This window comes from Streptomyces sclerotialus, from assembly GCF_040907265.1.
Classification (GTDB): domain Bacteria; phylum Actinomycetota; class Actinomycetes; order Streptomycetales; family Streptomycetaceae; genus Streptomyces; species Streptomyces sclerotialus.
Genome location: NZ_JBFOHP010000002.1, coordinates 4,260,687 through 4,376,029, shown reverse-complemented (window position 1 = coordinate 4,376,029; position 115,343 = coordinate 4,260,687). Strand labels below are relative to the sequence as shown.

Below are 115,343 nucleotides of genomic sequence, written 5' to 3'. Positions count from 1 at the left end.
GCTTCCCGGACCGGCGCACACTGCGGCCCCCACCACCCCGGGAGCTCCCTCCACCGCCCACCCGGCCGCCGCCCTCGACCGGCTGACCGCCTGGCTCTCCGACCTCACCACCCTCCATGACCTCACCGAGCGGCTGGCTCGTACGAGCTCCCTCGACGCCGCGCTGGACGAGGTGCTCCGGGCCGGCGCGCTCCTCGTCGGCGCCCGCCGCGGCCTGGTCACCCTCGAACCACCCGACGGCCTCGGCCCCGACACCACCACCGGCCTGGGCCTCGGCCCCGCGGACCTCGGCCACCTGGAAACCGTGCCGCGCCGCCTGACGCCGGTGGGACGCATCCTCGACGGAGCGCCGCCGCAGGTCGCCGACGCCGCCCCTCACGCCGCGACCGGACCGTCCACGGCATCCACGGCAGCTGCGGCATCTGCAGCGTCCACGGCATCTGCGGCATCCGCGGCACCTCATGAGCTCCCCCTTGAGCTCTCGCAGCCCGACATCGCCGCTGAGCCCGGCCTCGACCCCCGGCTGCGCACGGTCGCCGCCCGCCTCGGCTACGCCGCTAGTTACGCCGTACCGCTGATCGCTGTACCGCCGGCCGCCGAACCGCTGACGACAGGGCTGCCGGCCATGGAGTCGGCTGTCGCCGAGCCGGTGGCCTCCGAGGCGCCGGACACCGGCGGTACTTCGAGGGGCGGGCCTGATGGGGTGACAGGCGGAGGGACGAGGCCGGGGCCGGGGTCGGAACCAGGAGCAGGTACCGGTCCGGGTACAGGGAGTACTCCGAGTGCTCCAGGTACTCCGAGTACTCCGAGTACAGGGAGTACCGAAGCAGGCGAGGAGACCGGTGAAGGAGGACACGGAGGAGGGCGCGAAGGAGCAGCCGCCACGCGCCCCGTCCGCCCCCTCGGTGTCGCCGTCTGGCTCTACGACGAGCCCGCCGAGCCCACCGCACGCGGGCGCCGCCTCCTCGGCATGTACCGCGCCTACGCCACCGCGCACCTCTCCCGCCTGATCGAGCTGGACCGCCGGCGCCGTTCGGAGCAGACGTTGCGCGCGGAACTGCTGCCCGCCCGGCTGCCCCAGGTGCCCGGCGTCCGGCTCGCCGTACGGCACGCGGCGGGGCCGTACGGCGGCGGCGACTGGTACGACGCGCTGCCGCTCCCCGACGGCGCGCTGAGCCTGTCCGTCGGCTCCGTCACCGGCTCCGGGCCGAGCGCGGTGGCCGCCATGGGCCGGCTGCGGGCGGCGCTGCGCGCGTACGCCGTCATGGAGGGCGAGGACCCGGTCGCGGTCCTCTCCGATCTCGAACTGCTGCTGCGGCTGACCGAGCCGGCGCGCAGCGCGACCGCGCTCTTCGCATTCGCAGAGCCACCGGTGGCGGACCCGCTGGGCGAGCCGCGCGCCCACAAGCTCCTGCTGGCCGGCGCCGGCCACTGTCCGCCGCTGCTCGTCGGCGAGCACCGTACGGAGTTCGTGGAGACCTCGCTGTCCGCGCCGCTCGGCATGCTGTCGTGCTGGGAAGCGCCGAGCGTGGATCTCGAACCGCTGCCTGGAGAAACCCTTCTTCTCTACAGCGACGGGTTGCTGCACCGCACCGGCGAACCGGTGGACCGTGCCTTCGCCCGGCTGCACACCGCGGCGTCCGGCCTGCCCCGCTCCGTACGGGAGGACCCGGAAGCCCTTGTCGATCACCTCGTCAGCGCGATGCTGCCCCAGGGCGGCCTGGCGGACGAGAGCTCGCCCGAGGACGTCGTCCTGCTGGCGGCCCGCTTCGAGCCCTGACAGGCTCAGCGGCACACGAGAGGCCTGCCGAACGTCATGCCGAAGGTCCGCCGAACGTCATGCCGAACGTCCGCCGAAGGTCATGCCGAACGTCACCCGGCCAAGGAGGGAGTGCCTGAGAAGTCACAGCTTCCTCCCCCTGGACCGCTTTCCATCCGCACATACGATGGAAAGCGTCCAATTACGACGAGGAGGCACCGTGGCCGACGAGCTCACTCCGGAGACCCCGGACGAGGACGAGCAGCCGATCAAGCAGCGCAAGAACGGCCTTTACCCGGGCGTTTCCGACGAGCTCGCCGACAACATGAAGTCCGGCTGGGCCGACACGGAACTGCGCGACCTCCAGCCCATCGAGCAGGCTTCGAACGCCGCCGAGCGGCGCGCCGCGCTGTCCCGCCGGTTCCCCGGCGAGCGCCTGGTGATCCCCGCGGGCAATCTCAAGACCCGCTCCAACGACACCGAGTACTCCTTCCGCGCCGCGACCGAGTACGTCTACCTCACCGGCGACCAGACCGACGACAGCGTCCTGGTCCTGGAGCCCAACGGGGACGCGCACGACGCGACGCTGTACCGCCTGCCCCGCTCCGACCGCGAGAACGGCGAGTTCTGGCTCGACGGCATGGGCGAGCTGTGGGTCGGCCGCCGGCACAGCCTCACCGAGGCCGCGGTGCTGTACGGCATGCCCTGCAAGGACGTGCGTGAGCTGGCCGACGCGCTGAAGGAGGCCACCGGGCCGGTCCGCGTCGTCCGCGGCCACGACGCCGGCATCGAGGCGGCGCTGACCGACAAGGTCACCGCCGAGCGCGACGAAGAACTGCGCGTGTACCTCTCCGAGGCGCGTCTGGTGAAGGACGCCTTCGAGGTCGGTGAGCTGCAGAAGGCCGTCGACTCGACGGTGCGCGGCTTCGAGGACGTGGTGAAGGTCCTGGACAAGGCCGAGGCGACGTCCGAGCGCTACATCGAGGGAACGTTCTTCCTCCGGGCCCGCGTCGAGGGCAACGACGTCGGCTACGGCTCGATCTGCGCCGCCGGGCCGCACGCCTGCACCCTGCACTGGGTACGCAACAACGGCGAGGTCCGCTCCGGCGACCTGCTGCTGCTCGACGCGGGCGTGGAGACGAACTCCCTCTACACGGCCGACGTCACCCGCACCCTGCCGATCAACGGCCGCTACTCCGACCTCCAGCGCAAGATCTACGACGCGGTGTACGCGGCGCAGGAGGCGGGCATCGCGGCCGTGAAGCCGGGCGCCGGCTTCCGTGACTTCCACGATGCCGCGCAGCGCGTCCTCACCGAGCACCTCGTGGAGTGGGGCCTGGTCGAGGGCCCGGTCGAGCGCGTACTGGAGCTGGGCCTGCAGCGCCGCTGGACCCTGCACGGCACGGGTCACATGCTCGGCCTGGACGTCCACGACTGCGCGGCCGCCCGTACGGAGTCGTACGTCAACGGCACGCTCGAACCCGGCATGGTCCTCACCGTCGAGCCCGGCCTGTACTTCCAGGCCGACGACCTGACCGTCCCCGAGGAGTACCGCGGCATCGGCGTCCGCATCGAGGACGACATCCTCGTCACGGCCGACGGCAACCGGAACCTCTCGGCGGCCCTGCCGCGCCGCTCGGACGAGGTCGAGGAGTGGATGGCCCGCCTGAAGGGCTGAAGGACCGAACGGCTGGAGGACTGGAGGACTGAAGGACTGAAGGACTGGAGGACTCAACGGCTGAAGGGCTGAAGGGCCGAGAGCCGACGAGAGTCCGTGTGACCTCCGGGTGCTGCCGGAACGGGTGGGTGTTCTGCTGTTCTGCGGAACACCCACCCGTTCTGCTCAGTCCGTACGGGCGGCGGACGAGACCGTACGGACGTACGCACCCGCCTTGGCCGCCGTGTACGTGGCGATCGCGGCGGACTCCACGAGACACGCATCGATCGGCTGCCGCACGACCAGGATGCGGTAGTAGAAGGGCGCGCCCAGGGCGGCCACCACCGCCTCGGCGTCCGTGTCGGCGGGCAGCTCACCGCGGTCGACGGACCGCCGCACCATGGCGCCGGCGACGGCGAGGCGGTCGGTGAAGAAGTCCCGCAGCACCTCCTCCGCGCGCGGATCGCGGGCGGCCGCCGAGACCACCGCCTCGATCATGGCCTGGTTACGCCCGTCCTCGAAGAACCCCTTGATGCTGCGGGCGAGGGCGCGCAGGTCGCCGCAGAGCGAGCCGGTGTCGGGCAGCGGGATGCCCGCGCTGCGTTCCGTGAGCAGGGCGCAGACGAGGCCCTCGACGGTGCGCCAGCGGCGGTAGATCGTCGCCTGGTGCACGCCTGACCGCTGCGCGACCCGCTCCATCGACAGCGCGGCGAACCCGGTCTCGCCCAGCTCGTCGAAGACGGCGTCGAGCACGGCGGTACGGGTGCGTGCGGTACGGCCCCCGGGGCGGGTTCTGCCTGGGGGGCGCTGCGTTGTGCTCATGAAGGCACTCCGGATTGCCAGCGATCGATCACACGAAGTATTGTCCAGATCGCTAACGCGAGTCACTTCGCGTTAGCGCGTGCGCCCTGCGGCGCACCCACCGGGGGACGCCGAGCACGGGGGACTCGGCATGGGGGTGCGCCCGGGGCGCTGTTCTCTACATGGCCCGGAACTGTGCCAGTCGCTCTGCCGACTCCAGCGTCCACGGGTGCTGCGGACCGAGCGACTGCTTCTGTCCTTCGACCACCGCCTCGGCCTGCTCCACCGCCTCCGCCTGCTCGCCGAGTGCAGCGAGGACCCGGGCCAGGAGCGTATGAGCCGACAGAGTGATCTGGTAGGTGGGCTCGAAGGCACTGTCGTAAGCGGTGAAGATTTCGCGGGCGAGAGGAAGCGCTTCGGCCGGCCTCCCCGCGAAGAACTTCACAAGGGCGTAAGCCTGCTTGGCGAACAGTGAGACCTGGTGACGTGCCCCGAGGGCGCGATCGCAGTCGACGATGAGGGCCGCTCCGGCTGCGAGGTCTTCTTCCAGCCGGGTGTCCTCGTGCACTTCGATCAGGTCCGTCCGTGCCCGCAGCGTCAGGGGGTGCGTCGCGCCCAGAACTTCCGTTCGCCCCTCCACGGCTCGTCGGACCAGCACCTCCGCTTCCGCCAGCTGGCCCTGCAGCCAGAGCACCCGGGCCAGCCCCAAGCAGCTTTCCCACGTGTCCAGAGAGAGCTGTCGGCGCTCACAGTCAGCCAATGCCGCGCGATGCACCGTCTCGGCCTCTTCGAAGCGGCCGACCCGGTTAAGTGCACGCCCCATCCGCTGGCGGAGCCGCAGAATGACCGGGTTGTCCGCTCCCAGTCGCCGCTTTCCCAGCTTCACCGCCTGCTCCGCCACCGCCAGCGCAGGTGCGTAGTCGCCGGCCCGGTGCAGGGCGACCACCAGACGCAGCAGTGCCTCCGCGGCCCCTTCGACCGCCGCGTGCCCCACATCCGGCCGGTCGACCGCCCTCCGCAGCAACCTGACCGCGTGAGGGGCGAGCAGGCTCGTACGGGCATCCACGTCACCGCGCTGCGGCACTTCCGGGAGTACGGACAGCAGCTGCTGAACCGCCACGGTGACCAGCTCGTCGCACAGCTCCGCCGGGATGCTCCGCCAGACGCTGTCCAGCACCACGGAATGGGTACGAAGAGACCGGACGCCTCCTGCGATCACTTCTGTCAGGGACTGGTCGAGCAGTCCGCGCAGGGCGATGCGGCCCGCCTGGGACGTGGCGTACTGGAACAGGGTGTACGCGACGGCCGTCTTGCCGCAGCCGCCGAGGCCGTGCAGGACGTACACCTGGCCGCCCGCGTCGGAGGCGACCGCTGCCCGGAGCCGGTCCATCAGTTCCGTGCGGTCGCGCAGCACGGTGGGGGCGCGGCCCACGGAAGGCCAGCGGACGGAGTCCAGGCCGGACCACGCGCCGCCGGTGCCACCGGTGCCGCCCGGACCGCCCGGACCGCCCTCGGAACCGTGGTAGTGGTGCTCGATGATGTGCTGGTCGCCGGATGCCTGGTAGACCCGGCCATGGCCCATCGCCCGGGCGTCGTTGCCGCCGTGACCGGTTCCGGCACTGCCGCCGTGACCGGTTCCGGCACCGCCGCCGTGACCGGTTCCGGCACCGCCGCCGTTCATCCCGCTCCCCCTCCCGCCGTGTACCGCACGAGAGCGCGAGAAGAAGTTCCCGCCTTGTACGGCACGGGAGTTCAGCGTAGATCACAGCAGCGTGCCTGGTCAGGGAATTGGGACCAGGTCACGAGCGGCGGTGGAGAAACGTCACGGCATCTGGAGCAGCGCGCCCTCGCGCCATTTGAGGACCTTGTCGAAGCTGACCACCGCGCCCCGGCGCCCCGTGCGGTTGCGGTAGCGGACCTGGTCGGTGAGCGCCTCGATCAAGAAGAGCCCCCGTCCGTGCTCGGCCTGAGCGGGGGCGGGGGCGTGTCGGCGGAGCGGAGCGGGTTCCGTCCGGGGGGAGCTGGGCGAACGGTCGTGGGGCCCGGTTCCAGGTCCGGACCCAGGGCCGGTTCCAGGAACGGAACCGGAACCGGGACCGGTGGATCGGACCGGCCCGTCCGACCGGCTCGGCCCGTCCGGCCGACCCGACCCGTCGGAACGACCCGGCCCGTCCGACCGGTGTGCCCCGTCCGACCGGTCCAAGCGTTCCGAGCGGTCATGGAACCCGGGTCCGGAGTCGGTGACCTCGATGCGGCACGTGTCGCCGTCGATGAACGCCGTGACGCGGTACTCCTCCGCCACGCCGTCGCCGTGCTCGACGGCGTTGGCGCAGGCTTCGGAGAGGGCGAGCGAAAGGTCGTAACAGACGTCCGGGTCGACGCCCGCGGTCTCCATCGTCCCCAGCAGCAGACGGCGCGCGAGCGGCACGCTCGCTGCCTCCCGCCGAAGATGGAGGGACCACCAGATGCTCATCGCTCCAGCCTCCTGGCCGCGGCTCGACATATCGATACGTATTGCCGCGCTCCATGGTCGGTAAGCGTGGGTTTGACGTGACTCCGCCCATTCGGCGGACGCGGCCATTGAGCGTACCGGTGTAAAAGGCCCGTGGGCGCGCCCCTGCGTGCGCCCCTCCAATTGCGGTAGCGGCACTCCGGCCGATCTTCCGCGGGTTCACCGGCCCTCCGGGGCGGGGCCGGGGCGACGGCCCTGGTCATGAGGTGGGGACGCGTCGCGTCGAGTGACCATTTGAAACCGCTTACTGTCCGTCTACGATCGTTTGCATCTTTCTACTGATTGTGCGGGTGGGACAGTCGCGCACACGCGTACGAGAGGGGCAGCGGATCGTCCAGACGCATTCGTGTGGCTGCCTTCGCAGACGTCCTCCAGACGGGGCTTCGGATTGTCCGGAAGCGGCCATGGCCTCTGGACGGGCCCGCACCGTCCCTTTCTCTCCTCTTCTCCCGTACCCGGTCTTCTCCTGTACCCGGCCTTCCCCCATACCCGGCCTTCCCCCATATCCGGCTCGCGTCCCCGGTCACCGCACGGACAGCGCACGGAATCGCACGGAATCGCACGGACATCGTCCTGCGCTGCTCCGTCTCCGCCGAGGGCCCCGCGAGCAGCGGCACGGCCCGCTGCCACCCGGCGTCTCCCCCGTCGGCGCCCCTCGCTCGGTCCGGCCTGTCCGGGAGCGTCCGCCCTGCCGTATGCGTCCGGTACGCGCAGTGGGATGATGGCGCCCGCCATGACTTCCCCCGAGGGGCGCGCCGCGGCCGATCTGCGGTTGCTGAGGGCCGCGGTGTTCACCGCGGCCTGCGTCGCGCTGGCCGCCGCGGGGCACATGATCGGTTCCTGCGCCACCGTTCCGCTGTGGACGCTGGGCGCCGGCTGCGTCGGCGTACTGGCCGTCGCCGTACCCCTCGCCGGCCGCGAACGCTCGCTGCCGGGCATCGCCGCAGCGCTCGCCTTCGGGCAGCTCGTGCTGCACGCGCTCTTCATGGTGGGCCAGCGCGGCCTCGCGGTACAGCTGCCGGCCGGCGGCGTGAACGGGCTGAGCGACCGTGCGGCGATCGGTCTCGCCCGCCAGATGACCTGCGGGTTCGAGGCGGGGCGGCTCACCGGTACGCAGGCACGGCAGATGCTCGCCGCGGCCGGCATCGGTCCCGTGGGGAGCGCGACGGGCGGAGCCGCCGCGACGGCGGGCGCCCACGCCGCGCAGGACTCCGTGGCGCCCGCCTCCATGGCGCACGCCTCCATGGCGCACGGCGCGGCCGGGCAGGGCATGGCGGCGCACGACATGGCCGCGCACGGTGCGGTCGGTACGGGTGGCGGCTCGGGGTTGTCCGCCGCCGCCCAGCACCTCGGGCTCGGTTCCCTGACGGGGCTGCTGCCGTCGCTGCCGATGCTGCTCGGGCACCTGCTCGCGGCGCTGGCGGCCGGCTGGCTGCTGCGCCGGGGCGAGGCCGCGCTGTGGCGGCTGGTACGGCTCTCCGCGCCCGCCGCGCGGGAGGCCACGGCGACCGCGTCGATGGGCGCACTGCGTACCGCGCTGCGCCTCGTGCACGCGCTGTGCGCCGGACTGCTGGGCAGCGTGGACCCTACTCCGCGCGCCCCCGTTTCGTACGAGCATGACAAAGCCGGGCCCGAAGAGCTCGCGCTCCAGCACAGTGTCGTCAGGCGGGGACCGCCCCACTTCGCCCTCGCGGCCTGACGTCACACGCAGCTCACGCACGCCCGCAGGACGGGACCCCGGACACGGTCCGGGCGGGCTGACGTGCCGTCGCCGCACGCGCGCCACCATCAGCCTCCCTTCCCTCCTGACTGAGGAGTGTCCATGTCGGACAACACGCTGTCGCGCAACACCCGGTCGCACAGCACCCTGACCAAAGCCCCGGCCACCGCCCCGGCCACCGCCCTGTCTGCCGGCCCCGCCGAGCGCGGGCCGTCCGCCGCCCCCTCCCGCCGCCGTACCGCCCTGCGCCGTCTCCCCCTCGTCGGCGGTGCCGCCGCTGGTGTCGTGCTGCTGCTCGCGGGGCCCGCGTTCGCGCACGTCACCGTGCAGCCGGGGCAGGCCGCCAAGGGCGGCTACACGACCGTGGACTTCAAGGTCCCGAACGAGCGGGACGACGCCTCGACCGTGAAGCTGGAGGTCGACCTGCCCACCGACCACCCGCTGGCGTCCGCGATGCCGCAGCCGGTGCCCGGCTGGGACGTCAAGGTCACCAAGTCCAAGCTGGACAAGCCGATCGAGTCGCACGGCGAGAAGCTCACGGAAGCGGTCACCAAGATCACCTGGACCGGCGGCAAGATCGAGCCCGGCCAGTTCCAGCAGTTCCCGGTCTCGATCGGCGCCCTCCCCGAGGACGCCGACCAGCTCGTCTTCAAGGCGCTCCAGACGTACGACAACAAGGAGGTCGTGCGCTGGATCGAGCCCGCCAAGGAGGGCGCGCCGGAGCCCGAGAACCCCGCGCCGGTCCTGAAGCTCGTCGACGCGGCCGACGCGGAGCAGGGCGGCGGTACGGACACCGCGGGCGCCCAGGCCGGCCAGCAGGACGGCAAGGCCGGCGCGGACGACGGCAGGAGCACCACGACCGCGGCCGACGGCGGCACCGACAACACCGCCCGCATCCTGGGTGTGGTCGGCATCGTGGTCGGTGTCGTCGGCATCGGCTTCGGCGTCTTCGCCGGTCGCCGCCGGACCACCTGAACCGACCGCTGCACCTGTCGGGAGCGGTCGGCCGCGAGCCGGCCGCTTCCGCACGCCACCGTTCCGGCCCGCCCGGCCGGTGGTGCGCCCGGTCGACACACACAACGGACATACGGGATATCACTCAGTAATGCGCAGAACACCCAAGCTCGCGGCTGCCGCCCTCGTGGCCGCCGCGGCCCTCACCCTCACCGCCTGCGGCAGCGACAGCGGCGGGGGCGACGGCGCCCCCGCGGCCAGCGTCTCCGGCACCCAGTCCAAGCCGGTCGTCACGCTCGACCAGCCGATGGAGAAGCCGGACCTCGTCCTCACGGACAGCGACGGCAAGAAGTACGACCTGATCGAGGAGACCAAGGGGCGGCCGACGCTGATCTACTTCGGCTACACCCACTGCCCCGACGCCTGCCCGGCCGTCATGGGCAACATCGACGTGGCCCGCAAGCAGCTGCCGAAGGCGGAGCAGAAGAAGCTGCGGATCGTCTTCGTGACGACCGACCCGGAGCGGGACACCCCGAAGCGGCTGAAGTCCTGGCTGAACGGTTTCGGCGCCGACATCGTCGGCCTGACCGGGGACTTCGACACCATCCAGGGCGCCGCCTCGGCCGTGAACGTCGGCGTCTCGAAGCCGGTCAAGAAGAAGAACGGCGACATCATCGTCGACCACGGGCTGCAGGTCCTGATGGCCTCCCCGAAGGACGACAAGATCCACTGGCTCGGCATGAAGGACGCGGGGGCCGAGGACTACGCCCACGCCCTTCCCAAGATCATCAAGGGGCAGAACCCGTGAACCGCCGCACCGCTCCCGTGAACCGCCGCACCGCTCCCGTGAACCGCCGCACCGCTCCCGTGAAGCGCCGCACCGCATTCGCCGCGGCGCTCGCCGCCACCGCCGCCCTGACCCTCGCCGGATGCGGCGGCGACAGCGCGCCCCAGCTGAAGGTGTCCGGCGCGTACATGCCGCAGCCCGTCATGAAGGACATGGCCGGCGGCTTCCTCGTCATCAAGAACACCGGTGACACCGCCGACAAGCTGACCTCCGTCACCAGCGACCTCTCCGACGACGTGACGATCCACCGGACCGTCGGCGCCAAGATGGAGGAGGTCAAGTCCCTGGACATCCCCGCGCACGGCGAGCTGAAGCTCTCCCGCGGCGGCAACCACCTGATGTTCATGGCGCTGAAGAAGAAGCCCGAGAACGGCGACCAGGTCTCCGTCGAGCTGCACTTCGGCAAGGCGGCGCCGATCAGGACCGAGATGCCGGTCAAGGCCACCAACTACAACCCGCAGCACGCCGGGCACCAGTAGGGGGAGAACCGCCATGACGCTCACCGTTCCCCGCGCCGCGGACGGGGCCCGCCGCCGGCCCGGCCGGAGTGCCGTACCGCACCGCGGCCGGACCGCCGCAGCCCTGCGCCTGCTGGTCCTCGCCGCCGCGCTGCTCGGCGCGCTGCTGGGCGGCGCCGCTCCGGCGTCCGCGCACGCCGCGCTGACCGGCAGCTCCCCGGCGCAGGGAGCGGTGCTGCAGAAGGCGCCCGCGCAGGTCTCGCTCTCCTTCTCCGAAGGCGTCTCGATGGGCGACGACTCCATCCGGGTGCTGGACCCCAAGGGCAAGCGCATCGACCGCGGCAAGCTGCTCGACCTGTGCAGCGGCAGCACCGTGAAGTACGGCACGGGGCTGCCCCCCGGCCTCCCCGACGGCACGTACACCGTGGCCTGGCAGGCCGTCTCGGCCGACAGCCACCCGGTCTCCGGTGCCTTCACCTTCTCCGTCGGAGCGCCCTCCAAGTCCGCCGCCGTGGTGCCCCAGCAGGAGGCCGGCGGCGGGCTGGTCGGCGCGCTGTACGGCATCGCGCGGTACGTGGCGTACGCGGCGTTCGCGCTGCTCGTGGGCGGCGCGTGCTTCGTACTGGCCTGCCGCCCGTCGGCGGCGCGGCACCGTCCCGTCCAGCGGCTGGTGGTGTGGAGCTGGGCGACGCTCACCGCCGCCACGATCGTGCTGCTCCTGCTGCGCTCCCCGTACACCGGGTCCGGCGACCTCGCAGACGTGTTCGATCTGGCCGGGCTCAAGGCGGTGCTGGGTACCAAGTCCGGCGCCGCGCTGGTCTCACGGGTGCTGCTGCTCGCCGCGGCCGCGCTCTTCATGGCTGTCCTCTTCGGGGCGTACGCCCGTGCCGAGGAGGAGGGCGACGCCAAGCGCCGCAAGGACCTCGCCTTCGGGCTCGGCGTCGGCGGCACGGTCGTCGCGGCGGGGCTCGCCGCGACCTGGGCGATGGCCGAGCACGCCTCGACGGGGCTGCAGACCGCGGTCGCGATGCCCGTGGACGTCGTGCACCTGCTGGCCGTGGCCGCCTGGCTCGGCGGCCTGACCGCCCTGCTGGTCTCCCTGTACCGCGGCCCGGCCGTCGAACGCGCGGCCGTCCACCGCTTCTCCCGCCTCGCCTTCGCCTCCGTACTCGCCCTGGTCGCCACCGGCGTCTACCAGTCCTGGCGCCAGGTCGGCAGCCTGCCGGCCCTCACGGGCACCTCGTACGGGCAGCTGCTGCTCCTCAAGGTCGGGCTGGTCGTGGTGCTCGTCGGGGTCGCGTGGGTGTCGCGGCGGTGGACGGAACGGCTGGCCGAAGCCCCGCAGGGCGCGGCGGACGCGGCGGGGAGCATTCCCGGGCAGCAGACGGCGCCCGAACCGGAGCCGGTGGCCGCCGGTGCCGACACGAAGGCGGCCGACACCAAGGACACGGAGGCGAAGACGGCCGACACGAGGGGACCGGACTCCACCGCGCCGGGCACCGGTACGCAGCCCGTGGACGCCTCCGTGGCCCCCTCCCCCGAGCGCGCCGCGCAGCTCGCCCGGCAGCGGGCCGCCGTCGCCGACGCGCGGCGCAAGCGCGTCCGGGACGCCGACCCCGTGCGGTACGGGCTGCGCCGGTCCGTCCTCGCCGAGGCCGGCGTCGCCGTCGTCCTGCTGGCCGTGACCACCGTCCTCACCACCACCGAACCGGCCCGTACGGAGCAGGCCGTACGGGACTCGGGCCAGTTCGCCGAGGCGGCGCGGCCGGTCTCCGTGACCATCCCGTTCGACACGCTGGGCCCGAAGGGCAAGGGCACAGCGCGGCTCGACGTGGACCCGGCGCGCAGCGGCCAGGCCAACGTCCTGCACCTGCGGATCTCCGACCCGGACGGTGCCGCGCGGGACGTCCCGGAGGTACGGGTGTCCTTCACCTCGAAGGCCAAGGACCTCGGCCCGCTCCCGGCCGTGCTCAAGAAGACCGGTACCGGACACTGGACTGCGCGGGGCGTGCAGCTGCCGGCGGCCGGCACCTGGCAGCTCTCCCTCGTAGTCCGCACCTCCGACATCGATCAGGTGACCGAGACCAGGAACGTGAAGATCAGCTGATGACCGAGAACTCCACCAAGACGGCCCGGACCGAAGGGACCACCGGCGCCCCCGCGGCGTCCGGGGAGGACGCCGCGCCCGCCGTCGCGCTCTCCCGCCGCCGCCTCCTCGGTACGGTCGGCGCCGCCGGGGCCGCCGGTCTCGTCGTCGGCGGCGCGGGCGGCGCGTTCGGCACCGTGGCGGCCCAGGACGACGCGCCGAAGCTCGGCACGGTCGGCGCCACCGAGGTCGCGTTCCGCGCCGACCGCCGTACGCCGCAGGCCGGCATCACCACCCCGATGCAGGCCCGCTGCCATCTGGTCGCGTTCGACCTAGCCCCGGGTGCGGGGCGCAAGGCAGCGGCCGCCCTGATGCGCCGCTGGTCGACGCTGGCCGAGAAGCTGATGGCCGGCGAGGCGCCCGCCGACGACAGCGGCGTGGCGCTGGACGCGGGCCCCGCCTCCCTCAGCGTCACCTTCGGTTTCGGCCACAGTTTCTTCGGCCGTACGGAGCTGACCGCGCGCCGTCCGATGCAGCTCGACCCGCTGCCGCACTTCTCGGCGGACGCCCTGGACCCGAAGCGCAGCAACGGCGACCTGTGGATCCAGATCGGCGCGGACGACGCGCTGGTCGCCTTCCATGCGCTGCGCGCGCTGCAGAAGGAGGCCGGGGACACCGCGCGGCTGCGCTGGCAGATGAACGGCTTCAACCGCAGTCCCGGAGCCACGGCGCACCCGATGACCACCCGCAACCTCATGGGCCAGGTCGACGGCACGAACAATCCGAAGCCGTCCGACGAGGACTTCGAGGAGCGTGTCTTCGTGGGGCGCGACGCGGAGCAGCAGTGGATGCGCGGCGGCTCCTACGTGGTGCTGCGCCGCATCCGGATGCTGCTGGACAAGTGGGAGAAGAAGTCGCGCACGGAGCAGGAGCGGGTGATCGGCCGCCGCAAGGCCGACGGCGCACCGCTGACCGGCGGCGACGAGCACACCCCGATGGACCTGGCCAAGAACGGTGCGGACGGCTTCCCCGTGATCCCGGCGGACGCGCACGCCCGTATCGCGGCGCCCGAGTCCAACCAGGGCGCCGCGATGCTGCGCCGTCCGTTCTCGTACCACGACGGCTTCCGCGACGACGGCGCCCCGGACGCGGGGCTGCTCTTCATGGCCTGGCAGGCCGATCCGTTGCGCGCCTTCACCCAGATCCAGCGGAAGCTGGACCGCGGAGACGCGCTCTCGCCGTTCATCCGGCACGAGGCGAGCGGGCTGTACGCGGTGCCGGCCGTGGAGCCGTCGGGGTACGTCGGCCAGCCGCTGCTGGAGGGCTGAGCGGCCGCCTGCGGGACCGTGCGGCCGCTCGGCGTGGTGCGGGGCCCCGGCGGTGGCGGGCGGAGCGTCGGTGGCGCCTGACGGCCTCCGGCGGGCGAGTACGGTAAGGGGCCCGGGACAGAAGCGAGCCCCGGAGAAGGAGTGAACGGATGTCGGCCAGCCGCTACACGTATCTCGGGCCCGCGGGCACCTTCACCGAGGCAGCCCTGCGCACCCTGCCCGAGGCGGCGACGCGCGAGCTGGTGCCGATGGTGTCCGTGCCCGCCGCGCTGGACGCGGTCCGCGCGGGCGAGGCGGCCGGCGCGCTGGTGCCGATCGAGAACTCCGTGGAGGGCGGCATCACCACCACCCTCGACGAGCTGGCCGCCGGCGGGCACCTGATGATCTACCGCGAGGTGCTGCTGCCGATCGCGTTCGCGCTGCTGGCCCGGCCCGGCACCGAGCTGTCCGACGTGAAGACCGTGACCGGCCACCCCGCGGCCCAGGCGCAGGTGCGCAAGTGGCTCGGCGAGCAGCTGCCGGAGTCGGTGTGGGAGTCGGCGGCGTCCAACGCGGACGGCGCGCGGCTGGTGCAGGAGGGCCGGTACGACGCGGCGTTCGCGGGCGAGTTCGCGGCCGCCACGTACGGCCTGACCCCGCTGGCGACCGACATCCACGACGCGCAGAACGCGGCGACCCGGTTCGTCCTGGTGGGCAAGCCGGCGCGGCCGGCGGCCCGGACGGGCGCCGACAAGACCTCGGTCGTGCTGTGGCTGCGCGAGAACCACCCCGGTGCGCTGCTGGAGCTGCTGCAGGAGTTCGCCGGGCGCGGGGTCAGCATGATGCGGATCGAGTCGCGGCCGACCGGTGAGGGCATCGGCCAGTACTGCTTCTCCGTGGACTGCGAGGGGCACATCACCGACCGCCGGGTGGGCGAGGTGCTGATGGGGCTGAAGCGGATCTGCCGGGACGTCCGCTTCCTCGGCTCGTACCCGCGTGCGGACGAGGTCGTGCCGGAGGTCCGTCCCGAGACCGCCGACGACGCCTTCATGGAGGCGTCGGACTGGCTGAACCGCTGTCTGGACGGGCGGGCCTGAGCGGGCCGCGCCACGGCGTCCGCACGTTGTCCCCAGGTTGCCCACAGGCTTGTCCACAGAGTTATCCACAGGGCAGGTTCTCGACCTGGGGACAAGTCGATTCCCGTGCGTCACACAGTCGACAAATCGCCCTACTGACCCCACACCCGTCCACAGGTGCGCACAGCCACCCAGCGAGGGCCGCGTCAGCATAATTCCTGGGAACAATCCTTTAGGGCGAGGAAATCCCACACGAAAGAGTACCGGAAGAGGGTTTCGGCAAGGATTTCTTCGCCCGGGATTCAGGTAACGGATGCCGCTTTCCGACTTCCACAGAAGCAGCACACAGCCTGTGGATAACTTTTCCGAAGGGGCCCGAAGCTGTGGACAAGTGACTGTGCACAGCCCGCCAACTCCCCGCTCACGCAGGCCCGGACGCACCAGCGCAATACGCACCCGACACGTCGCGGCAACCCCTCGGCCGCCCCGGCGCCACTCCCCCGGCAGCCGCCACGGAGACGCACGGCCGGCCCTCACCGGGAATTCTTTCCCGCAATTCACCGCCTTCTCAGAAGACCACAGAAATAACTCTAAACCGGACAAATTGCCCTCGCGGCGAATATCGCGTCGAACGCCCCGGCCGGGCCCCGGTAGCCTGGTGGGGTGATTGACCTTCGCCTGCTCCGTGAGGACCCCGACCGTGTGCGCGCGTCCCAGCGCGCCCGTGGAGAGGACGTCGCGCTCGTCGACGCACTGCTCTCCGCCGACGAGCGGCGCAGGTCCTCCAGCGTCCGCTTCGACGAGCTGCGTGCCGAGCAGAAGTCGCTCGGCAAGCTCATCCCCAAGGCCACCGGGGACGAGAAGGCCGAGCTGCTGAAGAAGGCCGGCGAGCTGTCCGCCGCCGTCAAGGCCGCCGACGCCGAGCAGGACCAGGCCAAGGAGGAGACCCAGTCCCTCCTGCTGAAGCTGGGCAACCTCGTCCACCCCGACGTCCCCGTCGGCGGCGAGGAGGACTTCACGGTCCTGGAGACGCACGGCACGATCCGCGACTTCGGTGCCGAGGGCTTCGAGCCCAAGGACCACCTGGAGCTCGGTGAGGCCCTCGGCGCGATCGACGTCGAGCGCGGCGCCAAGGTGTCGGGCTCGCGCTTCTACTACCTCACCGGCGTCGGCGCGCTGCTGGAGCTCGCGCTGGTCAACGCCGCGATCGCGCAGGCCACCGAGGCCGGCTTCACCCCGATGCTGACCCCTGCGCTGGTCCGCCCGCGCGCCATGGAGGGCACCGGCTTCCTCGGCCAGGCCGCGGAGAACGTGTACCACCTGGAGAAGGACGACTACTACCTCGTCGGCACCTCCGAGGTCCCGCTCGCCGCGTACCACATGGACGAGATCGTCGACGCGGACAAGCTGCCGCTGCGGTACGCCGGTTTCTCGCCGTGCTTCCGCCGCGAGGCCGGTACGTACGGCAAGGACACCCGCGGCATCTTCCGGGTGCACCAGTTCGACAAGGTCGAGATGTTCTCGTACGTCGCGCCCGAGGACGCGGAGAACGAGCACAAGCGCCTCCTGGACTGGGAGAAGCAGTGGCTGAACGGCCTGGAGCTGCCCTTCCAGGTGATCGACGTCGCCACGGGCGACCTGGGCGCCTCCGCCTCGCGCAAGTTCGACTGCGAGGCGTGGATCCCGACCCAGGGCAAGTACCGCGAGCTGACCTCCGCGTCGAACTGCGACGAGTTCCAGGCGCGCCGCCTCTCGGTCCGGATGCGCGACGGCAAGAAGGTGCAGCCGCTGGCGACGCTGAACGGCACGCTGTGCGCCGTCCCGCGCACCATCGTGGCGATCCTGGAGAACCACCAGCTCGCGGACGGCTCCGTGCGCGTCCCCGAGATGCTGCGTCCGTACCTGGGCGGCCGGGAAGTCCTGGAGCCCGTCGCCAAGTGACCCTGCCCGCCGCCTCCGCCTTCCCGTACAAGCTCGTCGCGACGGACCTCGACGGCACGCTGCTGCGTCCCGACGACACCGTCTCGGCGCGCACCCGTGAGGCGCTCGCCGCGGTCACCGCGGCGGGTGCCGCGCACATCGTGGTCACCGGCCGCGCGGTGCCCTGGACCCGGCACATACTCGACGACCTCGGCTACGACGGCCTCGCGGTGTGCGGGCAGGGTGCGCAGGTCTACCACGCGGGCGAGCACCGGCTGCTGACCTCCGTGACGCTGGACCGGCAGCTGGCCGGGCTGGCGATCGCCAAGATCGAGGCGGAGGTCGGCCCGCTGTACCTGGCCGCGAGCCGGGACGGGCTGGAGGGCGCCGTCGTGGTCGCCCCGGGCTACCGCGTCCAGGAGGGTCCGCTGCCGAACGTCCTGGTCGACGACCTCGCCGACCTGTGGGCCGAACCGATCAACAAGGTCTACATCCAGCACCCGGAGCTCTCGGACGACGCGCTCGCCGCTGCCGCCCGGGAAGTGGCCGGTGACCTGGTCGGCGTGACCATGGCCGGGCCGGGCATCGTCGAGCTGCTGCCGCTCGGGCTGAGCAAGGCCACCGGCCTGTCGCTCGCGGCCCGCAGACTGGGCGTGAAGGCCGCCGACACCATCGCCTTCGGTGACATGCCGAACGACATCCCGATGTTCGGCTGGGCCGCACACGGTGTCGCCATGGCCAACGCGCACGACGAGCTGAAGGCCGTCGCCGACGAGATCACCACCTCCCACGCGGACGACGGCATCGCGGCGGTCCTGGAGCGCTTCCTCACAGTCTGACCGGTGGGCGGCCCGGCCCGCAGTTGTCCACAGCCCCTGTGGACAACTGTCGCGCCCGCTCATTTGTAGGATGACTGGGCAACCGGGTGAATGCGCGTGAGACAGGAGCGGAGATGGCGTTGCAGGCCGCCGGGCGGCAGTCGCTGGTGGACACCGTCGTCGACGCGCTACGGGCGCAGCTGAGCGCCGGCGAATGGCGGGTCGGCGACCGTATCCCCACCGAGCACGCGCTCGCCGAGCAGCTCCAGGTGGGGCGGAACACCGTCCGCGAAGCCGTACGGGTGCTCGTGCACGCCGGGATGCTCCGCTCCCGCCAGGGCGAAGGAACGTTCGTGGTCTCCGCCGCCGACCCCGCCGCGATCATGCGCGGCGTGCAGCGGTCGGGCGTGCGTGACGTCCTGGAGGTACGGATCGCGCTGGAGACGGAGGCCGCCCGCCTGGCGGCCCTGCGGCACGAGCCGGCGGACCTGGAGCGGATGCGGGCCGCGCTGGACGCACAGCGCGCCCTGGAGGACGCCGAGGGCCGTCCCGCGGCGGACCGCCTGGAGCTGTACGCGGATCACGACATCGCGTTCCACCAGGCCGTCGTGGGCGCCGCGCACAACGCCGCGCTGAGCGCCACGTACGAGTGGTTCAGCAGCTCCGTGCGCGAGGCGCTGATGTCGGGGCTGGCCGACCGGGAGATGCCGCAGCTGCTGCACGGCGACCACCACGCCGTCCTGGAGGCGATCGCCTCGGGCGACCCGGACGCCGCCGAGACGGCCGCCCGCACCCTGCTGGACCGCCCGAAACGCGCGCTGGAGGCGCTGCTCGCCGAACGGTGAGCCGTACCGCGCCGCATCCTCCTCTGCTGCCGTACGGCCGGCCCGTCGGCCGCCGGCCGGCCGCGCCGGACACCGGAACCACCCCACGACAGGAGAGCCACCCCACCATGCCAGGGACCGGACCCGATGCCCCGCCGACCGCCGGTACGCCGCCTCTGGACGGCACACCGCTGATCGACGCCGAGGAGGACCTGACGCCGGCGCCGCAGCTCGCCGCGGCCCGCCGCCGGCTGCGGACGCACCCCGCGCTGCTGCTCCTCGGCATCGTCCTCGCGTCCCTCAACATGCGGGCCGCGCTCGCCGGGGTGTCACCGCTGCTCGGCGAGATCGGTGACCACTTCGGGCTGAACGCCACCGCGAGCAGCCTGGTCACCGTGATCCCGCTGGTCTTCATGGGCCTCGGCTCCTACGTGGCGCCGAAGCTGGCCGGGCGCTGGGGCACCGAGACCGTCCTGTTCAGCGCGCTGGTGCTGCTGTGCGCCGGCATCGTCGTCCGCGTCGCGCCGCCCCTTGTGGCGCTGTTCGCGGGCTGCGCGCTGGTCGGCGCGTCGATAGCCCTGCTCAACGTCCTGATGCCCGGCCTGATCAAGCGGGACTTCCCCGACAAGGCAGCGCCCATGACCGCGCTGTACTCGACGGCGATGATCCTCGGCGCGACCGTCTCGGCCGCCACCTCCGTGCCCCTGGAGAACGCGCTCGGCGGCTGGCAGGGCTCGCTGGTCTCCTGGGGGCTGCTCGCCGCGGTCGCCGCGCTCGTCTGGATCCCGCAGGTGGTCACCGCGCGGCGCGGCGCGCGGCACGGACAGGCCGCGGCCACCCCGCAGCACGCCGCCGAGACCGGCCCCAAGCTCGGCCGTTCGCCGCTGGCCTGGCAGGTCACGCTCTTCATGGGGTCGCAGTCGCTGATCGCCTACGTGGCCATCGCCTGGCTGCCCACGGTCCTCACCGACCACGGCATGGACAAGGCGCAGGCCGGGCTGGTTTTCGCGTTCAGCACGCTGGTACAGATGGCCGGCTCGTTCGTGGTGCCCGTACTGGCGGGACGGATGCGACGGCAGCGCCTGCCGGCCGCGTGCGTCGCGCTCCTGATGGCGCTCGCCTGCGGGGGCTTGCTCGTCGCCCCGGTGGCCGGGGCGTGGGTGTGGGCCGCGCTGCTCGGCGTCGGCCAGGGCGGTGCGCTGGGCCTGGCGCTGACCATGATGGTGCTGCGGGCCGGCGATCCGCACACCGCGGCGCGGCTGTCCGGCATGGCGCAGACCTGGGGCTATCTGCTGGCTGCCGTGGGCCCGTTGGCACTGGGCGCGGTGCACCAGGCGACGGACGGCTGGACACTGCCGATCGTGCTGCTGCTCGTGGTCTGTGCGGCGCTGGTGCTGCTGGGGCTCGGGGCCGGACGGGACCGCCGGATCGGCACCTGACCGCTACGGAGCGACGCGGCGGCCTCTCCGTGCGGGCCGCCGCGCTCCTGCAGGAGAGCGCGCAGTGTCGCTTCGTGGACGGCGCGGGCCAGCCGGGCGCCCCAGAGGGAGCGCGGCCCGGCGAACTCCTCCACGGGCTCGCCCGGCCGCGGTACACGTGCGGCGACGCACACCGCGTCCGTAGGCGTCCCTGAAGCGTCCAGACCGTGGTCGAGGAGTGCCTGCACCTTCGCCTCGGTCGCCGTCATCACGGAGTTGACCAGGGCGGCATCGCTGAGCGCCACGGGCAGCGCGACGAGGAGGTTGATGGTGCCGGGGCGGTACGGGGCGCCCGCCGCGTCCTGCGCCGCGGCCCAGCCGTGCACGCCCGTTCCGGCCGTGACGAGGGCCTGTGCGCCCCCGTCGTACGCCGACGCGCGGGTGGACAGGATGTCCGCCGCCGTCATCATGCCGACGCCGGGGCCCGTCGCTCCGGCCGCCGCGGCGATCTCCGCGAGGTGCGCCTCCGGATCGCGGCGCGTGTAGCCGTGCGCCACCTGGGCGTTGAGCACCCAGGACCGGGGGCCGAGACCGCCGCCGAGAACCGCGCTGGAGACCATCCGGTGGCCCGGTCCCGGCCGCCACAGCAACGCGGGGAGGTCCTGGCCGTCGGCGGTGTCGCGGTGCCGGACGGTGCGCACCGTGAACGTCGGTATCAGCGTGGTCACCCACGTACCCTACGGTCTGCCCTACCTTGCCCTCATGAGCGATGTGCACGATACGCAGCACTCCGGTGGCCGGCGCCGCGCACGCATCACCCGGCGGGGCCGGCTCCTCCTGGCGGCGGGCGCCGTCCTCGTGGTCGGCGTCGTCCTCCTGCTGGTCCTGCTCCCCGGGGACGAGCGGGCGGCACGTACCGAGAAGCTGACCCTGCCCGAGGGGTGGCGGGCCTCGCAGGCGTACGCCGCCGTCGACAAGGCGCTCCGCGTCGCCCCGGGCACCACGGAGAAGGCCGCAAAGAGGGCCGCGGCGGCCCGGAACCCGGCGAAGCGGCTGCGGCTGCCCGCCGAGGCCAAGGGCAATCCCGAGGGGTACCTGTACCCGGCGACGTACCCGGTCGACGAGAACACCACCCCCAGGAGCCTGCTGTCCTTCATGGTGAACACCGCGCGCCAGAAGTACGCGGCGGACGGTCTGCCGCCCACGGCCCGGCCCGGAGGCCTGAGTGCCTACGAGACGGTCGTGGCGGCCTCCGTCGTGCAGGCCGAGGCGGACACCCCGCAGGACATGGGCAAGGTCGCCAGGGTCATCCGCAACCGGCTCGACAAGGGGATGCCGCTCCAGATGGACTCCACCCTGAACTACGGGCTGGGCCGGTCCACCCTCAACACCAGCCACGCGGACACCCGTACGGACAGCCCGTACAACACCTACCGGCACAAGGGCCTGCCGCCGACGCCGATCGGGAATCCGGGGCAGGACGCGACGCGGGCCGCGGTCTCGCCTCCGAAGGGCGACTGGCTGTACTTCGTCACCGTCCGGCCCGGCGACACCCGCTTCACCGCCGACTACGAGGAACACCGCGACAACGTGCGGGAGTTCAACGAGGACCGGAAGGGCAGCGGGTAGGCACCGCTGTCCCTCCGGGGGCCGCGGTGGTCACTCCTCCCCTGCCAGCGTCAGCGACTTGAGGCGGCGGGCCGCGTACCAGGTCGCCGCACCGGTCACCACGACGAGCAGCACGACGGCGGGGGCCAGGCCCACCTCAGAGGTGACCGCGCCCTCGGCACCCGCCTTCTGGGCCAGCGCGAGTGCCCACTGCTGAACGCTGAGGGTGCGCGCCCCGGGGACGAGGCTGCCGAAGACCGCCTCCCAGACCAGCGCGTAGACCAGGCCGATGACGACGGCGTGCCGGGTGATCGTGCCGAGGAACAGGAAGAGGGCGCTGTAGGCGACGGAGGCGACCGCGGCGGCGAGCGCGTAGGCGACCGCGATCTGCTGGCTGTTGCCGTTCAGCACGAAGCCCGCGATCAGTACGGGGACGGCGGAGAAGACGACCGTCACGCCGATCGCGACGAGCAGCTTGGTGACGATGACCGTCGACCGCCGTACGGGCTTGGCCAGCAGGTACACCACCGACCCGTCGTCGATCTCCGGTCCGATCGCGCCGGTGCCGGCGATCACGCCGATCAGCGGGACCATCGTGGCCAGCGCGAAGGTGCCCAGGACGGTGTCGGCGGTGGTGTCGTCGGCGCCCGTCAGCGCCCGTACGGCGACGGCGATGACGAGCAGCATGACGGGCAGCGCGAAGAGGATCGCGGCGCGGCGGCGGCCGAGCAGCGCCCGGTAGGTCAGCCGGGCCACAGTGGGGTGGTAGAGCGATGACATCGCGTCAGGCTCCTTTCAGGTCGTATGCGACCGCTTCGGTACGGCTTCAGGCCGCTACGAGATAGGAGAAGACCGATTCCAGCGACTCGTCCGAGGGCGAGACGGCGAGGAGACGGATGCCGTGGTCACGGGCGACGCGCGGCAACAGGGCGGTGAAGCGGCCGAAGTCGACGGCCTGGATGCGCAGCGCGCCCTCTTCGAGGTCGACCTCGATGCCGGACGTCGAGGGGTCGGCGATCAGCGCGGCGGCCAGCGCCCGGTCGTCGTCGGACCGTACGAGGTAGCGGTGCGGCCGGTCCGTCATCAGGCGGCGGATGCGGCGGAAGTCGCCGGAGGCGGCGTGCCGCCCGGCCACGATGACCTCGATGTGGGACGCGAGCTGCTCGACCTCTTCGAGGATGTGCGAGGAGAAGAGCACGGTGCGGCCCTCCTCGCCCATCTGCCGCAGCAGCTCCATGAGCTGCATGCGCTGGCGCGGGTCCATGCCGTTGAACGGCTCGTCGAGCAGCAGCACGGAAGGGTCGTGCACCAGCGCGGACGCCATCTTCACGCGCTGCCGCATGCCCTTGCTGTACGTGGAGACGCGGCGGTCCTGCGCGTACTCCATGCCGACCGTGGCCAGCGCGCGGGCCGCCTCCTTGCGGCCGAGGCCGTGCAGTTCGGCGTTGGCGAGCACGAACTCGCGCCCGGTGAGGAAGTCGTACATCGCCTCGCGCTCCGGCACGATGCCGATCTCCCGGTAGACGGCCTCGTTGCGCCAGACCGGGCGGCCGTCGAGGGTGACGCTGCCGTGGGAGGGCGCCAGGAAGCCGCCCATCATGTTGAGCAGGGTGGACTTGCCGGCGCCGTTGGGGCCGAGCAGCCCGGTCACCCCCGGCCCGATGGTCATCGTGATGTCGTTCACGGCCACCACGTTCCCGAACCAGCGGGAGACGTTGCGCATGTCGATCGTGGTCACAGTCCGGCCTTCCGGTAGCGGCGCATCAGGAGGGCGAGCGAGCCGGCGATGAGGCCCAGCACGACGAGGAGATGGACGAAACCCGCGCCCGTGGACGGGCCGATGCCGTCGGGGGCCGAGGTGGTCGCACCCAGGAAGACGCTCTGCACGCCGTCGATCAGCGTGATCGGGGAGAAGAGCCCCAGCCACCCGATGACGTCGGTGTTCCCCTGGAGGAAGGCGATGCCCTGGACGGCGCTGACCGCGGCGTACGGGATGGTCAGTACGGCGATGACGGCGGCGACGCCGAACCCGCGGCGCGGCGTGAGCGCGGCGATGACCAGGCCGATCGCGGCGAACAGCAGCGAGAGCAGGGCCACCGAGACCAGGCCCTGCGCGAACCCCTTGGTCTGGTCGGCGAAGTCGAGCTTCGCCAGCAGCGCGCCCACGTACAGGATCAGCAGCGGCAGCGCCGTGAGGAGGAACAGCGCGCAGCTCATCGCCGCGTACTTCGCCGCCACGTAGTCGGCGCGTTCGATCGGCCGCGAGAAGTACAGCGGCACGGTCCTGAAGCGCAGGTCGCGGGAGACGGACTGGGGCGCCTGAGCGGCCAGGAAGAGGCCGATGACCGCCTGGAGGTAGATCGCGTAGCGGGTGTAGTCCAGCGGGAGGTCGCGCGCCTTGGTGAAGACGGCGACCGCCACGATGATCGCGGCCGGTACGCACATCACCGCCAGCAGGATCATCGGCAGCACCTTCGTGCGCGCCGACCGGCCCAGCCCGTAGGCGCCGCGCAGGCTCTGCACGAAGAGCGAGCGGCGGGCGTACGCGCGGCCCAGCCGGGCGCCGTCGTAGTGGCGGTAGCCGATGTCGTGGATCGAGGCGGCGGGGCCCTGGCCGCCCGTGGGCGCTGTGGTGGACTCAGGCATCGGGGGCTCCTGCGGGGGCTGCTTCGGTGGCTGCGGGACGCGCGGCGGCGTCCGTACGGGCCGGGGCGACGTCGCGGCCGTCCGCGCTGTCGCGGAAGACCTCCGCGATGCGGTGCCGGCGCTGTTCCATGCGGACCAGGCCGAGGCCGAGCCCGGCGACGGTGTCCCGGACCAGGTCGTACGTCTCCTCGCCGGCGGCCTCGATGTACAGCAGGCGGCCGGTCGCGGCCGGGTGACCGTCTCCGGGGCCGGGCGCCGGACCGGTCACCGCGCCCGCGGCGGTCAGCGCCTCGCGCAGCGCGCGCAGCCCGTCCGGGTGCGTGTCGGTGTCGGTGACCTCGACGGCGAGCGAGGTGGTGGCCTGGGTGAACTCGTCCGTGGCCGAGGAGCGCAGCAGCTTCCCGCCGTCGATGACGACGACGTGGTCGCAGGTGCGCTCCAGCTCTCCGAGGAGGTGCGAGGTGACCAGTACGGAGATCCCGAAGTCGCGGTGGACGCGGCGGATGAGGCCGAGCATCTCGTCGCGCCCCGCCGGGTCCAGGCCGTTGGTCGGCTCGTCCAGGAAGACCAGCTGGGGGTCGTGGACGAGCGCCTGGGCGAGCTTCACGCGCTGCTTCATGCCGGTCGAGTAGCCGCCGATGGGGCGGTAGCGCTCTTCATAGAGGCCGACGTGGCGCAGGGTGTCGGCGGTGCGCTCCCGGGCGGCGGTCGGCGGCAGCCCGGACATCCGCGCCATGTGGACGACGAACTCGGTCGCCGAGACGTCCGGCGGCAGGCAGTCGTGCTCGGGCATGTAGCCGACGCGCTCGCGGATGGCACCGCCTTCGGTGGCCACGTCCAGGCCGAGGACCGCGGCGGTGCCTTCGCTGGCGGGCGACAGACCCAGCAGGATCTTGATCAGGGTGGACTTTCCGGCGCCGTTGGCACCCACCAGGCCGGTCACGCCGGGGGCGATGTCAACGGAGAGCCGGTCCAGGGCGGTCACCCGCGGGAACCGCTTGCTGAGGCTTTCGGTCGCGATCACAGTCACACGTCGACGGTAGTGTCGCGCGCCGCAGCGAGCGTCAGCCCTGACGGCTGGATGTCCGTCCGACTCCAGGCGTACCGCCCCGTAGGGGGTCGTGCGCGGAGCTGAGGCGTACCCGGCCGGAGGGCCGGACCGTGGTGATCGTCCGTGGCCGGTGACGCGTCGGCGGTGGTGGCCGCCCGCGGGCGGCCGGGAAGTTTTCCACAGGTGGTGACGGACCCTTGACGTCGCCGCCGACCATTGTCACATTCATCAGTGTCAAGTTACGCGCACGTACCGCGACGGAACGGTTGGCGATGACCACAGCAGCGACCGCGAGCACAGCAGCGACCAGGCACAGGGCCGCAGCCTCGGTGACGGGCGCCGAGCTCCAGGGGTTCAGGGAGGTCCAGCGGCTGGCGTACGCGTGCGCCGAGGCGGTGGCCGCGCAGCTGAAGCCGGGGGTGACCGAGCGGGAGGCGGCCCGGATGCAGCGCCGCCGGCTGCGCGAGCGGGGCGTCACGGACTGGTTCCACCTGCCCTTCGCCTGGTTCGGTGACCGCACGGCCTTCGCGAACTTCCGCGTGCCGTTGCAGTTCTTCCCGACGAACCGGGTGCTGGAGCCGGGGATGCCGTTCATCCTCGACATGGCTCCGGTGTACAAGGGCTTCACCGCCGACATCGGGTACTCCGGCTGCCTCGGCCTCAGCCCGCTGCACGACCGGCTGCTGGCCGACCTGGAGGCGCACCGCGAGCTGATCCTCCGCGAGGTGCGCGAGCGCCGGCCGCTGCGGGAGATCTACGAGGACGTCGAGCGGCTCATGGTCCGCCAGGGGTACGCCAACCGGCACCGGGCCTATCCGTTCGGCGTGATCGCCCACAAGGTCGACCGCGTGCGTGAACGGCGCTGGTCACCCACGCTGTTCGGCTTCGGCACCCAGTCGCTCAAGGGGCTGGCGTCCGACGCGCTGCACGGCCACCGCGAGGGCTGGTCCCCGTTGTGGAGCCCGCACCGCTTCTCCGACCACCCGCCGCGGCCCGGGCTGTGGGCGGTCGAACCACACCTCGGCTTCCGGGGCACCGGCGCGAAGTTCGAGGAGATCCTGGTCGTCACCGACTCCAAGGACCCCGAGGAGAGCGCCTTCTGGCTGGACGACGATCTGCCGCACGTGCGGCGTTGGCAGGAGGAGAAGGCGGCGTGAGCAGGGCAGTTGACGAGAGCGGGGAGGCGGGCGTGAGCACGGCACTGGAGGGCGCGCGGGAGCGCCGGATCGCGACGGGCGGCGTGGAGTTGTGCGTCGCGGAGCTGGGCGATCCGGCTCGGCCCACGGTGATGCTGGTGCACGGCTATCCGGACAGCAAGGAGGTCTGGTCGCGGGTCGCGCCGCTGCTGGCGGAGCGCTTCCATGTGGTGCTGTACGACGTCCGGGGCTGCGGGCGGTCCACGGCGCCGCAGCCGCTGCGCGGCGGGTACACCCTGGAGAAGCTGACCGACGACTTCCTGGCGGTGGCCGACGCCGTCAGCCCGGACCGGCCCGTCCATCTGGTGGGGCACGACTGGGGTTCGGTGCAGTCCTGGGAGTTCGTGACGGTGCGGCGCACCCAGGGCCGGATCGCCTCCTTCACCTCGATGTCCGGCCCGTCCCTGGACCACTTCGGGCACTGGATCAAGAAGCGGATGGCCCGGCCCACCCCGCGCCGCGCCGCCCAGCTGCTCAGCCAGGGCGCCAAGTCCTGGTACGTCTACCTGCTGCACACCCCCGCGCTGCCCGAGCTGGCGTGGAAGGGCCCGCTGGGGAAGCGCTGGCCGAAGATCCTGGAGCGCGTCGAGAAGGTCCCGGCCGGGGACTACCCCACCGCCTCGCTGCCCACCGACGCCGCGCACGGCGCCTGGCTGTACCGGGACAACGTCCGGGCCCGCATGCGCCGGCCGCGCACGGACGCGTACGCGCACTGCCCGGTTCAGCTGATCACCCCGACCGGCGACGCCTTCCTGTCGGAGCGGCTGTACGACGAGCTGGAGCAGTGGGTGCCGCAGCTCACCCGCCGCACGCTGCCCGCCAAGCACTGGATACCGCGCACCCGCCCGGATCAGCTGGCCGCCTGGATCGAGGAGTTCGTCACGGCCAAGGAGGAGGGCGATCCGGCCAAGGAGGTCGTCGCGAGCGGGCGGTACGCGGACCGGTTCGGCGGCCGGCTGGTACTGGTGACCGGCGCGGCGAGCGGCATCGGCCGGGCCACGGCGTTCGCGTTCGCCGAGGCCGGTGCGCGGGTGGTCGCGGTGGACCGGGACGCCGAGGGCGCGGCCCGTACGGCCGACATGGCCCGGCTGATCGGGGCCGGTGCCGCCTGGGCGGAGGTGGTGGACGTCAGCGACGAGGCGGCGATGGAGAAGCTCGCCGACAAGGTCGCCGCCGAGTACGGCACCGTCGACGTCCTGGTGAACAACGCGGGCATCGGCCTGTCCGGCTCCTTCCTGGAGACCACCTCCGAGGACTGGAAGAAGGTCCTGGACGTGAACCTCTGGGGCGTCATCCACGGCTGCCGGCTCTTCGGCCGGCAGATGGCCGACCGCGGCCAGGGCGGCCACATCGTCAACACCGCCTCGGTCGCCGCCTACCTGCCCTCCAGGGCGCTGCCGGCGTACAGCACCTCCAAGGCGGCGGTACTGATGCTCAGCGAGTGCCTGCGCGCGGAGTTCGCCGGCCGGGGCATCGGCGTCAGCGCCATCTGCCCGGGCCTGGTCAACACCAGCATCACCACCACCTCGCACGTCGCCGGAGTCTCGCCGGAAGAGGAGCAGCGCCGCCAGTCCAAGGCCGCGCGGCTCTACAGCATGCGCAACTACCCGCCGGAGAAGGTCGCGGACGCCATCCTGCGCGCGGTGGTGCGCAACCAGGCGGTCGTGCCCGTCACTCCGGAGGCCCACGGCTCCCGCGCCCTCTCCCGTTTCGCGCCGCGGGCCCTGCGCGCGATAGCCCGGCTCGAACCGCCTCTGTAAGACAGCGAGGCCTCCGGCACGGCGGTCCTGCGGGGCCGATGCGGGGGTGGCGCGAGGAGGCCGGAGCGTTACCGCGCCTCCGCGCACGGTCGTACCATCCCTCGCAGAAAGGGGCACTGCGCAGGGCCGCCCTGTACCTCGCGTACTCCCCGGCCGCCCGGACCGCCGCGGGCACGGCGCGGCGGCGCGGGCCATCTCGTGAGGAGCAGCGCATTGACCGAGCAGCACCACCCCGCGGCCGAGTACCGCATCGAGGAGCTGGCGCACCGGAGCGGCACCACGGTCCGTACGATCCGCGCGTACCAGGACCGCGGGCTGCTGCCCAAGCCGGAGCGCCGGGGCCGGGCGAACGTCTACGGTGCCGCGCACCTCGCCCGGCTGCGCCAGATCTCGGACCTGCTGGACCGCGGGTACACCCTGGCCAGCATCAAGGACCTGCTGGAGGCGTGGGACGCGGGGCGGGGGCTGAGCGGGGTGCTGGGGCTGGTCGCCGAGATCGACGGCCCCTGGACGGACGAGGAGACCGGCCGGATCACCCGCCAGGAGCTGGCGGCGACCTTCGGCGGCAGCTCCGACGACGCGGCGGTGGCCGACGCGGTGGAGCTGGGGGTGCTGGAGCCGGTGCCGGGCAGCCCGGAGGAGTTCCTGGTGCCCAGCCCGCAGGAGCTCGCGGTCGCGGCCGAGCTGCACTCCGCCGGGGTGCCGCTGCCGGCCATCTCAGGTCATCTGCGGGAGCTGCGGGTGCAGGTGGAACACATAGCCTCCCGCTTCCTGGACTTCACCACCGAGCATGTCTTCCAGCAGTACTTCGACCATCCGCCGAGCGACGCCGAGGCGGAGGAGGCGGCCGGTCTCGTCCGCCGGCTGCGGCCGCTGGCCCAGCAGACCGTCGACGCCGAACTTGCGCGCGCCATGCGGCTGTTGGCGAGCCGGTACCTCCGGCACCAGCTGCACCGCGAGACTCCCGAGCGGGGGACCGCCGTCGAGCACGTACCGCTGCCGGCCGACACCGTGCGGTCCGTCCGGGAGCTCGTCGGCCCGGCGGGGGTCGCCGCCTTCGTCGCCGCGGCCGCCGACCGTGAGGTGAGCGCCCGCCGGATGGACTCGCTGGTCGCGCACGCCGCGCCGGCGGTGCCCGGCCCCGACGACGACCGCCGCACGGGACCCGCCGGGTGACATCATCCCCTCATGGACCGTCCGCAACTGCCCAGCACCGAAGCCGTCATCGACGCCGTTCGCGAGGTGGCCCGTGCGTACGGCCGCGACATCGAGGTGACCCACGACATCGGAGCCGACCGCTCCGGCCGCCGGCTCTCCGCCGGTGCGTTCACCGTCACCGACCCGGACGGTTCGCTGCCGCACGAGGCGTACATCGAACTGTCCGGCGGCGCCCCGCGCATCTCGATCGAGGTGTACTCGGAAGGTGACGCCCACATCACCGTCGAGGACGTCTCCTTCCAGGACCTTCCCCGCGATGTCGTACCGGCCTTTCTGCGCTCCGTGCTGGGCGACCTCGCCCACGTCAAGGGCCGGTTCTTCCCACCCGGCTGGCGACTGGTGGTGCCGCTTCCCGGCGACGAGACGTACAAGGAGCTGATCACCGGGCCCGGCCTGACGCCGTGGCTCAACTCCCGGGTGAGGTGACCGCCGCGCCGCGCGGTGAATGTTTCACGTGAAACAGGACATCGATCCCCTCTCCCGCATCCGGGCACATCGGTTTCACGTGAAACCAAAGCGCCCCGCTCCTTGTCCCTCTTTCACAGCCCCGGCGCACCCCACACCGGGAACCAGCGGCTCAGGTCCCGCTCCACGGTCAGGTCGTCGGTGAGCAGGGACCGCACCTGGAGTTCGAGCGGGTTGTCGCGCTTCTCGACGCCGCCGGGCAGCGGCGCGAAGGGGTAGAACGTGCCGCGCTTGTAGAGGTACACCAGGGCGAGCGAACGGTCGCGCTCGTCGCGGAAGCCGACCAGCGAGCAGAGCAGCTGCGGGCCGAAGCCGCTTTCCTGGAGCGAGGTGTTGACCGCGTGCAGATCGTTGACCAGGCCCGCGGTGTCCTCGGCGGCGTGCCGGGCGAGGAGCCAGGTGTAGCCGTACTGGTCCTGGGTGTACTCCACCGACGGTCCGAGCAGGGCCCGCACATCGGCCTGGATACGGGCGAACGCACCGCCCTCGACGCTCGCGAAGCAGACCGATCCCCGGCCGGTCGGTGTGAATCCCGTCGCCGCCTGCAGGGTGATCGCGGCGGACGGCAGCGCGAAGAGCTGGTCGAGGTCGGGGCGTACCGGCTTGCTGCGGCCGAGGATCACGTCCAGGAATCCCATCGAGTGGCTCCTAGGGGCTGAAGGGCCGGCGGGCCGGGGCCGGGGCGGTGCCGACCCGGGTCACGGGCGGCCCAGCTGGGCGGCGAGGCGGCCGAGCTGGTCCAGGCGCTGTTCCAGCGTCGGGTGCGAGGACAGCAGCTGGACGGCGTTCCGCTGGGAGAAGGCCGGGGCGAAGTAGAAGGCGTTGAAGGGCTCGGCCCGGCGCAGGTCCCGGGTGGGAATCCGGGCCATCTGCCCGGTGACCTTGGTGAGCGCTGCGGCCAGCGCGGACGGCCGGCCGGTGAGGATTGCGGCGGCCCGGTCGGCGGACAGTTCCCGGTAGCGGGACAGCAGCCGGGTGAGCAGGAAGCTGATGACGTAGACCACCGCGCTGACGGCCGTGACGATCAGGATGGCGACGGCCGCGTTGTTGTCCCGGTTGCTGCGTCCCACGCCGCTCCAGAGCGCCGCCCGGGTGATGATCCCGGCCAGCACGCCCAGGAACGAGGCGATGGTCATCACTGCCACGTCGCGGTGCGCGACGTGCGACAGCTCGTGCGCGAGCACCCCTTCCAGCTCCTCGGGCTCCAGTCGGCGCAGCAGCCCGGTGGTGGCACAGATCAGGGAGTTCCGCTGGTTGCGCCCGGTGGCGAAGGCGTTCGGGATGTCGCTGTCGGCGATGCAGACCTTGGGCTTGGGCATGTCGGCGAGCGCGCACAGCCGGTCGACCGCGCCGTGCAGCTCGGGTGCCTGCTCGGGGGTGACCTCCCGGGCGCCCATGCCGAACGCCGCGATCCGGTCGCTGAACCAGAACTGTCCGATGAACAGGGCTCCCGTGATCACCAGCACGATCAGCCAGGCGCCTTTGAGGAGTACCACCAGCACGCCGACGACCACGACGTACAGCAGCCCGATGAAGAACATCGTCACGACCATGCGCGAGGTCAGTCCGCGGTCCGGGGCGAATCGGGTCTGTGCCATGGAGCCCTCCAGCCGGACGGTCCAGCCGACCGCCCGCACGACGACGCCTCTGTCCCGATTCTCCCTCTTGATTGCCGTTTGGTTCCTCCTGGCGGGGTAAAGGGACCCCGATCGCGTCAGGGCCCCGCCCGTCACCGCCGGGAAGGCGGCCGGTCGCCGGTGCTTACCGGTCCGCCAGCTGTGCCGGTGCCTCCACCGCGATCCGCTCGAACACCGACAGGTCCGCCTCGAAGACCGTGCCGTCGATCGGCCAGTGCAGGACGATCTCGTCGATGCCCAGTTCGCCATGGCGGCCGGCGAAGTCCACGAAGGCGTCGACGGAGTCCAGCGGCCGGTCCGGCGTGAAGCCGGACAGCAGGATCTTGGAGAGCTTCCCGGTGTCCCGCCCTGCCGCCTCGCAGGCCGCGCCCAGCCGCTCGATCTGCCCGGCGATCGCGGCACGCGACTGCTCGGCGGTGCCGGCCGCGGACACCTTGGGATCACCGGTGGTGACCCACGCCTCCCCGTACCGCGCCGCCAGCCGCAGCCCACGCGGCCCGGTGGCCGCCACCGCGAACGGCAGCCGCGGCCGCTGCACGCACCCGGGGATGTTGCGTACCTCGTGCGCGCTGTAGTGCTCACCGTCGCACGTGACGGTGTCCTCGGTGAGCAGCCGGTCCAGCAGCGCGACGAACTCGGCGAAGTGATCGGCACGTTCGCGCGGCGTCCACGGCTCCTCGCCGCCGCCGAGCAGCGCGTGCGCGTCGAAGCCGTTGCCGCCCGCGCCGATGCCCAGCGTGATCCGCCCCTCACTGATGTCGTCCAGCGAGATCAGCTCCTTGGCGAGGGTGACCGGGTGCCGGAAGTTGGGTGAGGTGACGAGGGTGCCCAGGCGGATGCGGGAGGTCGCGGCGGCGGCCGCGGTCAGGGTGGGCACGGCGCCGAACCAGGGGCCGTCCCGGAAGGGGACCCGCCAGGACAGGTGGTCGTAGGTGTACGCGGCGTGGAAACTCAGCTCCTCGGCGCGCTGCCACACCTCCCGGCCGCCCTCGGACCAGCGGCGTACGGGCAGGATCACGGTGCTCAGTCGCATGTCCCCGAGCCTACGGCTGGACGCGCCGAGGGGCGGTGTCAAGCTCATGCGCGCGACCCAGCGCACGCCTGTGCGCGCATATGCGGGAAGATGGCCTCGTGACTGATGGCCCTGTGACAGACGATCCCTCCGCCGAGCCGCCGTTGTCATCCGCGCGGACGCCGGCATCCGAGGCGCCGCCGCCATCCGCTCCGCACCGGCCGCCCGAGCCGCGTACCGCCCCGGTGCCGCCGCTTCCCGACCGCCGCACCCGACTGATCGCCACCGACCTCGACGGCACCCTGCTGCGTGACGACAAGAGCGTCTCGGAGCGCACGATCGCCGCGCTCGCCGCCGCCGAGGAGGCCGGCATCGAGGTCTTCTTCGTCACCGGCCGGCCGGCCCGCTGGATGGACGTGGTCAGCGACCATGTGCACGGGCACGGCCTGGCGATCTGCGCCAACGGTGCCGCCGTCGTCGACCTGCACCGCGGCCGCCGCTTCGTCGAGGTACGCGCGCTGCAGCGGAACGCGGCGGTCGCCGTCGTGGAAGCACTGCGCGCCGCCGCACCGGGCACGTCGTTCGCCGTCGAACGCACCGGCGGCATCCACTACGAGCCGCAGTATCCGCCGTTCCACCTCGACCCGGTCGCGCTGATCGCCCCGGTGGAGAAACTGCTCGGCGAGGAGTTCGAGAAGGCGGGCGAGCCCGTCCTGAAGGTTCTCGCGCACCACTCCGAGCTCGATCCGGACGAGTTCCTCGCGCTGGCCCGGGAAGCCGCCGGGCACCTCGCGTCGTTCACCCGCTCCAGCCCCACCGCGCTCCTGGAGATCAGCGGCGCGGGCGTCAGCAAGGCCGGTACGCTCGCCCGCTGCTGCGCCGAACGCGGTATCGCTCCGGACGAGGTGGTGGCCTTCGGTGACATGCCGAACGACCTGGAGATGCTGGCCTGGGCCGGTACGTCGTACGCCATGGCCAACGCGCATCCGGACGTGCTGGCCGCGACCACCCACCGCACGGCGGGCAACAACGAGGACGGGGTCGCCGTCGTCATCGAACGTTTGATCGAGCAGCTGCTGGAGGACCGTACCGCCGGCTGACCGCACCAGGGCAGCGTCCCGGACGGCGCCTCGTACGGCGGACCGGACGGCGCCTCGTACGGCGTCCCGGACCGCGCCCTCGTACGACGTCTCACACGCGTACGCCGCGCTTCCGCAGCCAGCGGAGAGGCTCGACGGCCGTGTCCACACCGGGGCCGCGCCGCACCTCGAAGTGCAGGTGCGGTCCCGTGGAGTTGCCGGTGTTCCCGGACAGCGCGATGGGCTGCCCGGCGCGCACCCGCTGCCCCGGCCGCACCAGCACCGCCGACAGGTGCGCGTACTGCGTGTACGTGTGCGCTCCGTGCCGCACCACCACGTTGATCCCGAAGGCGCCGCCGCACTCCACCGCCGTCACCCGGCCGTGCCCCGCTGACCGTACCCGCGTCCCGACGGGCACCGCGAAGTCCTGCCCCGTGTGGCGGTGCGACCAGTGCGCGCCGACCCCGCCGAACGAGGCCGACAGCGCGTAGTCCGCCACCGGCCGGGTCCAGCCCCGCGCGGACGGCGTACCGGCCGCGAGGGCCCCGGCGGCCGAGGACACCTCGACCAGCGGCCCGCCGCAGCTGCCGGACCCCGCCGCACCGACCACCAGCCGCCACAGCCGGCCGCGCGCCCGCTCCAGGCTGCGCCCGATCCGCTCCCGCTCCCCGGCCAGCCGCTGCTGCCGGGCGGCGAGCGCCTGCGTACGGCCGGCCGCCGCCGCGCTCCCCGCCGCCAGCTCCCGGCTCAGGCGCAGTGCCGTACGCGCCCGGACCACCAGGTCATGCTGTCGGCGCTCGGCCAGCCGATGGGCGCGCAGCACGCCCTCCGGCGCGGCCGCGGTCAGCGTGCGCACGGTGACGGACAGCCCGCTGCCGGTGCGGTACTGCTGGGCCGCGATCCGGCCGGCGGTACGGCGCAGTGCCGCCGCCGTACGCCGTTCCCGGCGCAGCCGGTCGGTCAGCCGCTCGGCCCGGGCCCGCTCGGCCCTCGCGGCCCGCACGCCGACCTCGTAGGACCGCCCGGCCCGGCCCGCCGCCACCCCGAGCCGCAGCACTTCCAGGCGCGCGCGGTCCAGCCGGCCGGGCCGTCCGCGTGCGGCGGCGCGGCCCGGCCTGCCGCTCTCGTAACGCGCACCGCTCCCGTGCCGCATCTCGGCCCCGCGCCGCGCCGCCCTCTCGTGCCGCGCGGCGCCCTCGTGGCGCGCCGCGGCTCCCGGCCGCGCCGCGCCTTCGTACGCGGTGGCAGCGGCGGCCGTGCCGACGGGCGCGCCTCCTGCGGGCAGCCCGCCGGGCAGCAGGCCGCCCAGCATGATCGTGAAGGCACACACGACGGCACCGCGCCGACGGGCCCGGAGCCGGGCGGCAGGTGCCCGATGCGGCGCACGGACCTCCGGACCGCACGACAGACCTGGATGCATGGGCAGATAGTTGCGCGATCAGGACGCCGGGCGACGGACCGCGGTTCCGGCTCCGCCCCGTAAGCCTCCGAACGGAGCACAGTCGTCCGGCCACCTGGAGGAGCACCGCACCGGCAACGCCCCCTAGAGAGGCGCCTCCCACGTCACCAACGTGCCCGCCCCGTCCTCGCCGAGCCCCGGTCCGTACGTACTGGACCCGCCCAGCGCCTCGGCCCGCCGGGCGAGGTTCTTCAGGCCGCTGCGCCGGCCGCCCTCAGGGATGCCCACACCGTCGTCCGCGACCGTCAGCCGTACCGCGTCCCGCCCGTCCGGCAGCGTGGCCGTGGCGTCCACGACGACCTCGATCCGGGAGGCCTGGGCGTGCCGGAAGGCGTTGGACAGCGCCTCCCGCAGCGCGGCGACCAGATTCTTGCCGGTCGACTCGCCGACCCTGGCGTCCACGGGGCCGACGAAGTTCACGGACGGCTGGAAGCCCAGCGGCACCGCCGCCGTACCGATCTCGCGCAGCACCCGTGTGCGCAGCCCCGACGGTGCCTCCGCGGGCCCCTGCTGGAGGGCGAAGATCGCGGTACGGATCTCCTGGATCGTCACGTCCAGTTCGTCGACGGCCTTGCCCACGCCCTGCCGTACCTCGGGAACCACGGCCTTGCGGGCGGCGCCCTCCAGCATCATCCCGGTGGCGAACAACCGCTGGATGACCAGGTCGTGCAGGTCTCGCGCGATCCGGTCGCGGTCCTGGTACACGGCCAGCCGCTCGCGGTCGCGCCGCGCGTCCGCCAGGACCAGCGCCAGCGCGGCCTGCGCGGCGAACTGGGTGGCCAGCGTGCGTTCGGCCGGGGTGAACCGGCGTGCGCCGCGGGCCCTCGGGGTGGCGAGGGTGCCCAGGACACGGCCGCCGCTCTTCAGGGGCAGCAGCATGCTGGGCCCGAAATACGGCGCGACCTCGGTGATCATGCGCGGGTCGGTCGCCGAGTCCTCGACGAACACCGGCTCCCCGGCGAGGAGGGTGGCGGTCACCGGGCTGTCCGGCGGGATCTGCGTCCCCATGATGCGCGCCGGGTCGTCCGCCGCCACGGCCACGATCTCCAGCCCGCCGTCCTCCACCGGGAGCAGCACGATCCCGGCGGCGGAGTCCGCCAGCCGCCGGGCCTGCTCGGCGACGACCGCCAGCGACTCGTCCACGTCGCTGCCGGCGAGCAGCGCGGTGGTGACGGCGGCCGCGCCGTCGATCCAGCGCTCGCGCTGCCGGGCCGCCGCGTACATACGGGCGTTGCCGATGGCGAGGCCCGCCTCCGTCGCGAGGACCCGCACCATGTGCAGATCGCCCTCGCTGAACTCACCGCCGCCGCGCTTCTCCGTCAGGTAGAGATTGCCGAAGATCTCCCCCTGGACGCGGATCGGCACCCCGAGGAACGTGCGCATCGGCGGGTGCCCGGGCGGGAAGCCGGCCGCGCGCGGGTCCTGCGTGAGGTCGGCGAGGCGCAGCGGCCGGGGATCGTTGATGAGCGCGCCGAGCAGGCCTTTGCGGCCGTCGGGCAGCGCGCCGATGCGCCGGTGGTCCTCGGCGGTCACGCCGTACGTCACGAAGTCCGACAGGCCGTCGCGGGCCTGGTCGACGATGCCGATGGCCGCGTACCGGGCGTCGGCGAGCTCGGCCGCGGTCTCCACGATGCGGTCCAGCGTGACGTGCAGGTCCAGCCCGGCGCCGACGGTCCGCATGGCCTCCAGCAGACGCGGCAGCCGGGCGGTGACCTCGGGGGCGACGCCCTGGAGGCTGCGGGTGGCCTCCGTGGCGGCGTCCATGGTGTCGGCGCCGGATCCGTGCGCGGAACCCTCCGACGTGGGCCCTTCCGCCGGCCCGGGCCCGTCCGCTGATCCTGACGTGGCTGACATGCCCCGAGCCTAATAAGTAACCCTTGTACGGGAAAGTCGTATTTGTTCGCTTGGTAGGTCGTCGTACGGCGCTACGGGCGGAGCGCCGCATGGCGCATGGCACTACGGGCCGAGCGCCACATGGCACTACGGGCGGAGCGCCGTTCGGCACTACGGGCGGAGCGCCGTACCGGCCGCGGTGTGGCGCGCGTCCGCCGCCCTTTCCCGCTCCCGCATCCTGCGGAACGGACCGTCGACCGTGGCCAGTTCCTCGTACGGCCCGCGCTGCACCACGCGCCCGCCGTCCAGGACGAGGATCTGGTCGACCGCCTCCAGGCCCGCGAGCCGGTGCGTGATCAGTACCGTCGTCCGGCCGCTGGTCGCGTCCAGCAGGTCCGCGGTCAGCGCGTCGGCGGTCATCAGGTCCAGGTGCTCGGCGGGCTCGTCCAGCACCAGCACCGGGAAGTCGGCGAGCAGCGCACGGGCCAGCGCCAGGCGCTGCCGCTGTCCGCCGGACAGCCGCGCGCCGTGCTCGCCGACCAGCGTGTCCAGCCCGTCCGGCAGTCCGCGCACCCAGTCCGCGAGCCGGGCCCGCTCCAGCGCGTCCCACAGGTCGGCCTCCTCGGCCCCTGTACGGGCCAGCCGGAGGTTCTCCCGCACCGAGCTGTCGAAGAGGTGGGCGTCCTGCGCGCACAGCCCGACCAGCCGCCGTACCGCGTCACCGTCCGCCCGCTGCGCGTCCACCCCGCCCAGCGTGTACGTACCCCCCTCGCGGTCCAGGAAGCGCAGCAGCACCTGGGCGAGGGTGGTCTTGCCCGAGCCCGACGGGCCGACGACCGCGATCCGGCGGCCGGGCGCGAGCGTGAATCCCACACCGTCGAGCGCCGGCCGGTACTGCCCGGGGTGGCGGGCCGTCAGCCCCTTCACCACCACCGGGAACGGCGACTCGGGGGCCGCCACCGGCTCGGCCGGCTCACATACCGGCACAGGCGCGTCCAGCACCTCGAAGACCCGCTCGGCGGCCCGGTGGGTGCGCTGCCGGTACTGCACCGCGAGCGGCAGCCCGGCCACCGCTTCGAACGCGGCCAGCGGCGTCAGCACGACCACCGCCAGGCTCACCCCGCTCAGCCGGCCGTCGTGCACGGCCTGTACGCCGACCACCGCGGCGGCCGCGACGGTCAGCCCGGTCAGCAGCGCGGTCAGCCCGGCGCCCGCGCCGGCCGCCGCGGCGGACCGGGAGGCCACCGAAGTGAGGTCGCGGTCCGCACGCCGGGTACCGGACAGCCGCTCCCGCAGGGCGCCCGCGACGGTCAGTTCGGCCGTACCGGTGAGCAGGTCGACGACGCGCGCGGACAGTGCGCCGCGCGCCGGGGCCAGCCGTCGTTCGGCACGCCGGGCCAGCGCGCCGGACACCAGCGGCACGGCGACGCCTGCCAGCAGCAGTCCGGCGGCGAGCACCGCACCGGCCTCCGGCAGCAGCCAGGCGGTGAAGCCGGCCGAGCCCGCGCCGACCACGACGGCCGCGCCGGCGGGCAGCAGCCAGCGCAGGAAGTAGTCCTGACCGGCGTCCACGTCCGCCACCAGGCGGGACAGCAGATCGCCGCGGCTGCGGTCGCGCAGTCCGGCGGGCGCGAGCTTCTCCAGCCGCCGGTAGACCGCCACCCGTACGTCCGCCAGCATCCGGAACACCGCGTCGTGCGCGACCAGCCGCTCGGCGTACCGGAAGACGGCGCGGCCGATGCCGAACGCGCGGGTCGCGGTGACCGCAACCATCAGGTAGAGCACCGGGGGATGCTGTGAGGCCCTGGAGATCAGCCAGCCGGAGGTGGCCATCAGGCCTACTGCGCTGCCCAGTGCGAGACTGCCGAGCAGCAGGGCCAGGGCGAAGCGGGCGCGGTGTGCTTGGGCCAGCCGGCGGAGGCGGGACAGGGTGGGGGTACCTGTGCGGCCCGGCTCGGCGTCGTGGTCGGCGTCGGGACCGGGGCTCCGGGGGTGGTCGTCGGACTGCTTCGCTGCACACCCGACGACCGCCCCCTCCGTCCCGGTCCCTTCCGTCGTCGGGGCGGGTGCAGGTCCACGAAGGTGTACGACCCTGTCCGCGGCTGCGAGCAGCGCCGGGCGGTGGGCTACGAGGATGACCGTGCGGCCCTTGGCCAGACGGTGTACCGCGGCCACGACGGAGGCCTCCGTCTCGCCGTCGAGGTTCGCGGTGGGCTCGTCCAGAAGGAGTACCGGGCGGTCGGCGAGGAACGCGCGGGCAAGCGCGAGCCGTTGGCGCTGGCCCGCGGAGAGACCCGCGCCGGACTCGCCCAGGCGGGTGTCCGGGCCGTCGGGGAGCGCGTCGACGAAGTCGAGGGCACCGGCGTCGCGCAGCGCGGTCCGTACCGCCGCGTCGTCCGCGTCCGGGCGGGCCAGCCGTACGTTCTCGGCGACCGTGCCGGCGAACAGGTAGGGGTGTTGCGGCACCCAGGCGACGCGGCGGCGCCAGCTGTCGGGGGAGAGCGTGGTGAGGTCCACGCCGTCGACCAGGATCCGGCCCGCTGCCGGTGCGGTGAAGCCGAGCAGGACGTTCAGCAGGGTGGTCTTGCCGGCGCCGGACGGGCCGGTGAGCGCCACCGTCTCTCCCGCCGCCACCTCGAACGAAGTCTGGGGCAGGGACGGTTCGGAGCGCCCTGGGTGGCGTACGACCAGGCCGTCGACGGATATGCCGGTGCCGGCGGGCGCCTGGCGGGTTCCGGCGTGGCCGGGCTCCGGCTCGGTCTCCAGGACGTCGAAGATCTCCTCGGCGGCGGCCAGTCCCTCGGCCGCCGCGTGGTACTGCGCGCCCACCTGCCGCAGCGGCAGGTAGGCCTCCGGCGCCAGGATCAGCACCATCAGCCCGGTGGAGAGGTCGAGGTCGCCATGGACGAGACGCATGCCGACGCCGACCGCGACCAGCGCGACCGAGATCGTGGAGAGGAGTTCCAGGGCGAAGGAGGACAGGAAGGCGATGCGCAGGGTGCGCAGCGTGGCCTGGCGGTATTCGCCGGTGATGGTGCGGATGGCCGCTGCCTGGGCCTTGGCCCGGCCGAAGACCTTCAGCGTGGGCAGCCCTGCGACGACGTCGAGGAAGTGCCCGGACAACCGGGTCAGCAGCTTCCACTGCCGGTCCATCCGCGACTGGGTCGCCCAGCCGATGAGGATCATGAACAGCGGGATGAGCGGGAGCGTGATGACGATGGTCGCCGCGGAGATCCAGTCGCCGGTGACGATCCGTACGAGTACCGCGACGGGGACGACGACCGCGAGGCCGAGCTGCGGCAGGTAGCGCGCGAAGTAGTCGTCGAGCGCGTCGATGCCGCGGGTGGCGAGGGTGGTGAGCTCGCCGGTGCGCTGAGTGCCCAGCCAGGAGGGGCCGAGCCCGGTGGCCTTCTCCAGGAGTCGCGTGCGCAGTTCGGACTTGACCGCGGCGCTCGCCCGGTGCGCGGCCAGCTCGGTCAGCCAGGAGACGAGCCCCCGGCCGACCGAGATCAGCGCGAGCAGCAGGACCGGTGTCGTCAGGTCGCCGAGGCCGAGGTCGCGCTGGAACGCCCCGACGACGACCTCGGCGATGAGCATCGCCTGGCCGATGACCAGGCCCGCTCCGGCAAGGCCGAGCACCACCACCGCGACGAGGAAGAAGCGGGTGGCGCGGGCGTACCGGAGCAGGCGCGGGTCGATCGGTTTCACGTGAAACATCCGTCCTGACGTAGGTAGCGGAAGGGGGTCAGTGCGCGTCGGCGATGTGCTGCGTGCCGATGCGCTTGCGGAACACCCAGTACGTCCATGCCTGGTAGAGCATCACGAGCGGAGCCGCGATGGCCGCGCACCAGGTAATGATCTTCAGGGTGTACGGACTGGACGAGGCGTTGCTGACCGTAAGGTTCCAGCTCTCGTTCAGCGTGGACGGCATGACGTTCGGGAAGAGCGTCAGGAACAGCATCACGATCAGGGCCGCGATGGTGGCGCCGGAGAAGGTGAAGGACCAGCCCTCCCGGCCGAACATGTTGGCCACCAGCGCCGCGACCAGCGCGACCGCCACCACGACCAGCGCGACCACGCTCTTGCCGTCGCCCTTGTCGATCTGCGTCCAGACCATGAAGGCGAGCGCCAGCCCCATGGCGATCATGCCGAGGAACGAGGCCGTGACGCGTGCCCGCTCCCGAATGGAGCCCACGGTCTTCAGCGAGGCGAAGACCGCGCCGTGGAAGGTGAACAGCGCCAGCATGGCCAGGCCGCCGAGGATCGCGTACGGGTTCAGCAGGTCGAGCAGGGACCCGACGTAGTTCTTGTCGGCGTCGATCTTCACGCCCCCGACGATGTTGCCGAAGATCACGCCCCACAGCACCGGCGGGAGCAGCGAGGTCCAGAAGATCGCGTTCTCCCAGTTGCGCTGCCAGCGCTCCTCGTCCCGCTTGTGCCGGTACTCGAAGGCCACGCCGCGCACGATGAGGCAGAGCAGGATCAGCAGCATCGGCAGGTAGAAGCCCGAGAAGAGCGTGGCGTACCACTCGGGGAAGGCCGCGAAGGTCGCGCCTGCCGCGGAGATCAGCCAGACCTCGTTGCCGTCCCAGACCGGGCCGATGGTGTTGATGAGGACCCGCCGCTCACGCCGGTCACGGGCGAGCAGCTTGGTGAGGACGCCGATCCCGAAGTCGAATCCTTCGAGGAAGAAGTACCCGACCCACAGAAAGGCGATGAGGACGAACCAGACGTCGTGAAGGTGCACAGCTGCCCCCTAGTACGAGAAGGCCATCGGCCGGTCGGCGTCGCTGTCGTTACCGCCGATCTTCGTGGGCGGGTTGAGGTCGGACTCCGACAGCTCCTGCGGTCCGGCCTTGACGTACTTGACGAGCAGCTTGACCTCGACCACGGCGAGGATCGCGTAGAGCGTCGTGAAGACGGCCATCGAGGTGATCACCTCGCCCTGGGAGACGCCGGGGGAGACCGCGTCGGAGGTGCGCATCACGCCGTAGACCACCCAGGGCTGACGGCCCATCTCGGTGAAGATCCAGCCCCAGGAGCTGGCGATCAGCGGGAAGCCGATGGTGACCACCGCGAGTCGCCAGGCCCACTTGGAGAGCCCGTCCCCGAGCGCCTTGTCCTTGGTCAGTGCGAGATGCGGTACCTCGTCGTCCTCCGTCCGCAGCCGTTGCGAGAGCCAGAACTTCTTGCGGGTGAGCCAGAGGCCGGCCACGCCGAGGGCGAAGGAGGCCATACCGAAGCCGATCATCCAGCGGAAGCCCCAGTAGGCGACCGGGATGTTGGGCCGGTAGTCCCCAGGCCCGTACTTCTCCTGCTCGGACTTGTTCACGTCGTTGATGCCGGGCACGAACGAGGAGAAGTCGTCGTGGGCGAGGAACGAGAGCAGGCCGGGTATCTCCACCTCGACGGTGTTGTGGCCCTTGGACACGTCCCCGTAGGCGAAGACCGAGAAGGGCGCGGGTGACTGCCCGTCCCACAGTGCCTCGGCCGAGGCCATCTTCATCGGCTGCTGCTGGAACATGACCTTGCCCAGCAGGTCGCCGCTGACGGCGGTGAGCAGACCGGAGACGACCAGCGTCACCAGGCCGAGGCGGAGCGAGGTCCGCATGACCTTGACGTGCTTCTTGCGCAGCAGGTGGTACGCGGCGATACCGACGATGAAGGCGCCGCCCGCGAGGAAGGCCGCCGTGAGCGTGTGGAAGACGACGACCAGGGTGGTGTCCTGCGTCAGCACCTGCCAGAAGTCGGTCAGCTCGGCGCGCCCGGAGGCCTTGTCGAGCTTGTAGCCGACCGGGTGCTGCATCCAGGAGTTGGCCGCGAGGATGAAGTACGCCGACAGGATCGTGCCGATCGAGACCATCCACATGCAGAAGCAGTGGATCTTCTTGGGCAGCTTGTCCCAGCCGAAGATCCAGAGGCCGATGAAGGTGGACTCGAAGAAGAACGCGATGAGGGCTTCGAACGCGAGCGGGGCGCCGAAGACATCACCGACGAAGCGCGAGTAGTCGGACCAGTTCATGCCGAACTGGAACTCCTGGACGATGCCGGTGACGACACCCATCGCGATGTTGATCAGGAAGAGCTTGCCCCAGAACTTGGTCGCCTTGAGGTAGCGCTCCTTGCCCGTACGGACCCACGCCGTCTCCAGTCCTGCCACCAGGGCGGCGAGAGAGATCGTCAAGGGCACGAAGAGGAAGTGATAGACGGTCGTGATGCCGAATTGCCATCGCGCCAGGGTCTCTGGCGCCAACGCCAGTTCCACGTCGATGTCTCCTTACGGTCGCCGTTCTCGCCACGCCATGCCCGTTTTGCCCCACTGAAAGCGGGGCATAAGGGAGGCGCTTGTGAACGCGTTCACATTCACAAGCAATTATCTCCCATGACTTTCAGCCGAACTGCCCGGGGGGTACGTGACCGTGGTCACGCGGTATTCCGTCGTGGGGAAAATCCTGATACGGCCTGCCGAAGGGGCACCGGAGGCCGGGTTAGTGAACGTGTACACGCCGAAATTCGTCGGGACCCCTTCCCCTGTTCTTCAACATATTGTTGAATTCAGCGCCATGCAGATACGCATCTCTTGGCCCGCGGGGCAGCTGACCGCCACCCTGGCGGACACGCCGACCGCCGCCGCCCTGGAAGGCGCGCTCCCGCTCACCTCCACCGCCCGCACCTGGGGCGAGGAGGTCTACTTCTCGACGCCCGTCTCGCCCGCCCGCGAAGCCGGCGCGCAGCAGGTCGTCGACCCCGGCACGGTGGCGTTCTGGACCGACGGCGACGCGCTCGCGCTGCCGTACGGCCCGACACCGGTCTCCCGCGGCGACGAATGCCGCCTGGCCTCCCCCTGCAACGTGCTCGGCAGCGTCGACGGCGACCCGCGCCGGCTGGCCACCGTCCGCGACGGCGACCCGATCCGGGTCGAGCTCGCCTGACCTGCGCCGCCGTGCGGGCAGCCCGGCCCGGCGTACGGAGAAGCGGGTGGCCGCGGCCCTCGAAGGACCACGGCCACCCGCTGTACGCGCCTGCTGCCCGGCGCTCAGATCTCCTTGCGGAAGGCCTCCGCCGCCTTCAGAAAGATGTCGTTGGCCTCGGTCTCGCCGATCGACACCCGCACGCCCTCACCGGGGAACGGCCGCACCACGGCGCCCGCCTGCTCACAGGCGCGCGCGAAGTCCACCGTGCGCTCCCCCAGCCGCAGCCACACGAAGTTCGCCTGCGACTCGGGCACGGTCCAGCCCTGCGCGGTCAGCGTCTCGGCGACCCGGCTCCGCTCGGCGACCAGCGCGTCCACCCGCTCCAGCAGCGCGTCCTCGCTCCGCAGCGAGGCCACCGCCGCGTCCTGCGCGAGCTGGCTCACGCCGAACGGCACCGCCGTCTTGCGCAGCGCCGCCGCGACCGGCTCGTGCGCGATCGCGAATCCGACCCGCAGCCCGGCGAGCCCGTACGCCTTGGAGAACGTCCGCAGCACGCACACGTTCGGACGGTCCCGGTACAGCTCGATGCCGTCCGGCACCTCGGTGTCGCGGATGAACTCGCGGTACGCCTCGTCCAGCACGACCAGCACGTCCGAGGGGACCGCGTCGAGGAAACGCTCCAGCTCCGCGCGGCGCACGACGGTGCCGGTGGGGTTGTTCGGGTTGCACACGAAGATCAGCCGGGTCCGCTCGGTGACCGCGGCGAGCATCTCGTCCAGGTCGTGCACCTCGTTCTCGTCCAGCGGGACCTGCACGGAGGTGGCGCCGGAGACCTGGGTGATGATCGGGTACGCCTCGAAGGAGCGCCAGGCGTAGATCACCTCGTCGCCAGGCCCGGCCGTCGACTGGACCAGCTGCTGGGCCACGCCCACCGAGCCGGTGCCGGTCGCCAGGTGCTCGGCCGGCACGCCGAACCGCTCCGACAGCTCCGCCATCAGGCCGGTGCAGGCCATGTCCGGGTACCGGTTGAAGGCGCCGGCCGCGGCCACCGCGCTCTCCAGGACACCCGGCAGCGGCGGGTAGGGGTTCTCGTTGGAGGACAGCTTGTACGCCACCGGGCCGTCCGCAGCGGCCGGCTTCCCGGGCTTGTAGGTGGGAACGCCGTCCAGCGCCGCACGCAGCTTCGGGGTCTTCTCGCTCACCGCAGGTCCTCCTCGACCGTCCCGCTCGTCACCAATACTGCACACCTTATGAGGATTGGGCCGTGCGGCGTAGGGGCTTCCGCCCTCCGCGGCTACGTGGGCATGCGCACGTCATATACCGGAGCCATGCCCAGCTCAGGGCGCAGGGCCTTTGCGGAGCGCCTCCCGCTCTGTCACGCGCCGGTGGCTCACGCCGTGGCGCGCATCACCCGTGAAGGTGACTTGAGACCTCTTCGATACCTGGCGCAATCTGCAGGTCAATGCTGTCGATCAGCGAATAGAATCATGCCCTGACACCCAACCTCCTTCTATTCCAAGGGGATTGACGGGTTTCCGGCATGCAGAAACGTGCCTTTCGACTGGGCATAAGGGAGCCCCGCGATGGCCCCTTCCGAGCCCTACTATCGGCTCGCCATGACAGCAGCAGGGAAGCACCAGGTGAGCCGGTCGACCGGACGCCGGTTGGGGCGGGCAGGCATCCGGGACGTGGCCGCCGCAGCCGGTGTCTCCATCACGACTGTCTCCGACGCGCTCAACGGCAAGGGCCGGCTTCCGGACGCCACCCGTCGCCACGTCCGCGAGGTGGCCGACCGGTTGGGCTACCGCCCCTCCGCCGCCGCCCGCACGCTCCGTACCGGCAAGTCAGGGCTGATCGGCCTGACCGTCACCACGTACGGGGATGAACCTTTCACCTTCACCGAGTTCGCGTACTTCGCCGAGATGGCCCGCGCCGCCACCTCAGCCGCGCTGGCCCGTGGCTACGCCCTGGTCATCCTGCCCGCGACCTCCCGTCACGACGTCTGGTCCAACGTCGCCCTGGACGGCACGGTCGTGATCGACCCCGCCGACGGCGACCCGGTCGTCACCGAGCTCGTCCGGCACGGCATCCCCGTCGTCTCCGACGGCCGCCCAGGAGGCTCCCTGCCCGTCACCGGCTGGGTCGACAACGACCACGAAGCGGCCGTCCTGGGGCTCCTGGACCACCTCGCGGACGCCGGCGCCCGCCGTATCGGCCTCCTCACCGGCACCACCACCGACACGTACACCCGCCTGTCCACCACCGCGTATCTCCAGTGGTGCGAGCGGGTCGGCCAGGACCCGGTGTACGAGTCCTACCCCGCGCACGACCCGTGTGCGGGCGCCGTCGCCGCCGACCGGCTGCTGGCCCGCCCGGACCGCCCGGACGCGGTCTACGGTCTCTTCGACCCGAACGGCACCGATCTGCTCGCCGCGGCGCGCCGCTACGGCCTCCGGGTCCCCGACGACCTCCTGCTGGTGTGCTGCAGCGAATCCACGGTCTACGCCACGACCGAGCCGCCCATCACGACCCTCTCGCTCAAGCCCCGGCGCATCGGCACCGCCGTCGTCCAGCTGCTCATCGACGCCATCGAAGGGCTCGACAGCGGACGCCCCGTCGAGCAGGTGATACCGACCGACCTGATCGTGCGCACCTCGTCCCAACGGAGGTCTCCCCGTACGACGGTCAGCCCACCGCGTGGCCCGTCCGGCGACTGAGCGTTCTGCCGGGCGGCCACGGCCGCCAGGGGAAAAACAGGGCGAAGCCGGGAGAAAACAGCTGTGAACGCCGGGCTCAGAACGATTGACCACCCCCTGGTGCGTCACAACCCGCGAGCGGCGTTCCTATGATGGGCGCACGACACCACGGACCGCCGACGACCAGGCAAGGTCCGCGAGGTGCACGGCGGCGCAACGGTGGAGGGGTCGATGACTCAGGGGGCCGGTCTGGGACCCATGGCGCGGACCATGGCGGCACAACCTCCTGCGGCCGTTCCTCCCGGAACACCCGGAGCCGTGCCGAACGCCCATGCGCAGGACGCGTACGCCCCTCACGACGCGTACGCCCCGCAGGAGGGGAACACCCCGCAGGAGGGGTACCTGCCGCAGGACGGGTACGCGCCCCAGGGCGGGTACGTCCCGCAGCCCCGCCAGGCCCCCCAGGACGGTCAGGCCCCTCCCCAGGAGCGGCTCGACCCGGAGGTCCGCGTACGGACCAGGGCACGGCCGTACGCCCGCCTCACCTACGGCACCGGCGCGCAGGCCGCACTGCCGCCGGACCAGCTGCCGGCCGACTACACGCCCACCGAGCGCGACCTCCCCGTCGTCGGCCCGGACGGTACTCCCGTCACGTACACCGACACCCTCATCGACCAGCCCGCCGTCGACCTCCAGCAGGTCGGCGAGGGGGAAGCGGGCGGCCCGCTGTACGTCGTCGGTGACGTGCACGGCTACTACGACGAGCTGCGCGCGGCCCTGTTCGCCGAGGGGCTGGTCGACGCCGAGGGGCACTGGGCGGCCGGCAACGCCCGGCTGTGGTTCCTCGGTGACTTCACCGACCGCGGTCCGGACGGCATCGGCGTCATCGACCTGGTCATGCAGCTGTCCGCCGAGGCCGCGGCGGCCGGCGGCTACTGCAAGGCCCTGATGGGCAACCACGAGCTGCTGCTGCTCGGCGCCAAACGGTTCGGCGACACCCCCGTGCAGTCCGGCGCGGGCACCGCCTCCTTCCAGGCCGCCTGGCTGCTCAACGGCGGCCAGAAGACCGACATGGACCGCCTCCAGGACCACCACCTGCAGTGGATGGCCCGGCTGGACGCCGTCACGCAGGAGGACAGCCACCTCCTGGTGCACTCCGACACCACCGCCTACCTCGACTACGGCGACTCCATCGAGGCGGTCAACGACGCCGTGCACGACGTCCTGACCCGCAACGACGCCAACGAGGTCTGGGACCTCTTCCGCAAGCTCACCAAGCGGTTCGCCTTCCGCGACGAGTCCGGGCCGCAGGCCGTGCGCGAGCTGCTCGCCACGTACGGCGGCGAGCGCATCGTCCACGGCCACAGCCCCATCCCGTACCTCCTCGGCGAGGTCGGCACCGAGGACGGCGAGGGCGAGGGCATCGCCGTCGAGGAGCCGCATGTGTACGCCGACGGGCTCGCGGTCGCCATGGACGGCGGCGTCACGATGGCCGGAAAGCTGCTCGTCGTCCAACTCCCGCTGACTGTCTGACCCGTAACGGGGCATGGGTACCGCAGGCCGGCAACCGGCCGGGCGGGGCCGGAGCGTGCCGTCGACGGGCGGGCCAGGGGGCGCCCAGGGGACGGCTTGTCACGTGCGGAGCAATTTCCGAAATCCTCTGTCACGCCGTACTGGACGCGCTCTACCATCGGTCTATCCGTAGCAGGCTCTCCTCCGTTTCCCGCCAACTGCCCGGTTCGCACCGGCCCGTACGGCCCTACGGAGCATCGGGGGATGCACATGAACAGCGCTCCGCACCTGCTGAACGAGGACCGCGAGGAATTCCGGCGGGCCCTCGACGAGGCTCTGCGCACCGCGGCCGACCGCCCGGATCTCGCCGCGACGGGCATGCGCCTCAACACCGAGCAGCTGCGCACCATGGCGCTCAGCGCCACGACCGCCATCGCCGCGTGCGCGACGGCCGAGTACCAGCACTACGTCTCACTGCGCGCGGAGCTGCGTTCGCCCGCGTCCGCGCGCCCGGCCGCGTCCGGTGGTGAGCCAGGCGAGGGCGGGACCGACGGCGCGGGCGGTGCCGGCGTCAACATCGCCACGATGGGCGAGGTCGCCGAGGCCACCGGCGCCGGACTGGCCGCGATGGTCACGGTCCTCGCTCCCGTACTGGCGGGCATCGCCGCGGTCCTCTTCCTTCTCATCGGCTACGTCCTCCATACCGTCAGCCCCGACGAGTCCCTGGCCCAGCCGCTGATCAGCGTCGGCTGGGCGTTCACCGGCCTGACCGCGGCGACGATCCTCATCGCGATGGGCGGCCTGGTGATCACCGCCCTCCGGAACGGCGCCACGTCCCTGCGCGCCTCCCACCCCAGCGAGCTGGCCCAGGAGGTCGAACGGGCCAAGGCCCGCTGGCTCCAGGCCCTTCAGGAGCGCGGCCTCCGCCCGTTCCTCCTGGAGGCCCTGACAGCGCCCGATCCCCCGCCGGACCCGGATCCCACCTCCGCCGGGCAGCCCACGGAGCTCTCGGGCCCGACGGCCCCTCACCCCTCACCGGGATCGCGCGAGGGATCGGTGCCCGGCACCCCGCCGGCGAAGCCCGCTCCCGGCGACGACAGCCACGACAGGGGCGCCGAAGGCGAGGACAACGACGGCGGCAGCGGCAGAGGCGACAGAAAGCCGCCCGCGGCCCCCGAAGCCGCAGGCCGCTTCGTGACCCACCGCACTCCCGGTCCCGGTCGCATGCCGGCCCTCGGCTACACCCATCCCCGCTTCTCCGGCCCGGAGGACGACCACCGGACCGCCACCCGCCCCCGCTTCACCAGCCCGGACTTCACCAGCCCGGACTACGGGGGGCCTGACCACCAGCCGGACTGAGCGCGCGACGGCAGCGCTCCGCCCGCGCACCGCACGCCGAAGGGGCCCCGGCAAGCTGCCGGGGCCCCTTCGGCGCGTACGCAGGGTCGGTGCGGTCACTCCGCGATCGGCAAGTACACCCGGTTGCCCGCTGCGGCGAACTCCTTCGACTTCTCCGCCATACCGGCCTCGGCGTCCGCCTCGCTCAGTCCGCCCAGGTCACCGCCGTGTTCACGGCGGATGTCCTGGGAGATCTTCATCGAGCAGAACTTCGGACCGCACATGGAGCAGAAGTGTGCGGTCTTGGCCGGCTCGGCGGGGAGCGTCTCGTCGTGGAAGGAGCGGGCCGTGTCCGGGTCGAGGGCCAGGTTGAACTGGTCCTCCCAGCGGAACTCGAAGCGCGCGTCGGAGAGGGCGTCGTCCCACTCCTGCGCGCCCGGGTGGCCCTTGGCCAGGTCGGCCGCGTGTGCCGCGATCTTGTACGTGATGACGCCGGTCTTCACGTCGTCGCGGTCGGGCAGGCCCAGGTGCTCCTTCGGCGTGACGTAACAGAGCATCGCCGTGCCCCACCAGGCGATCATCGCGGCGCCGATACCGGAGGTGATGTGGTCGTAGGCGGGCGCGATGTCGGTGGTCAGCGGGCCGAGCGTGTAGAACGGCGCCTCCTCGCAGATCTCCTGCTGGAGGTCGATGTTCTCCTTGATCTTGTGCATCGGGACGTGGCCCGGGCCCTCGATCATGGTCTGTACGCCGTGCGCCTTGGCGATCGTGTTCAGCTCGCCGAGCGTCTTCAGCTCCGCGAACTGTGCCTCGTCGTTGGCGTCCGCGATGGAGCCGGGGCGCAGGCCGTCGCCGAGCGAGAACGTCACGTCGTAGGACGCGAGGATGTCGCAGAGCTCCTCGAAGTTCTCGTAGAGGAACGACTCCTTGTGGTGCGCGAGGCACCAGGCCGCCATGATCGAGCCGCCGCGGGAGACGATGCCGGTCTTCCGGCGGGCGGTGAGCGGGACGTACCGCAGGAGCACGCCGGCGTGGACCGTCATGTAGTCGACGCCCTGCTCGGCCTGCTCGATGACGGTGTCCTTGTAGATCTCCCAGGTGAGCTCCTCGGCCTTGCCGTCGACCTTCTCCAGGGCCTGGTAGAGGGGGACGGTGCCGATGGGAACGGGGGAGTTGCGCAGCACCCACTCGCGGGTGGTGTGGATGTTGCGGCCGGTGGAGAGGTCCATGACCGTGTCGGCGCCCCAGCGGGTCGCCCAGGTCATCTTCTCCACCTCCTCCTCGATGGAGGAGGTCACCGCGGAGTTGCCGATGTTGGCGTTGACCTTCACCAGGAAGTTCTTGCCGATGATCATCGGCTCGATCTCCGGGTGGTTGACGTTGGCCGGCAACACCGCACGGCCCGCCGCGATTTCGTCCCGTACGAACTCGGGGGTGCAGTTCTCGCGGAGCGCGACGTACTCCATCTCCGCGGTGATCTCGCCGCGCTGCGCGTACGCGAGCTGCGTGACGGCGCCGTCCCGGCCGCGGCGCGGCTGCCGGGGCCGGCCCGGGAAGACCGCGTCGAGGTTCTTCAGGCCGCCGCGTGGCGAGGTGTGCTTGAGGCCGTCGTCCTCCGGACGCATCGGCCGGCCCGCGTACTCCTCGGTGTCACCGCGAGCGATGATCCAGTTCTCCCGCAGCGGCGCGAGGCCACGGCGGACGTCGGTTTCGATGTTGGGGTCGGTGTACGGCCCTGACGTGTCGTAGAGCGTCACGTGCTCGCCGTTGGTGAGGTGCACCCTCCGGACCGGAACCCGCAGGTCGGGGCGCGATCCGGAAATGTAGCCCTTGTGCCAGCCGATCTGCTGCGTTCCCGCGGCGTCGTCGGCGGCACCGTTTTCGGGCGTGCGTGCATCCTGCAGAGTCATGAAGACCCACTCCCTACGCCGGCATTACCCGGTAACAGGTTCGGCGGTCGACGCAGCGGTTTCCGTCTGCCGAAGTTTCACGTGAAACTTCGCTGGGACGGAGATCAGCGCCCTCTCAGCCCGGTGCTCCGAGCTCCCGCGATTGCAAAGGTGCCACCACGTTAGCGGCCGACGCCGCGTGGTGAACAGGGGGCCCGGAGAGTTGTTGGATGATCGGGCGGTGACCCCCAACGAGCCCGAGCCCCAGTCGCACAATCATTCGCCCTTGTCCGCACACCCGCACGGACACGGCCACAGTCATGGGCACGGCCACGGTCCCGCGGCCCCGGTGTCCCAGCATCTGCGCAAGGTCATCGCCGCTGTGCTGATCCCGTTCGCCCTGGCAGTGGGCGTGGGACTGATCGCCTTGTGGCCAGGCGGCGCGCCCGCGCACAAGCCGTCGGGGGTGGGTTTCGACCAGGAGACCCAGACCGCGCGTGTCGTCCGGCTGACGAAGGTGAACTGCGCGGACGTCAACGCGCAGCAGCAGCAACAGATGCAGCAGCAACAGCAGCCGACCGGTCCGGGCGGCGGCGCGCAGCAGGCGCAGAGCTGCGAGCAGGCGACCATCGAGGTCACCAGCGGCAAGGACACGGGACACCGCTTCAAGACCGTGGTGACACCGGACGCCTCGCGCCGCTACGCCGAGGGCCAGGACGTCGTGGTGGCGTACGCCCCCAAGGCGCCCCGGGACCTCCAGTACTCGGTCACGGACGTGGACCGCTCGTTCCCGATGTGGGTACTGGCCGCGGTGTTCGCGCTGGCGGTGGTGGTCGTCGGCCGGCTGCGCGGTGTGCTGGCGCTGGTCGCGCTGGCCGCGAGCTTCGCGGTGCTCACGGTGTTCATCCTGCCCGCCATCCTGCAAGGGTCGAATCCGTTGCTGGTGGCGGTGGTCGGAGGCAGCGCGATCATGCTCATCGCGCTGTACCTGTGTCACGGCCTGACCGCGCGGACGTCGGTGGCGGTGCTCGGCACGCTCGCGTCACTGCTGCTGATCGGCCTGCTGGGCTCGGTCTTCATCGGCTGGGGACAGCTGACGGGCAACACGGACGACCAGACGGGGCTGGTGCACAGCCTCTACCCGGGCATCGAGATCCGCGGGCTGCTGCTGGCGGGGATCATCATCGGGTCACTGGGCGTGCTGGACGACGTGACGGTGACCCAGACGGCGGCCGTGTGGGAGTTGCGGGACGCCGATCCGACGGCGAGCCGGCGCCGGATCTACGGCGCGGCGATGCGGATCGGACGGGACCACATCGCATCGGTGGTGAACACGCTGGTGCTGGCGTACGCGGGCGCCGCTTTGCCGCTGCTGCTGCTGTTCTCCATCGCGCGCAGCAGTGTCGGTACGGTCGCCACCAGCGAGGTGGTGGCCGAGGAGATCGTCCGGACGCTGGTGGGCAGCATCGGGCTCGTCGCCTCCGTACCGCTGACCACGCTGCTGGCGGTACTGGTCGTCTCGGCGGACCGCGCCAGGACGGGCGGCCGGGTCACGGAGCCTGGCCGCGCGGCCGGTCCGGGGCCCGGGCAGCCGGGCAGCCGGCGGGGCGGCCGGGGCCGTCGCCGCAAGCGCTGACCGGGCCGGACCGGCGCTCAGCCCGCCCGTTGCGCGTTCGCGAAGATCCGGTCCAGCTCCGCGTCGAGCGTGCCGCAGATCTGCTCCTGACCGAGCGGGACCAGCCGGTCCGTACGGTCCAGGAAGGCGACCAGCGGTGCCGCCCCGACGCGGAAGAGCGCCTGCTCGGAGCCCACCTGGAGACTGACGTAGACGTCACTGAGATGAGCGCCCGAGACCGGCTCCACATGGATGTCCCCCTCGCCGGCCGGCCGGCTCAGGCCGTCCAGCAGGAGCTCCCGGCTGAACGCCCAGGTGACCGGGGTGTCACCGGGGAGATCGAACGTGAACCGCACGGCGTAGGGATCGGCGCTGTCGAAATCCAGCTCCACCGGGATCCGGAAGGCGAGCTCCTCGGAGACGATGAAGCTCATCATCACTTCTGCCTGAACTGTCTGGCTCATCAACCACTGCCCCGCACTACTTGATCGAAGTGGCCGGTAATGATCCGCCGACCGCTATTGACGCCATCGTCGACGAGTTGCCGACAGATCACAAGGAGTAATTTTTCAGATACTGATAGAGAAGGCCAGCGTCATAAGGGTCGACTCTGCCATCCTCTGTACCTTTTCGGTTACGGACGGCAGTCGATCGGCCTCACCTGCGGGGAGGGAAATCGCCACCGTCGCCGCTGCCGAACCGACGTGAATGGGAATTGCCGCACACACCGTGCCGACGGCATATTCCTCCCGTTCGACAGCGAGTTGGGTCTTACGCACCGTATCCAAACGGTGCAGCAGATGGTCTTCACTCCGCACCGAATGCGGAGTGAGCGACTGGACTTGATGCCGCGCCAGGTGGTCTTTCCGTGCCTCCTCGTCGAGTTGCGCCAGCAGGCACTGGCCGATCGCGTGCGCGTGAGCAGTCGTACGGAAGTCCGCCCACTCCTCCACCGGTGGCCGGTCGGGATCGTCGCTCACCGCCACGACCTCCACCTCACCGGCCCGGTACACCGCGAAGTAGACCGCGGCGTCCACTTCCCGGCCCACCTCCGACAACACCTCGGCGAGGTGCGCGTGCCGCCGGCGGCGGGCCCCGGCCCTGCTGATGAGTTCGGCGGACTCACCCAGGACGAACACCCCGTTCTCCCGCTGGAGATAGCCCTCGTGAGTCAGCGTGCGCAGCAGGTGGTACGTGGTGGGGAGGGGGTAACCGGTCTCTCTGGCAAGCTGCTTGGCCGGCGCGCCGCGCGGATGCGCCGCCACCGCTTCGAGCAGGCGCAGCGCCCGCTGAACGGAACCGATCAGCGTCGGGGGAGTCGTGGACGTGTCGTTCGCCGTGGCCAAGACCAACCCCCAGGACAGGTCGCCGGGGCCGGAACCCCGGGCTCGGGCCCCGCGCCCGTGCCGCGTGCGCTTTCCGGAAGCCCGCCCGTCCCGCCAGGCCCGGCCGGGCATTCCGTAACGCCGGCATCCGGAAGATGCCCTGCGTCCGCACTCTAACGTGAGCGCCCGGGCAGCAGGTCGATTAGCTTGCGAATTACCTCAGGCGGCGCATTTCTCGTCTTACCCGGAAGCCTGAACGGCGCGAGCGCCCCGGACATCAGTTCGCAGGGGACAAACAAAAGGCGTCCCGTCCCCCGGAGAGGGAACGGGACGCCCGGCGTTTCCGTGCGGCCTCGGCGCTCACCGCCTGCCGCGGCGGTGACTCACCAGTCGCCGCGCGACGAGGACGACGAACCGGTGAACCTGCGTACCAGGTAGACGACTCCGGCGATCAGCGCCACGGCCAGCAGGACCTTGAAGAGCAGCCCGATGACGAATCCCACCACGCTGCCGATCAGCCCGCCGAAGACGACCACCAGGATGACGGGCACCGCGACCCACTTCACCCACCACGGAAGTCCCGCGAATATTTCCTTCACGGCCATTGCTCTGCCCCGCTTTCTGCGTCGACGCCCGGTCCGCCCGGCACCTGTCCGATCTCGCCCCTGCACCATCGATGCTAGGACGGCGCCCGGACACATGGGGGCTCCGCGGCCCCGGCCGTCCCCTGAACCGACCCCTACGGGATACGGAAGGCGCTCCTCACCTCCGAGGGGGAGGCCGGGGCCCCGTCAGCCCTCCGGCGGCGAGAAGATCACCATGACCCGCAGGTCCTCGGTGATGTGGTGGAACTTGTGCGGCACCCCGGCCGGTACGTACACCACGCTGCCCCGCGCGACCTGGGTCGTCTCCACCCCCACCGTGATCGACGCGCGCCCGCTCACCACCAGGTACACCTCGTCCTGGCCGTGCGGCGCCTGCGGATCGCTGCTGCCGGCGTCCAGCGCGTACAGCCCGGCGGACATGTTCCGCTCCCGCAGGAACTGCAGGTACGCGCCGTCGTTCGCGGCCCGTTCCGCCTCCAGTTCCTCCAGCCTGAACGCCTTCATCATCCGCGCACCCCTCACTGTCTCCGTCGTGTCTGCGACGATCCCACCATGAAGAATTTTCTGGTCAAGACGATCGCCAACGCCGCGGCACTCGCGGTGGCCATCTGGCTGCTCAGCGACATCACGCTGACCGGGTCCAGCACCGGCAACAAGGTGTGGACGCTGATCCTGGTGGCGCTGATCTTCGGCGTGGTCAACGTCGTCGTGAAGCCCGTGGTGAAGCTGCTCTCGTTCCCGCTGTTCATCCTCACGCTGGGCCTGATCACACTGGTGATCAACGCCTTGATGCTGCTGCTGACGTCGTGGCTCGCCGGGGTGCTCGACCTCGCCTTCCACGTCGACGGCTTCTGGACCGCGGTACTGGGCGGCCTGATCGTCTCGATCGTCTCCTGGGCGCTGCACGTGATCCTGCCGGACGAGGACTGATCCAGGCCCTGGCCCCGACCGCCCCGTCCCTCCGTACCCCTGGACTTCCCTTGCCCTCCTCCCCGCCCCTCCGCGTCTGCTTCGTCTGCACCGGCAACATATGCCGCTCCCCGATGGCCGAGGCCGTCTTCCGGGCCCGTCTCGAAGAGGCGGGCCTGGAGGACCAGGTCGTGGTCGACAGCGCCGGCACCGGCGGCTGGCACGAAGGTGACGACGCCGATCCGCGCACCCTGGCCGTCCTGCGGGAGGCCGGGTACGACCTGACGCACAGCGCCCGGCAGTTCCGCCCTGAGTGGTTCGAGCGACTGGACCTGATCATCGCGCTGGACTCCGGGCACCTTCGTGACCTGCGCGCGCTGGCCCCGTCGGAGGCAGCCGCGGCCAAGGTCCGACTGCTGCGCGCCTGCACCCTCCCGGAGGCCGTGACGCACGCCACGCCTGTCCTGGATCTGGACGTTCCCGACCCGTACTACGGCGGCATGTCAGGCTTCGAGGACTGCCTGGCCATGGTGGAGGACGCCACCGAGGACCTGCTCACGGTGGTCGGCGCCGAGCTGGCCGGGCGGGAAGAGCACCACGAGAAGGCGGAGAGCGCATGACAGGCGACAGCACCCGGGCCGTACGGGCCGGTCTCCCCGAGGCCGAGGCGTACGCCCCGGCCCTTCCCGGACCGGTCTTCGCGGCCCACTACCACCTGCCGGGCGACGCGGCCGGGCCGTACACCTACGGCCGCGAGTCCAACCCGACCTGGACCCTCCTCGAAGAGGCCGTCACCGAGCTGGAATCACCCGGCGAACCGGCGCACACCTCGGTCTTCGCCTCCGGCATGGCCGCGATCTCCGCCGTCCTCTTCTCCCAGGTCCGCACCGGCGACGTCGTCGTCCTGCCGAACGACTGCTACCAGCTGATGCCCGCCGTACGGGAGCGCCTGGAGAGTTACGGCGTCGAGGTCCGTACGGCCCCCACCGCCGGTGACGCCCAGCTCGACGTCCTGGAGGGCGCCAAGCTGCTGTGGATCGAGACGCCCTCCAACCCGGGCCTGGACGTCTGCGACATCCGCCGGCTCGCGGAGGCGGCGCACGCCCAGGGCACGCTCGTCGCCGTCGACAACACCCTCGCCACGCCGCTCGGCCAGCGTCCGCTGGAGCTCGGTGCCGACTTCTCCGTCGCCAGCGGCACGAAGGCGCTGACCGGCCACGGCGACATCCTGCTGGGTTACGTCACCACCCGCGACCGGGCACTCACCGACTCCGTACGGCAGTGGCGCAGGACGGTCGGCGCGATCCCCGGGCCGATGGAGGCCTGGCTCGCGCACCGGTCGCTGGCCACGCTCGCGCTGCGCGTGGAGCGGCAGGCGGCGGGCGCGCTGGCACTCGCCGAGGCGCTGCGCGACCGCCCCGAGATCACCGGGCTGCGTCATCCGGGGCTGCCGACCGACCCCTCGCACAAGGGCGCCGTGGCCCAGATGCGGCCGGGGCGCTTCGGCTGCGTCGTCTCCTTCGTGCTGCCGGACAAGGCACACGCGGAGCGCTTTCTGGCCGAACTGACGCTGGTGGACGACGCGACGAGTTTCGGCGGGGTACGGTCCACCGCCGAACGGCGCGGCCGCTGGGGCGGGGACGCCGTGCCGGACGGCTTCGTCCGCTTCTCCGTCGGCGCCGAGGACCCCGCGGACCTGGTCGCCGACGTACTGCGGGCGCTGGACCGGGCGGCCCGGGACTGACCCTGGTGACACAGGACTGACCCGGACGGCACACGGGTACTCGCGACGGGCCCGGCAGCGCGCCGGGCAGCCGCGCCGAACGGATCCTGCCGTACGCACAGCAGACGGTCCGAGCCTCCCCCTCTTGGCTCGGACCGCCCCCGGTTCAATGTGCAACGAACCGCTCAATCAAGGCTAGTTGACTCAGCGTCAGTGTCCAATCACGCTAGCGACACAGCCTCATCGACAAATTTATAGTTGGCTCGCGATCAGGCTTCCCAGGTGAAGGGGGTATGGATGGATCTGGCGCTGCTGCGCACCTTCGTCACCGTGCACCGGGCCGGTTCCTTCACCCGTGCCGCCGCCCTCCTCGGACTCTCCCAGCCCGCGGTGACCAGTCAGATAAGGACACTGGAGCGCCAGCTCGGCCGCCCGCTGTTCCTGCGCAGGCCGCGCGGGGTCACCCCCACCACCGTCGGCGACGAACTCGCCCACAAGATCGCCCCGCACCTCGACGCGCTCACCGAGATCACCGAAGCCGGTCTCGACGAGGAGTCCGTCACCCGCACCCTTCACTTAGCCGGGCCACCGGAATTCGCCGCCGAACGCGCCCTCCCCGCCCTCGCTCCCCTCATCGACCGCGGCCTCGCCGTCCGCACCTCCTTCGGCTCCGCCGAGGAACTGCTCACCGGACTCGCCGCCGGCCACCACGATCTCGCCGTCACCACCGCTCGCCCACGCGGCGGCCTGCTCACCGCGACGACTCTGTGCGACGAGGAACACGTCCTGGTCGCCGCGCCCCGCTGGGCGACACGGCTCGGCGGGCCCGCCACCCTCCAGGACCGCGGCCCCAAGGCGCTCGAACCCGTCCCCGTGGTCGAGGTCCACGAGAGCCTGCCGCTGGTCACCCGCTACTGGTCCGCCGTCTTCGACGCCCGGCCGACAGCCCCCGCCGCCGTGATAGCAGCCGACCTGCGCGCGGTGCTGGCCTGCGCGGCGGCCGGCGCCGGGCTCGCCGTCGTACCCCGCTACCTCGCGGCTCCGGCACTGGACCGCGGCGAGGTCGTGTCGCTGCTCGACCCGCCCGTGCCACCGCTGCGCACGTACTTCCTGGTCGTCCGTACCGGGACGCTCGCCCTGCCGCACATCGCCCGCGCGCACGAGTGGCTGCTGCGGGCCGCGACGGCGTGGTGAGCGGTGCGGAGCGACATCTTCCGAGGCTGCCCCCTGGTGCCCTGACACAAGGTCGGCACGGCGCCCGCACGCTCGGGGCCGGATGTCAGGCGTCCCGCAAGACGCGGGTTTCACCAGCCGTCGAAAGCGGCATCTGTCCCCTATGACCGTACGGCCAGTCGTCAAACGCACCGCCCGCGCGATCCTGCTCGACGGTGACGACCTCATCCTGATCAAGCGCACCAAGCCGGGACGGGCCCCGTACTGGATCACACCGGGCGGCGGTGTGGAACCCGAGGACGCCACTGTCATCGACGCCCTCCACCGGGAGGTGGACGAGGAGCTGGGCGCCAAGGTCAAGGACGTCGTCCCGGTCTTCGTCGACACGGTCGAGCACGTTACGGACGGCGGCGTGGACGGCGTGAAGGTCCAGCACTTCTTCGTCTGCCGGCTCGACTCCATGGACCTGTCCCGGCGGCACGGTCCCGAGGTGGAGGAGCCGTGCGGGGAGTACGAGATCGTGCGAGTGCCGTTCACGCGCGTCGGCATCGCGTCCGTCGAAGTCGTGCCGCTCTCACTGCGGCACTACCTCGACGGCAACATCGAGGGCGTCCGGGCGCTGCACGCACCTGACCTGGGCTGACGGTCCGGCCGTTTCACGTGAAACATGTCCCGTTTCACGTGAAACATGCGACCGCGTGCGAAACCGTCGCATTCACCATGCCGGACACGTTTTCATCGGTTCCTGTGTTTCACGTGAAACAACGGAATCGTGAAACAACGGAATTCCACCGGTCGGATCAGCCGAACCAGCCCCGGAACTCCCCTGAACCGGACGAGGCCCGCTGCTGCACGAGCGCGAGGACCCGTTCTGCCTCCTCCTGGAAGGACGAGGACTGAGCGGAACGGGTGTGCGCGGGCTCGGGAGCGGCCGGGCCCTGCGGGGGAGCCGGAGTCTCCCGCCGCCGGTAAGGAGCCCGGTCCGCCGCTTCGGCCGCCGCCCCGAAGAAGTCTCCGCCCTTGCGCTTGACGTCGTCCGTACCCCAGGCGCGCTCGCCACGCTCCTGCCGGGGCACCTTCTGCAGGTGCGGGATGTGCTTGGCGCAGTGGATGTACGCCTCCGTCACCTCGACCACCACCCACAGCTGGGCCCGCCGCCCGGGCACCGGATCGACCGGCAGATCGGGGTGGCGTACCCGCATCTCCTCGTCGGGGACGACCCACGCCCGCCCGTTGACGTGCAGGCCGATCCGGTCGCGCAGGAAGTCGACGAAGAGGATGCCCAGCTGCGGATTCTCGGAGATGTTGCCGAGCGAGGCCATGACGCCGTTGCCGCGGTACTCGGGGTAGACCAGCGTGCGCTCGTCGAGCACCCGCACGAATCCGGGCGGCCCGGCCCGGAAGGTCGAGTCGCACTCGCCGTGCCGGTCGGCGGTGGCCAGGAAGAACATCTCCTGGCGGCCGACGAACTCGCACATGCGGGCGTTGAGGTGGTCCAGCACCTGGTCGCGGTAGAAGCGGTCGGCACGGTCGACCGTCCCCATCTGCTGTTGCACGACGTGCTCACCGTCGCTGCCGGGCCGCTCGGCCGGCTCGGCCGGCTCGTACGCCGCCCAGCTGGGCGTCGGCCGCGCGGCGCGCTGCTGCTCGTACGCGTACCCGCCCGGGCCGGGCCGCTCATAGGCGTGCGGCCCCTGACCTGCCTGACCGTGGCCTGTCTGCTCGCCGGAGGCGTACCGCGCGATGTCCTGGGGTGGGCCCTGGACCGGATGGTGGGCCGGGTCGTGACCCGCGTGCCTGCCCCGGTGAACGCTCGGGTGCCCGTCCGCAGGCCGTCCCGCGTGCCCATCGGCGTACGGACCGGTGGCCCCGTCGAAGTACCGGTCGGCGAGCCCGTCGAGGTACCGGTCGGCCGAGCTGTCCGGGCGCTGGTCCGCGTACCCGCCCGCACGCCGGTCCGCGTATCCGTCCGCGTAGCCGCCCGGCTGCCGGCCCGTGCGGTCCTCCGGGTACGGGCCCGTGTGCTCGGCCTGGTGTCTCCAGCGGCTGCTGTCTTCGGTGCTCAAGAACTACTCCCCCGCCGCGACGAGCTCTTCGACGGCGTCGTGCCGGATGCGGTTCGAGGGGACGCCGACGCCGACCAGCGCGTCCACACCGCTGCGGATCATTCCGGGCGGTCCCGACACGTACGCGTCGTACTCGCCCCACGGCCCGTACTCCCGCACCGCGTCCGGCAGCCGCCCGCTGATGCTGTTGAGCGCGCCGCCGGACGGTCCGCTGGAGACCACCGGGCGCACGGACAGCCACGGGTGCGCCTGCTCCAGCCGCAGCATGGTCTCGATGTCGTAGAGGTCGTGATCGCTGCGGGCGCCGTAGAAGACCTCCACCGGACGCCGGCGGCCGTGCTCGGCGACGTCCTCGACCATGGCCTTGATGGGGGCGATGCCGGTGCCGCCGCCCAGACACAGCAGGCCGTTGTCGGTGGTGTGGTCGACGGTCATCGAGCCGCCCGGGGGACCGAGCCGGATTACGTCGCCCGGCCGCGCCCGGTGCACCAGCGCGCCGGAGACCCAGCCCGCCGGCACCGCCTTGACGTGGAAGGAGAGCAGACCGTCCGAGCGCGGCGCCGCGGCGAAGGAGTAGTGCCGCCACACCCGCGGCCACCATGGCGTCTCCACGCTGGTGTACTGCCCCGCGAGGAACGGGTACGGCTGATCGGGCCGCACGGTCACGATCGCGACGTCGGAGGTGCGCAGCTCGTGCGCGACCACCTCGGCGTCCCACCAGGCGGGTGCGACGGCCTCGTCCTCGGCCGCGGCGTCGATCATGATCTGCGAGATTTTGGTGTACGCACGGATCCAGGCGGCCTCGGCCTGGTCGTCCCAGCTGAGCGTGGCGTACCGGGCGAGCGCGCCGAGCAGGCACTCGCCGACGGCCGGGTAGTGCTCGGGCTGCGTGCCGTACTTGCGGTGGCCGCGCCCGAGGTGTGCCAGGAAGTCGGTGAGCGACGCGTCGTCGTCGACCCGCTGGGCGGCGGTCAGCAGGGCCTTGAAGAGCCGGTCACGCTGCTCGTCCATCGAGACCGGGAAGAGCTGGCGCAGATCCGGGTGACGGACGAAGAGCAGCGCGTAGAAGTACGAGGTGACCTGCTCGGCCACCGGCTCGATCTCCGCCATCGTGCGCCGGATGAGCAGCGCGTCGGCAGACGCCTCGGGCCCCGCGGGCCGTTGCGTGCGGAGCGACGCCTCCAGTGCGGACTCGGGCGCGGGCGGCGCCGCGACCGCGCGGCGGGGCGGGAGCGTGGCGGTGCGGCCGGATGCGGTGCGGTCGGCCGGCGGCGGCGCCGGAGACTCCACGGCCGCCGGGCCGGGAGACTGCGCGGACGTGTCCGCCGACTCCTCGTCCCCGCCCGGGTCATGCCCTTCCGGGGCCTCCGTGTGCCTCTCCGGTGACTTGGCGGGAGAGGGGGTGAACCAACTCCATGCGCCACTGTCACCGTCGGCGCCGTTACCGGCCGACGCGGTGGTCGGAGCGTCCATGGTCTGCCTCGCCTCGAACGGTCGGGGAACGTCTTCGCATTCTTGATCGGCAACCGCTAGCCGGGCAATACCCAAGAAAGCGGGGCAGCACCGACTGATGTCACATCCAACGCAGTTCCCGTCTCCGCACGCCTCCGCAGCATGTCAGCCCGCGCCCGCACGTCCGCGCGTACAGCCCGAAGTCCGGGTGGCGGCAAGCGCGTTACCGGTAGGCTGGCGGGCTCCGGGCGGGCGTCGGGACCTCCCACGACGCACCCGCCCGCTGAACCGGACTCGACCATACCGGCACCGGTCGAATCCACAAGTCCCGCTTCGCGGCGCCATACCGACACCCCGGTGAAGCCCTGGTGAGCTTACGGTGAAGCGGGCGGTGCTCCCACCCTCCGCTGTGCCCTACACCGCGTCACCGAGCGTCAGCGCGTACGCCTCCCGGAGGTCCCGGCCCCCGTACGCGAAGGTCGCGAGCTCACTGACGTGGTGGTCCGCGTTCACCGCCACGGACGCCGGAACGGCCGCGAACAGTTCCGTGTCGGAGCGGGAATCCCCGTATGCCACGCAGTCGGCCCGAGTCAGTCCGAACGACGCGCAGAGCTCGTCGGCGATCCGCACCTTCGCCCCGGCGGACAGGATCCCGGCCGGGTCCACCCGTTCCCGGAACGGCACCGCGGGCCAGCGCGAGCCGTACGCGGCATCGGCGCCCCAGCCCAGCAGCCGTTCCACGAAGAACGACGGCGACAGGGAGATCACCGCGCAGCGCTCCCCGCGCGCACGGATGTCGGCCCATACCTCACGGATGCCGGCCAGCCAGGGCGCGGCCTCGAAAGCGGCCGCGATATCGGCGTCGGTCAGCTCGGTCCACAGGTCGCAGGCCAGCTGGGCGAAGCGCGGCGGAGTCAGCTCGCCGGCCGCGAACGCGCGCTCCAGCTCGCCGGTCTCCCGCTCCAGCCCGAGCTGCCGGGCGATCTCCACGGCGGCGGCCGACCGGTAGAGCAGTGTCCCGTCCAGGTCGAAGAGATGCAGCTTGGCCATGGGGCGAGGGTAGGGGGCCGTGCCGTGAGTGGCCGGGCCGGGGGCAGGCCGTACTCGCCCGCGCGTACGGCCGCGGCCGGTTACTCCCGCCGTAGGTCGCGCCGCCGGGCACCCGGCGGAACGGTGGTGCCGTGCAGCAGCTCGGCCGGCCCGCACGCCGGACCACCCTCGTCGTCCACGTGATCGTCTCCGTCGGCCGGCTCGCCTCACGCTCGGCCTCCTGGCACTCGGCATCGCGGCGGCGACCGCCGGATCCGGGGTACCGCCGTCCCGGTGCGGAAGCCCTGGGGGCCGACGGCGTGCGGCCGCCGCCTGCGCGGAGAGCGCGGGCGGCGGCCGGAGAAGGCGGGCCGGGCGGCCGTGGGGGTGATCACCACAGGCGGGTTCGCCCCTGGAATGATCACCACAGGGGAATGATCACTCCAGGCCGGCGGCCTCGCGTGCGGCGGTGGCGATCCGGTGGTCCTGCTCGGGCGCGCCGCCGCCGAAACCGATCGCACCGATCAGCCGGCCGTCGCGGTGCAGCGGTACGCCGCCCGCGATGAACAGCAGCGGACGGTCGAGCGCGGTCGGCAGCGAGTGGAAGAGGCCGTCGGGGCGGACCAGGTCGACCAGGTCGGCGGTCGGCGCGTCCAGCTGCAGCGCGGTGTACGCCTTGCGGGTGCTGGTCTCACCGGAGATCAGCACGGCCTCGTCGTCCCGCCGGAAGCCGAGCAGGTGGCCGCCCGCGTCCAGGACGGTGACGCTGCCGCGTACGCCTTCGCCGTCGGCGGCCCGCCGCGCGGCCTCGACGAGGGCGTCGACGTCACCGGTGGTGAGCGGGCGCACGGTGGCGATGGTCTCGGTGGTGCTCATGGGGTGGTGCTCCTTTGGGGGGGGTGTTCTTCGGGGTCCGGAATCCCCGCAGGGATCTCCGAAGGGTGTTTCTGAGGTACTTCTGGGGACTGCTGCAGTCGGGATGAGTCGGTGCGGCTCCGGTTCCGGAGCGGGGCCGACGGCGTGGGCGGAGGTGCGGCCCCGCGGTCCACGCGGCGCCCCGGCTCACACCTGGGCAGGCTCCGCGGCGCTCTTCTCCGCCGTCGCGCTCGCGACGACCCGGCCGGTACCGCCGTCGGTCCCCAGGCCGAGCGGACGCCCGGCCTTCCGGTCGCGGCGCTCCAGCGCGGCCGACCAGAAGGCCAGGACCAGCGCGGATGCGGCGAGCAGCGCGCCGACCCAGTTCGGGGCCGTGACGCCGAGGCCAGCCGACATGACCATCCCGCCGAGCCAGGCGGCGATGGCGTTGCCGAGGTTGAAGGCGCCGATGTTGACGGCGGAGGCCAGCGTGGGCGCGTCCGCGGTCTGGTCCAGCACCCGCTTCTGCAGCGGCGGCACGGTCGCGAATCCGAAAGCGCCGATCAGCGGGATGGCGACGGCCGCGGCGACCTTGTCGTACGCGGTGAACGTGAAGGTGCCCAGCACGACGGCCAGCGCCGTGAGCGCCACGTACAGCATCGGCATCAGCGCGCGGTCGGCGAACTTACCGCCGATCAGGTTGCCGGCCACCATGCCGACGCCGAAGAGGACGAGCAGCCAGGTGACGGAGGAGTCCGCGTAACCGGCGGCCTCGGTCATCATCGGCGCGATGTAGGTGATCGCGGCGAAGACGCCGCCGAAGCCCAGCACGGTCATGGCCATGGCCAGCAGGACCTGCGGGTTGCGGAAGGCGGCCAGCTCCCGCCGGAGGTCGGTACCGGAGCCCCCGTCGCGTACGGGTTCGCGGCGGTCGGCCGGTACGAGGGCCGCAATGCCGAGCAGGCCGAGTACGCCGAGCGCGGCGACGATGAAGAAGGTCGCGCGCCATCCGATGCTCTGGCCGATGAAGGTGCCGGCGGGGACGCCTACGACGTTGGCGACGGTCAGTCCGGTGAACATCATCGCGATCGCGCCGGCCTTCTTGTGCGGTGCGACCAGGCCCGCGGCCACGATCGAGCCGATACCGAAGAACGCGCCGTGCGCGAGCGAGGCGATCACCCGGCCGGCGAGCATCACGCCGAAGACGGGGGCGACGGCCGAGACGAGATTGCCCGCGATGAACAGCCCCATCAGCAGCATCAGCATCCGCTTGCGCGAGACACGGGCGCCGAGGACGGCCAGGAGCGGGGCACCGACCACGACACCGAGCGCATAGCCGGTGGTCAGGAAGCCGGCGGTGGGGATGGAAACGCCGAAGTCAGCGGCGACCTGCGGCAGCAGTCCCATGATCACGAACTCGGTGGTGCCGATTCCGAAGGCGCCGATGGCCAGCGCCAGCAGTGCGAGAGGCATGACTGGGCCCTTCAAAACGTTGCAGAGGGAGATTGGGTGCGTTCACAATAATTGCATACGCGGGTTACTTGCAAGCGCTGGCTATTTCGCGGGTGGCCTACCCTGAGGAGTACGACCCAAAGGAGGGTTCTCATGACGCAGTGCCAGCAGACGGTCCGCGCACCCGGCCTCGCCCAGGGGTGGTGCGCGCTCTCCGCCCTGCACGGCCGGATCGAGTCGCACATCGAGCGCGCCCTGCAGGACGGGCACGACCTGAGCGTGCGCGAGTACTCCGTCCTGAACGTGCTCAGCGAGCAGCACGACGGAGTGGGTGGCCATCTGCGTATGCACCAGGTCGCCGACGCCGTCGTCCTCAGCCAGAGCGCGACGACGCGCCTGGTCACCCGGCTCGAGGAGCGCGGGCTGCTGTCCCGCTACCTGTGCCCCGACGACCGCCGCGGCATCTACACGAACGTCACCGAGCAGGGCCACCGGCTGCTGGAGGAGGCCCGCCCGACGCACGACGCCGCGCTGGCCGAGGCGCTGAGCGAGGCCGCCCGCCGCCCGGAGCTGGCGCCGCTGGTGGCCGCGGTGGAGGGCATGGCCACGGGAGCCGTACCGGCCGAGGCCTGATCCCGGGCGGTGCGCACCGCGCGACCCGGCGCGGTGCATGCACGGCACCCGACAGCCCGGCCGGGGCCGGTACAGGCCACGCGATCAAGAGTGGTACGCGCTACGTGCCGAACCCCTGGGACACGGGCCGCACACGGCATATGGTCGCGCGCATGAGCGATTTCAAGATCCGTCGGGCGACCGAGGCGGACCTCCCCGCCATCGTGGCGATGCTGGCCGACGACGCGCTGGGCGCCACCCGCGAGTCCCCCGGCGACCTGACTCCGTACCGTACGGCGTACGAGCGGCTGGCCGCTGACCCGAACCAGCACCTGGTCGTCGCCGAACGCGCCGGCCGCGTCGTGGGCACGCTCCAGCTCACCGTCATCCCGGGTCTCTCCCGGCGCGGAGCCACGCGGTCGGTCGTAGAGAGTGTGCGCGTCCACTCCGAGGAGCGGGGGAGCGGCCTGGGCACCCAGCTGATGGACTGGGCCGTGGAGGAGTCCCGCGCACTCGGCGTCCAGCTGGTCCAGCTGACCTCCGACGCGACCCGCGTGGACGCCCACAGGTTCTACGAGCGGATCGGCTTCGAGGCCTCCCACCTGGGCTTCAAGCGCCAGCTGTGACCTCGGCCGGCCCGTCGGCCGGGTCCGCCCCGGAATCGGCGGCGTCATCCGAACGCGCCGTGGCGTCACCCGAACGCGCCTTGGACCGGGTCCGGTGCGCCTTCTGCCGGCAGGCCCCGCCGCAGTAGCGGGCGGGCCGGCCGGTATGCGCCGTACGCACAGGTACGCCGCACTCTTCGCACGCAGTTTCGTTACCAACCGCCACTTCGAACGGCAGTTTCGTTACGTCCCTCCCGGCCCGGAGCCCGTCGCACATCAGCGCCGTCATACGGCCCGACGCACCGTCCGCCCCCTCCGGACCAGCGGCAGAATCGATTCCGCTTGCCGATTCACCCGAATCCGCGCGGGCTTCACCCGAACGGCGCACTTCCATGGCCATGCAGCCGGTCAACAGCACCCGGACATCGGCCAGTACCACGTCCTGACGCACCGCGCCGGCCTGCTGCGCCCTGTGCAGCAGCACTTCCAAGGCCGACCAGAATTCCCGCTCCAGTCCCGGCGCCACGGGGTGCGCACGGACCACCGCCGTACCTTCCAGCGCGGCACACATCGCCTTGTTCTGCGCGGCCACCCTGACCACCGAGGAAATGAAGCGGAAAAAGACCTCGCCCGGGTCCGGCACATCGGCCAAGTCCCGTGCCGTGTCGGTGAAAAGCCGCAGCCGGTCCGCGACCGTTGCCCTGAACAGCGCGTCCTTGGAAGGGAAATGACGGTAAACGGTGCCCGCCCCCACCCCCGCGCGCCGAGCGATCTCTCCAAGCGGAACGCTCAACCCGCGTTCCTCGAAGGCAGAACGGGCCGCTTGGAGCACCAGCGCCCGATTGCGCCGCGCGTCGGCACGCAATGCCGAGGTCTCCTTCTCCGGCATTCTCCGGCCTCCTCGAAAACGGCTGCACCACTGTCTCGGAAACCGCGCAGATAAACGGGCCGGACATTCCGATTCTACGGTCGCCACAAGCATGACCGACGACCTCGGCCACGGCGCGCCGCCGCAGAGGAGGCGGAATACGCCCGGCTCGGGTGATCACATAACCGGGTTGTTTCTTCCGTTTCCGAAGTGGCGTTCCGGGCTGCCCCCGAGCGCCCGACGAGGCCTGCCGGTCCCCGCGTCGGCCTGCGTCGACCCCGCGGACCTGCACCCGGCCGCCCAGCGGCACTGCCGAGGCGTCGCCGCTCCCTCTCAACTGGCCGATAACCTAGGGCATTTGAGGGTCGAGCGTTCCGCTTTCAGGTGAATTCACGCCGAACGTCTGCGCCGGAGCCAGGAGCCGCAACCGGCGAGCCGCGAGCCGCGCCGACCTGTCCCCGCACCCTTACGCTTCACCGCCGCGGCCCCTGAACATGACTGCCTCGGCCCCTGAACATGACTGTGGGGCTGTGTTCCACGTGAAACACAGCCCCACTCAGCTCATCTACCGCCCCACAGGGCCGATGGCCACCCGAATGGCCCAACCGGGCCGTAGACCGGCAGGAAACCGCCGCGGACGCCCGTGAAGGGTGATCAGCCCCCGATCACCGCGTCCCAGGCAGCTCCGGCCGCCTTCGCTGCGGCACCGGCGTCCGTCTCGACGCCCAGCGTGCGGAGCGCCTCGGCCAGCGCGGACAGCGCGGCGAGTACCACTCCCCGGTCCGCTGCCCGGCCGTAGTGGTTGAGGCGGATCATCTCCGCGGCCAACGCCCCGGCAGCGGCCTGCAGCGGCACCCCACCGTCCGCGGCCAGGGCGGCGGCCACGATCTCCCGGGCGTCCAGGCTCTCCGGCGCACGGAGCGTCGTCGCGGCCGGTGCGGCGTCCTCGTCCCGCAGGACGTACGGGTCCAGACCGCCCAGGGCTCGTACGCCCGCACGCGTCGCGGCTGCCGCCGCACGGTGACGCGTGATGACCGCGGCCGGCCCCTCGGCGTTCACGCGGTCCACGGCCTGCTCCAGCGCCAGCATCTCCAGCTGCGCCGGAGCGTGCGGCAGGGCCGTGCGGCCACCGTCGATCCAGCGGTCCTTCCAGTCCAGCAGCGAGAGGTAGGAACGGCGCGGGGCCTGCTCATTGGCGGCGATCCGCTCCCAGGCGCGGGCGCTGACCGATGCCACCGAGACCCCGGCAGGTCCCGCCAGCGCCTTCTGCCCACCGATCACACACAGATCGACGCCCCACTCGTCGGTACGCAGCGGCTCAGCGCCCACCGACGCGACCGCGTCCAGCATCAGCAGCGCGCCGTGCTCCCGCACGACAGCGCCGATCTCGGCGACGGGGTTGGTGTTGCCGGTGGCGGCCTCGGCGTGCACCAGGCTCACGAAGTCGATGGCGGGGTTCTCCCGCAGCGCCTCCGCGACCTGCTGCGGCGAGACCGCGCCGGTGAACGGCGCGCTGATCGTGACGACATCAGCGCCGCAGGACCGCAGCCAGCCGCCGAAGGTCTCGCCGTACGGTCCGGTGATGATGTTCAGCGCGGTGCTGCCGGGCCGTGCGGCCGAGCGGATGCACGCCTCCAGCGGCAGCAGCGCCTCACCCTGCATCGTCACGACGTCCGCTTCGGTACCCATCAGCGCGGCGACCTTGTCCTCGATCCGCGCGAAGTGCGCCGCGGTGAGCGGCGGCAGGTCGAGCAGCGCCGGGGCGTCGGAGTTCGCGGTCGCGGTCGCATCGTTCACGGCAGTCACAGTGGCCTTCCAGCGGTAGCGGGCCCGCACGACGGCGGATCCCGGCACTCCTGATATCTGGCTCGACTGTACGTCCGCCCCGCGGTCCCGCCTCCGGCGCCCGCTGCCCGGGTGCACGGCCTCGCCGACGCCTCCCCCGGCGTCCGTTCACCCCTCCGTGCGCCAGCCGCCCGCGTCGACACCGCCCGGCACGGGTGCCGACGGCTCGTACGGCGCGCGGGTGAACACGAACGTCCCCAGGTCCAGGTGGCTCACCGAACCGTCCCCGGCCCGCACCGCGCGCAGCGTCTCCCCCGCGTAGTACCCGTCCAGGCCCGTCCAGCTACCGTCCGGCTCCGGCCGGAACCGTGAGCTGCGGCCCCCTCCGGACACCGGGCTCAGCTCCAGCTCCCGATCCGCCCGCAGCCGCAGGACGAAAGGGCTCGCGCCCCAGTACCAGGGGCCGGTCAGTGCCAGCAGTTCCTCGTCCAGGGGCCCGGCCAGCGGCCGCCACGGAGCGGGGACGCTCAGCTCCCGCTCGGCCACGATCCGTACGAGATCGGCGGCGATGCCGCTCACGGCGGGGCCCGACGTGCAGTTGGCCAGCGCGAGACCACCGACTCCGTCGTCCGTACGAGTATCCGTACCGACCCACAGGGACGCCAGGAAGCCCGGCATGGAGCCGGTGTGTCCGGCCAGCACCCGGCCGTCGTCCGTCCGCAGCAGTTGCAGACCCAGGCCGTAGCCCATGCTCCCGTCGCCCTCCGCCGGCACAGCGGGCGTCCGCATCTCGGCGACGGTCGCCGCGCTCAGTACCCGGTCGTCGCCCTCGGCCAGGAACGCCGCCCACCGGCACAGGTCCGACGCCGTGGACCACAGCTGGCCCGCCGGGGCCATCAGGCCGGTGTCCTCGGCCGGTTCGGGCAGCAGCACGTCCGCCCACGGATGCACGGCCCAGCCCGCCGCATGCGGCGCCACCGGGTCCGGCGTCGTACGCGTCATCTCCAGCGGTTCCAGCACCTCGCGGCGCAGCACCTCGGCCCAGTGCTCTCCGTCGCGCAGCCGCTCGACGAGCGCGCCCAGCAGCGCGTACCCGGGGTTGGAGTAGTGGTACCGCCGGCCCGCGGGATGGCGGCGCGGCCGCTCACCGAAGATGTCGGCGGGACCCGGCCGCAGCCTGCCCGGCGTCCGCTCCCACCACGGGCCGCGTGCCTCGGCCGCCAGCCCCGCACTGTGGGCGAGCAGCTGCGCGACCGTTGCGTCCGGGACCGGAGTGTCCTTGAGGTGCTCACCGACCGGGTCGGCCAGCTCGAGCAGTCCTTCGTCGCGCAGCCGCATGACGAGCACCGCCACGAACGTCTTGGTGAGCGAGCCGATGCGGTACTGCATGTCGGCGTGCGGCATCGCGCCGTCCACCGTGCCCCGCAGGCCCAGCCACGCCGGCCGCCCGTCCCGGACGACCGCGCCCACCATCGACGGGGCCCGGCCCTCCGTCTGCCCCACGGCGAGCCGCCGCCACAGCTCCCGCCGAGTCGCCGGCAGCAGCTCCGTACTCCCGCGGTCCTCGTCCGTGGACACCACCACGCCATCCCGCTCCGTCATACCCTCATGCTCGCAGAGCACCACGGAACTTCCGTACCGCGCCCGGGGATTCGGCGAGGTCTGCCTCGCGGCCCGATCAGGTCTGGGCCATGTCCACGAAGCGCGAGTAGTGTCCCTGGAAGGCGACGGTGATGGTGGCGGTGGGGCCGTTACGGTGCTTGCCGACGATGATGTCCGCCTCGCCCGCTCTGGGGGACTCCTTCTCGTAGGCGTCCTCGCGGTGCAGCAGGATGACCATGTCGGCGTCCTGCTCGATGGAGCCCGACTCTCGGAGGTCGGAAACCTGCGGCTTCTTGTCCGTACGCTGCTCGGGGCCACGGTTCAGCTGGGAGAGCGCGATGACGGGCAGCTCCAGCTCCTTGGCCAGCAGCTTGAGGTTACGGGACATGTCCGAGACCTCCTGCTGACGGCTCTCGACGCGCTTGGAGCCGCCGGACTGCATCAGCTGCAGATAGTCGATGACCACCAGCTTCAGGTCCTGCCGCTGCTTGAGGCGGCGGCACTTGGCCCGGATCTCCATCATCGAGAGGTTCGGCGAGTCGTCGATGTAGAGCGGCGCGGCCGAGACGTCGGGCATCCGGCGGGCCAGCCGGGTCCAGTCCTCGTCCGTCATCGCGCCGGAGCGCATGTGATGCAGCGCCACCCGGGCCTCGGCGGACAGCAGACGCATGGCGATCTCGTTGCGCCCCATCTCGAGCGAGAAGATGACGCTCGGCATGTTGTGCTTGATCGAGCAGGCCCGGGCGAAGTCCAGCGCGAGCGTGGACTTACCCATCGCCGGACGGGCCGCGACGACGATCATCTGGCCGGGGTGCAGGCCGTTCGTCAGGGAGTCCAGGTCGGAGAAGCCGGTGGGGACGCCGGTCATCTGCCCCTGTCGGGAGCCGATCGCCTCGATCTCGTCGAGCGCACCCTCCATGATGTCGCCGAGCGGGAGGTAGTCCTCGCTGGTGCGCTGCTCGGTGACGGCGTAGATCTCCGCCTGCGCGCTGTTGACGATCTCGTCGACGTCGCCGTCGGCCGCGTATCCCATCTGCGTGATCTTCGTACCGGCCTCGACCAGCCGGCGCAGCACGGCACGCTCATGGACGATCTCGGCGTAGTACTCCGCGTTGGCCGCGGTCGGTACGGACTGCACGAGGGTGTGCAGGTACGAAGCGCCGCCCACCCGGGCGATCTCACCGCGCTTGGTCAGCTCGGCGGCGACGGTGATCGGGTCGGCGGGCTCACCCTTGGCGTACAGGTCGAGGATGGCCTGGTAGACCAGCTCGTGCGCCGGGCGGTAGAAGTCGTGGCCCTTGAGGACCTCCACCACGTCCGCGATGGCGTCCTTGGAGAGCAGCATGCCGCCCAGTACGGACTGCTCGGCGTCCAGGTCCTGCGGCGGGACCCGCTCGAATCCGCCGCCGGACCACGCACCACCGCTGTCCTCGCGGTCGAACCGGTCCTCACGGCCGCGTCCCTTGCCGTCGTTCCGGCGGGAGCGGGCGGGCAGCCGGTCGCCGGGGCCGGAGTCGGACCAGGGGTCCTCCATGGGCTCGGGCATGCTCACCACGCCACCTCCTCCCGTCCGCCACGCGGACCTTGCTGTGCCCTTCTTTCTTACGGCACGGCTCCGACAAACGAGTCACCCGACTCCGCTTACGGCGCGACGAGTTCGGATGAATCCAAGGACCGGCACGGGGAGGGGGCGCCGCACAACGGTAGGCCTGTGGGCACCGTCCGCCAATCTGGTTATCCACAGGCCATGTGGATGATCGCCCCCAACCTGTGGAGAACTCCCCGGATCCTGTGCACGGCGCGGGGGAAAGCGGTGTGGACAAACACACAATCACCTCTCCCTGACGCTTCTGACCTGCGGCTTTTTCATCCATAGCCTGTGGGGGAGAAAAACTTCGGCAACCTGTTCAAGATCGCGACAATCACCGCGGAGACGACCACTCCGCACAGCGGAAAGTAAGGAGCACAACCTATTTGTGTCTCTTACCTGTGGAAGATTAGATTGGGTGCATGACACAGGCTCCCGCGAAGCCCAGGCGCACCGCCCGCCGGCACGACCGCGAGATCATCGCACTCGCCCTCCCCGCGTTCGGCGCGCTCGTCGCGGAACCTCTCTTCGTCATGGTCGACAGTGCCGTCATCGGGCACCTCGGCACCCCGCAACTGGCCGGACTCGGTGTCGCCGCCGCTCTCCTCACGACCGCCGTCTCGGTCTTCGTCTTCCTCGCCTACGCCACCACCGCGGCCGTCGCCCGCCGGGTCGGCGCCGGCGATCTGTCCGCCGCCATCCGCCAGGGCATGGACGGCATCTGGCTCGCCCTCCTGCTGGGCGCCGCCGTGATCGCCGTCGTGCTGCCGACCGCGCCTTGGCTCGTCGATGTCTTCGGCGCGTCCGGCACCGCGGCTCCGTACGCCACCACCTACCTGCGGATCAGCGCCCTCGGCATTCCGGCGATGCTCGTCGTGCTCGCCGCCACCGGCGTCCTCCGTGGCCTGCAGGACACCAGAACCCCGCTGTACGTCGCCATCGGCGGTTTCTCGCTCAACGCCGTTCTCAACATCGGACTCGTCTACGGCGCCGGTCTGGGCATCGCCGGCTCCGCCTGGGGCACCGTCATCGCCCAGTGCGGCATGGCGGCCGTCTACCTCTCCGTCGTCGTACGCGGAGCACGACGGCACGGCGCCTCACTCCGCCCCGACACCGCCGGTATCCGCGCCTCCGCACAGGCCGGCGTGCCCCTGCTGGTCCGTACGCTCTCGCTGCGCGCCGTCCTGATGATCGCGACGGCGGTCGCCGCACGGCTCGGCGACGCCGACGTGGCCGCCCACCAGATCATCCTGACCCTGTGGTCGCTGCTGGCCTTCGCGCTGGACGCGATCGCCATCGCAGGCCAGGCCATCATCGGGCGCTATCTGGGCGCGGGCGACGTGGCCGGAGCCAAGGCCGCCTGTCGGCGCATGGTCGAGTGGGGCATCGCCTCCGGAGTGGTGCTCGGCGTCCTGGTCGCACTGGCCCGGCCACTGTTCATCCCGCTGTTCACCGCCGATCCGGCCGTGCAGGACGTCCTGCTGCCTGCCCTGCTGGTGGTCGCGGTGAGCCAGCCGGTCTCCGGCATCGTCTTCGTTCTCGACGGCGTGCTGATGGGGGCGGGGGACGGGCCGTACCTGGCCGGAGCGATGCTCGTCACGCTGGCGGTCTTCGCTCCGGTGGCCCTCGCCGTCCCGGCGCTGGGAGGCGGGCTGACCGCGCTGTGGTGGTCGATGGCGCTGATGATGACCGTCCGCATGGTGACCCTGTGGATCCGCACCCGATCGGGCCGCTGGATCGTGACGGGCGCCGCTCGCTGAGCGACCGGACGCGTCCGGCCTCCGTGGCCCGGCGGCCCACCGAACAGCCGTAGGGGCCGCATCCTCGGAAGGATGCGGCCCCTACGGTGTGACTCGCTCACCGTGCCGCGGTCAGCGGGCTGCTGCCCGCGGCCGGTGATCAGGCCGTGCGATCGGGCTGCACTCAGGCAGCGACGACCTCGACGCCGAGGTTGGCGACAACCTCGGGGTGCAGACGCACGGAGACCTGGTGCGCGCCCAGGGTCTTGATCGGCGAACCGACCTCCACGCGGCGCTTGTCCACGTCCGGGCCACCGGCAGCCTTGATCGCCGAGGCGATGTCGGCCTGGGTGACGGAGCCGAACAGGCGGCCGGCGTCGCCGGCACGGACGGCCAGCTTCACCTTGACGCCCTCGAGCTGACCCTTGACCTCGTTGGCCTGCTCGACCGACGCGATCTCGCGGATCTTACGACCGCGGCGGATCTGCTCGACGTCCTTCTCGCCGCCCTTGGTCCAGCGGATCGCGAAACCGCGCGGGACCAGGTAGTTACGGGCGTAACCGTCCCGGACGTCAACGACGTCGCCGGCGGTGCCGAGGCCGGAGACCTCGTGGGTGAGGATGATCTTCATGTTTCGGTCACCCTTCCCTTATCGCGCGGTGGAGGTGTAGGGCAGCAGCGCCATCTCACGGCTGTTCTTCACGGCCGTGGCGACGTCACGCTGGTGCTGGGTGCAGTTGCCGGTGACCCGGCGGGCACGGATCTTGCCGCGGTCGGAGATGAACTTCCGCAGCAGGTTCGTGTCCTTGTAGTCGACGTAGGAGATCTTCTCCTTGCAGAACACGCAAACCTTCTTCTTCGGCTTGCGAGCAGGCGGCTTCGCCATTGTCTCTCTCCAGTGAGTTTCAAGAAGTTTGTGCTGGCGCCCTCAGGCCGCCGGGCTCACGTTTCACGTGAAACGGCGTTTCACGTGAAACAGCCCCGCATGTACGTGCCGGACGTACGTGCCTAGAAGGGCGGCTCGTCCGAGTAGCCGCCGCCGGAGCCGCCGCCCCAGCCGCCACCGCCGCCACCCTGCTGGCCACCGCCCGCAGGAGCACCGGTCGCCCAGGGGTCGTCGGCGGGAGCCCCGCCGCCCTGCTGGCCGCCGCCGGGGCCGCCGCCCCAGCCGCCGCCACCGCCCTGGCCGCCGCCCTGCGGGCCGCCGCCGAAGCCGCCGCCCTGAGCACCCCGGCCGCTGGTCTTGGTGACCTTGGCCGTGGCATTGCGCAGGCTCGCGCCGACCTCGTCGACGTCGAGCTCGTAGACCGTGCGCTTCACGCCCTCGCGGTCCTCGTACGACCGCTGCTTGAGGCGGCCCTGCACGATCACGCGGGTGCCCCGCGTGAGGGACTCGGCGACGTTCTCCGCCGCCTGACGCCAGACCGAGCAGGTCAGGAACAGGCTCTCGCCGTCCTTCCACTCATTGGTCTGACGGTCGAAGGTGCGGGGAGTGGACGCGACGCGGAACTTCGCGACCGCCGCACCGGACGGGGTGAAGCGCAGCTCGGGGTCGTCGACAAGATTGCCGACGACCGTGATGACGGTCTCGCCTGCCATTAGGGGAACCTCTCGGCGGGTGTGCTGCTGGCTGCTGTGTTGCTACTCGGACCCGATGTCCGCTGAACGCTTACGCGGTCAGTGGGTCTCGGGACGGAGGACCTTGGTCCGGAGGACCGACTCGTTCAGGTTCATCTGACGGTCGAGCTCCTTGACGACGGCCGGCTCGGCCTGGAGGTCGATGACCGAGTAGATGCCCTCGGGCTTCTTGTTGATCTCGTACGAGAGACGACGACGGCCCCAGGTGTCGACCTTCTCGACCTTGCCGTTGCCCTCACGGACGACGGAAAGGAAGTTCTCGATCAGGGGGGAGACAGCGCGCTCCTCCAGATCGGGGTCGAGGATGACCATCACCTCGTAGTGACGCATGTGGAACCCACCTCCTTTGGACTCAGCGGCCACGGTCGTTCCGTGGCAGGAGGGTCGTGATGCGTTCCGCGCCCGGCCCGTACAGCGAATGCGGACAGACATGGGCGCAGACCGTACAGAGTACCCGCCGCAGGGCTTCCGGTTGAAATCAGGCCACGGATCCCCTCAATCTGGAACACAACGGGTGTGAGCGGCGTTACAGTGCGCCGCCCTGTCTACGGAGGTGCCGCATGGCACATGCAGTACAGCCCCAGAAGTCCCAGCAGCACGGCCTGCTCTCCGCGCTGAAGAGCGACGGCAAGGCACACCCCGTCGAGAACACCCTCGCCGTGGTGACCCTGGTGCTCGGCCTCATCGCCGTGATCTCCGCCGCCTTCACCCATCTGCACCTGCTCAGCTCCTGGGCAGGTCTGGTCGGCATCGTGACGGGGGCCTGGGGACAGTTCATCTCCGCGACCACCGGGGAGCGCTTCGTACTGATCATCGGTCTGGGCGCTGCGGCGCTCGGGTTCTTCCTCGGCATGGCACACGGCGGCCTCTTCGGGGGCGTACTGGGCTGACCGCACCGATGACGTACGGGCTCCTGCGCCCGTAGGCCCAGACGGGGTGCTCCCTTGGCGCAGTAGGCTTCGGCGCGAGAGCCGGAGCCCCGACCACGGGGACAAACCTGCCGAGGAGCGCCCCGCATGAGCCTGACCCTGAGGACCATCAGTCGAGAGCAGCATCTGGCATACATCCAGAGCCTGCCCGCGGCGAGTCACATGCAGGTCCCGGCCTGGGCCGACGTGAAGTCCGAGTGGCGCTCGGAGAACCTGGGCTGGTTCGACTCCGCCGGGCAGCTCGTCGGTGCCGGGCTGGTCCTCTACCGCCAGCTGCCCAAGATCAAGCGGTACCTCGCGTACCTGCCCGAGGGTCCCGTCATCAACTGGTACTCCCCGAACCTGGAGGACTGGCTGCGGCCGATGCTCGCGCATCTGAAGCAGCAGGGCGCCTTCTCCGTGAAGATGGGCCCGCCGGTCGTCATCCGCCGCTGGGACGCCGCCGCGATCAAGGCCGGCATCCAGGACCCCGACGTCAAGCGTCTGCGGGACGTGGAGGCCACCCACATCGAGCCGCGCGCCTTCGAGGTCGCCGACCGCCTGCGCCGGATGGGCTGGCAGCAGGGCGAGGACGGTGGCGCGGGCTTCGGTGACGTGCAGCCCCGCTACGTCTTCCAGGTGCCGCTGGAGAACCGCTCGCTGGAGGACGTCCACAAGGGCTTCAACCAGCTGTGGCGCCGCAACATCAAAAAGGCCGACAAGGCCGGCGTCGAGGTCGTCCAGGGCGGTTACGAGGACCTCGCCGAGTGGCAGCGGCTGTACGAGATCACCGCGGTGCGTGACCAGTTCCGCCCGCGGCCGCTGAGCTACTTCCAGCGCATGTGGACGGCCCTCAACAGCGAGGACCCCAACCGCATGCGGCTGTACTTCGCCCGCCACAACGGCGTGAACCTTTCCGCGGCGACGATGCTGGTCGTCGGTGGCCACGTCTGGTACTCCTATGGCGCGTCCGACAACATCGGCCGCGAGGTCCGCCCGTCCAACGCGATGCAGTGGCGGATGCTGCGGGACGCCTACGCGCTCGGCGCGACCGTCTACGACCTCCGCGGCATCAGCGACTCGCTGGACGAGTCGGATCATCTCTTCGGCCTGATCCAGTTCAAGGTCGGCACCGGCGGGCAGGCGGCGGAGTACCTGGGCGAGTGGGACTTCCCGCTGAACAAGCTCCTGCACAAGGCGCTGGACATCTACATGTCGCGGCGCTGACCGCTCGCCTGCGACGTTCCTGAAGATCCACGCACACAGCCACGAGAAAGGTTCACGGGCCGGCCATGGCGCTCACCCTCTATGTCGACACCGCGCGCTGGCGGGCGCACCAGCAGCAGGTGCTGCAGCAGTTCCCGGGCCTGGTCCCGGTCTGCAAAGGCAACGGCTACGGCTTCGGCCACGAGCGCCTCGCCGACGAGGCGACCCGCCTCGGCGCCGATCTGCTGGCGGTCGGCACCACCTACGAAGCGGCCCGCATCAAGGACTTCTTCAGCGGTGATCTGCTCGTCCTGACGCCGTTCCGGCACGGCGAGGAGCCGGTGCCGCTGCCGGACCGGGCGATCCGTTCGGTCTCGTCGGTCCAGGGTCTCGGCGGACTGGCCGGGGCACGGGTCGTGGTCGAGGTCATGAGCAGCATGAAGCGGCACGGCGTCACGCCGGAGGAGCTGCCGATGCTGGCCTCGGCGATCGAGAACGTACGGCTGGAGGGCTTCGCCATCCACCTGCCGCTGGACCGCACCGACGGCACCGACGCCGTCGACGAGGTCATCGGCTGGATGGACCGGCTGCGCACCGCGCGGCTGCCGCTGCACACCATGTTCGTCAGCCACCTCAAGGCCGAGGAGCTGCACCGGCTGCAGGCCCAGTTCCCGCAGACCCGCTTCCGGGCGCGGATCGGCACCCGCCTCTGGCTCGGCGACCACGACGCCACGGAGTACCGCGGCTCGGTCCTGGACGTCACCCGTGTGGCCAAGGGGGACCGCTTCGGCTACCGGCAGCAGAAGGCGGCGTCCGACGGCTACCTCGTCGTGGTGGCCGGCGGTACCTCGCACGGTGTCGGCCTGGAGTCGCCCAAGGCGCTGCACGGCGTGATGCCACGCGCCAAGGGCGTCGCGCGGGCGGGCCTGGCGACGGTGAACCGGAACCTTTCGCCGTACGTCTGGGGCGGTAAGCAGCGCTGGTTCGCGGAGCCGCCGCACATGCAGGTCTCGATCCTGTTCGTGCCGAGCGACGCGCCCGAGCCGAAGGTCGGCGAGGAACTGGTGGCCCACCTTCGGCACACGACCACCCAGTTCGACCGCATCGTGGACCGCTGACCGGCGGTTTCCCGGCGGCTCCGGCACCACGGGCCCGGACGGACGGCTCCGCTGCCGTGCGTCCGGGCCCGCCGCGTTCCTCCGGCTGTCTCGCCGACCGGGCTGCGGTTCCCGGTGGTCAGTCCCGGGCCGGGCCCCACTCGACCCGTGCCACGCCCTCGTACGGGGCGGTGTGCGGTGCGGCAGCGTGCTGCCGGCCCAGGACGAACACGTCCGGTGCCTGGTCCAGGACACCGCCCGAGGGGTCGTCGGCGCCGTCCCGGCGTACCCCGTCCCGGTCGGGCAGCAGCACGTCCCTGACCACCAGGGCGCACAGGTACAACGTGCCCAGCAGATGGAGCGCTATGGCCAGCTGGTAGCCCTCCGGCGGCAGTCCCTGGTGCTTGTCCCCGCTGCCGCTGTAGGCGAGGTAGAGCCAGATGCCGAGGAAGTACATGACCTCGCAGGCCTGCCAGACCAGGAAGTCCCGCCAGCGCGGGCGGGCCAGTGCGGCCAGCGGGATCAGCCAGAGCACGTACTGCGGTGAGTAGACCTTGTTGGTCAGGACGAAGAGCGCCACGACCAGGAACGCCAGCTGGGCCAGGCGCGGGCGGCGCGGCGCGTACAGGGCGAGCAGCGCGATGGCGCCACACCCGACGATCATCAGCAGCGTCGCGTAGGTGTTGGCGTACTCCAGCGGGTTGCCGGTGCGCTGGGAGATGAGCAGCCAGACGGAGCCGAAGTCGATCGGGCGCGCCTGGCTGAAGGTGTAGAACTTCTGCCAGCCGTCCCAGGCCGGCAGCATGACCGGCAGGTTCACCGCCAGCCAGGAGAAGACCGCGCCCCCCGTCGCCGCGCCGAACGCGCGCCACTTGCCGGCCCGCCAGCACAGGACGAACAGCGGGCCCAGCAGCAGGACCGGGTAGAGCTTGGCGGCGGTCGCCAGCCCGATGAAGACACCGGCGGCGAGCGGGCGGCTGCGCGCCCACAGCAGCATCGCCACCGCGGTCAGCGCGACCGCGAGCAGGTCCCAGTTGATGGTGGCGGTCAGCGCGAAGGCCGGCGCCAAGGCGAGGAGCAGTCCGTCCCAGGGGCGGTTGCGGTGGGTGCGGGCCACGCAGACCGCTATGACGGCGGCGCAGATCATGAGCATCCCTGCATTGGCCAGCCAGTAGATCTGCTCGCGGTGCTGCATCGTGCCGCCGTGCGGCGTCATCCAGGAGGCGACCTCCATGAACACCCCGGTCAGCACCGGGTATTCGAGGTACTGCATGTCGCCGGGGAGCCGGTCGAAGTAGGGGACCAGGTTCTCCGCGAAGCCGCGCCCGACGTAGAGATGCGGGATGTCGGAATAGCAGGCGTGGGTGTACTGGCTGGTGGCACCGAAGAACCACGCCCCGTTGTAGCAGGGCAGCTTCTGCACCATCCCCAGGGCGAACATCCCCAGGGCCACGAGAGCGATGACGCGTACCGGCGTCCACCAGCTCGCGCCGAGCTGTACGCGGCGGCCGAGCGGTCCGCCGATCAGCTCGCTGCCGGCCGCCGCCACCTCGTCCCGTTCCGTCGGCCGTACGGGCTCGTCCTGTCGCACGCTCGTCATGGGGTCATCCTGCCGCACGTCTCTGTGCTGGGAACGGCGAAGCCCCCGCCCGGGCATGCCGGGTCGGGGGCTCGTCGTTCTGCGGCCGCCGTTTCACGTGAAACCGGTCTGGCGTTTCACGTGAAACAGCGTGCGGTCATTCCTTGATGCCGTTGGGGCCTCCGAAGAAACCACCGTCGTCATCGCCGCCTGGTGTCTCGGTCACCGGTGGCGAAGGCTCGTCGCCCGGGTCTCCGGGTCCACCGGAAGGCCCGCCGTTGTCCTGACCGCCGTTGTCCTTGCAGGCGAGGTCCCAGGGCGAACAGGTCTCCGTGGGTGTGGCGCTGGGGGAGGACTCGTCGCTCGGGGTCTCGGACGGCGTCTCCGACGGCTCGTCCGACGGCTCGTCCGACGGCGTCGGCGTCGGAGTCGGGCTGGCGCTCTCGCCGTAGACGACCTTGCCGATCGGCTGAGGCTGCGGGAAGGGCAGCATCTCCTCGCCCTTCATGGCTTCCATCATGTAGTCGCGCCAGATCTCCGACGGGAACGAAGCTCCGTGGATCTTCTCCTCGCCGCCGACGCCGTACATCTTCAGGAACTTCTGGACCTTGGCCTGGTCGTTGACGCGCCACATGCCGATCGTGGTGGCCAGCTGCTTGGTGTAGCCCGCGAACCACGCCGACTTGTTGTCGTCGGTGGTACCGGTCTTGCCGGCCACCTCACGGCCGTCCGGCAGCTGCGCCGCCGTACCGGTGCCCTTCTTGACGACGGTCTTGAGCACGTCCGTGACGTTGTTGGCCACGTTCGGGTCGAAGGCCTGCTTGGTCTTCGCCACTTCCTTGTGGTTGAACTCCTCCACGCCGTCCTTGGTCACCGACTCCACGGAGTACGGGTCGGTCTGCTGACCGCTGGCGGCGAAGGTGGCGTAGGCACCGGCCAGCCGGATCGCGCTGGGCGCCGAGGTGCCCAGCGAGAACGTCGGCGTGGTCCGCGCCATGCTGTTGTCGTCCCGAAGACCGGCGGCGATCGCCTCCTGCTTCACCACGTCCGGTCCGACGTCCATGCCCAGCTGGATGTAGGGCGTGTTCACCGAGTACTGCATGGCGGTCCGCAGGCTGACCCGGCCCTTGTCCTCATTTCCGTCGTTGGCCTGGTGCCACTCGTTGCCGTCCTTGTCGTGCCAGACGGTCCGGTCGTAGTTGAGCAGCCGCAGCTTGTTGTCGCCGTTGTACATGCTGTTCGGCGACACGGGGGTACGGATGGCCGGGTTGCTCGGGTTGCGCACGCCCTTGTCCATCGCCGCGGCCAGGACGAACGGCTTGAACGTGGAGCCGACCTGGACGCCGGTGTAGTCGGCGTTGTTCGTGTAGTGCTCCGTGGCGTCCTTGCCGCCGTAGATGGCGACGATCTTGCCGGACTTCGGTTCGACCGATGCGCCGCCGAACTGCACGTACTTGTCGACCGCGCGCTGCTCGGGCTTCAGCGCCTGCTTGGAGACCTTCTCGACCGCCTTGGTCAGCTGCCCCATCTTCTTGCGGTCGAAGGTGGTGTGGATCGAGTAGCCGCCCTTTTTCAGCTCGGCTTCCGAGATGTCGGTGTTGGCGGTGATGTAGTTGTTGGCGAGGTCGACGAGGTAGCCCTTCTGGCCTCGCAGGTCCATCGCCTTCTTCGGCGGCCGCGGGCGCGGGAAGCCTTCCTTCGCGATCTTGGCCCGCTCGGTCTTGGACAGCCGCCCCACCTCGACTTCCCGGTCCAGCGTCCACGCCCAGCGTGCCTCGGCGCGCTTGAGGTTCGCGCCCTCGGCCTCCGTCGTGACGTACGGGTCGTACAGGTTCGGACCGTTGAGCAGCGAGGAGAGGAAGGCTCCCTCGCTCCTGGTGAGGTCTTCGCTGTCCTTGTTGTAGTAGGCGCGCGAAGCGGCCTGGATGCCGTAGGCACCACGCCCGTAGTACGCCGTGTTGAGGTACCCGGCCAGGATCTTGGGCTTGGGCTCCGAGGCGCCCACCTTTATCGAGATGAACAGCTCAGTGATCTTGCGCTTGAGCGTCTGTTCCTGGTTCAGGTAGGTGTTCTTCACGTACTGCTGGGTGATCGTCGAGCCACTCTGGGTCTCACCGCCCATGGCCATCTTGACCACCGCGCGGGCGATACCCATCGGGTCGACACCGGAGTCCGTCTCGAACGAGGCGTTCTCCGCGGAGATCACCGCGTCCTGCATGGACTGCGGGATCTGGCTGATCGGCACGATCTGGCGGTTGAGCTCACCGCCGCCGGCGACGACCATCTGCTTGCCGTCGGCCCAGTAGTAGACGTTCTTCTGCACTCCCGCGAGCTTCTGCGGGTTCGGTACGTCGACGTACGCCAGCGCGATGCCCGACAGACCGAGGACGAACGCGATGAAGCCCAGGCAGCTGCCCAGGACGAGACGCCAGGACGGTACCCAGCGGCGCGCTCCGTACTTGCCCGCGCGCGGGTAATCGATGAACCGCTTCTTGGGCGGCCGGCCGTCACCTCCGGCACCGCCACCGGAGCGGCGACCGCCACCGCGGCCGCGGCCTGCTCCACCGGCCGCCGCGCCGGCCGCTGCTTCGGGCGCCCGCCGGCGCCCGCCGCGTTGCGCAGCCCGGCGCGCCGCCGCCCGCCCCTGATACGGAGGCTCCTGCCCAGGTGCGCCGGACGGGGAGGCGGCGGAGGCTGACTGCCTCGCCGAACCGCGCGACGGCGCGGCACGACGGCCACTGGATTGCTGCTGTGCGGCGCGTCGGGCCGCGGCACGTCCGCCACCTTGCGGCTGCGGCGGTTTGCGACGGTGCTCGCTCATGGAACGGTTACTCCTCGGGCAGGCGCGCTATCTCATCGCCTGAAGGCGGCAGTTCACTTCAGGTCCCCCCGACAACACGGCCCGTATTGGTCGCACGGGCCGCACTACACCGGGGACGGAGACGTCACTTCTCGCCACTTGGTTCCCGGCAGTCTGCATGCCGCACAGACTACGCACGGCCAAAACCTGCCCAGGCTCGGAATTCACTCCAAATCAGTCAGGTTGGCTACGGCGAATCGTCGATGTGATCCCGTTCACCGTCCCTCCCCTTGTCCCGCCAGATGTGCCGTTCTATCGTCTGGATGTATCGAGTCGATACATCAGCTCGGCATAAAGAACGCACACAGCTGGGGAGGCGGAGGATGAGCAGACGGTCCGGCATCCTCGAATTCGCCGTGCTCGGCTTGTTGCGCGAGTCCCCCATGCACGGGTACGAGCTGCGGAAACGGCTCAACACCTCGCTGGGCGTCTTCCGGGCGTTCAGTTACGGCACCCTCTACCCCTGCCTCAAGTCCCTGGTCGCGCACGGCTGGCTGACCGAGGAGTCCGGGGAAGGAGCGGCTCAGGGCGCCCCCGCAGCATCACTCGCAGGACGCCGAGCCAAGATCGTCTACCGGTTGACGGCGGAGGGGAAGGAGCACTTCGAGGAGCTGCTCTCCCACTCGGGTCCGGACGCCTGGGAGGACGAGCACTTCGGTGTCCGGTTCGCCTTCTTCGGACAGACCTCGCGTGACGTGCGGATGCGTGTACTGGAGGGCCGGCGCAGCCGCCTGGAGGAGCGCCTCGAAAGGATGCGTGCCTCGCTGGCCCGCCGTGAGCGGCTCGACCAGTACACCCTTGAGCTGCAGCGACACGGTCTGGAATCCGTGGAGCGCGAAGTGCGCTGGCTGAACGAGCTGATCGAGAGCGAGCGGGCCGGGCGCGATCAGCGTGCCCAGGATCCCGCGGCCCCGGACCGGAACGAGTCAGGAGAGACGGGTGGCCTGCCCCGGAACCGGGGTGGATCCCGGCCGGATCCGTCCGATGACACCGCCACATGAGGCTCCGCAGCCGCGGAGCCGCGTCGAGAACAAACAGGGAGCAACCGGAATGGGTTCGGTTCGCGTAGCCGTCGTCGGCGTGGGCAACTGCGCCGCATCGTTGGTGCAGGGCGTCGAGTACTACAAGGACGCCGACCCGGACAGCCGCGTGCCCGGTCTGATGCACGTGCAGTTCGGTGACTACCACGTGCGTGACATCGAGTTCGTGGCTGCCTTCGACGTCGACGCCAAGAAGGTCGGCCTCGACCTCGCCGACGCCATCGGCGCCAGCGAGAACAACACCATCAAGATCTGTGACGTGCCGCGCACCGGCGTGACCGTCCAGCGCGGCCACACCCTCGACGGTCTCGGCAAGTACTACCGCCAGACCATCGAGGAGTCCGACGAGGCCCCCGTCGACGTCGTCCAGGTCCTCAAGGACCAGCAGGTCGACGTCCTGGTGTGCTACCTCCCCGTCGGCTCCGAGGACGCGGCGAAGTACTACGCCCAGTGCGCCATCGACGCCAAGGTCGCCTTCGTCAACGCCCTCCCGGTCTTCATCGCCGGCACCAAGGAGTGGGCGGACAAGTTCACCGAGGCGGGCGTCCCGATCGTCGGTGACGACATCAAGTCCCAGGTGGGCGCCACCATCACGCACCGCGTGATGGCCAAGCTCTTCGAGGACCGGGGCGTCATCCTGGACCGCACGATGCAGCTGAACGTCGGCGGCAACATGGACTTCAAGAACATGCTCGAGCGCGAGCGCCTGGAGTCCAAGAAGATCTCCAAGACGCAGGCCGTCACCTCCCAGATCACCGACCGCGAGCTGGGCGAGGACAACGTCCACATCGGTCCGTCGGACTTCGTCGCCTGGCTGGACGACCGCAAGTGGGCCTACGTCCGCCTGGAGGGCCGTGCCTTCGGTGACGTCCCGCTGAACCTGGAGTACAAGCTCGAGGTCTGGGACTCCCCGAACTCCGCCGGCGTCATCATCGACGCGCTGCGCGCCGCGAAGATCGCCAAGGACCGCGGCATCGGCGGCCCGGTCCTCTCCGCCTCCTCGTACTTCATGAAGTCCCCGCCGGTCCAGTACTTCGACAACGAGGCCCGGGACAACGTCGAGAAGTTCATCAAGGGCGAGGTCGAGCGCTGACACAGCGACCGGCGGACGCCCACGCGACCGCACCGACCTGACACCCGCGGGCCTCTGGAAGTCTCCCCAGGGGCCCGCGGCCTGTGTGAGGCTATGGCCCATGGCCGCCGCGCGTGATCTCCGCGTACTCCTCCGCCGCCGAGACTTCCGCCGGCTGCTGGCCGTCCGGCTGCTCTCCCAGGCCGCCGACGGTGTGTACCAGGTCGCCCTCGCCTCGTACGTCGTCTTCTCACCCGAGAAGCAGGCATCTCCCGCCGCCATCGCCTCCGCGATGGCGGTGTTGCTGCTCCCCTACTCCGTGCTCGGCCCGTTCGCCGGCGTCTTCCTGGACCGCTGGCGCCGCCGCCAGGTCCTGCTCCACGGCAATCTGCTGCGCACGGTACTGGCGGCCGCGACCGCACTGCTCCTCCTCGCCGGCGTACCGGACTGGCTCTTCTACGCCTCGGCACTGAGCGTCACCGCGGTCAACCGCTTCGTTCTGGCCGGACTGTCGGCCGCGCTGCCGCGAGTCGTCGACAACGCCGAGGCGCTCGTGGTGGCCAATTCCCTGTCCCCCACGGCCGGCACGCTCGCGGCCACCGCGGGCGGCGGCCTCGCCTTCGCCGTACGGCTGGTCGGCGTGGAATCCGACGCGGTGTCCGTCCTGCTCGGCGCCGCCCTCTACCTCTGCGCCGCAGGCGTCGCACTGCGCATCCCGCCGGGGCTCCTCGGCCCGGACCCCCGGCGGGTGTCACCACGGCTCACCGCCGCGCTGCTGCACACCGCCCGCGAGCTCAGCGCCGGGCTGGCTCACCTCCGCAAGCGCCGGTCCGCCGCCCGTGCCCTGACGGCGATGGCGCTGATGCGCTTCTGCTACGGCGCACTGACGATCACGGTGCTGATGCTGTGCCGCGCCTATTGGCCGATACACGGGCCGGACGGCATGGCATCACTGGGCCTCGCGGTCGCCGCTTCCGGCGTCGGGTTCTTCGCGGCGGCGGTAGTGACGCCCACGGCTGTGACCCGGCTGACCGCCACCGGCTGGATCGCGGTGTGTGCGGGGGCTGCCGCCGTGCTGGTCCCCGCGCTCAGCCTCTCCTTCACCCTGACGCCCGTGCTCGTCGCCGCCTTCGCCCTCGGCCTCGCCACACAGGGCGCGAAGATCGCCACGGACACCGAGGTGCAGCATGCCGTGGACGACGCGTTCCGCGGTCGGGTCTTCGCCCTGTACGACGTCCTCTTCCACACCGCTTTCGTCGGCGCGGCCGGGGTGGCGGCCCTGGTGCTGCCGCCCGACGGGCGCTCGCCCGCACTGATCGTCGGTGTGGCCGTGCTGCATCTGGCCGTCGCCCTCGCCATGGCGCGCGCACGTGTTTCACGTGAAACCTCGCGCCGGCCGACTCAGTAGCGAGGCGACGCTTCTGATGTTTCACGTGAAACACCGCCCGACCGATGAACGGTCCGGGCGGTGCGGGCGGTGTTTCACGTGAAACGAGCGATCAGCTCTGCTCGGCCCACCATTTCTTGAGCGCCTCGACCGCCGCCTCACGGCCCATCGGGCCGTTCTCCAGCCGGAGCTCCAGCAGGTACTTGTAGGCCTTCCCGACCTCCGGCCCGGGTGCGATGCCCAGCACCTGCATGATGTCGTTGCCGTCCAGGTCCGGCCGGATCGCGTCCAGCTCCTCCTGCTCCTGCAGCCGCGCGATGCGCTCCTCGAGCCCGTCGTACGCCCGCGAGAGGGCATTGGCCTTGCGCTTGTTGCGCGTGGTGCAGTCCGAGCGGGTCAGCTTGTGCAGCCGTGTCAGCAGCGGGCCGGCGTCCCGTACGTACCGGCGGACCGCCGAGTCCGTCCACTCGCCCGTGCCGTAGCCGTGGAACCGCAGGTGCAGCTCCACCAGACGCGAGACGTCCTTGACCATCTCGTTGGAGTACTTCAGCGCGGTCATCCGCTTCTTGGTCATCTTCGCGCCCACCACCTCGTGGTGGTGGAAGGAGACCCGGCCGTCCTTCTCGAACCGGCGCGTCCTCGGCTTGCCGATGTCATGGAGCAGCGCCGCCAGCCGCAGTACCAGGTCCGGGCCGTCCTCCTCCAGGTCGATGGCCTGCTCCAGGACGGTCAGCGAGTGCTCGTAGACGTCCTTGTGGCGGTGATGCTCGTCACTCTCCAGCCGCAGCGCCGGCAGCTCCGGCAGCACCCGGTCGGCGATGCCGCTCTCGACCAGAAGCTTCAGACCCTTGCGGGGGTGCGCCCCCAGGAGCAGCTTGTTGAGCTCGTCACGCACCCGCTCGGCGGAGATGATGTCGATCCGGTCCGCCATCTTCTTCATCGCGGCCACGACCTCGGGCGCCACGGTGAAGTCCAGCTGCGCGGCGAAGCGCGCCGCCCGCATCATCCGCAGCGGATCGTCGGAGAAGGATTCCTGCGGGGTGCCCGGCGTACGCAGCACCCGCGCCGCGAGGTCCTCCAGACCGTTGTGCGGGTCGATGAACTCCTTCTCCGGGAGCGCCACCGCCATGGCGTTCACCGTGAAGTCCCGGCGCACCAGATCGTCCTCGATGGAGTCGCCGTAGGACACCTCGGGCTTGCGCGAGGTGCGGTCGTACGCCTCCGAGCGGTACGTCGTGATCTCGATGTCGAAGGAGCTCTTCTTGCAGCCGACGGTGCCGAAGGCGATGCCGACCTCCCAGAGCGCGTCCGCCCACGGCCGCACGATCTTCAGTACGTCCTCGGGGCGGGCGTCCGTGGTGAAGTCCAGGTCGTTGCCGAGCCGGCCGAGCAGGGCATCCCGTACCGAACCACCGACCAGGGCAAGTGTGAACCCGGCCTCCTGAAAACGGCGGGCCAGATCGTCCGCGACGGGGGAGACGCGCAGCAGCTCACTGACGGCGCGGCGCTGCACCTGGTTCAGCGCCTGCGTCGACTCTGCGCTGCGCTCGTTCTGCGGGGCGTGGGTGTCATTGTTGGCGTTCGGCACAACAGGACAGGGTACGTGCCCGCGCCGCGCGAGGCGGACGCGTATAAAGCGGACACGTATAAAGGGGACAAGCACGCGGAGACCGGCGCCGCACGATCAGGTGGAGCAGTCCGCAGCACTTCGCCACAGCGGTCATCGTTACCATGCGTGGACGCACATAGCGACGACCACTGACGACGACGAGGGACGGGCGAGCGCGTGGCCGATGCGGCAGGGTTTCCGGTGACCGAACGGCCGCGTGGCCGATGGCTGCGACGCGTCGCTGCGCTCGTCGCCGGTGCACCGCTGCTGGCCGGCCTGATGCAGGTTCCCGCCGCGCAGGAAGCACACGCCGCTCCCGCCGGCTCCCGCACCGTCGACGTCGACATCGACTCGCTCACCCCGCCGGCGTCCGGGAAGTCCGACGCCGCGGTCACCGTCACCGGCAGCATCACCAACGAGGGCCGCGCGACGATCACCGACGGGCACATCGGGCTGCGCCGCGGCCCCGTACTGAACAACCGCAGCTCCATCGACGACGTCGCCCGGCGCACCGGCTACTCCGCCGGCCTGGACGGCCAGGAGGTCGGCGGGAAGACCGAGAAGGTCGAGAAGCTGGAGCCGGGCGTCTCGCGGCCCTTCTCCCTCCGCGTCCCGGTCAAGAAGCTGCGCCTGAGCAAGGACGGCGTCTACCAGCTCGGCGTCTCCTTCTCCGGCCGGACCAGGAGCGCCGCGTACGAGCACGTGCTCGGCATCGAGCGCACCTTCCTGCCCTGGCAGGAGGCGGAGGCCTCGAAGAAGACCGGGCTCGCGTACATGTGGCCGCTGATCTCCAAGACGCACCTCACCGCGGAGACCGAGGGCGACGAGCAGCAGACGCCGATCTTCCGCGACGACAAGCTGGCGGCCGAGATCGCCCCCGGCGGGCGGCTGCAGCAGCTCGTCGCCCTCGGCAAGGACCTGCCGGTCACCTTCGTCGTCGATCCCGATCTGCTCGCCTCTGTCGACGCCATGACCGGCCGCTACAAGGTCGAGGGGCCGAACGGCACCACCACCCCGGGCCGGAACCAGGAGGTCGCCAAGCAGTGGCTGAGCGACCTGGAGCAGGCCGTCCAGGCCCACGAGGTCGTCGCGCTGCCGTTCGCCGACCCCGACCTCGCCTCGCTGGCCCACAAGGGCAAGGCCGTACCCAGCGCGCTGAGCCACCTCGGCCCGGCCACCGACCTGGCGTCGAAGACCGTGGAGACCGTCCTGCCGGGCGTGAAGGCGCGTACCGACTTCGCCTGGCCCGTGGACGGCGCGGTGGACTCCTCCGTCGTGGACGTGGCCACGTCCGCCGGTGCCCACAACGTGATCGCCCGCAGCGACAGCATGCGGGAGAGCGGCCTGTCCTACACCCCCACCTCCGCCCGGCCCATCGGTGGCGGCAACACCGCTGTGGTCGCGGACGCCGGACTGTCCACCGCCTTCACCGGTGACCTGTCCAAGGCCGCCTCCGCGAACCTGGCGGTACAGAACTTCCTCGCCCAGTCCCTGATGATCAATCTCCAGGATCCCTCGCGTCAGCGCAGCATCGTCGTGGCGCCGCAGCGGATGCCCACCGCGAGCCAGGCACAGGCCATGGCGAAGGCGGTACGGGCCCTGGACGACAGCGGCTGGGCCGAGGCGCAGGATCTCAGCGACGCGGCCAAGGCCAAGCCCGACCCCAACGCCAGCCGCCGGGTCCCCGGCTCGGCCTCCTACCCGGCCTCGCTGCGCAAGCACGAGCTGCCGGCGGCCGCCTTCCGCCAGGCGGAGGAGACCCGTACCGCGCTGGACGACTTCAAGGTCATCCTGGCCGAGCCGTGGCGGGTCGAGACCCCCTTCGGCAACGCGATCATGCGGATGATGTCGACGGAGTGGCGCGGCGACGCCAAGGGCGCCCAGGCGTTCCGCAAGTCCGTCCGCAGCTATCTGGACGGTCTGACGACGAAGGTGCACCTGATCCAGAAGTCGGACGCCACGCTCTCCGGGCGCAGCGCCACGATTCCGGTCACGGTGCAGAACAACCTCGTCAGGGGCGTCGAGGACATGACGCTGCGGCTCACCTCGTCCCAGCCCAACCGCCTGGACGTGGGTGAACCGCAGACGATCGACGTCGAGGGCGGCCACAGCCAGTCCTTCAAGTTCGACACCACCGCGAACGCCAACGGACCGGTCCAGGTCACCGCGCAGCTCTACACCGCCGACGGCAAGCGGTACGGCCGGGCGATGACCTTCGAGGTGAACGTCACCGAGATCACCGCTACGGTCATGCTCGTCATCGCGGGCGGCGTGCTGCTGCTCGTGCTCGCCGGCGTACGGATCTACCTCCAGCGCAAGCGTGCGGCGGCCCGTGAGGACGACGGCGGCACGGACGGCGGAACCGGTACGGACGACGGCGGCGTCGGCTCGGACGACGGTGACGGTGCTCCGGACCCGGACAGCTCGGGCCAGGAGGGCGCCGGCGCGGACGGCCGGCCCGCGGGCGGTGGCGGATCCGGGCAGCCGGGTGACCCGGCGCCGGACACCGGTTCGGAAAGCACGGACGCGTCCGGCTCGGGTGAGAAAGTGGACCGTTGATACATGGCGGGGCCGGATGGCCGGCGACGGATGAGGTGGGGCAGCTATGAATGCGCCGTACGACGGTGACCGCGGCCGGGCTGCGGGCGACGACGCCGCAGACCGGGCCCCACGACCGCCGCAGACACCGGACCCCTACGTGCAGGACGCCTACTCCCGGGCGCCCTTCCCGTCACAGGACCTCACGAACCAGGATCCGGTGGCCGACGCGCTGAACGACAGGGCGGCCCACCCGCCGCAGGCGGGCCCGCACCCGCCGCAGTACCAGCAGCCGCCGGCCCCCCGGCACACTCCTGATCCGCAGGCGTGGCCGGCGCCGGCTCCCGGGCCGCACGGTGCCCCCGGGTACCAGCCGCACTACGGCGACGCCACGGCGACCAGCCAGTTCGTCGGCGTGGACGACCTGATCACCCAGGCCGCCGACCGGCCGCCGGAGCCGGACGCCTTCGCCCACCTCTACCGCGACCAGCGGGCGCCGGAGCCACAGCGGCCACCGGCCCAGAACAGCGGTCCCGGCCCGTACCAGGGTCCGTACCAGCCGGCCGGCGGACAGTACCCGTATCCGCCTGGTAACGGGCAGTACGAGCCCGGGAACGGAGAGTTCGAACCGGCGGGCGGGCCGCAGCCCGTCCCCCCGGCCGGGTCTCCGTCGGCGCCTGCACCGGAGGCACCGGAGCCCGAGGGGAACGGCGGCGGCAAAGCGAGCAGGCTGCTGAAGTCCAGCGCCGTGATGGCCGCCGGCACCATGGTCTCCCGGCTCACCGGTTTCGTCCGCAATGCGCTGATCGCCTCCGCGCTGGGCGCTGCCGTCCTCGGTGACTCCTGGCAGGTCGCGTACACGCTGCCCACGATGATCTTCATTCTGACCATCGGCGGCGGCCTGAACTCGGTGTTCGTGCCGCAGCTGGTGCGGGCGATGAAGGAGGACGAGGACGGCGGCGAGGCGTACGCCAACCGCCTGCTGACCCTGGTGATGGTGATCCTCGGTGCCCTCACCGTCGTGGCCGTGTTCGCGGCGCCATGGCTGGTACGGGCGATGTCCGGGTTCGCACCCGACTCGGCCAGCTTCGAGGTCGCCGTCGCCTTCACCCGGTACTGCGTGCCCACGATCTTCTTCATGGGCGTCCACGTGGTCATGGGCCAGGTGCTCAACGCCCGCGGGCGCTTCGGCGCGATGATGTGGACCCCGGTCCTCAACAATGTCGTCATGATCAGCACCTTCGCGCTGTTCATCTGGGTCTACGGCAGTGCCAGCTCCTCGCACATCGGCGTGACGACCATCCCCGACGCCGGCATCCGGCTGCTGGGCATCGGCACGCTGCTCGGCCTGGTCGTCCAGGCGCTGGCGATGATCCCGTACCTGCGCGACGCCGGCTTCAAGCTGCGGCTGCGGTTCGACTGGCGCGGCCACGGCCTGGGCAAGGCCGCCAAGCTCGCCAAGTGGACCGTGCTGTTCGTGCTGGCCAACCAGGCCGGCGTCCTCGTCGTCTCCAAGCTCTCCACGCTGGCGGGCGAGAAGGCCGCCGGCCAGGGGCACCCCGGCACCGGCTACATGGCGTACTCCAACGCCCAGCTGATCTGGAACATGCCGCACGCGATCATCACCGTCTCCGTGATGGCCGCCATGCTGCCGCGCCTGTCGCGCTCCGCGCACGACGGGGACGTCGGTGCCGTCCGTGACGACATCTCCCAGGGACTGCGCACCTCCGCCGTGGCCATCGTGCCGATCTCGTTCGGCTTCCTCGCCCTCGGCATCCCGATGTGCACCCTGATCTTCGCCGGATCCGGTTCCGACGCCGGCGTCTCCATGGGCTACATGCTCATGGCCTTCGGTCTCGGCCTGATCCCCTTCTCCGTGCAGTACGTCGTCCTGCGTGCCTTCTACGCGTACGAGGACACTCGCACCCCCTTCTACAACACGCTGATCGTCGCCGCGGTCAACGCCGCCGCCTCGGCGCTGTGCTACCTCGTCCTGCCCACCCGCTGGGCCGTGGTGGGCATGGCCGCCTCCTACGGCCTGGCGTACATCATCGGCATCGGCGTGGCGTGGCGACGGCTGCGCAAGCGGCTGGGCGGCGACTTGGACGGTGCGCACGTGGTGCGTACGTACGCCAGGCTGGCCGGCGCGAGCGTTCCCGCCACCCTGTTCTCCGGCGCCGCGGTGTACGGGATCATCCAGGGGCTGGGTACCGGCGTCCTGGGGTCGCTCGTCGCGCTGGTCGGCGGCAGTGCCGTCCTTCTGGTGGTCTTCTACGCCGCCGCGAAGAAGATGCGCATCGAGGAACTGAACGCCCTGGTCGGCATGGTGCGCGGCAAGCTGGGGCGCTGAGAGAGCACAACCTTCGTCCGCCACTGTGTGTCGTGCATAGTGGCGGTCTGTGGGCACAATTGACTTGGCTCTTTTGAGCATGCAACGGATGGGGAGGCAGGAACGACGGTGGCGGAACGGAGCACGGCTGCCGTCGACGTGGCCGACACGAGCGGTGGAGAGCCGCTCGCCGCCAAGGCGGACGAGGCCACGACCGACGGCATGAAGGCCGAGAAGGTGGCCGACGCGGCGCAGGACACCGCGGACAGCGACGCGAAGGGTGCCACAGCAGCCGAGGCGGAGCCGCCCGAACTGCACAGCGGTCACAAGCTCGCCAGGCGTTACCGTCTGGAGGAGTGCGTCACCCGACTGGACGGCTTCAGCAGCTGGCGTGCCGTCGACGAGAAACTGCGTCGCGCCGTCGGGGTGCACATCCTGCCCGCCGACCACCCGCGCGCCCGCCCCGTGCTCTCCGCCGCACGGTCCGCCGCGCTGCTCGGCGATCCGCGCTTCGTCCAGGTCCTCGACGCCGTCGAGGAGAACGACCTGGTCTACGTCGTCCACGAATGGCTCCCGGACGCCACTGAACTGACGACCGTCCTCGCCTCCGGCCCGCTCGAACCGCACGACACCTACCAGCTCGTGACCCAGGTCTCCCAGGCGATGGCCGCCGCCCACCGCGAGGGCCTGGCGCACCTCCGGCTGACCCCCGGTTCCGTCCTGCGCACCTCCTCCGGTCAGTACCGCATCCGGGGCCTGGCCATCATGGCCGCGCTGCGCGGTCTGACGAGTGAGCATCCGCAGCGCGCCGACACCGAGGCGATCGGCGCCCTGCTGTACGCAGCGCTCACCCAGCGCTGGCCGTACGAGAACGACGCGTACGGCCTGTCCGGGCTGCCCAAGGGCGTCGGCCTGATCGCGCCCGACCAGGTGCGGGCCGGTGTGCACCGCGGCCTGTCCGAGCTGGCCATGCGCGCCCTGGTCAACGACGGCGCCACCGCCTCCCGCCAGGAGCAGCCCTGCACCACGCCGGAGGAGCTGGCCAAGGCCGTCGGCGCGATGCCGCGCATCCGGCCGCCGGAGCCCTCCTTCACCACCCCGCCGCCCTACCAGCGCACCGCCTACCAGCAGGGCTCGTACGGTCAGCAGTCCGGCACCGGGCGCGCCGGGGCACCCGCCACCCGTCCGGTTCCCACCCCGCCGGCACCGCTGCAGAGCCGCACCGGCAGGGCGGCGAAGTGGTGCGTCTCCGCACTGCTGATCGCCGCCCTGGGCCTGGGCAGCTGGCAGCTGGCCGACACGCTCCTGAAGGACCGGAACCAGGACGACTCGGGGAGCTCCCAGACCACCGGAGAGCACGCCGAGTCGGCGTCGGGCAAGCCGGTGAGGGTGTACAAGGTCATGGACTTCGACCCGCCGCCGGGCGGAGACGGTACGGAGAACCCCCAGGAGGCCACCAAGGCCGCCGACGGCAACGAAGAGACGTACTGGCCGACCCGCAACTACTACGGCCGCTCCGATCTCGGCGGGCTCAAGCCCGGCGTGGGGCTGGTTCTCGACCTCAAAAAGGTCCAGCAGGTCGGCACCGTCAAGGTCGATCTCGTCGGGGACACCTCGCTCGAATTCCGTGCCGCGCCCGAGGACAGCAGCGGTGCGCCCACGAGTCTGGCCGGATTCAAGAAGGTCGCCGACGGGACGGGGGAGTCCGTCACGCTCCACGCCAAGGAGCCGATCAAGACACGTTACGTATTGGTCTGGCTCACCGACCTCCCGTTGAAGGACGATGGCAACTACCGGGGCCAGATCAAGGAGATCAAGGTCCTCAGCTAGGGGTGGGCAGCAGGGGGGCGCCAAGATGTCGACGCGGACGACGGCCGGCACGCACAGGGGCTCCCCGGGCCTCCTCGGGCGCCCATGGCCGACCACCGTGGCCGTCGTCCTGGAGCCTGGTACCGCCGAGCACCCGTATGTAAGCTCCCGTCTACAGCTTGACGCCAGGGGTTCGGTTATGCGTGATGGCGCAGTGATGCCCGCCGTCGTTGAAGAGGTCGGCTCAGCCGGTGACACGACCGGCCCGGCCGAAGCCCGTGCACGGGCCGCGCCGGGCCGCCTCCGCCCCATGACACCGTCCGCGCGGTCACGGAACCCCGGCCCGCGCCGGGCCGGCTCCTGCGGGGCGGGCCATGGCAGATGAGCTCCGTCCCTCCGACCAAGCGCTTCTCGCGCGTCATGTCGAGGGCGACCCCGATGCCTTCGGGGAGATCGTCAGGCGCCACCGTGACCGGCTGTGGGCGGTGGCGCTGCGTACCCTCGGCGACCGCGAGGAAGCGGCCGACGCCGTGCAGGACGCCCTGGTGTCCGCATACCGCGCCGCCCACACGTTCCGCGGTCAGTCGGCCGTGACCACCTGGCTGCACCGCATCACGGTCAACGCCTGCCTGGACCGGGCCCGCAAGGCGGCCTCCCGGCGCACGTCACCGGTCGCGGAGACCGAGCGGCTGGAACAGCTCATCGAACCGCACGAGTCCGCCGCAGTGCCGGCCGAGCGGCAGGATCTACACCGCGAACTGCTCGGCGCTCTCCGCACGCTCCCCGCCGAGCAGCGCGCGGCCCTCGTCCTGGTGGACATGCAGGGCTACCCCGTCGCCGAGGCCGCCGAAGTACTTGGCGTCCCCACCGGCACGGTGAAGAGCCGGTGTGCACGCGGCCGGGCCCGGCTTCTCCCGATGCTCACCCATCTGCGCGCCGAAGACGGGGATAAGGGCACCTCAGGCGGGGGAAGGAACCGGGCGCAGGGGACATCCGTCCCACAGACGGCAGGACCGAACGACTCAGGGGCCGTGAAGGGCGGAGGTGGGCGAGCGTGACAGCCACGACCGACACGGGCGGGCATCCGGAGGTCGCGGAGATCTCTGCGCTCGCGGACGGGTTGCTCTCGCCCGACCGCGCAGCGAATCTCCGCGCACACCTCGACGGCTGTCCGCTGTGTGAGGACGTCCACAGCTCGCTGGAGGAGATCCGCTCACTGCTCGGCACGCTGCCGGGGCCCGGCCGGATGCCCGACGACGTCGTCGGCCGCATCGACGCCGCCCTGGCTGCCGAAGCGCTGCTCGATGCCACTGCCCCCGCCGACCACCCCGCTTTGGTGCCGACCGCACCCGGCGACGGGACACGCATCGTCGCCCAGAAGTCGGCCGGCCCGGACGACGGCGCTGTTTCACGTGAAACAGCGGAGAAGAAACGCGGCAGTGTTTCACGTGAAACCGTGTCGTCCCGCTCGGGTGGCAGCTCCGCCGACCGCCCCGTGGGCTATCCCCGCTCTGCGACGGGTCCCGGGCGAAACTCTTCCGTCACCCGCATGACGCGCGCGCACCGGTGGCCCAAGGTGCTGCTCGGCACAGCGGCCGCGGCGGCCGTGCTCGGCATCGGCGGCATCCTTCTGCAGAATGGTTCCGCGAACCCCGGGCAGGAGCAGGACCCGGGTGTGAACGCCACCGAGACGAACCGCGGGAACGCAGCTCTCAGCTCCGCGACCCTGGGCAGCCACGTCCGCGATCTGCTCGACCAGCCGCCGCGCAGCAAGGCCCCTGACGTGGGCACTCAGAGCTCACCGCAGACTCCGCTGAGCGGCGCCGACGACACGCTCCCCTCCTGCGTACGCGCAGGCCTCCCCCGGCCAGGGAAGCCGCTGGCCGCGACGCGTGACACCTACCGCGGCGAGGAGGCGTACCTCGTCGTGCTGCATCACCCGTCCGACACCTCCCGTGTCTCCGCCTACGTCATCTCCGCCGCCTGCGTCTCGGCGACGCCTCCCGCAGCGGGCGAGGTGCTGCTCAGCGGGACCTACCCCCGCGACTGAAGCCTGGAACCGGCAGCGGGCACCAGGCCGGGACGGGAGCGCCGGGACACTGCGGGAATGCTCGCCCCGTAGGATCCGTTGGGTGGGATGAGAGTTTCTCCAGCCCACCCAACGCAGTCGGCAGAGACAAGGAAGACACCCGTGAGCGACGTCCGTAACGTGATCATCATCGGCTCCGGGCCTGCGGGCTACACCGCCGCGCTCTACACCGCCCGTGCCTCGCTGAAGCCGCTGGTGTTCGAGGGCGCCGTCACCGCCGGTGGCGCACTGATGAACACCACCGATGTGGAGAACTTCCCCGGCTTCCGTGACGGCATCATGGGCCCGGACCTGATGGACAACATGCGGGCCCAGGCCGAACGCTTCGGCGCCGAGCTGGTTCCCGACGATGTCACCGCCGTGGATCTCTCCGAGCCGATCAAGACCGTCACCGACTCCGCCGGCACCGTCCACCGTGCCCACGCCGTCATCGTCACCACCGGCTCGCAGCACCGCAAGCTGGGTCTGCCCCGCGAGGACGAGCTGTCCGGCCGCGGTGTGTCCTGGTGCGCCACCTGCGACGGCTTCTTCTTCAAGGACCAGGACATCGCCGTCATCGGTGGCGGCGACACGGCCATGGAGGAGGCGACCTTCCTCTCCCGGTTCGCCAAGTCCGTCACCATCGTCCACCGCCGCGACACCCTGCGCGCCTCCAAGGCGATGCAGGAGCGCGCCTTCGCCGACCCGAAGATCAAGTTCGTGTGGGACAGCGAGGTCGCCGAGATCCACGGTGACAACAAGCTCTCCGGCCTGACCCTGCGCAACCTCAAGACCGGCGAGAACTCCCAGCTCCCGGTCACCGGCCTGTTCATCGCCATCGGCCACGACCCGCGCACCGAGCTGTTCAAGGGCCAGCTGAAGCTGGACGACGAGGGTTACCTGAAGGTCGACGCGCCCAGCACCCACACCAACATCCAGGGTGTCTTCGCCGCAGGCGACGTCGTGGACCACACCTACCGTCAGGCGATCACCGCCGCCGGCACCGGCTGCTCCGCCGCTCTGGACGCCGAGCGCTTCCTGGCCTCGCTCTCCGACAGCGAGCCGGCCGAGCCCGAGCAGACCCCGGCCGAGCCGGAGCAGACCCCCACCGCCTGAGACCGAACGTCAGCTGTTCACACCCACCCAGTAAGGAGAACGCCATGGCCGGTGCCACGGTGACCGTGACGGACGACAACTTCGAAGAGGTCGTCCTCAAGAGCGACAAGCCGGTGCTCGTCGACTTCTGGGCTACCTGGTGCGGCCCGTGCCGCCAGGTCGCCCCCTCCCTGGAGGCCATCGCCGCGGAGCACGACGAGATCGTCATCGCCAAGCTCAACACCGACGAGAACCCCGCGACCACCGCCAAGTACGGCGTCATGTCGATCCCGACCATGAACGTCTACCAGGGCGGCGAGGTCGTGAAGACCATCGTCGGTGCCAAGCCCAAGGCCGCCATCGAGCGGGACCTGGCGGACTACCTCGCCTGATCCCCGCACCATGTTTCACGTGAAACGGGCCCGCCCTTCGGGGGCGGGCCCGTTTCGCTGTCCGGCTACAGAGGCCGGAGCACCGGTTCCTTCTGGACCGCGCCCAGCAGCCGGTCCAGCGCGAGCTCCACGTCTTCCTTCCACGACAGGGTCGTACGTAGTTCCAGGCGCAGCCGCGGGTAACGCGGGTGCGGGCGCACGGTCTTGAAGCCCACCGCGAGCAGATGGTCGGCGGGCAGGACACACGCCGGCTCCGTCCATTTCGCGTCGCCGAACGCCTCGATCGCCTTGAAGCCTCGCCGCAGCAGATCCTTCGCCACCGTCTGGACCATGACCCTGCCGAGTCCCTGGCCTTGATAGCCGGGGATGAGCCAGGCGGTCATCAACTGCACGGCGTCGGGGGAGACGGGGCTCGTCGGAAAGGCCGTGGAGCGCGGCACATACGCCGGAGGCGCATAGAGCACGAAGCCGACCGGTACCTCGTCCACATAGACGACACGGCCGCAGGAGCCCCACTCCAGCAGTACCGCCGAGATCCAGGCTTCCTTCTCCAGCTCGGGCCGGCCGCTCTTTACCGCGGCCTCACCGCTGACGGGGTCGAGCTCCCAGAAGACGCACGAGCGGCAGCGCTTGGGGACGTCCGGAAGGTTGTCCAGCGTGAGCGGTACGAGCCGACGCCCCATGAAGCCAGGTCCTCACTTCCCTCGCCGACCGCACCCCCGGGCCCGGGCAACGGAACGCGCTCACTGAGCAGACCGCCGACGAAACCGCCGACTGCGCCCAGACCGAACCCCGCTGCCATCAATCCGGTGCGGCTCACCGATCGCATGGCCTCTCCTCGACGTGAGGTGACTCCGAGTGGATGCGTGCCATACCCGAACGCATCGTAACCGGGACAACATGAACCGGGTACCACGAAAGGCAAAGGGCGGGCCGTATTCCGGTCATCGAACCGGCACACGGCCCGCCCCGGAGCGGACGGCGGCGTCACTCACGCCTCGTCGCTCTCCTCCTCCAGCTTGTCCAGCACGCGTCCCTCTCCGGGCGCCAGTGTGCCGAGGATGCGCTCAAGATCGTCCATCGAGGCGAACTCCACGACGATCTTGCCCTTCTTCTGACCGAGGTCGACCTTCACCCGCGTCTCGAAGCGGTCCGAGAGGCGCGAGGCCAGATCGGTCAGCGCGGGCGAGACACGGTTCCCGGCCCGCGGCCCCTTCGCCCGCGACGCGCTCTTGGGCTGGGAGCCCATCAGGGTCACGATCTCCTCGACCGCCCGGACCGAGAGCCCCTCGGCCACGATGCGGTGCGCCAGCCGGTCCTGCTCCTCGGAATCGTCCACGGACAGCAGCGCCCGCGCATGACCGGCCGAGAGCACGCCCGCCGCGACCCGCCGCTGCACCGAGGGCGACAGCTTCAGCAGCCGCAGCGTGTTGGAGACCTGCGGGCGCGACCGCCCGATCCGGTCCGCCAGCTCGTCGTGCGTGCAGTTGAAGTCCTTCAGCAGCTGGTCGTAGGCCGCTGCCTCCTCCAGGGGGTTCAGCTGAGCACGGTGGAGGTTCTCCAGCAGCGCGTCCAGGAGGAGCTTCTCGTCGTCCGTCGCCCGGACGATGGCCGGGATTTTCTCCAGCCCGGCTTCACGGCAGGCCCGCCAGCGACGCTCACCCATGATGAGCTCGTACCGCTCCGGGCCGACCCGCCGTACGACGACCGGCTGGAGCAGGCCCACCTCCTGGATGGAGGTGATCAGCTCAGCCAGGGCGTCCTCGTCGAACACCTCGCGCGGCTGTCGCGGATTGGGCGTGATCGAGTCGAGCGGAAGTTCGGCGAAGTGAGCTCCGGCGACCTCGCTCTCCTGGGTCTCCGCGGCCGGCTCGGCCGCTTCCCCCGTTTCACGTGAAACGGGAGCCTCCGGGATGGCCGCGACCTTGGCCGCGGCCACGCCTCGCTCCGGCGTCATGACCGGCACCGCCGACGGTGACGTGGTCCCCCGGCCCACCAGCGGGCCGGCATCGTCCGAACCCTGTGGTGCCGCGGGGATCAGCGCACCGAGCCCGCGGCCCAGTCCTCTACGTCGTTCGCTCACTGATTCCCCTCCGACATGCTGTGCTGTGATTCATAGGTCACGCTGAGCCCCTGACCGGCTGCCCCCGGAGCCCCCCGCAGCGCGATCTCCCGCGCCGCTTCGAGGTAGGACAGTGAGCCGGTGGAGCCCGGATCATAGGTGAGCACCGTCTGCCCGTAGCTCGGCGCCTCGGAAATACGCACCGAGCGGGGAATGCTGGTTCTCAGTACCTCGCTGCCGAAGTGGCTGCGCACCTCGTCGGCGACCTGGGAGGCGAGCCGGGTCCGCCCGTCGTACATGGTCAGGAGGATCGTCGACACATGCAGCTTCGGGTTCAGGTGGCCTCGGACCAGGTCGACGTTCCGCAGCAGCTGCCCCAGGCCTTCCAGCGCGTAGTACTCGCACTGGATGGGGATCAGTACCTCGGCGCCTGCCACCAGAGCGTTGACCGTCAGCAGGCCGAGCGAGGGCGGGCAGTCGATGAGGATGTAGTCCAGTGGCTGTTCGTAGGCCTTGATGGCCCGGTCCAGCCGGCTCTCCCGCGCCACGAGCGAGACCAGTTCGATCTCCGCGCCGGCCAGGTCGATCGTGGCGGGCGCACAGAACAGCCCCTCCACGTCCGGCACCGGCTGGACCACGTCGGACAGTGGCTTGCTCTCCACCAGGACGTCGTAGATGGAGGGGACCTCGGCGTGGTGATCGATTCCCAGGGCCGTGGAGGCATTGCCCTGGGGGTCCAGGTCGACCACCAGCACTCGTGCGCCGTGCAAGGCGAGTGAGGCAGCCAGGTTCACCGTGGTCGTGGTCTTGCCGACCCCGCCCTTCTGGTTGGCCACCACCATGACCCGAGTCTGCTCGGGGCGGGGTAGGCCCTCTCCCGCACGGCCCAGCGCCTGGACTGCCAACTGAGCAGCACGACCGATCGGGGTGTCGTCCATGGGGGACGGCGTTTCACGTGAAACGTCTTCCCCGAGCGACTCGCTACGGGGACCGGGGACCGGATCGGTCATCGGTCCCGCGATGTTGGCGTCGGACCGCAAGGATTCACTCTCCTCGACTTCAGGCTCGCAATGCTCAGAGCCTGCCATGGTTTCGGTGCCGTGAACCAGGTAGGCCCTGTCTCCTGTGGATGAATCCTCCTCTGTGGATACATCCGTGACCCGACCGGGTCGGTGGCCACGCGGTGCGGCAGCCGCACGACCTCGGCTGATGATTCCATGCAGCAGGGAGCGACGTTTCACGTGAAACACGATGCCAGCGCCGTGTCCCATTCCCCCGCGACACTCCGGCTTATGTCGTTTTGGTGGTTTGTATGGAGCACGGACCTGGTCGGTTCGAGCGACACCACCGGCCGGACACGACAGGAGCGCCCTCCGTCGGCGGACGGAAAGCGCTCCTGTCTGCGTCTGGTTCTGTACTGCTCGGGGTCGGTGCGCCGCTCAGCGCCTCCGTCCCCGGGACGCCCGGTTGGCACGGTTCGCCTTGGCGCGCTTGGCCGCGAAGCGGACCCCACCCGGGCTCTCGCCGACCTCCACGCGGACGACCGTGGACATCGGATCCACCACGCCCTCGCCGACGTGCACCACCGACGTCTCCACCACACCGAGCTTACTGAGTGCCGCCCGGGCACCCTTCAGCTCCTCCTCCGCGGTGTCGCCCTTGAGCGCCAGCATCTCCCCGTACGGCCGCAGCAGCGGCACGCCCCAGCCGGCCAGCCGGTCCAGCGGCGCCACCGCACGCGCGGTCACGACATGCACCTGGGGGATCTTGCCCATCACTTCCTCGGCCCGGCCCCGCATCACGGTCACATGGTCCAGCCCCAGCAGCTCCACGACCTCCTCCAGGAAGTTCGTGCGCCGCAGCAGCGGCTCCAGCAGCGTGATCTTCAGGTCCGGGCGTACCAGTGCCAGGGGGATGCCCGGGAGTCCCGCGCCCGAGCCCACGTCACACACCGAGACGCCCTCGGGGACCACCTCGGAGAGCACGGCGCAATTCAGCAGGTGCCGCTCCCACAGCCGCGGCACCTCACGCGGACCGATCAGTCCGCGCCGTACCCCGGCGTCGGCGAGCAGCTCGCCGTACCGTACGGCCTCCGGGAAGCGCTCGCCGAACATCTCCCGCGCCGCTTCAGGCGCCGCAGGAAGCTCCGCCGCTGACTCCGTCACGGTTACCGCCCTTCCTCTGAACTGCTGATACTGCCGGTGCCCGGTCGGGTTCCGGTCCACGCAGAAGGCTGACAAGACATGGCCCCGCCTGCGAACAGACGGGGCCAGAAGACATGCGCGAGCGCCGGAGGGTCAGGCCGGGAGCACGACGACCCGGCGCTGGGGCTCCTCGCCCTCGGACTCGCTGCGCAGCCCGGCCGCCGCGACGGCGTCGTGCACCACCTTGCGCTCGAACGGCGTCATCGCCTTCAGCTTCACCGGCTCGCCCGAGGTCTTCGCCTCCTGGGCCGCCTTGGCGCCCAGCTCCGCGAGCTCCTCGCGCTTGCGTGCGCGGTAGCCGGCGATGTCCAGCATCAGGCGGCTGCGGTCGCCGGTCTCCCGGTGCACCGCCAGCCGGGTCAGCTCCTGGAGCGCCTCCAGCACCTCGCCGTCCCGGCCCACCAGCTTCTGCAGGTCACGGCTGGTGGAGTCGCTGATGATCGACACTGCGGCACGGTCGGCCTCGACGTCCATGTCGATGTCGCCGTCGAGGTCCGCGATGTCCAGCAGGCCCTCGAGGTAGTCGGCCGCGATCTCGCCCTCCTGCTCCAGCCGGGACAGGGTGTCGGTGCCCTCGGCGGCAGGGGTCGTGTCCGTCACGAAGAACTCCTTCTACTTCTTGGACGGGTGCTTGGGCCGCTGCTGGCCCTTGCGCTGTCCGGACTTGGCGTTACGGGAGGAACCGGCGGCCGTGCTGCCCTTGGCCTTGCCGCCCTGCGACTTCTGCGCGGCGTTCTTCTTCGCCGCGTCCGCATTCTGGCCCGAGTCCTTCTGCAGCGACTGCTTGGTCCCGCCGCCCTTGGCCGTGGAGCCGGAGTTCTGCGCGCCGGCCCGGGTGCGGGCCTGCGTGCCACCGCCGGCCGGGGCCGCGGTCTGCCGCTGGGACTTGCTCTGGCGCTTGGGCTGCTGGCGGTTCTGGCGCGCCTCCTCGACGGCCTGCTTCGCCTCGACCTCCGCCGGGTCCTCCTTCAGCTTGCCCTTGGCGCGCAGCCGCTCCTGGCGCTCCGTGTAGGCCCGGCTGCCCGGAGTGGGGTTACGGCGGATGATGAACATCTGCTGGCCCATGGTCCACACGTTGGTGGTCAGCCAGTACACGAGGACACCGACGGGGAAGTTGATACCGAAGACGGCGAACATGACCGGGAAGACGTACATCAGCATCTTCTGCTGCTGCATGAACGGGGTCTTCACCGTGAGGTCGACGTTCTTCGTCATCAGCTGGCGCTGGGTGTAGAACTGCGACGCCGACATCAGAACGATCATGATGACCGTGACGACCCGGACATCGGTCAGGGAAGCGCCGAGCGCCTCGACCTTGGACGCCGAGTCCATGAACTTCACGGACAGCGGGGCGCCGAAGATGTGGGCCTTCTGGGCGCTCGCCAGCAGCGACTCGTCGATGACACCGACGGTCTTGTTCTGCGCGATGTGGTTCAGGACCTGGTACAGCGAGATGAAGAACGGCGACTGGGCCAGGATCGGGAGACAGCTCGAGAGCGGGTTGGTGCCCGTCTCCTTGTAGAGCTTCATCATCTCTTCGGACTGGCGCTGCTTGTCGCTCTTGTAGCGCTCCTGGATCGCCTTCATCTTCGGCTGGAGCGCCTGCATGTTCCGCGTCGACTTGATCTGCTTCACGAAGAGCGGGATCAGGCAGATACGGATCAGGACCACGAGCGACACGATGGACAGACCCCATGCCGCGCCGCTGTTCCGGTCGAAGACCAGGCTGTACAGCGAATGGAACTGGACGATGATCCAGGAGACAGCGGTATAGAGAGGACCGAGGATCGTGTCCACGAATCAAGCTCCTTGGGCGTTGGGCTGAGTCTCGGGCTGTGCGGCAGGCTCATGGACGGTGGGCCCGCCCCCCAGGCGGCTCCTCAGCCGCTGGTGCCAGACCGGATGCTTCCGGGGCGGTACATGGTCGACACCACCGAGCGACCACGGATTGCAACGCAGGATGCGCCAGGCGGTCAGCGCTGTCCCTTTCACCGCGCCGTGCCTGTCGATGGCCGTGTAGCCATAGTGGGAGCACGACGGGTAGTACTTGCAGACCGGGCCCAGCAGGGGGCTGATGGTCCACTGGTACAACTTGATCAACAGCAGCAGCGGGTACTTCACGGAGCGCCCCCTCCTGGGTCCCGCCCGGGGGTTCTCAGCAGGCGCTGCAGCGCGGCATCAAGATCGCGGGCGAGCGCGTCGTACTCCGCATCACCCGCGCCGGGCAGCGCTCGTACAACCACCAGGCTACCGGCGGGCAGCCGGTCCAGGCGGTCGCGTACGAGGTGGCGGAGCCGGCGCTGGACCTTGTTGCGGACCACGGCGTTGCCGATGGCCTTGCTCACGACGAAACCCGCACGCGCCGGGGGAACCATTTCCCCCGCTGCGTGCGGGTCCGTTGCACCGCTGCGTAGATGGACGACGAGGAGCGGGCGCCCGGCCCTGCGTCCCCGGCGTACCGCGGTCGCGAAGTCCTCGCGCCGCCTCAGCCGATGCTCGGTAGGCAGCACGACATGGACCTAGGCCGGGCTGTCAGGCCGACAGGCGGGCGCGACCCTTGCCGCGGCGGGACGCGAGGATCGCGCGGCCGGCACGCGTACGCATGCGCAGGCGGAAGCCGTGGGTCTTGGCGCGGCGACGGTTGTTCGGCTGGAAGGTGCGCTTGCTCACTCGGGGGCTCCAGGGAAGATTGTTGCCTCTTGCGAGACAGGTGTGGGGCGTCGACTGGCTGTCACCGTGCGCCCACGAGTAGCTCGCATACGCCCGAGTGCACCGCTACACGATCGCTGGGCGCGATCTTTGCCCATCGGAGGCAGGCGGCAGCAGCCATCGACAACTCGACCTGGTTACGGTACGCGCGGCCGCATCATCCGGTCAAACCGGCTCCATGACAGGACACGCTGTACACAGGCTGTGGACAACAACTTGAACACGCGTGGGTCAGCTGACTACCGTGGCTGAACTCCCATTCCTTCCCGCCCGTCCTGAGAATCACACATTCGTGGGACCTGTGAGAGAGCGTGCTCTGTGGCTGACGTCCCTGCAGATCTTGCCGCAGTGTGGCCGCGGGTACTCGACCACCTGCTCCGGGCGGAGAGCGACAGCCTCAAGCCCAAGGACCAGGACTGGCTCAAGCGGACCCAGCCGCTCGCCCTGGTCGCCGACACCGCGCTGCTCGCCGTACCCAACGAATTCGCGAAGGGCGTACTGGAGGGACGGCTCGCGCCCCTCATCGGCGAGGCACTGAGCCACGAGTGCGGCCGCCCGATCCGTATCGCGATCACCGTCGACGACACCTCCGAGGCGCCCCAGCCCCCCGCGCCACCGCAGCCCCTCCCCTCGCAGCAGCCGCAGCTCTCGCACGACGCGTACGACAGTTACGACAGCCGCCAGAGCTACGGTCGGCAGAACGGGCACCAGGGCGGCCACGAAAACGGTCCACAGGGCGTACCCCAGGGTGGACACGGCAGCGGCCGGCACGGCGGCCACCAGAACGACGAGCTGCCCACCGTGCGCCCCGCCTACCCCGAGTATCAGCAGCAGCACCAGCAGCCACGGCCCGCGCCCGGCGCCTGGCCGCAGCACTCCGAGGACCACCGCTCCGGCCTGTCCGACGACTCCGTGCGGCACGACGACTACGGATGGCAGCAGCAGCGGCTCGGCGGCTTTCCGGAGCGCGACCCCTATGCGACGCCGCCCTCCCACCGCCAGCAGCACGGCCAACCGGCACCCGGCGACTATCGGTCGCAGAACGACGACTACCGGTCACAGACCGACGACTACCGTCCGCAAGGGGGCGACGACTACCACCGGCAGGGCGGCGACCGCCCGCACTCGGACGCGCCGCGCCCGCCGTACGACCAGTCGCCGCAGCACCGTGACGCCGACGGCCACCAGCCGGGCGGCCCCGGCCGGCACGCGGCGCCCGGCGGCCCGGGCAGCAGCCTCCCCGCGCCCAGCGGCGCCCCCGGCCCGCTCGCGGCGCAGCCCGCGCCGGCGACGGGCCCCGGTGAGCCCACGGCGCGGCTGAACCCGAAGTACCTCTTCGACACCTTCGTCATCGGGGCTTCCAACCGCTTCGCGCACGCCGCGGCGGTCGCCGTCGCCGAGGCCCCGGCCAAGGCGTACAACCCGCTCTTCATCTACGGCGAGTCCGGGCTCGGCAAGACGCACCTGCTGCACGCGATCGGCCATTACGCCCGCAGCCTGTACCCCGGTACCAGGGTCAGATATGTGAGCTCGGAGGAGTTCACCAACGAGTTCATCAACTCCATCCGCGACGGCAAGGCGGACGCGTTCCGCAAGCGCTACCGGGACATGGACATCCTGCTGGTCGACGACATCCAGTTCCTCGCGAGCAAGGAGTCGACGCAGGAGGAGTTCTTCCACACCTTCAACACGCTGCACAACGCGAACAAGCAGATCGTGCTCTCCAGTGACCGGCCGCCCAAGCAGCTGGTCACCCTGGAGGACCGGCTGCGCAACCGCTTCGAGTGGGGCCTGATCACGGACGTCCAGCCGCCCGAGCTGGAGACCCGTATCGCGATCCTCCGTAAGAAGGCGGTGCAGGAGCAGCTGAACGCGCCGCCGGAGGTACTGGAGTTCATCGCCTCCCGGATCTCGCGGAACATCCGTGAGCTGGAGGGCGCGCTGATCCGCGTCACGGCCTTCGCCTCGCTCAACCGGCAGCCGGTGGACCTCGGCCTCACCGAGATCGTGCTGAAGGATCTGATCCCCGGCGGCGAGGACGCGGCCCCCGAGATCACCGCTACCGCGATCATGGCGGCCACCGCCGACTACTTCGGGCTGACGGTGGACGATCTGTGCGGCTCCTCACGCAGCCGGGTGCTCGTGACGGCGCGGCAGATCGCGATGTACCTCTGCCGCGAGCTGACGGACCTGTCGCTGCCGAAGATCGGCGGCCATTTCGGCGGCCGCGACCACACCACCGTCATGCACGCCGACCGGAAGATCAGGGCGCTGATGGCGGAGCGCCGCTCCATCTACAACCAGGTGACCGAGCTGACGAACCGCATCAAGAACGGCTGACACGCGCGGCGACGGCCGCAGGCGCGCCCAGGGCGCTCCGGGACGAACTCCCGGAGCGCCCTTCGCCATTGAGAGGCCCTCTGTGTGCCCTCAGTGCGCACGGAGCCGCTCGGTCCGTGCGCCGAAGGGTCGTCAGGAGGCCGCAGAGCGCGGTCCGGAGCCCTCGGAACGCGTCCCCACGCTGTGGAACGGGCGCGTCGGCGGCCTCCGAACTCCCCGCCGCTGTTCGATTTCTGACGAGGACACGGCTTCCCTCCACAGATTGGGCGAGAATCTTTCTTCCACACCCTGGGGACCGGTGAGTTATCCCGACCGCGTCCACAAGCAGCTCGTCCGACAGTAGATCAGCCCAGGTCAGCGGGGTGTGGAATTGCGGACAACTCTTATCCACAGGGTGTGGATGAAGCGGTCGTCCACAGTGTGCACATCCGACTGTCCACCGGCCGCCCACAGGGAAAGCGGCGTTGTACACACCTCGTCCACACCGCTGTCCACTGTTCGGCAAGGCAACACCACCGCTCACTGGCTCGAGTGAAAGCGGTCACACCAAAGTGCCGGGTTGGGCTGTGGGGAACCTGGGTAAAACTGGGGACGGCACTGGGGAGAAACCGGCCTGCCCTGTGCATCAGGTGTGCACAACGCGCGGCGGTCCACAGCGACGCCCGGTTGTCCACGGCTGCACCCACAGCCGACGGTGGACAAAAAACCGGCTCTGACCTGCGCGAAAGCAGTTGTCCACGGTTTCCACAGCCCCTACTACTACGACCACGGATATCTAGCGGGGAACTCGTTTCGAAACGGGTGCTGTGCACAACTTGGGGACCGGGCGTCTCCGAGCTCTCCTCCCGACTTGACCCCGAGCCGCACCGGCTGTCGGTGGCGTGCGTCAGACTGGTCTCCGGCAACCCAGCCGACGACGAAGGCCAGCAGGGCGAGAGCCAGCAACAGCAGGAGGCGGTTTCCGGTGAAGATCCGGGTGGAGCGCGATGTACTCGCGGAGGCAGTGGCCTGGGCGGCCAAGAGCCTCCCGGCCCGTCCGCCGGTGCCCGTCCTCGCGGGCCTGCTGCTGAAGGCGGAGGACGGCTCCCTGAGCCTCTCCGGCTTCGACTACGAGGTCTCGGCGCGGGTCTCGGTGGAGGCGGAGACCGAGGAGGAGGGCACGGTCCTCGTTTCCGGCCGGCTGCTCGCCGACATCTGCCGCGCCCTGCCGAACCGCCCGGTGGAGATCTCCACAGACGGTGTACGAGTGACCGTGGTCTGCGGCTCCTCGCGCTTCACCCTCCACACACTGCCTGTGGAGGAGTACCCGGCGCTGCCCCAGATGCCCACCGCCACCGGCACCGTGCCCGGTGAGGTCTTCGCCTCCGCGGCCGCCCAGGTCGCCATCGCCGCCGGTCGCGACGACACCCTTCCGGTGCTCACCGGTGTCCGCATCGAGATCGAGGGCGACACCGTCACGCTCGCCTCGACCGACCGCTACCGCTTCGCGGTCCGCGAGTTCCTGTGGAAGCCGGAGAGCCCGGACGCCTCCGCGGTCGCGCTGGTCCCCGCCAAGACGCTGCTGGACACCGCCAAGTCGCTGAGCAGCGGTGACACGGTCACCCTGGCGCTCTCCGGCTCCGGTGCCGGTGAGGGCCTGATCGGCTTCGAGGGGGCCGGCCGCCGGACGACCACCCGTCTCCTCGAGGGTGACCTGCCGAAGTACCGCACGCTCTTCCCGACCGAGTTCAACTCCGTCGCGGTGATCGAGACCGCCCCGTTCGTCGAGGCCGTCAAGCGTGTGGCGCTGGTCGCGGAGCGGAACACCCCGGTGCGGCTCAGCTTCGAGCAGGGCGTGTTGATCCTGGAGGCCGGCTCCAGCGACGATGCACAGGCTGTGGAGCGCGTCGACGCGCAGCTGGAGGGCGACGACATCTCGATCGCCTTCAACCCCGGCTTCCTGCTGGAGGGCCTGTCCGCGATCGACTCGCCGGTGGCCCAGCTGTCGTTCACGACCTCGACCAAGCCCGCGCTGCTGAGCGGCAAGCCCGCCGCGGACGCCGAGGCGGACGACGCCTACAAGTACCTGATCATGCCGGTGCGCCTGTCGGGCTGAGCCCGCGGGCCCTCCGGCCGGGAGCGCGAGGGTCGCCCCTCGCAAGGCCGCGCATGCCGGTGCGCCTGTCGGCCGGTCCCGCGTCCGGTGCTCCTGGCCACGCCGCGCGGCCGTACGGACCCGTTCCGTACGGCCGCCCGGATGACGCGGCTGACCTGCGGCTTATGAGCGGCTGAGCCCACAGCTGTGCACGGACCTTCGGGCGTAGGCTCGACGTAGGTCAGGTACAAGGGCAACGACTATGTGCAAAGAGGGTCTCTGATGGAGCTCGGTCTCGTCGGTCTCGGCAAGATGGGCGGCAACATGCGCGAGCGCATCCGCCGCGCCGGCCACACGGTCATCGGTTACGACCGCAATCCCGACCTCGCGGATGTGTCCAGCCTCAAGGAGATGGTGGACCGTCTGCAGGGTCCGCGGGTCGTGTGGGTCATGGTGCCGGCCGGCGCCGCCACCCAGGCGACGATCGATGAGCTGGGTGAGCTGCTGTCCGAGGGCGACATCGTCGTGGACGGCGGCAACAGCCGCTGGACGGACGACGAGAAGCACGCCGAGGAGCTGCGCGCCAAGGGCATCGGCTTCGTGGACTGCGGCGTCTCCGGTGGTGTGTGGGGCCTGGAGAACGGCTACGCGCTGATGTACGGCGGCGACGCCGAGGACGTGGCGAAGGTCCAGCCGATCTTCGACGCGCTCAAGCCGGAGGGCGACTTCGGTTCCGTGCACGCCGGCAAGGTCGGCGCGGGCCACTTCGCGAAGATGGTCCACAACGGCATCGAGTACGCGATGATGCAGGCCTACGCCGAGGGCTGGGAGCTGCTGGAGAAGGTCGACTCCGTCACGGACGTGCGCGAGGTCTTCCGCTCCTGGCAGGAGGGCACGGTCATCCGCTCCTGGCTGCTGGACCTGGCGGTCAACGCGCTGGACGACGACGAGCACCTGGAGAAGCTGCGCGGTTACGCGGCCGACTCCGGTGAGGGCCGCTGGACGGTCGAGGCCGCCATCGACAACGCGGTGCCGCTGCCGGCGATCACCGCGTCGCTGTTCGCACGGTTCGCCTCGCGTCAGGACGACTCGCCGCAGATGAAGATGATCGCCGCGCTGCGGAACCAGTTCGGCGGCCACGCGGTCGAGAACTCGAAGTAAGCAGGCCGGGCTTCCGGGGCTCGCGCCCTGGAAGCCCGCGCAGCAGTACCACGCCGGGGGAGGTCGGCGCCTTTCATGCATGTCGCGCATCTGTCGCTCGCCGACTTCCGCTCGTACGCCCGGGTCGAGGTCCCGCTCGACCCGGGCGTCACGGCCTTCGTCGGGCCCAACGGCCAGGGGAAGACCAATCTCGTCGAGGCGGTCGGCTATCTCGCCAGCCTCGGCAGCCACCGCGTCTCCTCCGACGCCCCGCTGGTCCGCATGGGCGCGGAGCGGGCGATCGTACGGGCGCAGGTCGTGCAGGGTGACCGGCAGCAGCTGATCGAGCTGGAGCTGAACCCGGGCAAGGCCAACCGGGCGAGGATCAACAGGTCCTCGCAGGTCAGGCCACGTGACGTACTGGGCATCGTGCGCACGGTCCTGTTCGCGCCGGAGGACCTGGCCCTCGTCAAGGGCGACCCCGGCGAGCGGCGGCGCTTCCTCGACGAGCTGATAACGGCGCGTTCGCCGCGCATGGCCGGTGTGCGCTCGGACTACGACCGGGTGCTGAAGCAGCGGAACACCCTGCTCAAGAGCGCGGCCCTGGCGCGCCGGCACGGCGGCCGGAAGATGGACCTGTCCACGCTGGACGTCTGGGACCAGCACCTGGCCCGCGCGGGTGCCGAGCTGCTGGCGCAGCGGCTGGACCTGATCGCGACGCTGCAGCCGCTGGCGGACAAGGCGTACGAGCAGCTGGCGCCGGGCGGCGGGCCGGTCGCGCTGGAGTACCGCGGCTCGGTGGGCGAGCGGCTGGCCGAGGCGTCGAACCGCGAGGAGCTGTACGGGCTGCTCATGGAGGCGCTGGGCGAGGCCCGCAAGAACGAGATCGAGCGGGGCGTGACCCTGGTCGGTCCGCACCGCGACGACCTGATCCTCAAGCTGGGGCGGCTGCCCGCGAAGGGGTACGCGAGCCACGGCGAGTCCTGGTCGTACGCGCTGGCGCTCCGGCTGGCCTCGTACGACCTGCTGAGGGCCGAGGGCAATGAGCCGGTCCTCGTACTGGACGACGTCTTCGCCGAGCTGGACGCGCGACGGCGCGAGCGGCTGGCGGAGCTGGTGGCGCCGGGCGAGCAGGTGCTGGTGACGGCGGCGGTGGACGACGATGTGCCGGGCGTGCTGGCGGGGGCGCGGTACGCGGTCTCCGAGGGCACGGCGGAGAAGGTGTCGTAAGTGAGTGAGCAGCCCGGTCCACAGGACGCCCCGGGACCTGAGCAGCCCAAGCCGCCGGAGCTGTCCGGCATCGACCTGGCGCGGCAGGCACTGGTGGCCGCGAAGGAGCAGGCCCGGGCGCGAGGCGCGGCCGCGCAACAGAAGAAGCAGGCCAGGCGTGGTGGCGGCCTGCGGTCCGGCGCGCGGGCAGACGGTCGTGACCCGCTGCCGCTGGGTGCCGCGATCAATCGCCTGATCACCGAGCGCGGCTGGGAGACGCCGGCCGCGGTCGGCGGGGTGATGGGGCGCTGGCCCCAGCTGGTGGGCCCCGAGGTGGCGCAGCACTGCGAGCCGCAGAAGTACGACGAGGACGCGCGGGTGCTGACGGTGCAGTGCGACTCGACGGTCTGGGCGACACAGCTGCGGCTGCTGGCGCCGACGTTGGTGGCCCGGCTGAACGAGGACCTGGGGCACGGGTCTGTGAAGGTCATCAAGGTGCTGGGGCCGGGTGGGCCGCCCCGTCGGTACGGAGCGCTGCGGGCGCCGGGGAGCAAGGGTCCGGGAGACACGTACGGATGATCCGCGCCGGCGGATCGAGAGCCCGCCGTTTCACGTGAAACCAAAGCCTGCTGTTTCACGTGAAACCGGAACTGGTACGGCGTTCCTGTCCCGTTTCACGTGAAACCAGGACCCTGAAGGGTACCTGTACGGGCGAGATGTCGGGCATGTGCTGGTGTGACGGATGAGACTCCGCTCACCGTAGTCGGAGGTTGACAGCCCGAAGCGCTGAGTGCCGGTGTGAGCGTCCTGGGGGGCCGTCTCGCATATGGGGAGTCGGCGGATGTCGGTTCAGGGCGGCACGTGAGGACTCAGGCGCCCGCAAACCCCCATGAGTGTCGGCGCTACCGGTAGACTGGTGGCAATCCCGCCCACTCGCGGAACATGTCGAACGACGCAGCCGCTCCTGACCGGCACGGGGCCTTCCCGCCGGCGGCAGGAGAAGGCTCGTGCCTGTGCCAGAAAGGGCGCTTCGTGGCCGACTCCGGCGACCTCAACGAGAACATCACGGCTTCTACCGAAGAGGGGGTTTCTTCTGCCGGCGCCAGTGGCGGCTCCTCGGAAGAGAAGTCGTACGACGCCAGTGCGATCACTGTCCTTGAGGGCTTGGACGCGGTTCGCAAGCGACCGGGTATGTACATCGGCTCCACCGGCGAGCGCGGTCTGCACCACCTCGTGTACGAGGTCGTCGACAACTCCGTCGACGAGGCGCTGGCGGGCCACGCGGACACCATCGACGTGACGATCCTGTCCGACGGCGGGGTGCGCGTGGTGGACAACGGCCGCGGCATCCCCGTGGGCATCATCCCGTCGGAAGGGAAGCCGGCCGTCGAGGTCGTGCTCACCGTGCTGCACGCGGGCGGCAAGTTCGGCGGCGGCGGCTACGCGGTCTCCGGTGGTCTGCACGGCGTGGGCGTCTCCGTGGTGAACGCCCTGTCGCAGCGGGTCTCCGTCGAGGTCAAGACCGACGGCTACCGCTGGACGCAGGACTACAAGCAGGGCGTGCCGACCGCCCCGCTGGCGCGCAACGAGGCCACCGACGAGACCGGGACGTCCGTGACGTTCTGGGCCGACGGCGAGATCTTCGAAACGACCGAGTACAGCTTCGAGACGCTGTCCCGGCGCTTCCAGGAGATGGCCTTCCTCAACAAGGGCCTCACCATCCAGCTCACCGACGAGCGCGAGGCGCACGTCGACGAGGACGGCAAGGCGCTCTCCGTCAAGTACCACTACGAAGGCGGCATCGTCGACTTCGTGAAGTACCTGAACTCCCGCAAGGGCGAGACGGTCCACCCCACGGTCATCGACGTCGAGGCCGAGGACAAGGAGCGGATGCTCTCGGTGGAGATCGCGATGCAGTGGAACACCCAGTACACCGAGGGTGTCTACAGCTTCGCGAACACCATCCACACCCATGAGGGCGGTACGCACGAAGAGGGCTTCCGCGCCGCGCTGACCGGTCTGATCAACCGGTACGCGCGCGACCGCAAGCTGCTGCGCGAGAAGGACGACAACCTCACCGGTGAGGACATCCGCGAGGGCCTGACGGCGATCATCTCCGTCAAGCTCGGCGAGCCCCAGTTCGAGGGCCAGACCAAGACCAAGCTGGGCAACACCGAGGCGAAGACCTTCGTGCAGAAGGTCGTGCACGAGCACCTCACCGACTGGCTGGACCGGAACCCCAACGAGGCCGCGGACATCATCCGCAAGGGCATCCAGGCCGCCACGGCCCGGGTCGCAGCCCGCAAGGCGCGCGACCTGACCCGCCGCAAGGGCCTGCTGGAGACGGCCTCGCTGCCGGGCAAGCTGAGCGACTGCCAGTCCAACGACCCGACCAAGTGCGAGATCTTCATCGTCGAGGGTGACTCCGCGGGCGGCTCGGCCAAGTCCGGTCGCAACCCCGAGTACCAGGCGATCCTCCCGATCCGCGGCAAGATCCTGAACGTC

General features: G+C 70.9%; 97 protein-coding genes and 1 pseudogene (2 of these 98 cut by a window edge). 51 read left to right on the top strand and 47 right to left on the bottom strand.

Annotated elements, in window-relative coordinates:
- Together AAC944_RS19440 and AAC944_RS19435 are read left to right on the top strand one after the other, a co-directional pair.
- Positions 1-1,780 carry the 3' portion of a PP2C family protein-serine/threonine phosphatase gene (locus AAC944_RS19440; RefSeq protein WP_030615499.1) on the top strand. The gene continues 44 nt to the left of window position 1, outside the view, so 1,780 of the gene's 1,824 nt are visible here — the last part of the coding sequence; its start codon lies beyond the left edge, outside the window; its stop codon occupies positions 1,778-1,780.
- 199 nt (positions 1,781-1,979) lie between these two features.
- Entirely contained in the window at positions 1,980-3,437 is a 1,458-nt protein-coding gene (locus AAC944_RS19435) for an aminopeptidase P family protein (protein WP_030615493.1), read from the top strand.
- Positions 3,438-3,602: 165 nt separating this feature from the next.
- Here AAC944_RS19435 and AAC944_RS19430 read toward each other — a convergent pair whose 3' ends face one another.
- From AAC944_RS19430 to AAC944_RS19420, 3 genes are all read right to left on the bottom strand, one after another.
- Positions 3,603-4,238 (bottom strand): TetR/AcrR family transcriptional regulator, encoded by a 636-nt coding sequence (locus AAC944_RS19430; protein ID WP_030615490.1) that lies wholly within the window; start codon positions 4,236-4,238, stop codon positions 3,603-3,605.
- Positions 4,239-4,395: 157 nt separating this feature from the next.
- Complete coding sequence (locus AAC944_RS19425) at positions 4,396-5,799, bottom strand: tetratricopeptide repeat protein (protein WP_490368267.1); 1,404 nt, start codon at positions 5,797-5,799, stop codon at positions 4,396-4,398.
- Positions 5,800-6,039: 240 nt separating this feature from the next.
- Positions 6,040-6,690: an ATP-binding protein gene (locus AAC944_RS19420; protein WP_030615484.1), complete on the bottom strand. Its 651-nt coding sequence runs from the start codon at positions 6,688-6,690 to the stop codon at positions 6,040-6,042.
- Between the two features lie 772 nt (positions 6,691-7,462).
- On the opposite strand from AAC944_RS19420, the gene AAC944_RS19415 reads away from it, so the two are divergent.
- From AAC944_RS19415 to AAC944_RS19365, 11 genes are all read left to right on the top strand, one after another.
- On the top strand, positions 7,463-8,428 hold the full coding sequence (locus AAC944_RS19415) for a hypothetical protein (RefSeq protein WP_030615481.1): 966 nt from the start codon (positions 7,463-7,465) through the stop codon (positions 8,426-8,428).
- 123 nt (positions 8,429-8,551) lie between these two features.
- The gene (locus AAC944_RS19410; RefSeq protein ID WP_078888588.1) at positions 8,552-9,424 is read left to right on the top strand and encodes a YcnI family copper-binding membrane protein; all 873 of its coding nucleotides are present in this window, start codon (positions 8,552-8,554) and stop codon (positions 9,422-9,424) included.
- A 130-nt stretch (positions 9,425-9,554) separates the two neighbouring features.
- A complete protein-coding gene (locus AAC944_RS19405) occupies positions 9,555-10,211 on the top strand; it encodes an SCO family protein (RefSeq protein ID WP_030615473.1) in 657 nt (218 codons plus the stop codon).
- Positions 10,212-10,270: 59 nt separating this feature from the next.
- Positions 10,271-10,729 (top strand): copper chaperone PCu(A)C, encoded by a 459-nt coding sequence (locus tag AAC944_RS19400; RefSeq protein ID WP_030615470.1) that lies wholly within the window; start codon positions 10,271-10,273, stop codon positions 10,727-10,729.
- A gap of 13 nt (positions 10,730-10,742) precedes the next feature.
- Positions 10,743-12,815, top strand: a complete 2,073-nt coding sequence (locus AAC944_RS19395; RefSeq protein ID WP_063759954.1) for a copper resistance CopC/CopD family protein — start codon at positions 10,743-10,745, stop codon at positions 12,813-12,815.
- Positions 12,815-14,122 carry an iron uptake transporter deferrochelatase/peroxidase subunit gene (efeB, locus tag AAC944_RS19390; protein ID WP_030615464.1) on the top strand — a complete coding sequence of 436 codons (1,308 nt, stop codon included), beginning with the start codon at positions 12,815-12,817 and terminating at the stop codon, positions 14,120-14,122. The genes AAC944_RS19395 and efeB overlap by 1 nt, the downstream gene beginning before the upstream one ends.
- A 149-nt stretch (positions 14,123-14,271) precedes the next feature.
- Entirely contained in the window at positions 14,272-15,198 is a 927-nt protein-coding gene (gene pheA / locus AAC944_RS19385; RefSeq protein ID WP_030615461.1) for a prephenate dehydratase, read from the top strand.
- Between the two features lie 642 nt (positions 15,199-15,840).
- Positions 15,841-17,118 carry a serine--tRNA ligase gene (serS, locus tag AAC944_RS19380; RefSeq protein WP_030615459.1) on the top strand — a complete coding sequence of 426 codons (1,278 nt, stop codon included), beginning with the start codon at positions 15,841-15,843 and terminating at the stop codon, positions 17,116-17,118.
- Positions 17,115-17,936 carry an HAD family hydrolase gene (locus AAC944_RS19375; protein WP_030615456.1) on the top strand — a complete coding sequence of 274 codons (822 nt, stop codon included), beginning with the start codon at positions 17,115-17,117 and terminating at the stop codon, positions 17,934-17,936. Before serS ends, AAC944_RS19375 begins: the two co-directional genes overlap by 4 nt.
- 113 nt (positions 17,937-18,049) lie before the next feature.
- Positions 18,050-18,760 (top strand): FadR/GntR family transcriptional regulator, encoded by a 711-nt coding sequence (locus AAC944_RS19370; protein WP_030615453.1) that lies wholly within the window; start codon positions 18,050-18,052, stop codon positions 18,758-18,760.
- 107 nt (positions 18,761-18,867) lie between these two features.
- A complete protein-coding gene (locus tag AAC944_RS19365) occupies positions 18,868-20,178 on the top strand; it encodes a CynX/NimT family MFS transporter (protein WP_051871804.1) in 1,311 nt (436 codons plus the stop codon).
- Between the two features lie 53 nt (positions 20,179-20,231).
- On the opposite strand, the pseudogene AAC944_RS19360 reads toward AAC944_RS19365, so the two are convergent.
- Positions 20,232-20,885 (bottom strand): annotated as a pseudogene (locus tag AAC944_RS19360) (adenosylcobinamide amidohydrolase); the annotation flags it as partial.
- Between the two features lie 34 nt (positions 20,886-20,919).
- On the opposite strand from AAC944_RS19360, the gene mltG reads away from it, so the two are divergent.
- Positions 20,920-21,786, top strand: a complete 867-nt coding sequence (gene mltG, locus AAC944_RS19355; RefSeq protein ID WP_030615444.1) for an endolytic transglycosylase MltG — start codon at positions 20,920-20,922, stop codon at positions 21,784-21,786.
- A gap of 30 nt (positions 21,787-21,816) precedes the next feature.
- On the opposite strand, the gene AAC944_RS19350 is transcribed toward mltG, so the two are convergent.
- From AAC944_RS19350 to AAC944_RS19335, 4 genes are read right to left on the bottom strand one after another with little or no spacing between them, the layout of a single operon-like run.
- Positions 21,817-22,545, bottom strand: a complete 729-nt coding sequence (locus tag AAC944_RS19350) for an ABC transporter permease subunit (RefSeq protein ID WP_030615443.1) — start codon at positions 22,543-22,545, stop codon at positions 21,817-21,819.
- A gap of 46 nt (positions 22,546-22,591) precedes the next feature.
- On the bottom strand, positions 22,592-23,488 hold the full coding sequence (locus AAC944_RS19345; protein WP_438272832.1) for an ABC transporter ATP-binding protein: 897 nt from the start codon (positions 23,486-23,488) through the stop codon (positions 22,592-22,594).
- A gap of 11 nt (positions 23,489-23,499) precedes the next feature.
- Entirely contained in the window at positions 23,500-24,411 is a 912-nt protein-coding gene (locus AAC944_RS19340) for an ABC transporter permease subunit (RefSeq protein WP_030615438.1), read from the bottom strand.
- A complete protein-coding gene (locus tag AAC944_RS19335) occupies positions 24,404-25,435 on the bottom strand; it encodes an ABC transporter ATP-binding protein (protein ID WP_078888587.1) in 1,032 nt (343 codons plus the stop codon). Before AAC944_RS19335 ends, AAC944_RS19340 begins: the two co-directional genes overlap by 8 nt.
- Before the next feature lie 299 nt (positions 25,436-25,734).
- Between AAC944_RS19335 and AAC944_RS19330 the strand changes: the two genes are divergently transcribed.
- The 4 genes from AAC944_RS19330 to AAC944_RS19315 all read left to right on the top strand — a co-directional run bounded on the left by AAC944_RS19330 (position 25,735) and on the right by AAC944_RS19315 (position 30,062).
- Positions 25,735-26,619 carry a M24 family metallopeptidase gene (locus AAC944_RS19330; RefSeq protein ID WP_368396352.1) on the top strand — a complete coding sequence of 295 codons (885 nt, stop codon included), beginning with the start codon at positions 25,735-25,737 and terminating at the stop codon, positions 26,617-26,619.
- Entirely contained in the window at positions 26,616-28,418 is a 1,803-nt protein-coding gene (locus AAC944_RS19325) for an SDR family oxidoreductase (protein ID WP_368396351.1), read from the top strand. Before AAC944_RS19330 ends, AAC944_RS19325 begins: the two co-directional genes overlap by 4 nt.
- Positions 28,419-28,631: 213 nt before the next feature.
- Positions 28,632-29,594: a MerR family transcriptional regulator gene (locus tag AAC944_RS19320; protein WP_030615423.1), complete on the top strand. Its 963-nt coding sequence runs from the start codon at positions 28,632-28,634 to the stop codon at positions 29,592-29,594.
- A gap of 12 nt (positions 29,595-29,606) precedes the next feature.
- Complete coding sequence (locus tag AAC944_RS19315) at positions 29,607-30,062, top strand: hypothetical protein (RefSeq protein ID WP_030615420.1); 456 nt, start codon at positions 29,607-29,609, stop codon at positions 30,060-30,062.
- Between the two features lie 113 nt (positions 30,063-30,175).
- Here AAC944_RS19315 and pspAB read toward each other — a convergent pair whose 3' ends face one another.
- The 3 genes from pspAB to AAC944_RS19300 all read right to left on the bottom strand — a co-directional run bounded on the left by pspAB (position 30,176) and on the right by AAC944_RS19300 (position 32,771).
- The gene (gene pspAB / locus AAC944_RS19310; protein WP_030615417.1) at positions 30,176-30,739 is read right to left on the bottom strand and encodes a PspA-associated protein PspAB; all 564 of its coding nucleotides are present in this window, start codon (positions 30,737-30,739) and stop codon (positions 30,176-30,178) included.
- 60 nt (positions 30,740-30,799) lie between these two features.
- A complete protein-coding gene (gene htpX, locus AAC944_RS19305) occupies positions 30,800-31,699 on the bottom strand; it encodes a zinc metalloprotease HtpX (protein WP_030615414.1) in 900 nt (299 codons plus the stop codon).
- Between the two features lie 163 nt (positions 31,700-31,862).
- Positions 31,863-32,771, bottom strand: coding sequence for an LLM class flavin-dependent oxidoreductase (locus AAC944_RS19300; protein ID WP_030615411.1), 909 nt, complete (start codon positions 32,769-32,771; stop codon positions 31,863-31,865).
- Between the two features lie 80 nt (positions 32,772-32,851).
- Here AAC944_RS19300 and AAC944_RS19295 point away from each other — a divergent pair, with 80 nt between their 5' ends.
- Positions 32,852-33,850, top strand: a complete 999-nt coding sequence (locus tag AAC944_RS19295) for a Cof-type HAD-IIB family hydrolase (protein ID WP_078888586.1) — start codon at positions 32,852-32,854, stop codon at positions 33,848-33,850.
- A 91-nt stretch (positions 33,851-33,941) separates the two neighbouring features.
- Here AAC944_RS19295 and AAC944_RS19290 read toward each other — a convergent pair whose 3' ends face one another.
- From AAC944_RS19290 to AAC944_RS19270, 5 genes are all read right to left on the bottom strand, one after another.
- Complete coding sequence (locus tag AAC944_RS19290; RefSeq protein ID WP_051871802.1) at positions 33,942-35,159, bottom strand: M23 family metallopeptidase; 1,218 nt, start codon at positions 35,157-35,159, stop codon at positions 33,942-33,944.
- A 213-nt stretch (positions 35,160-35,372) separates the two neighbouring features.
- Positions 35,373-37,052, bottom strand: coding sequence for a sensor histidine kinase (locus tag AAC944_RS19285; protein WP_030615400.1), 1,680 nt, complete (start codon positions 37,050-37,052; stop codon positions 35,373-35,375).
- Between the two features lie 240 nt (positions 37,053-37,292).
- Positions 37,293-40,838 carry a thiol reductant ABC exporter subunit CydD gene (gene cydD, locus AAC944_RS19280; protein WP_030615398.1) on the bottom strand — a complete coding sequence of 1,182 codons (3,546 nt, stop codon included), beginning with the start codon at positions 40,836-40,838 and terminating at the stop codon, positions 37,293-37,295.
- Positions 40,839-40,866: 28 nt separating this feature from the next.
- Positions 40,867-41,868: a cytochrome d ubiquinol oxidase subunit II gene (gene cydB / locus AAC944_RS19275; protein ID WP_030615395.1), complete on the bottom strand. Its 1,002-nt coding sequence runs from the start codon at positions 41,866-41,868 to the stop codon at positions 40,867-40,869.
- 9 nt (positions 41,869-41,877) lie between these two features.
- Positions 41,878-43,386, bottom strand: coding sequence for a cytochrome ubiquinol oxidase subunit I (locus tag AAC944_RS19270; protein WP_030615392.1), 1,509 nt, complete (start codon positions 43,384-43,386; stop codon positions 41,878-41,880).
- Positions 43,387-43,684: 298 nt separating this feature from the next.
- Here AAC944_RS19270 and AAC944_RS19265 point away from each other — a divergent pair, with 298 nt between their 5' ends.
- Entirely contained in the window at positions 43,685-44,053 is a 369-nt protein-coding gene (locus AAC944_RS19265; protein WP_030615389.1) for a cyclophilin-like fold protein, read from the top strand.
- A gap of 104 nt (positions 44,054-44,157) precedes the next feature.
- Here AAC944_RS19265 and hisC read toward each other — a convergent pair whose 3' ends face one another.
- Entirely contained in the window at positions 44,158-45,237 is a 1,080-nt protein-coding gene (hisC, locus tag AAC944_RS19260) for a histidinol-phosphate transaminase (RefSeq protein ID WP_030615386.1), read from the bottom strand.
- A 414-nt stretch (positions 45,238-45,651) separates the two neighbouring features.
- On the opposite strand from hisC, the gene AAC944_RS19255 reads away from it, so the two are divergent.
- The 3 genes from AAC944_RS19255 to AAC944_RS19245 all read left to right on the top strand — a co-directional run bounded on the left by AAC944_RS19255 (position 45,652) and on the right by AAC944_RS19245 (position 49,602).
- Entirely contained in the window at positions 45,652-46,752 is a 1,101-nt protein-coding gene (locus tag AAC944_RS19255) for a LacI family DNA-binding transcriptional regulator (RefSeq protein ID WP_030615383.1), read from the top strand.
- Positions 46,753-47,049: 297 nt separating this feature from the next.
- Positions 47,050-48,264 carry a metallophosphoesterase gene (locus AAC944_RS19250; protein ID WP_438272742.1) on the top strand — a complete coding sequence of 405 codons (1,215 nt, stop codon included), beginning with the start codon at positions 47,050-47,052 and terminating at the stop codon, positions 48,262-48,264.
- A gap of 249 nt (positions 48,265-48,513) precedes the next feature.
- Positions 48,514-49,602, top strand: a complete 1,089-nt coding sequence (locus AAC944_RS19245; protein WP_196943017.1) for a hypothetical protein — start codon at positions 48,514-48,516, stop codon at positions 49,600-49,602.
- Between the two features lie 95 nt (positions 49,603-49,697).
- On the opposite strand, the gene thiC is transcribed toward AAC944_RS19245, so the two are convergent.
- Entirely contained in the window at positions 49,698-51,491 is a 1,794-nt protein-coding gene (gene thiC, locus AAC944_RS19240) for a phosphomethylpyrimidine synthase ThiC (protein WP_030615375.1), read from the bottom strand.
- A 265-nt stretch (positions 51,492-51,756) separates the two neighbouring features.
- Between thiC and AAC944_RS19235 the strand changes: the two genes are divergently transcribed.
- Positions 51,757-53,106, top strand: a complete 1,350-nt coding sequence (locus tag AAC944_RS19235) for a YibE/F family protein (protein WP_368396349.1) — start codon at positions 51,757-51,759, stop codon at positions 53,104-53,106.
- Positions 53,107-53,123: 17 nt separating this feature from the next.
- On the opposite strand, the gene AAC944_RS19230 is transcribed toward AAC944_RS19235, so the two are convergent.
- The 4 genes from AAC944_RS19230 to AAC944_RS19215 all read right to left on the bottom strand — a co-directional run bounded on the left by AAC944_RS19230 (position 53,124) and on the right by AAC944_RS19215 (position 55,519).
- Positions 53,124-53,549: an SsgA family sporulation/cell division regulator gene (locus tag AAC944_RS19230; RefSeq protein ID WP_030615369.1), complete on the bottom strand. Its 426-nt coding sequence runs from the start codon at positions 53,547-53,549 to the stop codon at positions 53,124-53,126.
- Positions 53,550-53,654: 105 nt separating this feature from the next.
- Positions 53,655-54,431, bottom strand: coding sequence for an IclR family transcriptional regulator (locus AAC944_RS19225; RefSeq protein ID WP_030615366.1), 777 nt, complete (start codon positions 54,429-54,431; stop codon positions 53,655-53,657).
- A gap of 362 nt (positions 54,432-54,793) precedes the next feature.
- Positions 54,794-55,015, bottom strand: a complete 222-nt coding sequence (locus tag AAC944_RS19220; protein WP_078888583.1) for a DUF5326 family protein — start codon at positions 55,013-55,015, stop codon at positions 54,794-54,796.
- 186 nt (positions 55,016-55,201) lie between these two features.
- Positions 55,202-55,519 (bottom strand): cupin domain-containing protein, encoded by a 318-nt coding sequence (locus AAC944_RS19215; protein WP_030615364.1) that lies wholly within the window; start codon positions 55,517-55,519, stop codon positions 55,202-55,204.
- Positions 55,520-55,567: 48 nt separating this feature from the next.
- On the opposite strand from AAC944_RS19215, the gene AAC944_RS19210 reads away from it, so the two are divergent.
- From AAC944_RS19210 to AAC944_RS19190, 5 genes are all read left to right on the top strand, one after another.
- Positions 55,568-55,945 carry a phage holin family protein gene (locus AAC944_RS19210; protein WP_030615361.1) on the top strand — a complete coding sequence of 126 codons (378 nt, stop codon included), beginning with the start codon at positions 55,568-55,570 and terminating at the stop codon, positions 55,943-55,945.
- Positions 55,946-56,058: 113 nt separating this feature from the next.
- Positions 56,059-56,544, top strand: a complete 486-nt coding sequence (locus AAC944_RS19205; RefSeq protein WP_051871841.1) for a low molecular weight protein-tyrosine-phosphatase — start codon at positions 56,059-56,061, stop codon at positions 56,542-56,544.
- Positions 56,541-57,668, top strand: a complete 1,128-nt coding sequence (locus tag AAC944_RS19200) for a cystathionine gamma-lyase (protein WP_030615355.1) — start codon at positions 56,541-56,543, stop codon at positions 57,666-57,668. Before AAC944_RS19205 ends, AAC944_RS19200 begins: the two co-directional genes overlap by 4 nt.
- Before the next feature lie 276 nt (positions 57,669-57,944).
- Positions 57,945-58,841 (top strand): LysR family transcriptional regulator, encoded by an 897-nt coding sequence (locus tag AAC944_RS19195; RefSeq protein WP_030615353.1) that lies wholly within the window; start codon positions 57,945-57,947, stop codon positions 58,839-58,841.
- Positions 58,842-58,983: 142 nt separating this feature from the next.
- The gene (locus AAC944_RS19190; protein ID WP_030615351.1) at positions 58,984-59,463 is read left to right on the top strand and encodes an NUDIX domain-containing protein; all 480 of its coding nucleotides are present in this window, start codon (positions 58,984-58,986) and stop codon (positions 59,461-59,463) included.
- 157 nt (positions 59,464-59,620) lie between these two features.
- Here AAC944_RS19190 and AAC944_RS19185 read toward each other — a convergent pair whose 3' ends face one another.
- The 5 genes from AAC944_RS19185 to AAC944_RS19165 all read right to left on the bottom strand — a co-directional run bounded on the left by AAC944_RS19185 (position 59,621) and on the right by AAC944_RS19165 (position 65,695).
- On the bottom strand, positions 59,621-60,364 hold the full coding sequence (locus tag AAC944_RS19185) for a pyridoxamine 5'-phosphate oxidase family protein (RefSeq protein WP_051871838.1): 744 nt from the start codon (positions 60,362-60,364) through the stop codon (positions 59,621-59,623).
- A 525-nt stretch (positions 60,365-60,889) separates the two neighbouring features.
- Positions 60,890-62,359, bottom strand: coding sequence for a globin domain-containing protein (locus AAC944_RS19180; protein ID WP_078888582.1), 1,470 nt, complete (start codon positions 62,357-62,359; stop codon positions 60,890-60,892).
- Positions 62,360-62,752: 393 nt separating this feature from the next.
- A complete protein-coding gene (locus tag AAC944_RS19175; protein WP_030615344.1) occupies positions 62,753-63,388 on the bottom strand; it encodes an HAD family hydrolase in 636 nt (211 codons plus the stop codon).
- A gap of 417 nt (positions 63,389-63,805) precedes the next feature.
- Positions 63,806-64,243 (bottom strand): GlcG/HbpS family heme-binding protein, encoded by a 438-nt coding sequence (locus tag AAC944_RS19170; protein ID WP_030615340.1) that lies wholly within the window; start codon positions 64,241-64,243, stop codon positions 63,806-63,808.
- A gap of 186 nt (positions 64,244-64,429) precedes the next feature.
- Positions 64,430-65,695: an MFS transporter gene (locus AAC944_RS19165; RefSeq protein ID WP_030615336.1), complete on the bottom strand. Its 1,266-nt coding sequence runs from the start codon at positions 65,693-65,695 to the stop codon at positions 64,430-64,432.
- A gap of 132 nt (positions 65,696-65,827) precedes the next feature.
- On the opposite strand from AAC944_RS19165, the gene AAC944_RS19160 reads away from it, so the two are divergent.
- A complete protein-coding gene (locus tag AAC944_RS19160) occupies positions 65,828-66,307 on the top strand; it encodes a MarR family winged helix-turn-helix transcriptional regulator (RefSeq protein ID WP_030615332.1) in 480 nt (159 codons plus the stop codon).
- Positions 66,308-66,459: 152 nt separating this feature from the next.
- Positions 66,460-66,912 (top strand): GNAT family N-acetyltransferase, encoded by a 453-nt coding sequence (locus tag AAC944_RS19155; RefSeq protein WP_030615329.1) that lies wholly within the window; start codon positions 66,460-66,462, stop codon positions 66,910-66,912.
- On the opposite strand, the gene AAC944_RS19150 is transcribed toward AAC944_RS19155, so the two are convergent.
- The 4 genes from AAC944_RS19150 to dnaB all read right to left on the bottom strand — a co-directional run bounded on the left by AAC944_RS19150 (position 66,896) and on the right by dnaB (position 72,692).
- Positions 66,896-67,780 carry a TetR/AcrR family transcriptional regulator gene (locus AAC944_RS19150; protein ID WP_063759952.1) on the bottom strand — a complete coding sequence of 295 codons (885 nt, stop codon included), beginning with the start codon at positions 67,778-67,780 and terminating at the stop codon, positions 66,896-66,898. The two genes, AAC944_RS19155 and AAC944_RS19150, sit on opposite strands and share 17 nt — an antisense overlap.
- A 633-nt stretch (positions 67,781-68,413) precedes the next feature.
- Positions 68,414-69,565, bottom strand: coding sequence for a pyridoxal-phosphate-dependent aminotransferase family protein (locus AAC944_RS19145; RefSeq protein WP_030615323.1), 1,152 nt, complete (start codon positions 69,563-69,565; stop codon positions 68,414-68,416).
- 147 nt (positions 69,566-69,712) lie between these two features.
- Entirely contained in the window at positions 69,713-71,146 is a 1,434-nt protein-coding gene (locus tag AAC944_RS19140; RefSeq protein WP_051871799.1) for a serine hydrolase domain-containing protein, read from the bottom strand.
- Positions 71,147-71,222: 76 nt separating this feature from the next.
- Positions 71,223-72,692, bottom strand: a complete 1,470-nt coding sequence (dnaB, locus tag AAC944_RS19135; protein WP_368397287.1) for a replicative DNA helicase — start codon at positions 72,690-72,692, stop codon at positions 71,223-71,225.
- 464 nt (positions 72,693-73,156) lie between these two features.
- Here dnaB and AAC944_RS19130 point away from each other — a divergent pair, with 464 nt between their 5' ends.
- The gene (locus AAC944_RS19130; RefSeq protein ID WP_030615314.1) at positions 73,157-74,494 is read left to right on the top strand and encodes an MATE family efflux transporter; all 1,338 of its coding nucleotides are present in this window, start codon (positions 73,157-73,159) and stop codon (positions 74,492-74,494) included.
- 163 nt (positions 74,495-74,657) lie between these two features.
- Here AAC944_RS19130 and rplI read toward each other — a convergent pair whose 3' ends face one another.
- From rplI to rpsF, 4 genes are all read right to left on the bottom strand, one after another.
- On the bottom strand, positions 74,658-75,104 hold the full coding sequence (gene rplI, locus AAC944_RS19125; RefSeq protein WP_030615311.1) for a 50S ribosomal protein L9: 447 nt from the start codon (positions 75,102-75,104) through the stop codon (positions 74,658-74,660).
- An 18-nt stretch (positions 75,105-75,122) separates the two neighbouring features.
- The gene (gene rpsR, locus AAC944_RS19120; RefSeq protein ID WP_003978893.1) at positions 75,123-75,359 is read right to left on the bottom strand and encodes a 30S ribosomal protein S18; all 237 of its coding nucleotides are present in this window, start codon (positions 75,357-75,359) and stop codon (positions 75,123-75,125) included.
- A gap of 122 nt (positions 75,360-75,481) precedes the next feature.
- Positions 75,482-76,072 carry a single-stranded DNA-binding protein gene (locus AAC944_RS19115; protein ID WP_030615309.1) on the bottom strand — a complete coding sequence of 197 codons (591 nt, stop codon included), beginning with the start codon at positions 76,070-76,072 and terminating at the stop codon, positions 75,482-75,484.
- 78 nt (positions 76,073-76,150) lie between these two features.
- Positions 76,151-76,441, bottom strand: coding sequence for a 30S ribosomal protein S6 (gene rpsF, locus AAC944_RS19110; protein ID WP_003978891.1), 291 nt, complete (start codon positions 76,439-76,441; stop codon positions 76,151-76,153).
- Between the two features lie 230 nt (positions 76,442-76,671).
- Between rpsF and AAC944_RS19105 the strand changes: the two genes are divergently transcribed.
- The 3 genes from AAC944_RS19105 to AAC944_RS19095 all read left to right on the top strand — a co-directional run bounded on the left by AAC944_RS19105 (position 76,672) and on the right by AAC944_RS19095 (position 79,343).
- Entirely contained in the window at positions 76,672-77,001 is a 330-nt protein-coding gene (locus tag AAC944_RS19105; RefSeq protein ID WP_030615305.1) for a hypothetical protein, read from the top strand.
- 126 nt (positions 77,002-77,127) lie between these two features.
- Positions 77,128-78,246 (top strand): lipid II:glycine glycyltransferase FemX, encoded by a 1,119-nt coding sequence (locus AAC944_RS19100; RefSeq protein ID WP_030615302.1) that lies wholly within the window; start codon positions 77,128-77,130, stop codon positions 78,244-78,246.
- A 65-nt stretch (positions 78,247-78,311) separates the two neighbouring features.
- Positions 78,312-79,343: an alanine racemase gene (locus tag AAC944_RS19095; RefSeq protein WP_030615299.1), complete on the top strand. Its 1,032-nt coding sequence runs from the start codon at positions 78,312-78,314 to the stop codon at positions 79,341-79,343.
- 118 nt (positions 79,344-79,461) lie between these two features.
- Here the strand turns inward: AAC944_RS19095 and AAC944_RS19090 are convergent, their stop codons facing one another.
- A complete protein-coding gene (locus AAC944_RS19090) occupies positions 79,462-80,922 on the bottom strand; it encodes a glycosyltransferase family 87 protein (RefSeq protein WP_030615295.1) in 1,461 nt (486 codons plus the stop codon).
- Between the two features lie 136 nt (positions 80,923-81,058).
- Entirely contained in the window at positions 81,059-83,722 is a 2,664-nt protein-coding gene (locus AAC944_RS19085) for a transglycosylase domain-containing protein (protein WP_030615292.1), read from the bottom strand.
- A 362-nt stretch (positions 83,723-84,084) separates the two neighbouring features.
- Here AAC944_RS19085 and AAC944_RS19080 point away from each other — a divergent pair, with 362 nt between their 5' ends.
- From AAC944_RS19080 to AAC944_RS19070, 3 genes are all read left to right on the top strand, one after another.
- Positions 84,085-84,762 (top strand): PadR family transcriptional regulator, encoded by a 678-nt coding sequence (locus AAC944_RS19080; RefSeq protein WP_030615289.1) that lies wholly within the window; start codon positions 84,085-84,087, stop codon positions 84,760-84,762.
- 49 nt (positions 84,763-84,811) lie between these two features.
- Positions 84,812-85,894, top strand: coding sequence for an inositol-3-phosphate synthase (locus tag AAC944_RS19075; protein ID WP_030615286.1), 1,083 nt, complete (start codon positions 84,812-84,814; stop codon positions 85,892-85,894).
- A 100-nt stretch (positions 85,895-85,994) separates the two neighbouring features.
- On the top strand, positions 85,995-87,281 hold the full coding sequence (locus tag AAC944_RS19070) for an MFS transporter (protein ID WP_030615284.1): 1,287 nt from the start codon (positions 85,995-85,997) through the stop codon (positions 87,279-87,281).
- Between the two features lie 91 nt (positions 87,282-87,372).
- Here the strand turns inward: AAC944_RS19070 and AAC944_RS19065 are convergent, their stop codons facing one another.
- Positions 87,373-88,848 (bottom strand): CCA tRNA nucleotidyltransferase, encoded by a 1,476-nt coding sequence (locus AAC944_RS19065; protein ID WP_030615281.1) that lies wholly within the window; start codon positions 88,846-88,848, stop codon positions 87,373-87,375.
- Between the two features lie 198 nt (positions 88,849-89,046).
- Between AAC944_RS19065 and AAC944_RS19060 the strand changes: the two genes are divergently transcribed.
- From AAC944_RS19060 to trxA, 7 genes are all read left to right on the top strand, one after another.
- On the top strand, positions 89,047-91,428 hold the full coding sequence (locus AAC944_RS19060; protein ID WP_030615278.1) for a DUF6049 family protein: 2,382 nt from the start codon (positions 89,047-89,049) through the stop codon (positions 91,426-91,428).
- A gap of 46 nt (positions 91,429-91,474) precedes the next feature.
- Complete coding sequence (gene murJ, locus AAC944_RS19055; protein WP_030615274.1) at positions 91,475-93,757, top strand: murein biosynthesis integral membrane protein MurJ; 2,283 nt, start codon at positions 91,475-91,477, stop codon at positions 93,755-93,757.
- A gap of 108 nt (positions 93,758-93,865) precedes the next feature.
- Positions 93,866-95,566, top strand: a complete 1,701-nt coding sequence (locus AAC944_RS19050) for a protein kinase family protein (protein ID WP_030615271.1) — start codon at positions 93,866-93,868, stop codon at positions 95,564-95,566.
- Positions 95,567-95,919: 353 nt separating this feature from the next.
- The gene (gene sigM / locus AAC944_RS19045; RefSeq protein WP_030615268.1) at positions 95,920-96,603 is read left to right on the top strand and encodes an RNA polymerase sigma factor SigM; all 684 of its coding nucleotides are present in this window, start codon (positions 95,920-95,922) and stop codon (positions 96,601-96,603) included.
- Positions 96,600-97,595, top strand: a complete 996-nt coding sequence (locus AAC944_RS19040) for an anti-sigma factor family protein (RefSeq protein WP_030615264.1) — start codon at positions 96,600-96,602, stop codon at positions 97,593-97,595. Before sigM ends, AAC944_RS19040 begins: the two co-directional genes overlap by 4 nt.
- Positions 97,596-97,736: 141 nt before the next feature.
- Positions 97,737-98,729 carry a thioredoxin-disulfide reductase gene (gene trxB, locus AAC944_RS19035; RefSeq protein ID WP_030615262.1) on the top strand — a complete coding sequence of 331 codons (993 nt, stop codon included), beginning with the start codon at positions 97,737-97,739 and terminating at the stop codon, positions 98,727-98,729.
- 44 nt (positions 98,730-98,773) lie between these two features.
- The gene (trxA, locus tag AAC944_RS19030; protein ID WP_030615259.1) at positions 98,774-99,100 is read left to right on the top strand and encodes a thioredoxin; all 327 of its coding nucleotides are present in this window, start codon (positions 98,774-98,776) and stop codon (positions 99,098-99,100) included.
- Positions 99,101-99,165: 65 nt separating this feature from the next.
- Here the strand turns inward: trxA and AAC944_RS19025 are convergent, their stop codons facing one another.
- The 9 genes from AAC944_RS19025 to rpmH all read right to left on the bottom strand — a co-directional run bounded on the left by AAC944_RS19025 (position 99,166) and on the right by rpmH (position 106,036).
- The gene (locus AAC944_RS19025; protein WP_030259447.1) at positions 99,166-99,783 is read right to left on the bottom strand and encodes a GNAT family N-acetyltransferase; all 618 of its coding nucleotides are present in this window, start codon (positions 99,781-99,783) and stop codon (positions 99,166-99,168) included.
- A gap of 308 nt (positions 99,784-100,091) precedes the next feature.
- The gene (locus tag AAC944_RS19020) at positions 100,092-101,183 is read right to left on the bottom strand and encodes a ParB/RepB/Spo0J family partition protein (protein WP_078888581.1); all 1,092 of its coding nucleotides are present in this window, start codon (positions 101,181-101,183) and stop codon (positions 100,092-100,094) included.
- Complete coding sequence (locus tag AAC944_RS19015; RefSeq protein WP_078888580.1) at positions 101,180-102,250, bottom strand: AAA family ATPase; 1,071 nt, start codon at positions 102,248-102,250, stop codon at positions 101,180-101,182. The genes AAC944_RS19020 and AAC944_RS19015 overlap by 4 nt, the downstream gene beginning before the upstream one ends.
- Before the next feature lie 351 nt (positions 102,251-102,601).
- A complete protein-coding gene (rsmG, locus tag AAC944_RS19010; protein ID WP_030615251.1) occupies positions 102,602-103,327 on the bottom strand; it encodes a 16S rRNA (guanine(527)-N(7))-methyltransferase RsmG in 726 nt (241 codons plus the stop codon).
- 132 nt (positions 103,328-103,459) lie between these two features.
- Positions 103,460-103,966, bottom strand: coding sequence for a Jag family protein (locus AAC944_RS19005; protein WP_030259438.1), 507 nt, complete (start codon positions 103,964-103,966; stop codon positions 103,460-103,462).
- 12 nt (positions 103,967-103,978) lie between these two features.
- On the bottom strand, positions 103,979-105,163 hold the full coding sequence (yidC, locus tag AAC944_RS19000) for a membrane protein insertase YidC (RefSeq protein ID WP_030615248.1): 1,185 nt from the start codon (positions 105,161-105,163) through the stop codon (positions 103,979-103,981).
- Between the two features lie 3 nt (positions 105,164-105,166).
- A complete protein-coding gene (gene yidD, locus AAC944_RS18995; protein WP_030615246.1) occupies positions 105,167-105,487 on the bottom strand; it encodes a membrane protein insertion efficiency factor YidD in 321 nt (106 codons plus the stop codon).
- Positions 105,484-105,876, bottom strand: a complete 393-nt coding sequence (gene rnpA, locus AAC944_RS18990; protein ID WP_030615244.1) for a ribonuclease P protein component — start codon at positions 105,874-105,876, stop codon at positions 105,484-105,486. Before rnpA ends, yidD begins: the two co-directional genes overlap by 4 nt.
- A 22-nt stretch (positions 105,877-105,898) precedes the next feature.
- Positions 105,899-106,036, bottom strand: coding sequence for a 50S ribosomal protein L34 (rpmH, locus tag AAC944_RS18985; RefSeq protein ID WP_003949374.1), 138 nt, complete (start codon positions 106,034-106,036; stop codon positions 105,899-105,901).
- A 357-nt stretch (positions 106,037-106,393) separates the two neighbouring features.
- On the opposite strand from rpmH, the gene dnaA reads away from it, so the two are divergent.
- From dnaA to gyrB, 6 genes are all read left to right on the top strand, one after another.
- Positions 106,394-108,415 (top strand): chromosomal replication initiator protein DnaA, encoded by a 2,022-nt coding sequence (dnaA, locus tag AAC944_RS18980; RefSeq protein ID WP_078888579.1) that lies wholly within the window; start codon positions 106,394-106,396, stop codon positions 108,413-108,415.
- 964 nt (positions 108,416-109,379) lie between these two features.
- The gene (dnaN, locus tag AAC944_RS18975; protein WP_030615240.1) at positions 109,380-110,510 is read left to right on the top strand and encodes a DNA polymerase III subunit beta; all 1,131 of its coding nucleotides are present in this window, start codon (positions 109,380-109,382) and stop codon (positions 110,508-110,510) included.
- Positions 110,511-110,771: 261 nt separating this feature from the next.
- Entirely contained in the window at positions 110,772-111,650 is an 879-nt protein-coding gene (gnd, locus tag AAC944_RS18970; RefSeq protein WP_030615237.1) for a phosphogluconate dehydrogenase (NAD(+)-dependent, decarboxylating), read from the top strand.
- A gap of 75 nt (positions 111,651-111,725) precedes the next feature.
- Positions 111,726-112,859 carry a DNA replication/repair protein RecF gene (gene recF, locus AAC944_RS18965; RefSeq protein WP_030615234.1) on the top strand — a complete coding sequence of 378 codons (1,134 nt, stop codon included), beginning with the start codon at positions 111,726-111,728 and terminating at the stop codon, positions 112,857-112,859.
- Positions 112,860-113,417 (top strand): DciA family protein, encoded by a 558-nt coding sequence (locus AAC944_RS18960; protein ID WP_030615223.1) that lies wholly within the window; start codon positions 112,860-112,862, stop codon positions 113,415-113,417. It abuts the gene before it with no gap.
- Positions 113,418-113,870: 453 nt separating this feature from the next.
- Positions 113,871-115,343, top strand: the 5' portion of a protein-coding gene (gene gyrB, locus AAC944_RS18955) for a DNA topoisomerase (ATP-hydrolyzing) subunit B (protein WP_030615222.1). The gene runs 561 nt beyond the window's last position; only the first 1,473 of its 2,034 coding nucleotides appear in the window; it begins with the start codon at positions 113,871-113,873; its stop codon lies beyond the right edge, outside the window.

Excerpts from the sequence above, each read along its gene's own strand:
- AAC944_RS19430 (WP_030615490.1), bottom strand. The coding sequence starts at position 4,238 with ATGAGCACAACGCAGCGCCCCCCAGGCAGAACCCGCCCCGGGGGCCGT.
- AAC944_RS19425 (WP_490368267.1), bottom strand. The coding sequence starts at position 5,799 with ATGGGCCATGGCCGGGTCTACCAGGCATCCGGCGACCAGCACATCATC.
- AAC944_RS19420 (WP_030615484.1), bottom strand. The coding sequence starts at position 6,690 with ATGAGCATCTGGTGGTCCCTCCATCTTCGGCGGGAGGCAGCGAGCGTG.
- AAC944_RS19415 (WP_030615481.1), top strand. The coding sequence starts at position 7,463 with ATGACTTCCCCCGAGGGGCGCGCCGCGGCCGATCTGCGGTTGCTGAGG.
- AAC944_RS19410 (WP_078888588.1), top strand. The coding sequence starts at position 8,552 with ATGTCGGACAACACGCTGTCGCGCAACACCCGGTCGCACAGCACCCTG.
- AAC944_RS19405 (WP_030615473.1), top strand. The coding sequence starts at position 9,555 with ATGCGCAGAACACCCAAGCTCGCGGCTGCCGCCCTCGTGGCCGCCGCG.
- AAC944_RS19395 (WP_063759954.1), top strand. The coding sequence starts at position 10,743 with ATGACGCTCACCGTTCCCCGCGCCGCGGACGGGGCCCGCCGCCGGCCC.
- efeB (WP_030615464.1), top strand. The coding sequence starts at position 12,815 with ATGACCGAGAACTCCACCAAGACGGCCCGGACCGAAGGGACCACCGGC.
- pheA (WP_030615461.1), top strand. The coding sequence starts at position 14,272 with ATGTCGGCCAGCCGCTACACGTATCTCGGGCCCGCGGGCACCTTCACC.
- AAC944_RS19370 (WP_030615453.1), top strand. The coding sequence starts at position 18,050 with ATGGCGTTGCAGGCCGCCGGGCGGCAGTCGCTGGTGGACACCGTCGTC.
- AAC944_RS19365 (WP_051871804.1), top strand. The coding sequence starts at position 18,868 with ATGCCAGGGACCGGACCCGATGCCCCGCCGACCGCCGGTACGCCGCCT.
- mltG (WP_030615444.1), top strand. The coding sequence starts at position 20,920 with ATGAGCGATGTGCACGATACGCAGCACTCCGGTGGCCGGCGCCGCGCA.
- AAC944_RS19350 (WP_030615443.1), bottom strand. The coding sequence starts at position 22,545 with ATGTCATCGCTCTACCACCCCACTGTGGCCCGGCTGACCTACCGGGCG.
- AAC944_RS19345 (WP_438272832.1), bottom strand. The coding sequence starts at position 23,488 with ATGCGCAACGTCTCCCGCTGGTTCGGGAACGTGGTGGCCGTGAACGAC.
- AAC944_RS19340 (WP_030615438.1), bottom strand. The coding sequence starts at position 24,411 with ATGCCTGAGTCCACCACAGCGCCCACGGGCGGCCAGGGCCCCGCCGCC.
- AAC944_RS19330 (WP_368396352.1), top strand. The coding sequence starts at position 25,735 with ATGACCACAGCAGCGACCGCGAGCACAGCAGCGACCAGGCACAGGGCC.
- AAC944_RS19315 (WP_030615420.1), top strand. The coding sequence starts at position 29,607 with ATGGACCGTCCGCAACTGCCCAGCACCGAAGCCGTCATCGACGCCGTT.
- pspAB (WP_030615417.1), bottom strand. The coding sequence starts at position 30,739 with ATGGGATTCCTGGACGTGATCCTCGGCCGCAGCAAGCCGGTACGCCCC.
- htpX (WP_030615414.1), bottom strand. The coding sequence starts at position 31,699 with ATGGCACAGACCCGATTCGCCCCGGACCGCGGACTGACCTCGCGCATG.
- AAC944_RS19300 (WP_030615411.1), bottom strand. The coding sequence starts at position 32,771 with ATGCGACTGAGCACCGTGATCCTGCCCGTACGCCGCTGGTCCGAGGGC.
- AAC944_RS19295 (WP_078888586.1), top strand. The coding sequence starts at position 32,852 with ATGCGGGAAGATGGCCTCGTGACTGATGGCCCTGTGACAGACGATCCC.
- AAC944_RS19285 (WP_030615400.1), bottom strand. The coding sequence starts at position 37,052 with ATGGACGCCGCCACGGAGGCCACCCGCAGCCTCCAGGGCGTCGCCCCC.
- cydD (WP_030615398.1), bottom strand. The coding sequence starts at position 40,838 with ATGTTTCACGTGAAACCGATCGACCCGCGCCTGCTCCGGTACGCCCGC.
- AAC944_RS19265 (WP_030615389.1), top strand. The coding sequence starts at position 43,685 with ATGCAGATACGCATCTCTTGGCCCGCGGGGCAGCTGACCGCCACCCTG.
- AAC944_RS19255 (WP_030615383.1), top strand. The coding sequence starts at position 45,652 with ATGACAGCAGCAGGGAAGCACCAGGTGAGCCGGTCGACCGGACGCCGG.
- AAC944_RS19245 (WP_196943017.1), top strand. The coding sequence starts at position 48,514 with ATGAACAGCGCTCCGCACCTGCTGAACGAGGACCGCGAGGAATTCCGG.
- thiC (WP_030615375.1), bottom strand. The coding sequence starts at position 51,491 with ATGACTCTGCAGGATGCACGCACGCCCGAAAACGGTGCCGCCGACGAC.
- AAC944_RS19230 (WP_030615369.1), bottom strand. The coding sequence starts at position 53,549 with ATGAGCCAGACAGTTCAGGCAGAAGTGATGATGAGCTTCATCGTCTCC.
- AAC944_RS19220 (WP_078888583.1), bottom strand. The coding sequence starts at position 55,015 with ATGGCCGTGAAGGAAATATTCGCGGGACTTCCGTGGTGGGTGAAGTGG.
- AAC944_RS19215 (WP_030615364.1), bottom strand. The coding sequence starts at position 55,519 with ATGAAGGCGTTCAGGCTGGAGGAACTGGAGGCGGAACGGGCCGCGAAC.
- AAC944_RS19210 (WP_030615361.1), top strand. The coding sequence starts at position 55,568 with ATGAAGAATTTTCTGGTCAAGACGATCGCCAACGCCGCGGCACTCGCG.
- AAC944_RS19205 (WP_051871841.1), top strand. The coding sequence starts at position 56,059 with ATGGCCGAGGCCGTCTTCCGGGCCCGTCTCGAAGAGGCGGGCCTGGAG.
- AAC944_RS19200 (WP_030615355.1), top strand. The coding sequence starts at position 56,541 with ATGACAGGCGACAGCACCCGGGCCGTACGGGCCGGTCTCCCCGAGGCC.
- AAC944_RS19195 (WP_030615353.1), top strand. The coding sequence starts at position 57,945 with ATGGATCTGGCGCTGCTGCGCACCTTCGTCACCGTGCACCGGGCCGGT.
- AAC944_RS19190 (WP_030615351.1), top strand. The coding sequence starts at position 58,984 with ATGACCGTACGGCCAGTCGTCAAACGCACCGCCCGCGCGATCCTGCTC.
- AAC944_RS19185 (WP_051871838.1), bottom strand. The coding sequence starts at position 60,364 with ATGGGGACGGTCGACCGTGCCGACCGCTTCTACCGCGACCAGGTGCTG.
- AAC944_RS19180 (WP_078888582.1), bottom strand. The coding sequence starts at position 62,359 with ATGGACGCTCCGACCACCGCGTCGGCCGGTAACGGCGCCGACGGTGAC.
- AAC944_RS19175 (WP_030615344.1), bottom strand. The coding sequence starts at position 63,388 with ATGGCCAAGCTGCATCTCTTCGACCTGGACGGGACACTGCTCTACCGG.
- AAC944_RS19170 (WP_030615340.1), bottom strand. The coding sequence starts at position 64,243 with ATGAGCACCACCGAGACCATCGCCACCGTGCGCCCGCTCACCACCGGT.
- AAC944_RS19165 (WP_030615336.1), bottom strand. The coding sequence starts at position 65,695 with ATGCCTCTCGCACTGCTGGCGCTGGCCATCGGCGCCTTCGGAATCGGC.
- AAC944_RS19160 (WP_030615332.1), top strand. The coding sequence starts at position 65,828 with ATGACGCAGTGCCAGCAGACGGTCCGCGCACCCGGCCTCGCCCAGGGG.
- AAC944_RS19155 (WP_030615329.1), top strand. The coding sequence starts at position 66,460 with ATGAGCGATTTCAAGATCCGTCGGGCGACCGAGGCGGACCTCCCCGCC.
- AAC944_RS19150 (WP_063759952.1), bottom strand. The coding sequence starts at position 67,780 with ATGCCGGAGAAGGAGACCTCGGCATTGCGTGCCGACGCGCGGCGCAAT.
- AAC944_RS19140 (WP_051871799.1), bottom strand. The coding sequence starts at position 71,146 with ATGACGGAGCGGGATGGCGTGGTGGTGTCCACGGACGAGGACCGCGGG.
- dnaB (WP_368397287.1), bottom strand. The coding sequence starts at position 72,692 with ATGCCCGAGCCCATGGAGGACCCCTGGTCCGACTCCGGCCCCGGCGAC.
- AAC944_RS19130 (WP_030615314.1), top strand. The coding sequence starts at position 73,157 with ATGACACAGGCTCCCGCGAAGCCCAGGCGCACCGCCCGCCGGCACGAC.
- rplI (WP_030615311.1), bottom strand. The coding sequence starts at position 75,104 with ATGAAGATCATCCTCACCCACGAGGTCTCCGGCCTCGGCACCGCCGGC.
- rpsR (WP_003978893.1), bottom strand. The coding sequence starts at position 75,359 with ATGGCGAAGCCGCCTGCTCGCAAGCCGAAGAAGAAGGTTTGCGTGTTC.
- AAC944_RS19115 (WP_030615309.1), bottom strand. The coding sequence starts at position 76,072 with ATGGCAGGCGAGACCGTCATCACGGTCGTCGGCAATCTTGTCGACGAC.
- rpsF (WP_003978891.1), bottom strand. The coding sequence starts at position 76,441 with ATGCGTCACTACGAGGTGATGGTCATCCTCGACCCCGATCTGGAGGAG.
- AAC944_RS19105 (WP_030615305.1), top strand. The coding sequence starts at position 76,672 with ATGGCACATGCAGTACAGCCCCAGAAGTCCCAGCAGCACGGCCTGCTC.
- AAC944_RS19100 (WP_030615302.1), top strand. The coding sequence starts at position 77,128 with ATGAGCCTGACCCTGAGGACCATCAGTCGAGAGCAGCATCTGGCATAC.
- AAC944_RS19095 (WP_030615299.1), top strand. The coding sequence starts at position 78,312 with ATGGCGCTCACCCTCTATGTCGACACCGCGCGCTGGCGGGCGCACCAG.
- AAC944_RS19090 (WP_030615295.1), bottom strand. The coding sequence starts at position 80,922 with ATGACGAGCGTGCGACAGGACGAGCCCGTACGGCCGACGGAACGGGAC.
- AAC944_RS19085 (WP_030615292.1), bottom strand. The coding sequence starts at position 83,722 with ATGAGCGAGCACCGTCGCAAACCGCCGCAGCCGCAAGGTGGCGGACGT.
- AAC944_RS19080 (WP_030615289.1), top strand. The coding sequence starts at position 84,085 with ATGAGCAGACGGTCCGGCATCCTCGAATTCGCCGTGCTCGGCTTGTTG.
- AAC944_RS19075 (WP_030615286.1), top strand. The coding sequence starts at position 84,812 with ATGGGTTCGGTTCGCGTAGCCGTCGTCGGCGTGGGCAACTGCGCCGCA.
- AAC944_RS19070 (WP_030615284.1), top strand. The coding sequence starts at position 85,995 with ATGGCCGCCGCGCGTGATCTCCGCGTACTCCTCCGCCGCCGAGACTTC.
- murJ (WP_030615274.1), top strand. The coding sequence starts at position 91,475 with ATGAATGCGCCGTACGACGGTGACCGCGGCCGGGCTGCGGGCGACGAC.
- sigM (WP_030615268.1), top strand. The coding sequence starts at position 95,920 with ATGGCAGATGAGCTCCGTCCCTCCGACCAAGCGCTTCTCGCGCGTCAT.
- trxA (WP_030615259.1), top strand. The coding sequence starts at position 98,774 with ATGGCCGGTGCCACGGTGACCGTGACGGACGACAACTTCGAAGAGGTC.
- AAC944_RS19025 (WP_030259447.1), bottom strand. The coding sequence starts at position 99,783 with ATGGGGCGTCGGCTCGTACCGCTCACGCTGGACAACCTTCCGGACGTC.
- AAC944_RS19015 (WP_078888580.1), bottom strand. The coding sequence starts at position 102,250 with ATGGCAGGCTCTGAGCATTGCGAGCCTGAAGTCGAGGAGAGTGAATCC.
- gnd (WP_030615237.1), top strand. The coding sequence starts at position 110,772 with ATGGAGCTCGGTCTCGTCGGTCTCGGCAAGATGGGCGGCAACATGCGC.
- recF (WP_030615234.1), top strand. The coding sequence starts at position 111,726 with ATGCATGTCGCGCATCTGTCGCTCGCCGACTTCCGCTCGTACGCCCGG.